The following is an 82,184-nucleotide window of genomic DNA, read 5'->3' as shown; positions in this document are numbered from 1 at the left end:
CCCAACATTACAGAATCCAACTCAGGCTCAGACGCAAGCGCGCTCAAACACACCGATCGGCCCAAAAGCGATTCCCCTGGGGGGGGGTCGGGCGCGACCCGGCGGCCCGGGCAAAGCCGTGCCGAGACCTTGAGGTATGGGGCATCCTTGAAATCGGCGTCGATCGGGACAGGTTTGCACACATAAGCATACCGTTTTGGCATGCCGTCTGAAACCTTAACGACCGGGAGGTCCCATGCAACGCCGTCAGGTTCTGGCCTCGCTGTCCGCCGTCGCGGTGGCGACTGCCTGCGCCCCCATCCCGTCCGACACCGCGCTGAGCCCGGCAGAGCGCAGCGCGCTGCGCATCTCGACCTTCGAGGTCGTCACCTCTGCTGCCGCCTTTCTGAATGCCGGCGCGCAGGATGTGCGCAACCTGCTTGCCCCGGACCTTCAGGGGGTCTTGCGGCGTGAGTTCTCGGACCGCGTTGCGCAGGCCGGCGGCTGGACCATGCAGGTCGAGGTCGGGCGGCTTGCCGTCGCAAGCGCGACCCGCACCGCGCTGGGCAGCGACCGGTCGGAACTGGCAGGCTCGGTCCGGCTGATCGACCCTTCGGGCACCCTGCGCGCGTCCGTGCCGATTGCGGTCAGCGCGGGAGACGCCGCCGAAAGCGTTCTTGGCGGCGCGGCCTCGGCCATCACCGGCAGCCGGTCGCAATTCTATCGCCAGCTTCTGGGCACTTTCGCGCGCGACACGCGCAGCACGATCCTTGGCCGCGACTTGCCCGGCGAGCGGCTGGTCCGGCGCACGCGCTCTGCGCTGGAGTAGAGGCATCACCGGATATGTCCCGGGGCATGGCCTGCGTCGGATACATGACGTTGCAGATGTCGATACTCGCGTGCCGTTGAGGCTTGCGAGGCAGGTCGGCTGGACGCCAGGCGGCTGACATGGTCGCAGCAGTTGCGAAGCCACTTTCCTTTGTCCCGGCATTTTGCCAGACTTGCGCAGAATTGCATTGCCTGCCCGATGTAAACGGGCGTTACATTACCCATATACATCCCGAGGGATGCGGTGACGAGGACAAGGAGATTTCGATGGCGAATTTCGACGCACAGGTGCAGCAATCGCAAAAACAGGTGGCCGAGGCGCAGGCCAAGATCTCGGAGCTGACAGGCCGGATCGAGACGGCGCGCTCGAAGCTGAAAACCGGGGACGATGTGGCGATTGATATCGAAAACGCCACTCTGGACGACGTGCATGCCCATACCGAGGTGATGAACGCCAATATCGCCGAGCTGATCATGGGGCTGGACGATGTGACCGCTGCATTCTCGAAGGATTTCGACGAGATGCGGTCGAAAACCGGGTGGGAGAGCTTTGTCGGTATCTTCTCGCGCGGGAAATCCCAGTCGATGCGGCAGGACCGGATGCGCACCGCCAGCATCGATGACAAGTTGCAGGATCTGATCGCCAAGTCGGACGTGATCACGCAACTGCTGCAAGGGCAGTTGGCGGTCCTGAACGAGCAGAAAGAGAAGGTCGAGACCAACCTGACCGAAACGCTGGACGAGCGCGAGTTCACCGTGGGCGAGCTTGAGGCGGTGCGGGCCGAGATACTGGCGATGGACCCCCGGATCATCGAGTTGGAAAATCGCATCAGCGTCGAACAGGACGCCGCCGCGCGCACCCGGCTGGAAACCGAGCTGGCCGATCTGAACAAGGCTTATAACGATATGGTCCAGCAGGAGCAGGTCAAGCTGGCCAAGAGCCAGACGCTGGAACGCTATATCGAAAAGGGCAAGTCCTGGGTCGACAGCCTGCAGAATCAGGCGGCGACGCAGATGGTGCTGATCAACAAGCTGCAGACGGATACGAAACAGCGCGTGGTGCTGTATGACGCGCTGACCAAGTCGCTGAAGACCGCGCAGCAGCAGGATGTGGCGCACCGGATCAACGAGATCGGGGTCGAAACCGACAAGGAGGCGCAAAGCGCCATGGCCGCGATCGGCACCGCCACCAACCAGCGTATGGCCGACATGCTGGAGGCGCACGAGGGTCACATGGTCTTTGCCCGCGAGGTGCTGGAGGCCAAGGCCAAGGCCGATGAACGCTTTGCCCGGCGGTTCGCCACTATCGTCGAGAAGCACGACAAGAATATCTATGGCGCGTGATGCGCGCGGATGGGGTACCAGATGACCGGGACCACGGGCGCTGATCTGTCGCGCGAATACGCGGCGCTGACCGATACCTTTGCCAGCCGGCGGTATTTTCGCAAGTTCGGCGCGATCACCCGGCACATGGCCCGCGTGGCCGGGGTGATGGAAGCCGAGGGGCGGCTGAGTGCGCGCGAGGTCAAGATCCTGACCCGCTATGTGACGGCGATCAGTTTCACCTTTCGCGCGCTGAGCATGAAATACCTGCTGGCGGGGCGTGATACCGGGCAGTTTTTCGGCTCGCTCCAGATCGACACGGTTGAATCGGGCTTTCCGGTGTTCAACGAATTGCTGGTGATGGCGAATGACGCGGTGCAGGCGCCCAAGCATCTGGCGGGGATGGCGGATGTTCCGACCCTGAAGGACCAGATGCTGCGCAAGATCGTGGGCGACCGCGAACTGCCCACGCGGCTGCAATTCGCGCTGTCGCAGCGGCTGTATTACGAGGAGCTGGCGCGCGGCGATCTGTTCTGGGCGCGCAACGATCCGCAGGCGGTCTGGCTGGCGGGCGAGGAGCGGCGGCGCTATCTGCTGCACTGGGCGGTCTATGACAGCCAGATCAACCTGCCCACGATCTACCTGATGGAGGTCGAGGATTCGGGCCGCGTGGCCCTGCCCAAGGACGAACGCCGCTGGCCCGAGGTGCAGGCCCATCTGATGGGGCAGAGCATGGGCGCGCTGAAGCTGGTGACGATCGCCACCGGGTTCGACCGGTATTTCAACAACCTGCACCCAAAGCGGCTGCGTCGGTTCCACGTTGGGCCGATGTATTCGAACAGCTATACCAGCCAGTCGGGCCCGCTGCGCGAGGTGCTGGCCGAGGCGGGCAGCCCCGAGGGGCAGGATTGGGCGCTGGCCTGGACCACCGAAGAGTTGGAAAGCGAGCGGGTCGAGGCGGAAAAGGTCGGCTGGTTCACCACCGCCGAGCGCGAGATCTTTGCGCTCGACCCGTTTTCGGGGCGCGGGGTGGACACCGGGGCCACGCGGACCGAACGGGCAATCATCCTGCCCGAGCGGCCGTTCCAGGTGCTGGCCGAACGCGCGCCTGCGGGATTTGCGCAGGTGCGCAAGTTCGTGGTCGGCGCGGGGGGGCGGGTGCTGAGCTATTGACTGGCCCGTGCCGGGCCGTGCCTCCGGCGAGAGTTAACTTGGCAAGATGAAGCGTGGCAGCGCACAGCGAACGAGGACAGCATGAGCCTGACATGGGACCAGATGGAGCTGCGCGAGGACGAGATCCGCGCGCATTACGCCGCCGCCGCCGCGATGCTGGAGGGGGTGGATCACACGCCGCGGATCGGCAAGCCAAAGGCCGCGCCGGTCGAGCGGTCGGCGGGCGTTGTCACCGGCGCGCGGCGGTTCCGGTCGACCACGCCCGGGTTGGTCACGCGATCCACCGCGCGGCCCGAGGGCGTGCAGGTGATCGCGCGGATCGAAGGGTCTGATGGCGACGATCCGCTGATCTCGCCCTTGCAGGCCAGCGTGATCCACGGGTTGCGCCGGGCACTGGCCATCGCGCTGGCGCTGGGCGAGGCGTTTTCCGGCATGACCGGGCTGGCGGCGCTGAAACGCGCCAATCTGGAAGGGTCGCTGGGCGCGGACCGGCGGGCCGAGTTCGGCGAGCTGCTGGAGGCCGAGGCGCTGGTGGTGCTGCATGTCTTTTCCAATGCCACCGCGTTTCTGATCGCGCCGCATCTGTCCGAGGTGACGGTCGAGGTGGGCGCGCCCGAGGAGGTGCTGACCGACAACGCGCAACTGGCCCTGCATGGCGCGCTGTGGGAGCTGGATCAGGATATTGCAGCACTTGGCACGGACGAGGCGCGGATGGTGGCCGTGGTGGCGGGCTATGCCGAGCAGTTGATGGCCAAGGTGGCCTTGCGCGCGCAGACGGCGGCCCGCACCGGGCCGTTTTCGGCGGCAAGCTGGCGGGTCGAGGCGGATGATTTCGCCATCCAGGGCTTTACCCCCGCCCGCAAGGCACGCGGCACCACGCTGACCATGCAGTTCAAGAAACCGCATGAGGTGGTGGGCAACCATATCGCCAAGTATCAGGCGCTGCGGCTGGCCAAGATGCTGATGGCCTATGATTTCGAGCGCCGCCTGAACCCCTTTGCCGAGCTGGGCGGGTTCATCTTCACCTTCATGGGGGATGGCGCGCCGGGCACCGGGAAAACCACGCTGATCCAGATGATGGCGGGCCTGCTGCATGACTATTGCCAGAACGCGGGCTATCCCTTTCGCTATCAGAATTTCGGCATCGACAATATCGACAGCTATCAGGGCAAGTCGGGGCAGAACGCCAAGGCCTTTGTCACCGGGGTGCTGGACCCGGCTGTGATCGGGTTCGGCACCATCGACGACATCGACCAGATCGCGGGCAAGCGCGGCGACCGGCAATCCAGTGCCGGCCAGCAGGAGGTGACGGCGGTGTTCATGGAGGCCTTTGCCGGGGCCAACACGGTGGTGCGCGGTAACTGCACGTTCGGCATGTTCAGCAATTTTCCCGAGAACGTGGATGACGCCCTGCGCCAGCGGGCGGGCGCGCGGTTCCTGGTGGACGGGCCGCAGACGCGTGCGGATTACATCGACATCCTGGCGCTGCTGATGGGCAAGCGGCACGACATCCCGCTGGGCGATCACGAGCTGTTCGCCGCGCAGGAAATTACCCGCGCGGTCGCCGCCAGCTTCGAGTCGCACAACCGCCCGCACGAGCCGGGCTTGCAGGAGGTCTGGGACCGCGTGGCCGAACAGATCGGGCCGCTGGACACGATCGCCAGGCTGGGCACATACCTCAAGGCGATACAGGAAGCGGACCAGCGTTTCACCGGCCGGGCGATCAAGAACATCACCGACGCGGTCAAGGTGCGGGCGATGGACTTTGAGCTTCCCGACGAATGGATGGAAAACCCCGATCTGTTCCTGTTCAAAAGCTATGACGAAAAGGCGGCGATGATTTCGGACCTGCGCCGACCGATCACGGTGGACATGGTGGTGCAGGAGATCAACCGCTATGCGGATTCCGAATTCCGCTATGCCGACAAGTCCGACGAGATCGCGATTGAAGGCATGGTGCGGGATTTCGGCCGACAGGAAGAGGCCAAGCGGCGGTATCTGGAGGGAAAGGGGTGAGCAGACATTGCGCAGCGTCCCCCACCTCCGGCCCCTCCCCACGAGGAGGAGTGGAGGCACCTGTGGCACGGGTCCGGGGCGCAAGCTCTATGCCTGACAGTGTAGGGCGGGTCTTGGCTCGAGGCGAGGAGATGCGCGCATGAAACGCCTGATCGAACGCGGATTGATGTTCGGCAACCTGATCCATGTGGACAGCCCCGCGCTGGTGGAGCGGTACAACCGCGCGCTGGAGCATCTGACAAGCAAACAGACTCGGTTGGACGATTTTCACATTGATATCAGCGGGTTCAGTCCGGAAATCGGCGAAGAGCTGGGCGATCCGCTTTACCTCAACCATTCGGGCGTGAACCGGCAGTTCATTTTGCTGAGCACCCGGCAGAAGACTGCGCCGCTGCTGGATGCCACCTTCTCGACCAGCCGGGGCATCCTGCGGCAGTTCATCGAGGCCAACGAGGCGCAGCTTTTTGCGCTGACGGCCAAGGATGCGGTGGCGGGCGAGTTGCTGAACTCGGTCTTCGTGCTGCGCAGCCCGGCGGACCTGTTCGACATCCGCCGCATCCGTATCGAGGCCGACACCACCAGCGGTACCGTGCGCGATGCCGAGAAGCTGGGCCAGATGGTCGACCGCTTTCTGAACGAAGAGGATGCCTGGTTCGACGATGTGCTGATCGCCGACATGATCGGTGTCGCGCAGCGCACCGGGGATGTCACGCGCAACCCCGTGCGGCTGAAACAGATGGAATTCGAGCAGCGCAATTTCTGGACCAGCCATTTCGGTGGCACCTACCTGTTTCGCGGGCTGGAGCATCCGGCGATCATCACGGCAGGCGACTGGATCGATCCGGCAGAGCTGCCGGTGAAATCGTCGTACCGGATCACCGATCGCAGTTTCATCGCGCTGTTCTTGCAACGCAATCAGCTGGTCGAGCCGATCGTGCGGGCGCGCGGGATCGATGCGGGGGCGATCCTGCGGCAGAAGATGGATTTCATCATCGTGGATGCGGCGCAGGATATGGGGCTGGACGTGAGCGGCGCCTCGCGCGGGGATCTGCGCAAGATGGCGCGCCAGCAGATCCACAGCCAGATGCCGCCCGAGTATCACACGCTGAACCGGCTGGTGATCTGGGCCGAGGAGAATGGCGACTGGCCCGAGATCGACAGCGATGATCCGGCCTATTTTTACACCCTTCGCGCGCGGGATCACCCGGATCGCGACCTGATCAACCAGTTGCTGGCGGAACTGTCGCCCAAGGACGTGCGACAGCTGTTCATCTGTCACAAGACGCTGTTTTACCAGATGTATGCGACCTGGACCGAGACCAAGAAAGCCTATGTGGCTGATTTTCTTGCCCGGGAGTATAAGGTAGACAAGGCGGGGGCGCGCGCGGCGCTGTTCGGGCATGAGGCGCCGATGGACCGGGCCTCGGCCCCGCGAGAGGATGTGATCGCACGGGTGGGCCCGTGGGGTGCGGTAAGGGGACGCTGAGATGCTGGCACTGGCACGGCTGTTGGGGATCGGGCTTGTCGTTCTGACGGTAATCTATTTCTCGTTGTCGCTGTATTCGCGCCGGGTGCGTCGTGACAAGCTGGAGCGGGAATGGGACGAAGAGATCGGCGCCGGCGACCGCGAGGCATTCGTGCGTGCGGGGCTGAAGCAGTATGACGGATCGCTGCGCCGCAAGCTGATCCTGGGGGTCTATATCGTGCCGCTGTCGCTGATGATGCTGATCATCTACCTGACCAATTTCCACTGAAAAGGCCGCAGACATGTATTATCTCAAATGGGCGTTCTGGATCACCGTCTGGGGGCTGATCGCGGCGTTCCTGCACTATACGCTGCCGCATCAGGACGTGGTGCGCATCGCCGATACCTACGAGCAGCGCATCGATTTCGGCGAGAACTCGATCTTCTGGGCCAACCAGGGCACCGGCAATGCCGAAGGCATGGCCAATCGCGACGTGTTCTTCATCCAGGCGTTCCGCCCCAGCAACCGTCCGTCGATCTATCGCAACGAGGATACCGGATGGGGCTGGCCGCCCTATTTCAAGTTCGACACAGCGAATTTGCAGGCCGAGGCGAACAACCTGCGTTCGACCCAGAATGATCCGCAATGGGTGGTGCTGCGCCATTATGGCTGGCGCAACGAATTCCTGTCGATCTATCCCAACGCGATCAGCGTGCGGGCGGTGGATGGTCCGGATGTGACGATCATCCCCTGGCTGAACATCGTGATCCTGATCGTGTTCTTTGCCGTGGTCTGGGCGGTCTGGGTGCGCTGGCGGCGGTTTCGCCGGGCGCGGATCGATCCGGTGTTCGAGGATATCGGAGACGGGTTCGATGCGGCGGGCGACAGCTTTGCCGACACACGCGGACGCATCCGCCGCTGGCTGGACAGCTGGAAATCGAAGCGCTGAGCGGTGCGCGGCGGTGCCGCGCACAGGATGTCTCGCCTGCGCCCTTCGGGCTCCGGCTCGGGGTTTTGGGGGGCGCTGCCCCCCTCTTGGCCCGATGGGCCAATTCACTCCCCGGGATATTTCCGGAGAGAGGAATTGGTTATCTTTGCCCGTAGTAAAGCCCGACTACATGCTCGGCCTCGGCGTAGAACAGCCAGCGCCCCGCGAGGATGCCGGTGACGTGGCACAGCACCGCCAGCAGGCCCAGCCAGTGGGTGAAGGGCATCAGCAGCAGCATGACCGGCAGGGCATAGCCAAGGATCAGCGCGATGGCGCGCAGGCGCATCGCATGTTTGCGGCCCACCACATGCACCATCTCGCGCAGCAGGTAGTTGGGGCCGGTGTGCGGCGATTCGAACGAACGCGGGCTGCCGGTGGTCAGGCCCGTGGCGGTGCTTAGGGTGGTGCCCGAGCGCGCCAGCGCCGTGTCACCGCGCAGCCAGAGCGCCAGTTGCACCGCACCTGCGAGGGCCAGCAGCGGGATGGCAAGGCGGGTCTGGCCTGCCAGCAGCGCACCGCCCGCCGCCGACAGCGTGAGGAAATGAACTGGTGTCAGCGACGCGTGCCAGCGTGGCACGGCGCGCAGGCTGGCGTAGATCATTGCGGTGCAATAGACGGTGATCCCCGCCAGCGCGGCCCCCAGCCAGCCCAGCGGTTGCCAGTCGGCGGCGAAGAATATCCGGCCGATGGCGTAAAGCCCCATCACGGTCAGGGTGGCGGTGCTGGTCCATGCCTCGCGCGAGAGCCAGCTTGTGCGCCATTGCGTGAACGCCTTGAGCGCGCGTTCGGGATGGCCGAGGTGAAAGGCCGAGGAGAGCAGGCCGCCGCCTGCCAGCGCAAAGGAGATGGCGAAGAAGGCGAAAGCCACCCAGCCGGTCGAACCGGGCATGCCGAGGCCCAGAAACACCAGCAGGCCGAATCCGAGGCCCGAAAGGGTGGTGAAGGCGATGAGCGAGGGGGCAGGATGCATCGCGTCAGCCCTTTGCGCCGGGCAGGGCATCGAGCGCGCGGTCGAGCCAGCCCAGAAACCCATGCGGGGTGTCGGCCACCGGGTCGAGGTAGGGGGCCAGCACATCGGTCTGCTCCAGCCGGTCACGCGGGCGCGGCGGCAGGTACTTGTTGACAGGCTGCGTGCCTTGTTCCGGCATCAGGTCCATGCCGCCGCGAGCGGCCACCAGTTTCGACACCTCGCTGTCGGGATCGGCCAGATCGCCGAAATGCCGCGCGCCCGCCGGGCAGGTGCGCACGCAGGCGGGCGTGCGGTCCTCGGGGGCGAGGTTGTCGTTGTAGATGCGATCGACGCAGAGGGTGCATTTCTTCATCACCTTTTCCACCGCGTCCATTTCGCGTGCCCCATAGGGGCAGGCCCAGGCACACAGGCCGCAGCCGATGCAGTCGGATTCGTTGACCAGCACGATGCCATCCTCGGCCCGCTTGTAGCTGGCGCCGGTCGGGCAGACGGTGACGCAGGGGGCATTGTCGCAATGCAGGCAGGATTTCGGGAAATGCACCAGTTGGGCCGGGCCTTCGGGCGGTGTCACCTCGTAGCTGTGGACGCGGTTGAGAAAGGTGCCGGACGGATCGGCCCCATACGCATCCGTATCGGCCAGCGGCGCGCCATAGTTCTCGGTGTTCCAGCCCTTGCAGGAGATCACGCAGGCGTGGCAGCCGACGCAGGTGTCCAGGTCGATCACAAGGCCCAGCTTGCGCTGTGGGGTGTCGGGCAATTGGGTCATGCTGTGCGCTCGATCTGTGCAGGCAGGAAAGAGACGGGCTGTTCTCGGGCGGGATCCCATGTGGCGATGAACCAGATGAACGATCCCACGGTGAGGGCGACGAATATAGCGATCACCAGCAGCGTGCGTTGGGTCGGGGTCATTGGCCCACCTTCCATGTCAGCGTGTCCGGGCCCTTGCCCACGGGCGAGGTGAGGGGCGGATGGGCCGGTTGCGCCTGATTGGGGGCGGGCACCTTTTCGATTTTCACCCGCAGGTCGAACCAGGCGGCCTGTCCTGTCACCGGGTCGGAATTGGCCCATCGCAGACCATCGCCGCGCGCGGGCAGCAGTTCGTGGATCAGGTGGTTGAGCAGGAAGCCCCTTGTCGCCTCGGGCGCGTCCTTGTCCAGCGCCCAGGCGCCCTTGCGCTTGCCGATCGCATTCCATGTCCAGACGGTGTTTTCGTTGAGCGCGGCCATATGCGCGACCGGCACGGTGATGGTGCCGTGGGGCGAGGTGACCATCGCCCAGTCGCCATCGGCAAACCGGTGCGACTGCCACAGTTTTGTCGGCAGATACAAGGGGTTGATGCCGTGGATCTGGCGCAGCCAGGCGTTCTGGCTGCCCCAGCTGTGATACATCGCCATGGGCCGTTGGGTCAGCGCGTGGACCGGGTAGGCGACAGGGTCGGCATGGCCGTCCTGAAACGGCGCGTACCAGATCGGCAGCGGATCAAGCGTGGTCTTGATCTGCTCGCGCAGGTGGTCGGGCGGCTGGCGGTCGCCGTGCCCTTCGGCGGCCAGCTGGAACCGGCGCAGCGGTTCGACGTAAAGCTGGAACAGGTAGGGCTGCGGGCTGTCATAGAGGCCAAGGTTCACCGCCCAATCCTGATAGGCGCGGTTCCAGGGTTTGTAATAGGCGGCGTTTTCGGGGATGTGGCTGACCCAGAAGCCGCCGTTGTCGATGTATCGCTGAAGCTGATCGGGGTTGGGTGCGCCCCGCCCGTCGCCCCCGGTGCGAAAGCCCGCCAGCGGGCCGATGCCGGGTTTGCGTTCGTGGTTGGTGATGTAATCGGCGTAATCGGCATAGCGCGGGCTGCCATCCTCGCGCGTCATGCCCGGCAGGCCCAGCCGGTGCCCGAGGTCCAGCAGTACCGATTGAAACCCGCGCACGTCGCGGTCGGGCTGCACCACGGGCCAGCGGATGGCATCCGCCGCCGCATCCGCCTCGGATATCGGGCGGTCCAGCAGGCTGATGCAGTCGTGGCGTTCCAGATAGGTCGTGTCGGGCAGGATCAGGTCGGCATAGGCGACCATCTCGGAACTGTACGCATCCGAATAGATGATGCGCGGGATCACGTAATCGCCGTTCTCGTCCGTGTCGGTCAGCATCTCCATCACGCCGCCGGTGTTCATGGATGAATTCCACGACATGTTGGCCATGTACATGAACAGCGTGTCGATGCGGTAGGGATCGCCCGCGTGGGCGTTGGAAATCACCATATGCATCAGCCCGTGGGCCGACATCGGGTTGTCCCAGGTATAGGCCTTGTCGATGCGCGCAGGCGAACCATCGGGCGTCAGGCACAGGTCATCGGGCCCCTGCACATAGCCCAGGTGCGGACCATCCAGCGGAGCGCCGGGGGTGACGCCGCAATGGGGCTTGGGATGGGCGGTGGCGGGTTTGGGGTAGGGCGGTTTGAACCGCATCCCGCCGGGGGTTTCCACCGCGCCCAGCAGGATTTGCAGCATGTGCAGCGCGCGCGCGGTCTGGAACCCGTTGGAATGGGCGCTGATGCCGCGCATGGCGTGAAAGCTGACCGGACGGCCGGTCATGGTCTGGTGCGTCTCGCCGCGAAAATCGGTCCATTCGCGGTGCAGGGTCACCGGGTCGTCAAAGGCTGTGCGGGCAATTTCATTGGCCAGCGCGCGGATCTTCTGCGCCGCGATGCCGGTTTCCCCCGCCACGTTTTCGGGGGCGTATTTTTCGTCAAGATAGCGCTCGGCCAGCAGGTGAAACACCGGGCGGTGGGTTATCCCTGCGTGCCTGTGCGTGGCGGACAGGTCGGGGCGCACACCGGGTTGATCGAACGGGGTCAGCCGCCCGGTTTCGCGGTCGATCACCAGTTCGCGGCCCTGTTCGTCGCGCAACAACAGGCCGTGATCGGGCGATTTGGGATCGCCGTTCACCAGCACCGGCGCATTGGTATAGCGCGCCAGATAGTCCAGATCGATCTTGCCGGCCTTGAGCAGCAGATGCACCAGCGACAGGATCAGCAGGCCATCGGTGCCCGGCGTGATGCCCAGCCAGTCATCGGCCACGGCGTTGTATCCGGTGCGGATGGGGTTCACGCCGACGATCCGCGCGCCGCGGGCCTTGATCCGTCCGATGCCCATCTTGATCGGATTGCTGTCATGATCCTCGGCCACGCCGAACAGGATGAACAGCTTGGTATGCTCCCAATCCGGCTGGCCGAATTCCCAGAACGCGCCGCCCATGGTGTAGATGCCGGCGGCCGCCATGTTGACCGAACAAAACCCGCCGTGGGCCGCGAAATTGGGCGTGCCGAACTGCTGCGCCCACCAGCCGGTGAAACTCTGGCTCTGGTCGCGTCCGGTGAAGAAGGCCAGCTTTTCGGGGCTCTTGTCGCGCAGGGGTTCGAGCCAGCCTGTGGCCAGTTCCAGCGCCTCGTCCCACGAAATCTCCTCAAACTCGCCGGATCCGCGCGGGCCGACCCGTTTCAGCGGCGCGCGCAGGCGGGCAGGCGCGTTGACCTGCATGATGCCCGCCGAGCCCTTGGCACAGAGCACGCCGCGGTTCACCGGATGATCGCGGTTGCCTTCGATATAGGCGACCTTGCCGCCCTTCATGTGCACGTCGATGCCGCATCGGCAGGCGCACATGTAGCAGGTCGTCTTGCGCACCTCGTCGGAAACCTTGGGCGAGGTGTCGAGCTTTGGCTGGGTCATGCTTCCTCCGGTTCCGTGGGACTATCGCGCTACAAAAGCTGACGAACAAGCCCGATCCCGGCCAGAGCGACCAAAAGAGCCAGGCTGACCGGACGGTAATGCCGCTCGTTCTCCGGGGTGAAATGGTGACGGCCCAGCCACAGGCCCGCCGCAAAGGGCACCAACAGTACAGCAAAGCGCAAGGCCGCCTGCGCGGTCATCACCCCCATCAGCCCCTGCCACAGCAGCGTGACCGAGCCGCTGAGCAGGATGATCACGATCATCGTGCCACGCATGTTGCGGGCGGGCAGGTTGCGCGCCATCAGATAGAGCGCATGGACCAGCCCGCCGATCGAGGCCAGACCGTTCACGATCCCGGCGGCAAAGCCCACCACCGCAGCCCCCGCGCGCCCCGGCCCCACCGGCAGCGGAATCCGCGCCAGTTGCATCGCGGCCAGCCCGCAGACCAGTGTCAGGGCGATGATGCTTGAGACCTCGGTATCCATTGTCTTGGTCAGGTGCAGCCCCAGCGGCACGCCCAGAAATGCCGCTGCCACCAGCGTCACCGCCAATGGCTTGTCCGCGGGGCCAAAACCGCCGCGCAGCAGCAGGGTTGACGCCGTCAGTTCCAGCAGCAGGCAGATCGGGATCAGGCCGATGGGTGCAATCATCCACGTGGCCAGCGCCATGATTGTGGCCGACGCGCCAAATCCGGTGAAACCACGCGCCACACCGGCGATGAAAACCACCGCCGCCAGAAAGGCCAGCGCGCCGGGCGACAGGTCCAGCGCGAGGATCATTCGGGCGTGTCGGCCTGCGAGGGCGCGATCACGCGTTTTCCTGTGAAAACGCGTGCAAACTCCATTCTGATGGAGTTTGGCACGTCACACCGCCTGCGGGCGCATATCCCCCCGGTTGATGCCCGCGACGGCCACGGGTTTCATCATCGCGTCGCGGCGGAACGGCTCGCCGAGTTCCTGATTGATCAGCGCCTCGATCAGGGTGGTCTTGCCGTGCTCCATCTGGTCGGTGATCGCCAATGACAGAGCGGCGGTCAGTTCTTCCATCGTGCGGGCCTGCACGCCCCGCAGGCCGCAGGCGGTGGCGATTCCGGCGTAAGAGACCTGATCGTCCAGTTCGGTGCCTACGAAATTGTCGTCATACCACAGCGTCGAATTGCGCTTTTCCGCGCCCCATTGGTAGTTGCGGAACACCACCATGGTGATCGCGGGCCATTCCGGGCGGCCGATCGCGGTCAGTTCGGTCACCGCGATGCCGAACGCGCCGTCCCCGGCAAAGCCCACGACCGGCACGTCGGGGCAGCCGATCTTGGCGCCGACGATGCTGGGCAGGCCATAGCCGCAGGGGCCGAACAGGCCCGGGGCCAGGTATTTGCGCCCCTCCTCGAAGCTGGGATAGGCGTTGCCGATGGCGCAGTTGTTGCCGATGTCGCTGCTGATGATCGCCTCGCGCGGCAGGGCGGACTGGATCGCGCGCCAGGCCATGCGCGGGCTCATCCAGTCGGGCTTGTCGGCGCGCGCGCGGGCGTTCCAGTTGGTGCCGGGGTCGTCCTCTTCGTGGTCCATGCTGGCCAGTTGCTGCGCCCAGGCCGATTTCGTCTGCGCGATCAGCGATTTCCGCTCGATCCGCCCGCCATCGCCTGCGGTGTCCGACAGCCGTTCGAAAATGCCCTGCGCCACCTTCTTCGCATCGCCCACGATGCCCACGCTGACGGGTTTGGTCAGGCCGATCCGGTCGGGGTTGATATCGACCTGGATGATGGCGGCATCCTTGGGCCAGTAGTCGATCCCGTATCCCGGCAGGGTTGAGAACGGGTTGAGCCGCGTGCCAAGGCACAGCACCACATCCGCCTTGGCAATCAGCTCCATCGCGGCCTTGGAGCCATTGTAGCCCAAGGGCCCGGCAAACAGCGGGTGATTGCCCGGAAAGGCATCGTTGTGCTGATAGCCCACGCAGACCGGCGCATCCAGCCGTTCGGCCAGCGCCATGCTGTCAGGGATTGCCCCGCCCAGCACCACGCCCGCCCCGTTCAGGATGACGGGGAACTTCGCCTTCGACAGCAGTGCGGCAGCCTCGGCAATCGCGGTATCCCCGCCGCCGGGGCGTTCGAATTCGACCACGGCGGGCAGGTCGATATCGATCACCTGCGTCCAGTAATCGCGTGGCATGTTGATCTGGGCCGGGGCCGAATGGCGCCGTGCCTGAAGGATCACGCGGTTCAGCACCTCGGCCACGCGGCTGGGGTCGCGCACCTCTTCCTGATAGGCGACCATGTCCTTGAACAGGTCCATCTGCGCGACCTCCTGAAACCCGCCCATGCCGATGGTCTTGTTGGCGGCCTGAGGGGTCACCAGCAACAGCGGCGTGTGGTTCCAGTAGGCGGTTTTCACCGCCGTCACGAAATTGGTGATTCCGGGGCCGTTCTGGGCGATCATCATGCTCATCTTGCCGGTCGCGCGGGTATAGCCATCGGCCATCATCCCGCCCGAGCCTTCATGCGCGCAGTCCCAGAACTGGATGCCTGCCTGCGGAAACAGGTCGGAAATCGGCATGAAGGCCGAGCCGATGATGCCGAACGCATGTTCGATGCCATGCATCTGCAGGGTTTTGACGAATGCTTCTTCGGTGGTCATCTTCATTTGTCACGGTCCTTGGATGGGGCAATCGGGATTCGGCCTGTGGCCGATGTTACGCTGCAGGGTAGCGGCTGGGGCGGGGGGCGATAGGGCCAGTGTGTTGCGTGGCTTAAGGCCAGATAGGGGCTATCGCATCGCCCGCGCGATCCGTGCCACGCCTTCGGGTATCCGCTCGGACGGGATCGAGGAATAGGCCAGCCGGTAGAACCGCCCCGGCGGGGCATCGCCCGCAAAGAACGGCCGCCCGGGTTCAATCAGCACGCCATCGCCGCGCAGCGCCAGCGCCAGAGCATCGGTATCCGTGTCCTCGGGGGCCTGCATCCAGAAGGATGACCCGCCATGCGCGCCGCGCCCCGCGATGCTCAGGCCCTCGGCGGCAATCGCTGCCTCCATCACGTGGCGACGCTCGGCATAGGCCCTGGCCGTGCGCCGGATCAGCGCGTCGTAATGGCCAAGGCTCAGGAAATAGGCCGCCGCCCGCTGCATCAGCCCCGGTGGATGGCGCAGGACGCTGGCCCGCAGTGCGCGCGCCTCGGCGATGAAGGGGGCGGAGCCCACCAGATAGCCCAGCCGCAGCCCCGGAAACAGCGACTTGGAAAAGCTGCCTGCATAGATCACGCGCCCGTCCTCATCCAGCGATTTCAGCGCGGGCGAGGGGGCGCGCAGGAACGCCATCTCGAACTCGTAGTCATCCTCGACGATCAGCGCCTCCAGCGCGCGGGCACGGTCCAGCAGGGCATGACGGCGTGCCAGCGGCATGGTGGCGGATGTGGGCGACTGGTGCGACGGAGTGGTGAAGATCACGTCGGTGCCGTCGGGGATCAGCTCGGGCGGCAGCCCGTCGCCATCCACCGGCACCGCCGACAGATGGCAGCGCGTGTGGGTCAGCACGTCGCGCAGCGCCGGGTAACACGGGTCTTCGACCGCCGCGCGCCTGCGCTGCGTCAGCAGCACCTGCGCCGCCAGCCACAGCGCGTTCTGCGCACCCATCGTGACCAGGATCTGCGACGGGGTGGCGATGATGCCGCGCCGGGGCAGGGTGTGGCGGGCGATGAACTCCACCAGTTGCGGATCGTCCTGATCATACTGATCGCTGGTCAGCGCCGCGAAATCGCGCTGCCCCAGCGTCTGCACCGCGCAGAGCCGCCAGTTGGCGTGATCGAACAGGCTTGCATCGGTCTGGCCATAGATGAACGGGTAAGGGTAGCGCGCCCAGTCCAGCGGCTTGTCCGGCGCGGCCCCGCCGGTGAACCGCTGGCCGATGGCGCGGGTCCAGTCCACCCGGTCGGCAGGCACGGTCAGGGCCGGGACGGGAGGCGGCTCGGGCGCATTGTCGGATACGAAATAGCCCGACCGCCCGCGCGACATCAGGTAATCCGAGGCGACAAGCTCGGTATAGGCCAGGGTCACTGTGATCCGGCTGACGCCCAGATGCGCGGCCAGCTTCCGGGTCGAGGGCAGTTTTTCGCCGCGCCGGAACCGCCCCGACAGGATGCCCTGTGCGATCATCTGCTGGATGCGCGCCTGCAACGTCGCCTGCCCGCGCGCATCAAGGTAAAAGGTTTCCACCGGGATCGCCATTCGGTCACGTTATCTGGATATACAGAGGTGGTAAACTGGCATTATGGCTGGTCGCCCGGTTCCGTTAGCCTTGGGGTGACACCGGCGCGCCCTGCGGATAGGAGCGGTGCGGGCAGGCAGGTCTTTGACCCTGCCCGCCACCATGCAGGAGGGTTACATGATCGCCGTCATCTTCGAGGTTTTCCCCGCCGAAGGGCAGGAACAGCCGTATCTGGACATGGCCGCCAGGATGCGCCCGCTGGCCGAAGGCATCCCCGGTTTCATCAGCGTCGAGCGGTTCCAGAGCCTGACGACCCCGGGCAAGCTGCTGTCCATCTCGTTCTGGGAGGATGAGGCCGCGCTTGAGGCCTGGCGCAACCTGCCGCAGCACCGCGGCGCACAGCGCGAAGGGCGTGACGTGATGTTCGCGGGCTATCGTTTGCGGGTCGCGGGGGTGATCCGCGACTATGGCATGGACAGCCGCGCGCAGGCCCCGAAAGACAGCCGCGCCGCGCATGGCGTCTGAAAGAAAACGCCCGCCGGTCGCATGATCCGGCGGGCTGTCAGGCCGAAGAGGCACGTCGCGGCCTTGAGTGATTGATAAGGCACGGGGTGGGTTGGCACCCACCCTACGGGGGTCGGTAGGGTGGGTGCCAACCCACCCCCATGACCGAACGGTCAGCCGAAGACGCGGGTCAGCGCCACGTCGGTTGCCGTCACCAGCTCGTCGATGTGATCCTTGGTGGCGATCAGCGCGGGGCTGTAGCACAGGGTGTTGTTCTTGCCGGGGATCGAGCGGTTGGTGACGCCGATGATGACCGCCTGCGCGTTGCATTCCGCAACCACCTTCTGCGCCAGCTTTTCGGCCACGGGGTCGCGCGTGTCGCGATCGGCCACCAGCTCGACGCCCAGAAACAGACCCTTGCCGCGCACATCGCCAATGACCTTGTGCTTGTCGGCCAGCGCCCACAGCTGATCCAGCATGTAATCGCCCATCCGCGTGGTGTTTTCCAGCAGCCCCTCATCCTCGATGATGCGCATGTTTTCCAGCGCCGCCGCGGGGCCGGCGGTGCAGCCGCCAAAGGTGGAAATGTCGCGGAAATAGTTCAACGGGTCTTCGACGTCATCCTTGAACATGTCGAACACCCGTTCGGTCGTGACGCAGCAGGCGATGGCGGCATAGCCCGATGCCACACCCTTGGCCATGGTCACGAAATCCGGCTCGATGCCGTAGTGCTGATAGCCGAACCATTCGGTGCCGGTGCGGCCCACGCCGCAGACGACCTCGTCGATATGCAGCAGCACGTCGTACTTGCGGCAGATTTCCTGCACCTTCTGCCAATACCCCTCGGGCGGGGTGATGACGCCACCGCCAGCCGTCACGGGTTCAAGACACAGCCCGCCCACCGTATCGGGGCCTTCGCGCAGGATCACCTGTTCGATCTGCTCGGCGGCCCACTCGCCATAGTTCTCTTCGGGCGCGCCGTCCTGTTCATGCTTGCGGTATTCCATGCAATGCGGGACGCGGATGAAATCGGGGGCAAAGGGGCCGTATTGCGCGTTGCGCTCATCCTGACCGCCGGCGCTCATCGCCCCGATGGTCGAGCCGTGGTAATCGCGGTCGCGGTACAGGATCTTGGTCTTCTTGCCGCCATGGCGTTTGTGCGCGATCTGGCGGATCATCTTAAAGGCCTTCTCGTTCGCCTCGGAGCCCGAGTTGGTGTAATACACCCGGCTCATCCCCGGCATCTTGGAGATCAGCCGCTCCGAGAACATGGCACCAGGGATCGACCCGGTGGAGCCTGCGAAATAGTTCATCTTGATCAACTGGTCGCGCACCGCATTGGCGATGCTTTCGCGGCCATAGCCCACGTTCACGGTCCAGACCCCGCCCGAGACACCGTCGAGATGCTGCCGCCCGTGCTGGTCCCAGACATGGATGCCCTTGCCCTCGACGATGATGCGCGGCGCGCCGGTTTCCAGCGGCTTGTGCTGCATCAGGTGGTGCCAGACATGGGCGCGGTCCATGTCCTCGATCTTGGTCAGGTCGTTGTCGAATGTTCCGTCCATGGTGTGCTCCGCATATCTTGGGAAACGGGGAAACGCCGCGCGCTACGCGGGTTTTGTCTGAACTTATCACACTCTGCCCGCGTTTGGAAAAATAGGACCAGATCGGACGCGCTGATAGCGCCAGATCTTTGCGCCACCGGCGGCACCTGCTGAAATCCTTGCCAGACTCGATGGAAATCACACGGGTTTTGCGCCGCCGCGATCCCCGGGGTGCTGCCGAATTTTCGGGCATCGCCTGCGAAACAGGCGCAAAACCATTGATCGGAATCGGGTTTTCCCGTCCCATAAACGGGCGTGGCAGGATTTTTTCACCCACAGCGCCGCCACGCGTGCAGACAAAACAGATCCGCCCCGCGCAGGCCCAAGGGTGCGGCGCAGGCCGGACGGACAAACAAAAGACCAACGGGAGACGACACATGAAGCTGACATCCAGGCTGACATCCGCCGCAGCCGCGCTGGCGCTGATGACCGGTGCCGCACAGGCGATGGACGAGATCACCGTGGCCTATTTCCTGGAATGGCCGATGCCGTTCCAGTACGCCAAGGTACAGGGCACCTATGACGAGGCGCTGGGCGTCACCGTCAACTGGCGCGCCTTTGACACCGGCACCGCGATGAGCGCGGCCATGGCCAGCGGCGACGTGCACCTGTCGGTGTCGCAGGGCGTGCCGCCCTTCGTGGTGGCCACCAGCGCCGGGCAGGACCTGCAGATCGTCGATGTGGCGGTCAGCTATGCCGACAACGACAACTGCGTGGTGCGCGCCGATCTGGAAATCGACAAGGACAGCGCGGACGAACTGGCGGGCAAGAAGGTGGCCGTGCCGCTGGGCACCGCCGCGCATTACGGATACCTCAAGCAGATGACCCATTTCGGCGTGGACATCTCGTCGATGGAGATCGTCAACATGGCCCCGCCCGAAGGGGCCGCCGCCATCGCGCAGGGGGCTGTCGACATGTTCTGCGGCTGGGGCGGGTCGCTGCGCCGCGCCGAAGAGCATGGCAATGTCCTGCTGACCGGTGCGGAGAAGGAAGACCTGGGCATTCTGGTTTTCGACGTCACCTCGGGGCCGTCGTCCTTTGTGGCGGAGAACCCCGAACTTGTGGCGGCCTTCCTGAAAGTGACGGCGGATGCCAACGCGATGTGGGCCGATCCGGCCAACCGCGACACCATGCTGCCGGTCATCGCACAGGACAGCGGCATGGATATGGACGCCACCGCCACCACCATCGACACCTTCGTCTTTCCCACGGTCGAGGATCAGTTGACCGCCAAATGGCTGGGCGGTGGCGCGCAGGAGTTCATGAAGGGCGTGGCCGATGTGTTTGTCGAGGCCGGCAGCATCGGTGCCGCGCTGGACAGCTATGAAACCCATGTCAACACCGGCCCGCTGGCGTCGGCGCAAGGCATGTGATCACCGGCCCGGGCGCGTCAGCAGGTGGCGGCGCGCCCGGTCAACGACAAGAAAAGGCAGGCAATGACCGGGCTTTCCATCGAAAACATCTCCATGCGGTTCGATCTGCCGAACGGCGGGCATGTGCAGGCGTTGCAGGACGTGTCGCTGACCCTCAACCCCGGCGAACTGCTGTCGGTGCTGGGGCCGTCGGGCTGCGGCAAGACCACGCTTTTGAACATCCTCGCGGGGTTTCTGGCCCCGACCCAAGGGCGCATCACCCTGAACGGCCACGCGGTCAAGGGGCCGGACGCCGAACGCGGCATGGTGTTCCAGCAGGGCGCGCTGTTCGAATGGATGAACGTGCGCGACAACGTCAGTTTCGGTCCGCGCATGGCCGGGCGGCGCGCGTCGGAGTATGGTGCCGAGGTGGATCACCTGCTGAATGTCGTCGGCCTGCGCGATTTCAAGGAAAAGGCGATCTACGAGCTGTCGGGCGGCATGCAGCAGCGCGTGGCGCTGGCGCGCTGTCTGGCCAATGACCCCGATGTGATCCTGATGGACGAGCCGCTGGGCGCGCTGGATGCGCTGACCCGCGAAAAGATGCAGGGGCTGGTCCTGAAGCTGTGGAAGGAGACAGGCAAGACCATCATCCTGATCACCCATTCCGTGGAAGAGGCGCTGTTGCTGGGCGAACGCCTGCTGGTCATGGCCCCGCGTCCGGGGCGCATCCATATGGATTACAACCTGCCCTTTGCCGACATGGGCGTGGGGCAGGACCTGCGCGAGGTCAAGAAACACCCTGAATTCGGCCAGCGGCGCGAAGAAATACTGGGTATGATCTGGGACATGGAAGAAGAGATCATGGGCCGTGGCGAAGGCGAGCAGGCATGACCATCCTTGTCCTCTATATCGGCATCTTCATCGCCGCTTTCGTCATCGTCCGTCTGGGCGCGCGCCGCCTGACCGAACGGCGCGATTTCTCGTCGCTCAAGACCGTGACCTTCGGCGACGAAAGCGCGGTGCGCCCCGATCGCTGGGCCAGCGTGATTTCCGTGGTCACTATATTCCTGCTCTGGGGGGCGTTCACCGGCAGCAACTGGGTGCCGGTCCATGCGCCCGGTCCCTTTGTCGGCGACACGCAGTTCACCTATACCGTCGAGGCCCCGGACGGCAGCCGTGACGACGCCACCGTGTTCATCCGTGTCCACAACCGCGGCGAAAGCGCCGAGGATCGTGACATCGACCCCGGCGAGGGCTTTGCACGAAATGACACGCTCACCGTCGCGGCGTGGCGCTCGAAGCTGCTGATCTTTGACGCCAATGACCAGATCACCCGCGACGATGGCGCGCGCATTGTCGCCATCGACGGTCAGCCGGTGGAGGCGGGTGGCGAGGTCCGCACCGATGCCGGGCGCGTTGCCGTCACGTCCAAGGGGTCGCTCAACTACGAGCCGCCCAAGGGGTGGCAGATGGAGCCGATCTGGCTGCCCCCGCCCGAGGCCGTGGTAGCGCGGGTGGCCGAGATCGCCAGCACCGGCTATCAGAACTTCACCCTGTGGGAGCACCTGGGCTGGTCGCTGTACCGCGTCGTGCTTGGCTTCATCCTTGGCGCGGCGGTGGGCATCCCGCTGGGCTATGCCATGGGCCTGAGTGACTGGTTTCGCGGCTGGTTCGATCCCATCGTCGAATTCATGCGCCCGGTGCCGCCCCTTGCGCTGATCCCGCTGGTGATCATCTGGGCGGGGATTGGCGAGAGCGGCAAGATCATCCTGCTGTTTCTCGCAGCCCTCTGGATCATGACGATCTCGGCGCGCGCCGGTGTGTCGGGGGTCAACATCACCAAGGTGCATGCCGCCTATTCGCTGGGGGCCAGCAAATGGCAGATCCTGCGCCACGTGATCATTCCCAACAGCCTGCCCGAGATCTTCACCGGCGCGCGGGTTGCCATGGGCGTGTGCTGGGGCACGGTGGTGGCCGCCGAACTGGTGGCGGCGGAAAAGGGCGCGGGCATGATGATCATGGTCGCCAGCCGGTTCCAGCTGACCGACGTGGTGCTGATGGGGATCATCCTGATCGGGGTGATCGGCTATGGCATCGACATTCTGTTCCGCATGGCCGAACGCTGGCTGGTGCCCTGGAAAGGCCGCAGCTAAGCTGTTGGCCATGACAGAGGACACAGAACTCCTGCGCGCGTTGTTTGACGCCGCCGTTGCCGCCGCCGACCCGGACCTGGCGCTGGCCCCGCATCTGCCCGCGCGACCTAAGGGGCGCACCGTGGTGGTCGGCGCGGGCAAGGGCGCCGCGCAGATGGCCGCCGCGTTCGAACGGCTGTGGGGCGACTGTCAGGGCGTGGTGGTCACGCGCCATGGCTATGGCTGCGGCACCGCGCATATCCGCGTGATGCAGGCCGCGCATCCGGTGCCCGACGCTGCCGGTCTGGACGCCAGCCGTGCGATGTTTGACGCAGTCCGCGGTCTGGGGGCGGATGATCTGGTGGTGGCGCTGATCTGTGGCGGCGGCTCGGCCCTGCTGCCCGCCCCGCCCGGCGATCTGACGCTGGAGGATGAGCAGGCGCTGAACGCAGCACTGCTGCGCAGCGGCGCGCCGATCGGGGCGATGAACGCGATCCGCAAGCAGTTCAGCCGGATCAAGGGCGGCAGGCTGGCCGCCGCCGCCCATCCCGCACGGGTGGTCAGCCTGATCGTGTCGGATGTGCCGGGCGATGATCCGGCACAGGTGGCCAGCGGCCCCACCGTGCCTGACGCCAGTGATCGTGCAACGGCACTGGCGGCGATCCGGGATTACCGGATCGACCTGCCCGAACGCATCACCGCCTTCCTGCAAAACGCCCCACAGGACTCGCCGCACCCCGACGACCCGGCCTTTGCGCGCGATCAAGTGGCGGTGATCGCCTCGGCCGCGCGCTCGCTTGACGCCGCCGCCGCATTGGCCGCGCGCCATGGCATCGCCGCGCATATCCTGTCTGACGCGATCGAGGGCGAGGCCCGCGAGGTGGCGCTTGTCCATGCTGCCATCGCCCGCCAGATCGCGCAGCACGACCGCCCCTTTGCCAGGCCCGCGCTGCTGCTATCGGGGGGCGAAACCACCGTCACCTTGCGCGGGCAGGGGCGCGGCGGGCGCAACACCGAATTTCTGCTGGCCTTCGCACGCGCCATCGACGGCCTGCCCGGCATCACCGCACTGGCGGCGGATACCGACGGTATCGACGGGTCCGAGAATAACGCCGGAGCCTTTGCCTCGGGCCAGACCGCCACACGGATGCGTGCCGCCGGGGTCGATCCGGCCATGGCGGTGGCCGACAACGATGCCTATACCGCCTTTGCAGCCATTGACGCGCTGTTCACGCCCGGCCCCACCGGCACAAACGTCAACGATTTCCGCGCCATCCTGATCCGGTGAGACGAGCATCTGGGCTACTGGCGGCACAAGTTTCTCTTGCCAGATAATAGTTATATTATATAACTATTGCCACACGCCCCGCGCGCCCGATACATGGCGGCATGGCCCCGCGCCAGACACACAGCACAGGACCAAAGGCACAGCCAATGACAGCAGTTTTCGACCTTCCCTCCCTGCCGCAGGTGCCCGTCGCGGGCACCGAAGCCACATTCCCGGTGCGCCGCATTTTCTGCGTGGGCCGCAACTATGCCGCCCATGCCGCCGAAATGGGGGTCGAGGTGGATCGCGAGGCGCCGTTCTATTTCACCAAGACGCCATGGGCGATCTGCCAGACCGGCAGCACCATCCCCTATCCGCTGGAAACGCGGGACTACCATTACGAGATGGAGTTCGTCGTCGCCATCGGCAAACCGGCCTTTCGCGTCACGACAGACACCGCGCTGGAGCATGTGTTTGGCTATGCCTGCGGTCTGGACATGACGCGCCGCGATCTGCAGGCGCAGGCCAAGGACACGCGCCGCCCCTGGGATCTGGGCAAGGATGTCGAGGATTCGGCCGTGATTGCGGCCATCACGCCCGCCGCCGGGTTCACACCCGCCGATCAGCGCATCACGCTGAGCGTCAATGGCGCGGTGAAGCAGGACGCGACCCTGACCGAGATGATCTGGTCTGTGCCCGAGATCATCGCCCATCTGTCGCGTTTCTATCACCTGCAACCCGGTGATCTGATCTTTACCGGCACGCCTGCCGGGGTCGGCCCGGTCGTGGCGGGCGACTCGATGACCGGCACGATCGACGGGCTGGCCCCGGTGGCGCTGACGCTGGGCGACCCGGAATGACGTGAACGTTGGGGTGGGAGGCCCCGGCAACGATTGACCTGTCGCTGCGACTGATGCTGAATGACGGTCCAACCAAGGCAAATGGCCTGCCGCCAAAGGCTGGCCGAAACTGATCATAGGGAGAGATCAGATGACCAAACGTCGTGAATTTCTGGGTTTTGCCGTCGGTGCCGCGCTGGCGCTGACCGGCACCGCAGCGTCCGCCCAGGAGGTGACGCTGAAACTGCACCAGTTCCTGCCCGCGCAGGCCAATGTGCCCACGCTGATCCTGGATGTCTGGGCCGACAAGATCGAGGCCGAAAGCGATGGCCGCATCAAGATCGACCGCTTTCCGGCGATGCAACTGGGGGGCCGCCCGCCCGAACTGATCGATCAGGCGATCGATGGCGTGGCCGACATCATCTGGACGGTCGCGGGCTATACGCCGGGGCGTTTCCCGCAGGCCGAGGTGTTCGAACTGCCGTTCCTGATGACCAATGCCGAGGCCACCAGCCGCGCCTATTGGGAATTCGCCGAAGCCAACATGCTGGACACCGATTACAAGGACTTCAAGACCATCGCCGTCTGGGTGCATGGCCCTGGCCTGATCCATTCCAAAAGCCCGATCACCGATGTGTCGGACCTGAACGGGGTCAAGCTGCGCGCGCCGACGCGCACCACCACGATGCTGTTTTCCGAACTGGGGGCCACGCCGGTCGGCATGCCGGTGCCCGCGATTTCGGAATCCCTGTCCAAGGGCGTGATCGACGCCGCCGTGATCCCGTGGGAAGTGACAGCCGCCCTGAAGGTGTCGGAACTGGTTGAAAACCATACCGAATTTGGTGATGCGTCGCTGTATACGACCGCTTTCATCTTTGCGATGAATCAGGACAAGTATGACGCGCTGCCCGACGATCTGAAGGAGGTGATCGATGCCAATTCCGGGGCCGACACCTCGGCCTGGGCGGGCAAGACGATGGCATCCGCGGATGCGGGCGCGCGTCAGATCGCGGTGGACCGTGGCAACAACATCATCACCCTGAGCGACGAGCAGGTTGCCGAATGGCGCGAGGCCGCCGCCGGGGTCGAGGCCAAGTGGGCCGAGGAAATGACCGGGCGCGGCTTTGATGGTCCGGCACTGGTCGAGCAGGCCAAGGACCTGATCGCCAAGCACACCGAGTAAGCCTGCGATCAAACGGGGCCGCGCCAGCGTGCGGCCCCGACACGGGGATTTCACCAAGGGGGAGGGGGCAAGATGCACCGTTTGATGAACGGACTGGCCCGATACATGGCGTTGCTGGGCGGGTTCGTGTTGCTGGCGCTGATCGTGCTGACCTGCGTTTCGGTGCTGGGGCGCGGCATCAACACGTTCCTGCACAGCGATCTGGGCGCGGGGTTGCTGGGCGGGATGGCCCGGACATTGCTGGATACCGGCGTGGGGCCGATCCTCGGCGATTTCGAACTGGTCGAGGCCGGCGTGGCCTTTGCCATCTTTGCCTTCATCCCGTTCTGCCAGATCACCAATGGTCATGCGACGGTGGATATCTTCACCTCGAAACTGGGGGTCAGCGCCAACCGCTTCATCCAGATGGTGGTCGAGATCGTTTTTGCCGTCGTGCTGATCCTTATCGCCGAACGGCTGTATGACGGGATGATGTCCAAGATGCGCTATGGCGAAACGACTTTTCTGCTGCAGTTCCCGATCTGGTGGGCCTATGCGGTGTCGCTGTCGGCGGCGGTGCTGGCGGCGCTGGTGGGCGTCTACATGGCCGTGGTGCGCACGGCCGAGTTTTTCACCGGGCGGATGATCATCGCGCCCGCCGGGGGGGCGGACCATTGAGCAATATTGAAATCGGGCTTGCGTCCTTTCCGGTTCTGATCGGGCTGATCTTTTTGCGGGTGCCGATCGGCCTGTCGATGCTTCTGGTCGGGCTGGGGGGCTTGTATTTCGTCACCGGCGGCTGGAACGTGGCCTTTGCCCGGCTGAAATCCGAGACCTATTCGACGTTTTCCAGCTATTCGCTGTCGATCGTGCCGATGTTCCTGCTGATGGGACAGTTCGCCACGCTGGGCGGCATGTCCACCGCGCTGTTCAAGGCTGCCGAGGCATGGCTGGGCCATCGCAAGGGCGGTGTCGCCATGTCGGCGGTGGGGGCCTGCGCGGGGTTCGGCGCGATCTGCGGCAGCTCGCTGGCGACGGCGGCCACGATGGGGCAGGTCGCGCTGCCCGAACTGCGCCGCTATGGCTATTCGGGTGGGTTTTCCACCGCGACGCTGGCGGCGGGCGGCACGCTGGGCATCCTGATCCCGCCCTCGGTGATCCTGGTGATCTATGCCATCCTGACCGAACAGAACATCGCCAAGCTGTTTCTGGCCGCCTTCATTCCCGGCATTCTGGCCGCCATCGGCTACATGCTGACGATCTCGGTCTATGTGCGGATGAACCCGGGCAGCGCCGGTGTGCGCCCGCCCATGCCCTATGCCGAGCGGTTCGCGGCCCTGTTCAAGGTCTGGCCGGTGCTGCTGGTGTTCCTGCTGGTGGTGCTGGGGATCTATCTGGGCTGGTTCACCCCCACCGAAGGCGCAGCCGTGGGCGCCCTGGGCACCGGGTTGATCGCGCTGTTCAACGGGGGTCTGAACCGCGTCACCCTGTCGGAAAGCTTTTTGTCCACTGCGCGATCCACCGCGATGATCTTTTTCATCGTTCTGGGCGCGGCCTTCTACAACGGGTTTCTGGCGCTGACGCAGGTGCCGCAGGAACTGGCGGGCTGGGTCGACAACCTTGGCTATTCGCCCTGGGTGATCCTGACCATCATCCTGTTGCTGTATCTGGTCTTTGGCTGCGTCATGGACAGCCTGTCGATGATCCTGCTGACGATCCCGATCTTCTTTCCCATCATCTCGGTGCTGGATTTCGGCCTGACGCCCGAAGAGACGGCGATCTGGTTCGGCATCATCGTGCTGATCGTGGTCGAGGTCGGGCTGATTACGCCGCCGGTGGGGATGAACCTGTTCGTCATCAACTCGATGGACCGCAATACCCCGATGATCGAGACCTACAAGGCGGTGATGTATTTCGTCGCCTCGGATATCGTGCGCGTGATCATCCTGATCGCCTTTCCGGTGATCACGGTGGGGCTGCTGCGGGTGCTGCACTGATGTGACCCCGGCGCGCGGGTGGTCTTGCGCGCCGGACACCGCCCGGGGAAAGGGCTGGTATTTGTGTGGAATAATAGTTATACGATATAACAAAAATAACCCGAGGGAAAGAGATGTCCGATATCCTGCAAACCCGGATCGAGGGGCCGATCGCGGTTCTGACGATGAACCGCCCCGACAAGCGCAACGCGATGAACGATGCGCTGCTGGGCGCGCTGGACGCGTTCTTTTCCAACCCGCCCGAAGGGGTCAAGGTGGTCGTGCTGACCGGCACGGCGGGGCATTACTGCTCGGGTCTGGATCTGTCCGAACATGTGGCGCGCGACGCCGAAGGCACGATGCGCCATTCGCGCGGATGGCATGGCGTCATGGACAAAATCCAGTTCTCGGGCCTGCCGGTCGTCTCGGCCCTGTTCGGCGCGGTGATTGGCGGCGGGCTGGAACTGGCCACCGCCACGCATGTGCGCATCGCCGAGCCATCGACCATCTTCCAGCTGCCCGAAGGGCGGCGCGGCATCTATGTGGGCGGCGGTGCATCCGTGCGGGTGGGCCGTATTCTGGGCGCCGACCGGATGATCGAGATGATGTTGACCGGGCGCAAGTTCGACGCTGAACAGGGGGAACGCCTTGGCCTGTGCCACTATGCCGTGGGCGAGGGCGAGGCGCTGCCTATGGCGATGGATCTGGCGGGCAAGATCGCGCAGAACGCGGCGCTGTCGAATTACGTGATGATCCACGCCCTCAGCCGGATCGCGGATATGTCGAAAGCCGACGGGCTGTTCACCGAATCCCTGTGCGCCGCCCTGACCCAGACCAGCCCGGATGCCCAGGAAGGGCTGCGTGCCTTCCTGGACAAGCGCCAGCCGCAGTTCCGGTGACGCCGATGTCCAGTGACACGATACACGACGCCGCCCTCGACAGCGCCCTGCCCGAGCTGATCGGCTATGGCCTGAAACGCAGCGCCACCGCCGTCACCGCCGATGCGGCGCGGGTGCTGGAGCCGATGGGGCTGCGCATCACCACGTTTTCGGCGCTGACAGTGATCTGCACCCACCCCGGTGTGCGCCAGACCGATCTGGCCGCGACGCTGGGGATCGAGCGGTCGAACAGCGTGGCAGTGATCGACGCGCTGGAAAAGGCGCACTGGATCACCCGCGAGCGTGAGCCTGCCGACCGGCGCGCCATCGCCCTGCGCCCCACCACCGCCGGGGTCATGCGCCAGAAAACCGCGCGGCTGGCCCTGCTGGGGCACGAGGACCGGATGTTCGCCGACCTGACCGCGATGGAACGGCGCGAGCTTGTGAAACTCCTGTCAAAGATCAAGGTCTAGGCCGATGCAGACACCCAAGGCAGTCCGCCAATCCGTGCGCCGTGACATCCGAGACGATGGCGCGGTGATCCTGACTTCGAACCACGCGCTTGGCCCGGTGGCGCGCACCACCGGCGACTGGCTGGACGCATGGGCCGCGCGCACGCCGGATGCGGTGTTCATCGCCGAACGCTCGGGCCCCGGCTGGCGCGAGGTGACCTATGCACAGGCGCGCGACATGGTGCGCGCGCTGGCGGGCTGGTTGCTGGATCAGCCGGGGCAGGGGCCGGTGATGATGATCTCGGGCAATTCGGTCGATCACGGGCTGCTGGCGCTGGCGGCGCAATACGTGGGCCGCGCCAATGTGCCGGTGGCCGAGCAATACGCGCTGATCCCCGGCGCGCATGAGCGGCTTGCCTATGCGGTGGACAAGGTGCGCCCGTCGCTGATCTATGTCGATGACGCCGCGCGCTATGCCGATGCGCTGGCCCTGCCGCAGCTTGCCGGTATCCCGGTGATCGCCGGCACTCCCGCCGGTGCCCCGCGCGCCGTGATCCCGATGGCCGACGCCCTGCGCGGCGGTGCGGGCGATGTGGACGGCGCCCATGCGCAGGTGACCCCCGATACGGTGGGCAAGATCCTGTTCACCTCGGGGTCCACCTCCAACCCCAAGGGCGTTCTGACCACCCATCGCATGATGTGCGTGAACCAGACGCAGCTGGCCGATGCCTTTCCGATCCTGCGCGCCGAGCCGCCCAAGCTGCTGGACTGGCTGCCGTGGAACCATGTCTTTGGCGGTTCGCACAACTTCAACATGATGCTGGCCCATGGCGGCGCGCTCTATATCGACGATGGCAAGCCGACCGATGCCCTGTTCCCGCGCACGCTGGAGAACATGCAGATGCACACCGGCACGCTGTCGTTCAACGTGCCGATGGGATACGCGCGGCAGGTCACCGCCCTGCGCGCCGATGCCGACCTGCGCAGGCGGTTCTTCACGGGGCTGCATTTCACCTTCTATGCCGGTGCCTCGCTCCCGCAGGAGGTGTGGGATGCGCTGGGTGACATGGCACGCGAGGTGACGGGCGAGGTGCCGCTGATGGTCAGCTCCTGGGGCATGACCGAAACCGCCCCCGCCGTGCTGCTCACGCATGAGCGCGTCACCCGGTCCGGCATCGTCGGCGCGCCGCTGGCCGGCACCGAGGTCAAGCTGATCCCCGAGGACGAAGGCCGCTATGAACTGCGCGTCAAGGGGCCAAACATCATGCCCGGCTATTTCGAGGACCCGGACAAGACCAAAGCCGCCTTTGACGCCGAGGGGTTCCTGATCACCGGTGACGCTATGCGCTTTGTCAACGAGGACGAGCCGGATCGCGGCCTGCGCTTTGACGGTCGCATATCCGAGGATTTCAAGCTGACTTCCGGTACATGGGTGCGCGTGGCTGCCCTGCGTGGGGCGCTGCTGGGCGCGCTGGACGGGCTGGCCGCCGACATCGTCATCACCGGGCACGACCGGGCGGAACTGGGCGTGCTGGTCTTTCCCGCCACGTCTGCCACCGGCGACGGGGCCTGCGCCGATCCGGCGCGCATGGACGAAATCCGCGCCCGGCTGGCCCCGCTGGCCGCTGCGGCCACAGGCTCGTCCACCCGCGTGGGCCGCGCCCTGATCCTGACCGAGCCGCCAAGACTTGAGGCGCAGGAAATGACCGCCAAGGGCAATCTCAACACCCGCCGCGTGCTGACCCGCCGCGCCGGTCTGGTGGCGCGTCTGTACGATGACGCCGACCCGGCCGTGATCCGCATATGATTTCCTCTCTCTTCAAATATCCCGGGGAGCGCGAGGGGCTGGCCCCTCGCTCCCGCAGGCTCAACCAGCGCACCGTCAGAAAGGACGCCCCATGATCGACCTCGACAAGATCCGCGCCATCGACATTCACACCCATGCCGAGGAACCCTGCGGCTGTCATTCCGACGATGGCTATGACGATCTGCAATCGACCATGGCAAAGTACTTTCGCGCGCCTTGGCAGCATCCGCCGACGATCCCCGAAACCGCCGCGCATTTCCGCGAGCAGAACATCGCCGCCGTCATCTTTCCCGTCGATGCCGAGCGCGAGACCGGCTATCGCCGCTATTCCAACGACGAGGTGATCGAACTGGTCAAGGAAAACAGCGATGTGCTGATCCCCTTTGCCTCGATCGACCCGTGGAAGGGCAAGATGGCCGTGCGCGAGGCGCGCCGTCTGATCGAAGTGCACGGCATCAAGGGGTTCAAGTTCCACCCGACCATGCAGGGGTTTTTTCCCAATGACCGCATGGCTTATCCGTTCTACGAACTGCTGGCCGAATATGGCTGCATCGGGCTGTTTCACACCGGCCAGACCGGCGTGGGCAGCGGCATGCGCGGCGGAAACGGGATGCGGATGAAGTTTTCCAACCCGATGCATCTCGATGATGTGGCGGTCGATTTTCCCGACATGAAGATCATCATGGCCCACCCCAGTTTCCCCTGGCAGGAAGAGGCGCTGGCCGTGGCCCAGCACAAACCGAACGTCTATATCGACCTGTCGGGCTGGAGCCCCAAGTATTTCCCGCCGATCCTTGTGCGCTACTGCAACTCGATCCTGCGCAAGAAGGTGTTGTTCGGGTCGGACTGGCCGATGATCACCCCGGAACGCTGGCTGGCGGATTTCGAGAAGATCGACATCAAGGACGAGCTGCGCCCCGATATCCTCAAGAACAACGCGGCGCGGCTGCTGGGTCTGATGGAGTAATCGCATTTCCGGTACATCTTTGATCTGGATCAAGGCGGAGAGTGCTTAACACATGCAGAAATGATGATGTATGCAATGGAGTACACGCATGACATCGGAACAGTTTCTGCCAACCCGTCGCGGGTTTCTGGGCCTTGCCGGCGGTGCGGCCCTGCTTGCCGCGGGCACCGGCCCCGCCCGCGCGCAAAAAGTATCGACCAAGGCGCGAATCGTGATCCTGGGCGCTGGTGCCGCGGGCACCGCATTGGCCAACCGTCTGGTCGAGCGGCTTGACGGGGCCGAGATCACGCTGGTCGATGGCCGGGCCGAGCATTGGTATCAGCCCGGATTCACCCTGATCGCCGCGGGGCTGAAGCCCGCCGGCTATTCGGTCAGCCAGACCACCGACTGGCTGCCGCGCGGCGTCACGCTGGTGGCGGAATACGCAGCCGAAATCGACCCCGAGGCGAATACGCTGACCACGGCGTCAGGCACGAAGCTGCCCTATGACTATTTGGTCACCGCCCCCGGCCTTGTGCTGGACTGGGACGCGATCGAAGGGTTCGACCTGTCCATGGTGGGCCAGAACGGTCTGGGCGCGGTCTATGCCGGGCCGGAGTATGCGGCCAAGACCTGGGCCGAGATGGACCGCTTTACCGACAGCGGCGGCAAGGCCGTGTTCCTGCGCCCCGCGACCGAGATGAAATGCGCCGGTGCGCCGCTGAAATACGCCTTTCTGACTGAGGATCATGCCGACAGGAAGGGCAATCGCGGCAAGGTCGAGATCGAATACTGGAACAACTCCAAGGCCTTGTTCGGCGTGCCCATCGTGTCCGAAAAGGTGCGGATGCTGTTCGGCGAGCGCGGGATCAAAACCGAGTTTGATCAGGTGCTCAAGTCGATCGACCCGGGCCGCAAGGTCATGACCTTCGAGGGGCCGGATGGCGCCACCCGCGAAACCGACTACGACTTCACCAACATCATCCCGCCGCAGCGCGCGCCCGATGTGATCCGTCAGTCGGGTCTGTCCTGGGCCGACAAATGGGTTGGGCAAGGCTGGGTCGAGGTGGATCAGCAAAACCTGCGGCACAACCGCTATCCCAACGTCTTTGCACTGGGCGACGTGGCGGGCGTGCCCAAGGGCAAGACCGCCGCCAGCGTCAAGTGGCAGGTGCCGGTGGTCGAGGCGCATCTGGTCGCGCAGATCGCGGGCGACACCACGGATGCGGCCTATGACGGCTACACATCCTGCCCGCTGATCACCCGCGTGGGCCGCGCGATGCTGATCGAATTTGATTACAAGAACAACCTCGTGCCCAGCTTTCCGGGCGTGATCGCGCCGCTGGAAGAGCTGTGGATCAGCTGGCTGATGAAGGAGGTGGCGCTGAAGGCCACCTATAACGCGATGCTGCGCGGCAAGGCATAGGGAGAAAAGACGATGCAAGAGCTTACACTGGGAACCCTGATCGCGGTCTGGGAAGAGATGTTTGGCCGGGGCCTGTTCTGGGCCATGGTCGTGGTTGCTGTGCTGATCACGGTGGGCTACCTGTACGTGCTGATCCGTGACCGGTCGATGTCGATGCGGAAATTCCTGCTGGCGCAACTGTCGATGCCGGTGGGGGCTGTCGCGGCGGTGCTTTTCGTCCAGCAGATGACCAGTTCGGGTTTTGCCGACATCGGCGGACCGGTGGACGTGATCGTGCTGCTGGGCGTGGCTGTGGCCGGGGCCGTGGGCATTGCCATCCTGGTCTACACCGTTCAGGCGATGATCCGGGGCCCCGAGGCGCAGGACGGCTGAAACAAGGAAACGCGACATGGCGGATGCAGCACAGGCGGCACACCCGGGCCAGTCAAACCGGCTGGAGCATTTCCCGGTGCCCTTCTTTGCGGTGGTGATGGGGCTGGCGGGGCTGACGCTGGCCCTGCATGCCGCTGAAACCGCACTGGGGTTGAGAGCGGGGCTGTCCCTGGCTGTATTCTGGGCAGCCGTCGCGGCGGGCGTGGTGATCGCGGCGCTTTATGCGCTCAAGGCGCTGCGCTATCCGCTGGCGGTGGCGCAGGAATGGCATCATCCGGTGCGTCTGGCGTTCTTTCCCGCGATCTCGATCTCGATGATCCTGCTGGCCACGGCGAGCTACAGCCTGTCGCCGGGGGCCGCGCATGTGCTGTGGCTGGCTGGCACGGCGTTGCAAGCGGTGCTGACCATTGCCGTGGTTGCGGGCTGGATCTCGGCGCGGTCGTTTCAGACCGGGCACCTGACGCCCGCGTGGTTCATTCCCGCCGTGGGCAATGTGCTGGTGCCGATCGTGGGCGTGCCGCTGGGATACGTCGAACTGAGCTGGTATTTCATGGCGGTGGGGCTGCTGTTCTGGATCGTGTTGCTGACGCTGGTGATGAACCGGCTGATCTTTCACGATCCGATGCCCGGCAGGCTGCAACCGACGCTGGTGATCCTGATCGCGCCGCCTGCGGTGGCGTTCCTGTCATGGCTGCAACTGACCGGCGGGGTGGACGCCTTTGCCCGGCTGCTGATCAACATGGCCTACCTGTTCACGCTGATCGTGGTGGTGAACCTGCCGCGGCTTGTGAAGCTGCCCTTTGCGCTGTCGTTCTGGGCGCTGAGTTTTCCCTTTGCGGCGGTGACGATCGCCAGTTTCCGCTTTGCCGAGGCCACGGGCAGCGCGGTGCATCAGGTGTTCGGGTTCGTCACGCTGGCGGTGTTGCTGGCGGTGATTGCCGGGCTGATTTTTGGCACTGCGCGTGCGATTGCGGCCGGGGCGATCTGCGTACCGGAGGGATGATGCCGGTTTCGCGCCCTGACGGGCGCGACCGGCGCCGCCTGACGGCGGCGCAAAGGGGGCGCTGCCCCCTCGGCCTGCGGCCTCACCCCTAGGATATTGGAAGAGAGAGGAAGCAGGCGATCGGTGGTGTGATCACGCCGGGCGCAGGCCCAGGATCTCGCGCGCCTGCGCAGGAGTGGCCACGGGGCGGTCGTGCTGGGCGCAGATGTCGGTCACGCGCTTGACCAGCGCCGCGTTGGACGGGGCCAGCGTGTCGCGGTCAAGGCGCACGTTGTCCTCGAGCCCCGTGCGGGCATGGCCCCCGGCGGCGACCACCCATTCGTTGATCAAAAGCTGCCCCGCGCCGATGCCCGCGGCGCACCATTCGGCATCGGGCATCAGGCGTTTCACGGTTTCGATGTAGAAATCGAAGGTCGGGCGATCGACCGGCATGGCGTTCTTGACCCCCATGACGAACTGCACATACAGCGGACCGGGGATGCGGCCATCGGCGCTCATCCTGGCGGCCTGATGGATATGGGACAGGTCGAAACACTCGACCTCGGGCTTGACGTCATGGGCCCGCATTTCGCTGGCCAGCCAGTCCACCAGATCGGGCGGGTTTTCATAGACGCGGGTGGGAAAGTTGTTGGACCCGACCGAGAGCGAGGCCATGTCGGGGCGCAGCGGCAGCATGGCCCCGCGCGCCTGACCGGCCCCCGAACGGCCCCCGGTGGAAAACTGGATGATCATGCCGGGGCAGTGCTTTTCCAGCCCTTCCTTGAGGCGCGCGAATTTCTCGGGGTCGGAGCTGGGCGAGCCGTCGGCGTTGCGCACATGGGCATGGCAGATGCTGGCGCCGGCCTCGAACGCCGCCTGGGTCGAGTCGATCTGTTCGGCCACGGTAATCGGCACGGCGGGGTTGTCGGATTTTTGCGGCACCGAGCCGGTGATCGCCACGCAGATGATGCAGGGTTTGGTCATGGTGTCTTTCGCGCTGTTCGTGGTGATTGACGGTGCCACATAACCCGACGGCAGGGCAGCCGGTGTCATCTGCCATGGCTGCGATCGTAGCCGTTGGGGGCCGGAGAATGCCAGCCGTCCAGCGCGCCGGGGGCGGGGGCGAAGACCTCGACCAGAAGCGGGTGGCAGGCGGCGGTATCCGAGCTGTGCTCGGCGCTGCAATCGCCGCCGGGGCAGGCGCTGAGCGCGCCGAGCAGTTCGATCTCGGCCAGGAACTCGATGTAATCGCCGGGGCGGACCGGGCTGGCCTTCATGAAATACTGGCCGGTGTCGCGGGTGAATCCAGTACACATGAACACGTTGAGCACGTCATGCACGTGGGGCTCGGCATCGGCCGGCGACAGCCCGGTTTCATCGGCCAGCGCGCGGATCAGGTTGGAGTGGCAGCAGTGGTGATACTGCGTGCCTGACAGCAGGTTGCCGGTGTAGGGATCGCAGCGCGTGCCGATCACGTCATGGACCGAGCCGCCGAAATCATCCTTGCCATACCAGTGCAGCGTGTCGTGGGTGACGGTCGCCATCGGGCGCAGATGCGGAAAGGAGGACCACATGCGCTGGCCGGTGGTGATATGCGTGCCATGCAGCGCGCGGGTCTTGCCCGAGTAGAAGCGCTCGGACAGGTCATTTGCGTTCCACAGGTTCAGATCCCCAACCTGCGGGCCATCGACGCTGGTGATGCAAAAGAAATGCCCGGCGGGCACGTGAAAGGTGCGTGCGTCGCGGGCTGGCACCAGCGTTTCGCCGGTCTTTTGCAGCGTCGCCCGGGCGGCGGTGTAGAGCGCCATGTCCGGCTGCGGCAGTGTGTCGGTCGGATAGCAGATCACCGGCGGGATGGCGCGGCGGGCGGCGGCGTCGGGGGGCTGTTGCATGGTCTGTCCCTGTTGTTTGCAACAGGTTTGCGCAGTTTTCGGGTCTGCGCAAGGCCGCGCCCGACGACACTCGGATGAAAGGTTTCCTTGCGCCGCCGGGGCGCTGTGGGGCACGGACCGAGCCCGACCCCATGAAAGGCGGTCAGGCCGCCTTTACGTATGCAAAATAGGTTTCTTCGGGCTGTTGGGCGGTGTCTGCCTTTTGTGGGGCGTCGAAATAGGCCCAAGCCTGTTCCAGAATCGCAAGCGCGGCTTTGGCATCAGTTTTGGTCGGCGTTTTCATGGGGTGTCCTTTGGTGTGTCCGGCATCCCCTCCCTGACTGTCATATGGCGGGTGTGACCTCGGATTGCATCGGACGAATTGCGAATGCCGCCATGCGGCGGGCGCAATGCAAAAGGCCGACCCCGGAGGATCGGCCCTTGATCTGTGTGCCGTGGTTGATCAGACCGCGCGTTCGACCATTGTCTTCTTGATCTCGGCGATGGCTTTTGCCGGGTTCAGGCCCTTGGGGCAGGTCTTGGTGCAGTTCATGATCGTGTGGCAGCGATAGAGCTTGAACGGATCCTCAAGTTGATCCAGACGCTCGCCCGTCGCCTCGTCGCGGCTGTCGATGATCCAGCGATAGGCGTGCAGCAGGGCGGCCGGCCCAAGATAGCGGTCGCCGTTCCACCAATAGGACGGGCAGGAGGTCGAGCAGCAGGCGCACATCACGCATTCGTACAGGCCGTCCAGCTTGGCGCGGTCGTCGATGCTTTGCTTCCACTCTTTCGCGGGGCGGTTCGTCTTGGTTTCCAGCCAGGGCATGATGCTGGCGTGCTGGGCATAGAAATGCGTCAGGTCCGGGATCAGGTCCTTGACCACGGGCATGTGGGGCAGGGGATAGATCTTGACGTCGCCCTTGACCTCGTCCAGCCCGTAGATACAGGCCAGCGTGTTGATCCCGTCGATGTTCATCGCGCAGGAGCCGCAGATGCCTTCGCGGCAGGACCGGCGGAAGGTCAGGGTGGGATCAATCTCGTTCTTGATCTTGATCAGAGCGTCCAGAACCATCGGGCCGCATTTGTCCATATCGACGAAATAGGTATCCACGCGCGGGTTTTCACCATCATCGGGGTTCCAGCGATAGATGCTGAACTTGCGGGTGTTTTTCGCGCCTTCGGGCTTGGGCCATGTCTTGCCCACGCGGATGCGCGAGTTTTTTGGCAGGGTCAGTTGAACCATAAGCTCTTCCTTTTCAGTGTCGTCCGACCAGAGAGGCGGGCCGGGGCGTGGCTGTTGTGATGCTGCTGGGCCGGCGCGGCATCATGGCTGTCGGCGCGGGCCGGTGGGCACCCTGCGATCCGCGTGCCATCAGTGGCAGGCGGTTTTGGTACCTGACAGCCGGGTTACGGATCATGCCGGCACCCCGACGTAGTCGTGAAAATGCCGGGACATGGCACGCTGCATGTTGAACAGTGTGCTGAGTTTTTCAGTGCCGTAGTCATCAAGGCTCATGTCCATGAATCGGGCAACGATCTCGTCGTAGTTATCTTCCAGCGTCGTGTCATCCGGGTTCAGAGACGTGATGACGCCCAGACCGGTAGGTCGGCAGTTGGCGACGCGCAGATCGAGATCGGGGCGGTATTCCTTGAGGATTACGCCTACCTTCCAGACATCGCCGGTCCACTGCTTGGTACGTTTGCGGTCCCAGTCGCGTTCTGCGGCTATGTAGGTCGGTGGAACAAGGTCGTGAAGGACGATCACGCTGTCAGGGCGGCACAGCTTTTCCGTGTTGATGAAGTCGCGCAGCAGGTATTCGAATAGGTGCATTCCATCCAGAAAGGCCAGGTCGATTGTCGACGCAAGCTGCCGCGCGATGCCCGAGGCGAAGAACTCGTCGCTGGTGGTTTCGAACAGATGGGTCTGCGGACGCCCGCCCATGTTGTCCGGCTGGATCTGAAACCGCGGATCAATGGCCATGACCTTGCAGGTCGCAAGCTTCAGGCTTGCCCCCTGTGCGGTGCCGACCTCGAGATACCATTCGGGCTGCAGGTGTTTATGCATATTCTCGAGGAAACGCAGGTATTGCAGACCCTCTGCCGGAGGAACCGGAGCCAGATTGTCCTTGGTGGTATCTGTCGCGGTCATGCCATGGCCTTTCCATAACACTTTGACGGTATCACCCGCGCTGCCAGAGTCTGGAATATGCCCGGATGTATCATCATAGCCGGGCCTGCATGAGCATCGGAAGCCCTTTCTGCGCGAGACAGGACAGGGTTTCCGGCCGACGGGTGACATCAACGACGGTGTCGACGGTTCGTTCGGTGATCCCGGTGACCGATGCGCGTGCGACCAACGCGATTTCGGATGCGCTGGCATTGTCGATCACGCAATCGGTCACGGGTGCCGCATTCACGCCGGGCAGACGTTCGGCAACGATCTGGTTGACCACAGTCTTTGCGCGGTCGCGGGCCAGCATGTCTGCGGCATCATTCGCTACAGAACAGGCGGCCAGCGGCACGCAAAGCAGCATGACCAGACCGTGACGCATCAGAACGTCCGCACCTTCGGGGCGATTCTCGCGGTGGCGATGCCGCCCTGATCCTCGGTGGTCAGCGGGTCGGTGATCACGCCGCGATGCGACAGGTCGATCCTGTTGCCTTCGACACGGGCGATCGTGTGCACGCGCCAGTTGGTATCGTCGCGCTCGGGGAAATCCTCGTGCGCGTGGGCACCGCGGCTTTCCTGGCGCGCCTCGGCCCCGGCGATCGTGGCCAGCGCGTTGGGCATCAGGTTGGTCAGTTCCAGCGTTTCCATCAGGTCGCTGTTCCAGATCAGCGAGCGGTCGGTGACCTTCAGATCATCCAGCTTGCCGGCGATGTCCACCATCTTGTCCAAACCCTTTTTCAGGGTGTCCGAGGTGCGGAAGACGGCGGCGTCTTCTTGCATGGTGCGCTGCATGTCCAGCCGAAGTTCGGCGGTGGGCGTGCCGCCATCTGCGTGGCGCAGCCCGTCGAAACGGTCGAACGCGGCATCGATGGCCGGTTTGTTCAGCGTCGGGGCGGGCGCGTCGCGATCCACCACCTTGCCGGCGCGGATGGCGGCGGCGCGGCCGAACACCACAAGGTCGATCAGCGAGTTCGACCCAAGGCGGTTGGCCCCGTGCACCGAGGCGCAACCGGCCTCGCCCACGGCCATCAGGCCGGGGACGATCGCGTTGGGATCGTCAGCGGTGGGGTTGATCACCTCGCCCCAGTAGTTCGTGGGGATGCCGCCCATGTTGTAATGCACGGTCGGCAGAACCGGGATCGGCTGCTTGGTGACATCGACGCCGGCAAAGATGCGCGCGGATTCGGAAATGCCGGGCAGGCGCAGGTTCAGCGCCTCGGCGGGCAGATGCGAGAGGTTCAGGTGGATGTGATCGCCGTGTTCACCCACGCCGCGGCCTTCGCGGATCTCCATCGTCATGCAGCGGCTGACATAGTCGCGCGGGGCCAGATCCTTGTAGTTGGGCGCATAGCGTTCCATGAACCGCTCGCCCTCGGAGTTGGTCAGATATCCGCCTTCGCCACGCGCGCCTTCAGTGATCAGGCAGCCCGCGCCATAGATGCCGGTGGGGTGGAACTGCACGAATTCCATATCCTGCAGCGGCAGGCCCGCGCGGGCCACCATGCCGCCACCGTCGCCGGTGCAGGTATGGGCCGATGTCGCGCTGAAATACGCGCGGCCATAGCCGCCGGTGGCCAGCACGACCATCTTGGCATTGAACACGTGCATCGTGCCATCGTTCAGCTTCCAGCAGACGACGCCTGTGCACACGCCATCATCCGACATGATCAGGTCGAGGGCGAAATACTCGATGTAAAACTCGGCCTTTTGCTTGAGCGACTGACCATACAGCGTGTGCAGGATCGCGTGGCCGGTGCGGTCGGCGGCGGCGCAGGTGCGCTGCACCGGGGGGCCTTCGCCAAACTCGGTGGTGTGCCCGCCAAAGGGCCGCTGATAGATCTTGCCCTCTTCGGTGCGGCTGAAGGGGACGCCGTAATGCTCCAGCTCGTACACGGCCTTGGGGGCCTCGCGCGCCAGATACTCCATCGCGTCGGTGTCGCCCAGGTAATCCGAACCCTTGACGGTGTCGAACATGTGCCACTGCCAGTGATCCGGCCCCATGTTGGACAGCGACGCGGCGATGCCGCCCTGTGCTGCCACGGTGTGCGAACGGGTCGGGAACACCTTGGTCACGCAGGCGGTGCGCAGGCCCTGTTCGGCCATGCCAAGGGTCGCGCGCAGGCCCGCGCCACCGGCACCGACGACCACGACGTCATAGTCATGCGTCTCGTATTCGTAAGCAGCCATTCGTTGTGTTCTCCGGTATTTCTTAAAGCGCGATTTTGGCGATGGCGAACAGCCCGGTCGCCATTGCGGCGTAGGACAGGCAGGTCACCAGGATCAGGGTGATCCTTTGGGTTGCTCCGTGCACGTAGTCTTCGATCAGGACCTGCGCGCCGTCGTTGAAATGTTTCCATCCCACGATGAAGGTTAGCGCGGCGACCAGCGCGGGAAAGGGGCGCGCGAAATAGGCCGTGACCTCTTCGTAGCTGCCGCCAAGGGCCGGGCCGAAGGTGAAGACGAACAGCGGTATCAGGATCAGCAGCGCCACGGACGACACTTTCATTGCCCAGAAATGGTGCACGCCGGATTTGGCCGAGCCAAGGCCCATGGCCCGTTTGCGGTCTGTCAGGTAACGCATGTCGGCCTCCTCAGACGATCAGCAGGGTTATGATGGTCAGCACGACCGAGCCCGCAATGCAGCCCCAGCCCAGCTTTTCAGCCAGTTCCAGTTCCAGCATCATGGCGTTGTCCCAGATCAGGTGCCGGATGCCTGCCAGCGTGTGATACCACAGGCCCAGCAGCGACAGGGTCAGCACCAGATTGCCGAACCAGCTGCGCAGGAAACCGTCCGCGACGGCGAAATAGTCCGGGCCGGATGAGGCGGCGAGGAACCACCACACGATCAGCAGCCCGGCGACGATCAGCGCGTTGCCGGTGATCCGGGTCAGGATCGACGAGATCGAGGTGATCTGCGGGCGGTAGATGGAAAGATGGGGTGAAAGCGGGCGATTGCCCCGGTTTACGTCAGCCATTGGTCGTCCCTTGGTGTCTGCACACGACGGTATACCTTGTGTCGCGTGTCGTTGTGCATGGTTTTAGCGCCGCTGTCACGCAGGCAAAGCCCTGATCTTGGGATAATGCCGCGCAAATTGCCGCTATCTTGGGGTTTGTGATCACATGCCGCTGGCGTGTGATCACATTCAAGTCAGAACTAGTGTCGGTGCCGGTCAGGTCAAAACGAATCCAAGACTGTGAAGCGCCCGCCGCGCGCGATCACGCTGTGCCGGAGCCCCGCTCAGCAGGTGGGTGTTCAGGTCATGTACGAGCGTGCTGAACTGGCGTTTTGTCTGCAACTCCAGAATCATGTCCGCGATTCGGTCCTGCGGTGCGCCAATGATGTCGTCAAACGACGGATAATCGGGTGCCGTCCCCATAAGGTGGCCTCCTTGCTTGATTCCCGTCCTCCCCCTTGCAGGCACTGTAGCGAAGGGGGCGACGGGGGCACAAGTGTTTCGGTTTTGGGGATCAATACCCGCAGGATCAGACGGGCATCAAGGCCCAATAGTCCAGATCCAGCAGGACATCGGACAGGTACTTGCCATCCTCGCCTTTCAGCTCGAACGGCGCGCCGCCCTTGGTCGCCACCAGTCGCAGCCGGATCGCGCCCACGCCGGGCCGGTCGGTTTCGGCCTTGTCCAGCACCTGCGACCACGCCTTGATGGTCTGCCCGCTGAAGCATGGATTGGCATGGGCCCCGCCGTTCAGCCCGACGATCATCTGCGCATTGGCCAGCCCGTTGAACGACAGCGCGCGGGCCATGCTGATGACATGACCGCCATAGATCAGGCGCTGGCCATCGGGGCGGAAGGTGGCATCGAAATGCACCTTGGCGGTGTTCTGCCACAGGCGGGTGGCCATCATGTGCTCGGCCTCTTCGACGGTGACGCCATCGACATGGTCGATGGTTTCGCCCACCTCGTAGTCGCCAAGGCGGTGTGGTTCGCCTGCCAAGGCGAAATCATAGCCGGTGAAATCCAGCCCCTCGGGGATCACCAGATCGCCGACCTCCAGCGCCGGTTTCAGATCGGGGATCACCGTTTCGGGGGCGGGTACGTCTAGGTGGTGTTTGCGCACCATGACCCAGCGGACATAGCTGAGCAGCGTTTCCCCATGCTGGTTGCGCCCGGTGGTGCGGACCCAGACAACGCCGGTCTTGCCGTTCGAGTTCTCCTTGAGCCCGATCACCTCGGATGTGGCGGTGATCGTGTCGCCGGGCCAAAGCGGCGTGATCCAGCGCCCCTCGGCATAGCCAAGGTTGGCCACGGCGTTCAGCGACACATCCGGCACGGTCTTGCCGAACACGGTGTGAAACGTCACCAGATCGTCCAGCGGGCTGAACGGCAGACCACAGGATTGCGCGAATGCGTCCGACGAATGCAGCGCGTGCCGGGCCGGGTAAAGCGCGTGATAAAGCGCGCGTTCGCCCATCTTGATGGTTCGCGGCACGGCGTGGTCGATCACCTGCCCGAGCTGGTAATCCTCGAAAAAGCGGCCCGGGTTGGTCTTGGCCATGTGTTACTGCTCTCCAAGCTTGATGTCGGGGGAATAGGTGCCGGGGGCGTCCTTGACCACGGCCTGCCCGCAGCGCATGACGCCGTTCGCTGCGTCAAAGCCGTAGGTGGGGCTGCCATGCAGCACCCAGCCCTTGTTCAGCGCCTCGGTGACCTTGTGGCAAAAGGCCGACGTGTCGTCGGCGGTCAGAAAACGGTAAAGTTTCATGTGCTTACCCCGGGAATGGCCAGACGCCCAGCCAGGCGTGGATGGCAGAGAACAGGCCAAACGCGACCAGCGTGATGCCCACCAGGATCACATCGCGCTTGGGCTCGCCCGGCACGGGCGGAATCCAGGGTTCGGAGCGGTTGATCACGATGACCTCGGCCACGGCCCAGGCCAGCAGACCGCCGAACAGGATGATCGATGCCAGATCGCCGTTGACCAGCAGATGCGCCACCGCCCAGATCTTGACCGAGCCCAGTTGCGGATGCCGGAACCGCGCGCGCAGCCGCCCCTTGGAATGCGACAAGGCAAAAAAGAACACCGCCACCAGCATCAGCAGGTTGTTCAGATGCACCGTCCAGACGGGCGGATACCAGATGTTGACGAATTCGGCCTGACGATAGCCGATGATCATCAGGACAAGCCCTGCGATGATGGCAACGGCCACGCCGCCCTTGCCTGCGTTGCCCATCTGCTCGCGCATGTCGGGGGCCAGCCGTTTGAAGAGATGTGCCGCGATCCACAGGATCAGGCCGATGATAAGAAGGGTCATGGGTTGCTCCGCCTAGAGGGAGGCGATGGAGGATGCCATCGCCAGAATCTTTTTCGCGGTCTCAACATGCAGGTTTTCGACGATTTTGCCATCCACCACGGCCACGCCCTGACCTGTGCGCTCGACCTCTTCAAAGGCTTCGATCTGGCGCTTGGCCAAGTCGATCTCGGCCTCCGAGGGCGAGAAACACTCGTTCGCCACGTCGATCTGCGCGGGGTGGATCAGCGTCTTACCGTCAAATCCCAGATCGCGACCCTGTTCGCATTCGGCGCGCAGCCCGTCGGTATCCTGATACTGGTTGTAGACGCCGTCGATGGCGATGACGCCATGCGCGCGGGCGGCCATCAGCATGGTCTGCAGCGCCAGCATCATCGGCAGACGGTCGGCCCGCGCGCGGCAGTTCAGTTCCTTGGCCAGATCGTTGGTGCCCGCGACAAAGCCGGTCAGTTGTGGATGCGCTGCAATTTCCAGCGCGTTCAGCACACCCAGCGGCGTTTCTATCATCGCCCAGATCGGCATGTCATTGCCCAGCATATCGGCCAGCGCCTGCACATCGGCGGCGGAGTTCACCTTGGGCAGAAGAAAGGCATCACAATCGGCATCCTTGAGCGTGGCGACATCGCCCGCACCCCAGGGGCTGTCGAGCCCGTTGATACGGATGATGCGCATCCGGTCGCCATAGCCGCCCATGGACAGCGCCGCGTTCAGCGTATCGCGCGCGGCCTCTTTCGCGTCGGGTGTCACCGCATCTTCGAGATCGAAGATGATCGCATCAACCGGCAGGCTGCGGGCCTTGTCCAGCGCGCGCTCTTTCGAGCCGGGGATGTAAAGAACCGAGCGGTAGGGGCGCACTTTGGCGTCGGTGATGGCGTCCATGAATCTCTCCCGAAACAAAGTTGCGCGATCTGTGCCACTTTTTTGCGCGATTGTTCAAGGTCTTTCGTGCCGCGGTGCAGCAAGCCACGGGACTGGACGCCGCGTTAACCAGTTTTTCACTGACACGGCGCAGGCTGATCCGGTCTTGAGCACACGCATGAAGGGGGTGTGACGATGCGGCGGATTTGTGTTGCGATGCTGTTGGGTGCGGTGGCGACCCCGGTGCAGGCGCAGGGGGGCAATTGCGCGCCCCGCGATACGGTGGTGGCCCGGCTGGCCGAAAAATACGGCGAAACCCGGCAGTCGATCGGCCTTGGGGGCAATAACGCGGTGATCGAGGTGTTTGCCGCGCAGGCTACCGGCACATGGACGATCACGGTCACCTCAGCCGCCGGCGTGACCTGCCTGATCGCCAGCGGTCAGGCGTATGAGGCGATGGCCAAGGCGCTGCCCAAGCCCGGCGATGATGCGTGATCAGGTCAATCCGTCCCAGATCAGTTTCGTGCCGGTCACTGTCAGCAGCACATAGGTCAGGGCGAAAAACGCGCGCTCCGGCACGATCCGGTGGGCGCGCACCCCCAGCCACGCCCCAAGCACGGCAAAGGGGGCGAGGATCAGATCAACCAGCAGCGTTTGCGCGGTGAAGATGCCCAGAAACGCATAAGGCACGAATTTCACGATATTGATGATCCAGAACAGGATCACGGTGGTCGCCTGAAACGTGGTCTTGTCCAGCCCGCGCGACAGCAGCCAGACCGCCGCCGGCGGGCCGCCCGCGTGGCTGACAAAACTGGTAAACCCCGCCACGGCCCCGGCCAGCCCGCCTGCCCAGATCGGCAGCCCCTGCGCGGGCGAGCGCACCAGCCCGGACTTCTGCGCCATCTGCCAGGCAACGAACCCCACGGAAATCACCCCGATCAGCACGCGAAACACGTCGGCATCCGCGATCTGATACAGCCAAGCCCCCAGCACGACGCCCGGCACAGCCCCCGCGATCAGCAGCCTCGCGTCGGGCATGCTCCAGCGTCCCCAATAGGGGCGCAGCGTGCTGACATCGATGAGCATCAGCAGCGGCAGCATGATCCCCAGCGCCTGTCCAGGCTCCAGCACCAGCGCCAGAATCGACGCGGCAGCAAAGGCCGCCCCTGATCCGAAGCCGCCCTTGGAAATCCCCGCGAACATCACCGCCGGTGCCGCGATTGCAAAAAACGACCACCCCAGTTCCACCGCGCGCCCCGTCCCAGCCCCTTGATCTGGGCTTGGTTTACGGGGTTTTGGCGCAGGCGAACAGCCCTGCCGCCAGTGGACCGGATCGCGCCTACCTTGCGCACGCGGCATTTTGGGACTAGTCCAAACGCGTAATTCACATGAAACCGGAGACTATTTCATGGCCAGACCCAAGATCGCGCTTATCGGTGCGGGCCAGATCGGCGGCACGCTTGCCCATCTCGCCGCAATGAAGGAACTGGGGGATGTTGTTCTGTTCGACATCGCCGAGGGTGTGCCGGAAGGCAAGGCGCTGGATATTGCCGAATCCGGCCCATCCGAAGGGTTCGACGCGCGCCTGAAGGGCACGCAGGACTATGCCGACATTGCAGGGGCGGATGTGTGCATCGTCACCGCCGGTGTCGCGCGCAAGCCCGGCATGAGCCGCGACGACCTGCTGGGCATCAACCTCAAGGTCATGAAATCCGTCGGCGAAGGGATCGCCGCGAACGCGCCGGACGCTTTCGTGATCTGCATCACCAACCCGCTCGATGCGATGGTCTGGGCGTTGCAGAAATTCTCGGGCCTGCCGCCGCACATGGTGTGTGGCATGGCCGGTGTGCTGGATTCCGCACGCTTCCGCCACTTCCTGAGCGTCGAATTCGACGTGTCGATGAAGGACGTGACCGCCTTTGTTCTGGGTGGTCATGGCGACACGATGGTGCCGTCGGTGCGCTATTCCACCGTTGGCGGCATCCCGTTGCCCGACCTGGTAGACATGGGCTGGACCACGCAGGACAAGCTGGACGCCATCGTGCAGCGCACCCGTGACGGCGGCGCGGAAATCGTGGGCCTGCTGAAAACCGGCAGCGCGTTCTATGCGCCCGCCACCAGCGCCATCGAGATGGCCGAGGCATTCCTGAAGGATCAGAAGCGCCTGCTGCCCTGCGCCGCCTGGTGTGATGGCGAACTGGGCGTAAAGGGCATGTACGTCGGCGTGCCCACCGTGATCGGTGCAGGTGGCGTCGAGAAAATTGTCAACATCAAGCTGACCAAGGACGAGCAGGAGATGTTCGACAAGTCGGTCGACGCCGTGAAAGGCCTTGTCGAGGCGTGCAAGGGCATCGACGACTCGCTGGCCTGATCTGAAACCAAAAGCTTTCCAAAGGGACACGCGACACGTTCGCGTGCCCCTTTTTCGTCGGCATCCCTGCTCTGACGTGCAGCATACATTTGCATACCGCGTCGCGATTCTGGCGTGCATCGCCGAGTAAATTTGTGATCACGGCCTCAAAACGTGTGATCACAAAATGCACAAAATCGTGTGGAAAAGGCTCTTAGTACCCGAATTCGGTTAAACAAGGCGCAAGCTTGTGTCACTACCACAGGCAATCGCAAGCCAAGACGGGACAGTTGCATGAATATCCATGAATATCAGGCCAAGGCGCTCTTGCGCTCCTATGGCGCACCGGTATCTGACGGGCGCGCCGTGATGCGGGCCGAAGACGCCAAGACAGCCGCGGGCGAGCTTGATGGCCCCCTGTGGGTGGTCAAGGCGCAGATCCACGCCGGTGGCCGCGGCAAGGGCTCTTTCAAGGAAGCCTCGGCTGGTGAAAAGGGCGGCGTGCGCCTGACCAAATCGGTCGAGGAAGCCGCCGAAGAAGCAAAAAAGATGCTGGGCAAGACGCTGGTGACCCACCAGACCGGCCCGGCGGGCAAGCAGGTCGGCCGCGTCTACATCGAGGATGGCAGCGACATCGAGCGCGAACTGTACCTTGCCCTGCTGGTCGATCGTCAGACCAGCCGCATATCCTTTGTCTGCTCGACCGAGGGCGGCATGGACATCGAAGAGGTCGCCGACGCGACCCCCGAAAAGATCCTGTCGTTCAGCGTCGATCCCGCCACCGGCTATCAGCCGTTCCATGGCCGCCGCATCGCGTTCTCGCTGGGGCTGGAGGGCGCGCAGGTCAAGCAGTGCGTCAAGCTGATGGGCATCCTCTATACCGCCTTCGTCGAGAAGGACATGGAGATGCTCGAGATCAACCCGCTGATCGTGATGACCAATGGCGATCTGAAGGTTCTGGATGCCAAGGTCAGCTTTGACGGCAACGCGATGTATCGCCAGCCCGACATCGCCAACCTTCGCGACGAGACCGAGGAAGACCCCAAGGAGCTGCAGGCCAGCAAGTATGACCTGAACTACATCGCGCTGGACGGCGAAATCGGCTGCATGGTCAACGGCGCGGGCCTGGCCATGGCGACGATGGACATCATCAAGCTGTATGGCGCCGAGCCTGCCAACTTCCTCGACGTGGGCGGCGGTGCGACCAAGGAAAAGGTGACCGAGGCGTTCAAGATCATCACCTCCGACCCGCAGGTGAAGGGCATTCTTGTCAACATCTTCGGCGGCATCATGCGGTGCGACGTCATCGCCGAGGGAGTGATAGTCGCGGTGAAAGAGGTCGGCCTGAAAGTGCCGCTGGTGGTACGCCTTGAGGGCACCAACGTCGACAAGGGCAAGGAAATCATCCGCAACTCGGGCCTTGACGTGATCGCCGCGGACGACCTGAAAGACGGCGCGCAGAAAATTGTCAAAGCAGTAAAGGGCTGAACAGATGGCCATCCTAATAGACGAAAACACCAAGGTCATCTGTCAGGGCTTCACCGGCTCGCAGGGCACCTTTCACTCGGAACAGGCCATCGCCTATGGCACCAAGATGGTCGGCGGCGTGACGCCGGGCAAGGGCGGGCAGACGCATCTGGACCTGCCGGTCTTTGACAGCGTGCACGAGGCGCGGCACGTGACGGGTGCCAACGCCTCGGTCATCTATGTTCCACCGCCCTTTGCCGCCGACTCGATCCTCGAGGCGATCGACGCCGAGATGGAGCTGATCGTCTGCATCACCGAGGGCATCCCGGTGCTGGACATGATGAAGGTCAAGCGCGCGCTGGAAGGCAGCAAATCCATGCTGATCGGCCCGAACTGCCCCGGTGTCATCACGCCCGACGCCTGCAAGATCGGCATCATGCCCGGCCATATCCACAAGCGTGGCAAAGTGGGTGTCGTGTCGCGCTCGGGCACGCTGACCTATGAGGCGGTCAAGCAGACCAGCGACAGCGGGCTGGGCCAGTCCACCGCCGTCGGCATCGGCGGCGACCCGATCAAGGGGACCGAGCATATCGACGTGCTGGAAATGTTCCTGGCCGACGAGGAAACGCAGGCGATCATCATGATCGGCGAGATCGGCGGCAGCGCCGAGGAAGAGGCCGCGCAGTTCCTGGCGGACGAGCGCAAGAAGGGCCGCTGGAAGCCCACCGCCGGTTTCATCGCCGGTCGCACAGCCCCTCCGGGCCGCCGCATGGGCCATGCCGGGGCCATCGTGGCCGGTGGCAAGGGCGGCGCCGAGGACAAGATCGAGGCGATGAACGCCGCCGGGATCGTCGTGGCCGACAGCCCTGCCACGCTGGGCGAGGCCGTGCTGAAAGCGATCGACGCGTGATGTGAGCCCCAGGGTGGGCAATAGTGCCCACCCTACCCATATGTACCGGGCGAGCATCGCGACGGACAGCCTATTGTGGCTTTCCCTCCTGCTGCTCAGGATCGGTCGAAAGGACGCGCAAGATGACGGATCAAAGCCCGAACGATACTTTTCATGCCTCCAGCTTCATGCAGGGGCACAACGCGGAATATCTTGAACAGATGTATGCCCGCTATGCCGATGACCCGGGTTCGGTCGATGGCAGCTGGGCCGAGTTCTTTCGCGCCCTGGGCGACACCGATGCCGAGGTCAAGCGCGAGGCGGCAGGGCCGTCCTGGGCGCGGGCCGACTGGCCGCCGGTGCCCGCCGATGACCTGACCAGCGCGCTGACCGGCGAGTGGCCGGCCGCCGCAACCGAGATGAAGGGCGCGGGCGACAAGATCAAGGACAAGGCCGAAAGCCGCGGCGTGAAACTGACCGATGATCAGGTGCAGCGCGCGGTACTGGACTCCATCCGCGCGCTGATGCTGATCCGCGCCTACCGCATTCGGGGCCATCTGGCCGCCGACCTGGACCCGCTGGGCATGCGCGACGAGGTCAACCACCCCGAGCTTGAGCCAAAGACCTATGGCTTTACCGAAGCGGACATGGACCGCCCGATCTTTCTGGACAATGTTCTGGGCCTTCAGATCGCGCCGATGCGCCAGATCGTCGAGATCGTCAAGCGGACCTATTGCGGCACCTTTGCCCTGCAATACATGCATATTTCCGACCCCGAGCAGGCCGGCTGGCTGAAGGAACGGATCGAAGGTTTCGGCAAGGAAATCGCCTTTACCAAGAACGGGCGCAAGGCGATCCTGAACAAGCTGGTCGAGGCCGAAGGCTTCGAGAAGTTCCTGCATGTGAAATACATGGGCACCAAGCGGTTCGGCCTGGATGGCGGCGAGGCGCTGATCCCCGCGATGGAGCAGATCATCAAGCGGGGCGGTAACCTGGGCGTCAAGGAAATCGTCATCGGCATGCCGCACCGGGGACGGTTGAGCGTGCTGGCGAACGTGATGAGCAAACCCTACCGGGCGGTTTTCAACGAATTCCAGGGCGGCAGCTTCAAGCCCGAGGATGTGGATGGCTCGGGCGATGTGAAGTATCACCTTGGTGCCTCCAGCGACCGCGAGTTCGACGGCAACACCGTGCACCTGTCGCTGACCGCCAACCCCAGCCATCTTGAGGCGGTGAACCCCGTCGTTCTGGGCAAGGCGCGCGCCAAGCAGGACCAGTTGGGTGACCCCAGCCGCATCGGCGTTCTGCCGGTGCTGCTGCATGGCGATGCGGCCTTTGCCGGGCAGGGCGTGGTGGCAGAGTGTTTCGGCCTGTCGGGGCTGCGCGGGCATCGCACCGGCGGCACGATCCATATCGTGGTGAACAACCAGATCGGCTTTACCACGGCGCCGCATTTCAGCCGCTCCAGCCCCTATCCCACGGATATCGCGCTGATGGTCGAGGCGCCGATTTTCCATGTGAACGGCGATGACCCCGAGGCCGTGGTGCATGCCGCCAAGGTCGCCACCGAGTTCCGCCAGAAGTTCCACAAGGATGTGGTGATCGACATCTTCTGCTACCGCCGCTTCGGTCACAACGAAGGCGACGAGCCGATGTTCACCAACCCCTTGATGTACAAGAAGATCAAGGGCCACAAGACGACGCTGGCGCTGTATACGGACCGGCTGGTGCAGGACGGTCTGATCCCCGAGGGCGAGATCGAGGACATGAAGGCCGCGTTCCAGTCCCACCTGAACGAGGAGTTCGAGGCCGGCAAGGATTACAAACCCAACAAGGCCGACTGGCTGGACGGGCGCTGGTCGCATCTGGATCGCCAGAAGCAGGGCAAGTATCAGCGCGGCAAGACCGCGATCAAGCCCGAGACGCTGGCAGATATCGGCCGTGCGCTGACCACCGCGCCCGACGGCTTTGCCACCCACAAGACCGTGCAACGCCTGCTGGACACGCGCGGGCAGATGTTCGAGACCGGCGAAGGGTTCGACTGGGCCACCGGCGAGGCCATCGCCTTTGGCAGCTTGCTGACCGAAGGCTACCCCGTGCGCCTGTCCGGGCAGGACAGCACCCGCGGCACCTTCAGTCAGCGCCACTCGGCGTTGATCAATCAGGACACCGAGGAACGGTATCACCCGCTCAACAACATCCGGGCCGGGCAGGCGCAGTACGAGGTCATCGACTCGATGCTGTCGGAATATGCGGTTCTGGGTTTCGAATATGGCTACAGCCTGGCCGAACCCAACGCGCTGACCCTGTGGGAGGCGCAGTTCGGCGATTTCGCCAACGGGGCGCAAATCATGTTCGACCAGTTCATCAGCTCGGGCGAAAGCAAATGGCTGCGGATGTCGGGCTTGGTGTGCCTGCTGCCGCACGGCTATGAAGGGCAGGGGCCGGAACACTCCAGCGCCCGTCTGGAACGGTTCTTGCAGCAATGCGGGCAGGACAACTGGATCGTGGCCAATTGCACCACGCCGGCCAACTATTTCCACATCCTGCGCCGGCAGCTGCATCGCAGCTTCCGCAAGCCGCTGATCATGATGACGCCGAAATCGCTGCTGCGCCACAAGATGGCGGTCAGCAAGGCCAGCGAATTCACCACCGGCTCCAGCTTTCACCGGGTGCTGTGGGACGATGCGCAATACGGCAACTCCGACACCAAGCTGGTGGCCGATGACAAGATCAAGCGCGTGGTCCTGTGCTCGGGCAAGGTCTATTACGACCTGCTGGAGGAACGCGATGCGCGCGGCATCGACGATGTCTATCTGCTGCGCATCGAACAGTTCTATCCCTTCCCGGCGCAATCGCTGGTGAAAGAGCTTGAGCGGTTCAAGGGGGCCGAGGTGGTCTGGTGTCAGGAAGAGCCGAAAAACCAGGGCGCATGGACCTTTATCGAACCGAACATCGAATGGGTGCTGGGCAGGATCAAGGCCAAGCATGCGCGCCCCCGCTATGTGGGCCGCACGGCCAGCGCCTCGCCTGCGACAGGTCTGGCCCGGGCGCACAAGGAACAACAACAGGCGCTGGTTGACGAAGCGCTGACCATCGAAGGGAAATAACCCCATGACCATTGAAGTGCGCGTTCCCACGCTTGGCGAATCCGTGACCGAGGCGACGATTGCCACCTGGTTCAAGAAACCCGGTGACACGGTCGCGGCCGACGAAATGCTGTGCGAACTGGAAACCGACAAGGTCACGGTCGAGGTGCCCAGCCCATCCGCAGGCACGCTGGCCGAGATCGTCGCGGCCGAGGGCGAGACGGTCGGTGTCGATGCTCTTCTGGCCACGATTTCCGAAGGCGAAGGGGCCTCTGCCGCACCCAAGGACGATGCCCCCAAAAAGGCGCAGGTCAAATCCGATGACGGCGATGCGCCCGCTGCCAAAAGCGGCTCGGGTGACGAGGTCAAGGTGATGGTGCCGTCGCTGGGCGAATCCGTGTCCGAGGCGACCGTGAGCACCTGGTTCAAGAAGGAAGGCGACAGCGTCGCGCAGGATGAAATGCTGTGCGAGCTGGAAACCGACAAGGTCTCGGTCGAGGTGCCCAGCCCCGCGTCCGGCACCCTGACCAAGATCATCGCCGCCGAAGGCAGCACTGTGGATGCCAGCGCGCAACTGGCCGTGATCAGCAGCGGAGACGCGCCCGCAGCCTCGGCCCCCGCGACCGGACAGGAGGGCTCGCACGGCGAGGCCTACCAGACCCCACCCGCCGGTCAGGGCAGCCGCGATGTCGAGGATGCGCCCGCCGCGAAAAAGGCCATGGCCGAAGCCGGGATCAGCCGCGATCAGGTGCAGGGGTCGGGCCGCGATGGCCGGATCATGAAGGAAGACGTTGCCAAGGCCGTCGCGGCCGCCGGCAAGCCTTCGGCACCCGCCCCGGCCGCCGCAACGCCGCGCGCGCCCGTCGCCGCGCAGGACGCCGAGCGCGAGGAGCGAGTCAAGATGACCCGCCTGCGCCAGACCATCGCCCGCCGTCTGAAGGACGCGCAGAACACGGCCGCCATGCTGACCACCTATAACGAGGTGGACATGGGCGGCGTCATGGACCTGCGCAACGAGTACAAGGACCTGTTCGAGAAAAAGCACGGTGCGCGCCTTGGCTTCATGTCGTTCTTCACCAAGGCCTGCTGCCATGCGTTGAACGAGGTGCCCGAGGTGAACGCCGAGCTCGACGGCACCGACATCGTCTACAAGAACTTCGTCCACATGGGCATCGCGGCGGGTACGCCGCAGGGTCTGGTGGTGCCGGTGATCCGCGACGCCGACCAGAAATCCTTTGCCGAGCTGGAAAAGGAAATCGCCGAAAAGGGCCGCCGCGCCCGCGATGGCAAGCTGAGCATGGCCGAAATGCAGGGCGGCACCTTCACCATCTCCAACGGTGGGGTCTACGGCTCGTTGATGTCCTCGCCCATCCTGAACCCGCCGCAGTCGGGCATTCTGGGCATGCACAAGATCCAGGACCGACCGATGGTGGTGAACGGTGAAATCGTGATCCGCCCGATGATGTATCTGGCGCTGTCCTACGATCACCGCATCGTCGACGGCAAGGGCGCGGTCACCTTCCTTGTGCGGGTGAAAGAGGCGCTGGAAGACCCGCGCCGTCTGCTGATGGACCTGTAGGGCATGGTGGGTTTCACCCACCCTACGCCGATGGTCGAGACCCGGCTTCCCACCTCTGATGGGGTGGGGGCGAAACTGCTGCGATTGTCATGACCAACCCCACCACCGCCCTTGCCGCCTGCATGCGCAACGAAGGCATCTTTGTGCTGGAATGGCTGGCCCATCACGCGGGCCTTGGGTTCGACCGCATCATCGTGGTGACGAATGACTGCACCGACGGCTCGGATGCGCTGCTGGATTATCTGGCGGGGCAGGGTGTGCTGACCCATATCCGCCAGACCGTCCCGCCCGGCGCAGCCCCGCAGGACGCGGGCATGGATCATGTTCTGCGCCTGTGCCGCCAAGACGGCATCAGCCATGTTTTGCATATCGACAGCGACGAATTCCTGTTGCTTGAGAGCACGCTGGCCGATCTGCATGCCCGCACCGCCGAGGCCGATGTCGTACCGATCGCATGGCGCATGTTCGGCGACAGCGGCCTGACGGGCTGGACCCCGGGTGATAACGTGACCGAGCGCAACACGCAGGCCGAACCGGGCGCGCAGCCGGGTGTGACAAAGTTCAAATGCCTGTTCCGTGTCGCCAGCTTTGCCCGTGCCACCGATCACAACCCCCGCGAGCCGCTGGTTGGCGACCCCCAAGTGCGCAGCCCCGATGGCGCGGCCCTGTTCAACGTGTCGCTCGCGCAGGCAAAGTCCAGCCGCTTTCGTCCGCATGACCTGGCTTGCGCCGCCACATCCGCGCGGCTGAACCACTATGCCATCCGGTCGCAGGACATCTTCCTGATGAAGAACGACCGCGGCGACGGGCAAGGCAAGACCGGCGAGACCAAGTATCACCTCGGCTCGAACTGGCACCGTACGGCCAACCGCAACGACGTGGCGGACGCCAGCATGGCACCCTACCTGCCAGCCATCCGGGCGCGTCTGGCCGAATGGCGCGCCGATCCCGCCCTTGCCGCGCTGGAACGCGCCTGCCAGGACTGGTTCATTGCTCGCCGGGCTGCCATCCTGACACCGCAAACCCGCGCGGCCTGGACCCGCAGAAAGGCCATGACATGACCGCAGAACTGACCGCCCTGACCCTTGCCGCCTTGTTGCAGGCGCTGCAATTCGCCGCCTATTCCGTGACTGCCAACATGCAGGTCGGCCCGAAATACGCCATGGGCCCGCGCGACACCCCACGCCAGTTGACCGGGCTGGCGGGGCGGTTGCAGCGCGCCATGAACAACCATTTCGAGGGGCTGATCCTGTTCACCATTGCCGTGCTGGTTGTCACCTTGTCGGACCAGTCCACCGCCGTCACCCAGATGGCCGCCTGGATTTATCTGGCCGCTCGTGTGCTTTACGTCCCCGCCTATGCGCTGGGCCTGTCGCCCTGGCGGTCGTTGATCTGGATGGTGGGGTTCTTTGCCACCATCGCAATTCTTATTGTGGCGCTGCTGTGATTTCCTCTCTCCACAAATATCCTGGGGGTGAATTGGGCCCACGGCCCAAGAGGGGGCAACGCCCCCTGACCCTGCCCAACAAAAGGACCTGACCCATGGCTTCTTACGACGTGATCATCATCGGCTCCGGCCCTGGCGGCTATGTCGCCGCCATCCGCTGCGCGCAGCTTGGCCTGAAAACCGCCTGCGTCGAGGGGCGCGAAACTTTGGGCGGCACCTGCCTGAACATCGGCTGCATCCCGTCCAAGGCGCTGCTGCATGCCAGCCACCAGCTGCACGAGGCCGAGCATAATTTCGCCAAGATGGGCCTCAAGGGCAAATCGCCTTCGGTCGACTGGAAACAGATGCTGGCCTACAAGGACGACGTGATCGGGCAGAACACCAAGGGCATCGAATTCCTGTTCAAGAAGAACAAGATCGACTGGTTGAAAGGCTGGGGCAGCATCCCCGAAGCAGGCAAGGTCAAGGTCGGAGACGAGGTGCACGAGGCCAAGAGCATCATCATCGCCACCGGGTCCGAACCCTCGGCCCTGCCCGGGGTCGAGATCGACGAGAAAGTGGTCGTCACGTCCGAAGGCGCGCTGGAACTGTCCAAGATCCCCAAGAAGATGGTGGTGATCGGTGCGGGCGTCATCGGGCTGGAACTGGGCAGCGTCTATGCCCGTCTGGGGGCCGAGGTGCAGGTGATCGAATACCTCGATCACATCACCCCCGGCATGGATGCCGAGGTCGCGAAAACCTTTCAGAAACTGCTGACAAAGCAGGGGCTGACCTTCACGCTGGGCGCCGCTGTTCAAGGCGTCGAGGCGATGAAGACCAAGGCCAAGGTCACCTACAAGCTGCGCAAGGACGACAGCGAGCATGTGATGGATGCCGATGTGGTTCTGGTTGCGACGGGTCGCAAACCCTATACCGATGGGCTGGGTCTGGCTGATCTGGGGGTCGAGATGACGGATCGCGGCCAGATCAGGACCGACGATCACTGGGCCACCAACATCAAGGGCATCTATGCCATCGGCGACGCCATCGCAGGCCAAATGTTGGCCCACAAGGCCGAGGATGAGGGCATGGCCGCCGCTTCGGTGATCGCGGGAAAGCATGGTCATGTGAACTATGGCGTGATCCCCGGCGTGATCTACACCCACCCCGAGGTCGCTTCGGTCGGCAAGACCGAGGAAGAGTTGAAGGACGCGGGCCACGCCTACAAGGTCGGCAAGTTCTCCTTCATGGGCAATGGCCGGGCCAAGGCGAATTTCGCCGCCGACGGCTTTGTGAAAATCCTTGCCGACAAGGAAACCGACCGGATCCTGGGCGCGCATATCATCGGTCCGATGGCGGGCGACCTGATCCACGAGATCTGCGTTGCGATGGAATTCGGCGCATCGGCCGAGGATCTGGCCCTGACCTGTCACGCCCACCCGACCTATTCCGAGGCGGTGCGCGAGGCTGCATTGGCCTGCGGGGACGGCGCGATCCACGCCTGATCGCGGTCGCAGGACATGCCACGCGTTTCGGTCATCATCCCGGCCTATCGGGCCGGGGAAACCCTGCCTGCCGCGCTTGCCTCGGTTGCGGCAGGTGGGGTGCAGGCCGATATGGTCGAGGTCGTCATCGCGCCGGATGATGGCCACGACTATGCCGATCTGCCCGACCACGGGCTGACGATCCGCCGCTGCGCCACGCATCACATGGCCACGGGTGCCGGCCCCGCCCGCAACCGGGCCATTGCTGCCGCACGCGGTGATATCCTTGCGTTTCTGGATGCCGATGATCTCTGGGCGCCGGGCTATCTGGCGGCCCTTGTGCCGCTCGCGGAAACCCATGGCGCGGCCTTTGGTCGGACCGGCATCCTGCGTGGGGAAACCAAGGTGCTGGACCTGCCCGCCCCGGGCCAGACGCGGCTGGCCATTGCCGATTTCGCCTGCGGTGCCAGCTTTCATCCGGTGTTGCGTCGCGATCTGGCCGGGCCGTTCCGCGATCGCCCGTCACAGGACGTGCTGCACGCGATCGAGGTTCTGTCGCTGCTTGGCGGCTCGGCGCCCTTGGGCGAGGCGAGGTATCTGCTGCATCTCAACACCATCAGCGCCACCGCCGACCGCAGTTTTGCCGCGCGTGTGCAAAAGTCCTATCACGATCAGATCCGGGCGATGGAAACAGGCCAGACCCGCATCCGCCCTTGCGACTATGCATCGGCCCGCGCCACATTGTTGGCCAAGGCCGGGCTGAACCGCGCCTACATGCGCGCGCCGGGCAGTGGCCAGTTCTATGATTTCCTGCGCACCCGGCAGCCTGCCTTGTCCGATTGACGCCTCAGCCCTTGGGCACAAAACCCGCCTCGGCCATCAAACGGTCACTGGCGGCTTCCACCTCGATTTCGAGGTGCTGCATGAAATCATTGCGCGACATGCCCGGCTCGATCCGGGGCAGGAACTCGACCACCGCCAAACCCGGTTTGCGCAACACCCCCGATCGCGGCCAGAACAGCCCGGCGTTGGTTGCGGCCGGAACGCAAGGCTGGCCCAACTGCTGATACAGCACCGCCGTGCCCACCTTGTAGGGCGCGCGCACGCCCGGTTTCACCCGCGTGCCCTGCGAATAGATGATCAACTGTCCGGGCTGGGCGCGGCCCTTTTCGACATCCTCGATCATCCGCGCAATCGCCGCGCCGCGCTTGCCGCGATCGACCGGCACGCAGCCCAGCCGCCATGCGAACAGCCCGATCACCGGCGTCCACAGCAGCTCGCGCTTCATGATGAACTTGGCGGTGGGCGCATAGAGAAAGATGATCAGGATATCCATGAAACTTTGATGCTTGGCCGCGATCAGCACCTCGTCGGTGGGCACCTCGCCGCGCACCTCGTGGCGCAGGCCCAGAAACCAGCCCGCCAGCCACAGGGTATGGCGCGCATAGGTGCGGCAGGCCATGCGCGCGCCCATCGGCTGTACCGCCGCCCAGGGCAGGAACACCAGCCCCAGCACCACCATGGCCAGATAGATATAGATCAGGAATATCAGCGATTTGATCCACTGCACGATCATCATGGCAATTCTTTCAAGGTCCGGCTTGCGGCAAGGTGCGTGGCGACAAAGGCGACCATGCCTGCCAGGGGCGGCACGATGAAGGGCCAAAGCCAGCCCCAGCCCTGAAACCCCAGGCCGGTCAGAAATCCGCCCGCATCCTGCGCCGCCGGCAACAGCATCAGCGCACCAACCCCCGCAACCACACCCAGCCCCGCGCCCGCCAGCGCGCGCAGGGTGAACCGGCGCACGAAGGCCTTGGCGATATAGCGATCCCGCGCGCCGACCAGCCGCAGCACGGCGATCACCTGCGCGTTGGCGGCAAGGGCTGCATTGGCGGCCAGCGTGATCATTGCGGCCATTGCACCGAAGATCAGCACGATCGACACCCAGCCCAGCAGGCGTAACCGCTCGGCCGCGCTGACAAGTGGTCGCCGCCAGCGGGTGTGATCATCCAGCACCGCGCCCGGCACCTCGGCCGACAGCCGCAGGCGCAGGCCCTGCGCGTCATACCCTTCGGCGGTTTCAAGCACCTCGATCAGTTGTGGAATCGGCAGGGTTTCCACCGGCAGGTCGGGGCCGAACCAGGGCTCCAGCAGGGCGCGCTGTTCCTCGTCTGTCAGGGCGCGGGCGCTGGCCACGCCGGGGGTCTGCTCCAGCACGCGCAGCGCGGCCTGGGTCTGCGCCCCGATCTGATCCGCCGGGGCCGAAATCCGCAAGGTGGATGACCGCGCCAGCTCGTCGCTCCAGCGATCCGCCATCCGCCCGGTGGCCACCGACAGGGCCAGCGCGAACACGGCCAGAAACGCCATCGCGGCGGCGCTCAGCAACGTCAGCCTTGCGGTGATGCCGGTGGGCGGAACCATCCGGTCGGCCTGCACATCGCCCATGATGAAATCGCTGATCTGGCTGAAATCAGGGCGCTTCACAGGTCCGCCCCCGCAAGTTGCAGCCGCCGGCCCGCGATGCGCAGCACCCGGGCCTGCACCTGCCCCTTGGCTGCGCGGATCAGGTTCATGTCATGGGTGGCGATCATGATCGTCTTGCCCATGCGGTTCAGTTCGACCAGCAGTTGCAGCAGGCGCTGCGACATTTCCCAGTCGATGTTGCCGGTGGGTTCATCGGCCAGGATCACATCGGGCGACATGATCACCGCCCGCGCCAGCGCCGCACGCTGCCGCTCGCCCCCCGACAACTCGGGCGGCAAGGCATCTGCGCGGGCCTTCAGCCCGACCCATGACAGCAATTCGCGCAGGTTCACGGTTTCATCCAGCGTGTCGCGCCCTGACACGGTCAACGGCAGAGCCACGTTATCGGCCACGGGCAGATGGTCGAGGAACTTCACATCCTGGTGCACCACCCCGATCCGACGTCGCGCCAGCGCGATGTCATCGCGATCCATCCCGCGCACATCCGTACCGAACAGCCGCACCTGTCCTGCCGTAGGCGTCAGCGCGGCGTAGCAGAGTTTGAGGAACGTGGTCTTGCCCGCACCCGATGGCCCGGTGAGAAAGTGGAAAGACCCCGGGGCAAGCTGCAACGAAATATCGCTCAGCAACTCTCCCCCGCCATAGCTCATGGCCACGTTTTCCAGCTCGATCACGCGCAAGCCTCCTGTTTCAGGGTGTTCTGCCGCAGGCAGGCGCAACATGCAATCGCGATGCGAAGGGGGCCGGGGCCGGTTTACGCTTTTCCGACAGCGTTTTGCCCCATATAGTACCCGACAAGGCAGAAAGCCGTGTGAACGGGGCAGAGGGGGCAGGAATGAGACTGGTTTGCCCGAATTGCGGTGCGCAATACGAGGTTCCTGACGACGTGATCCCGCAAGCGGGGCGCGATGTGCAATGCTCGAACTGCGGAAACACCTGGTTTCAGGTCCATCCGGATCAGGACCAGGAGCTTGCGGATGAACTGGAAGAGCCCCTCGACGAGGACCTGGGCTATGGCAATGAGGGGCCCGAACCTGCGACCGAGGCTGCCCCTGTTCCAGATGGACCCACGCCTGAACCGCAAGCGATACAAGCCCCCGAACCTGAGCCCGAGTCCGAGGAGTGGCCTGCCACCGATCCCGTGCCCCCCGTCTGGGACGAGCCCGGCCCGGGCGTGACCGCCGCGCAGATGCCCACGCCCCCGGTCGAGGAATACGAAGACGATTACGAGGCGTGGGACGAAACCCCCGTGCCACCCGCCCCGCCGCCACAAACCGCCGAGCAACGCCGCAGGCTGGATCCGGATCTGGCTGACCTGCTGCGCGAAGAGGCCGAGCGCGAGGCGCGTCAGCGCGCCGCCGACCGTGGCGGGATCGAAAGCCAGCCCGATCTGGGCCTGATGCCAGCCACCGAGGATGAGGCCACCCGCCGCCAGCGCGAGGCGCAAGAGCGCATGGCCCGTCTGCGCGGTGGCGCCCCGGTGCCGCCGACCGATCCCGAAACCAGTGACCCCAGCGCCACCACCGCAGCAACAGCCAGTGCCGCCGCCGCATCGCGCCGCGATCTGCTGCCCGACATCGACGAGATCAACTCGACGCTGCGCTCGACCTCGGATCGCAAGCCGGCGACTGCCGAGGATCATGAACGCCCGAGTCGCGGCGCGGTTGCCAGCCCAACCGATAGACAGACCCGCAGCAGCGGGTTTCGTCGTGGTTTCTTGCTGATGGTTCTGCTGATGGTTCTGGCAATCTGCCTGTACGTCTATGCGCCGCGTCTGGCCGCCGCCGTGCCTGCTTTGCAAGGTGCGCTCGATGCCTATGTCGCGGTGATGAACGACCTGCGCCTGTGGATAGACGCGCGGCTGCGCGACGTTCTGGGGTGGCTTGACAGCATGGCGGGCGAGGGCTGAGCACGGTTTGCGGCGGCCTGCGGGCAAGGTTCGCGACAGAACTCGGCGTCAGCGGTTTGCCCGTTTTTTCAGCAACCCGATATGGAGCAGCGCAGGACCGGGCGGTTTGCAGTTGTGTATGGGCCGACTTTTTCTGACATTCGAAGAACGCGGAGGAACCGGCAAGACCATTGACTTGCCGTTACAAGAAGAGGTTCGGGGTTGCCCTTTATGGTCCAGCACATCGGTCGGCACAGGCGGATTTGCCGTCCAACCTACCCGTTCGCCACATCAGTTAAGGTTTCGGAGGCGTGTTCATGACAGATCTGCCTGTCGTGCAGACCCTGCTGCGGACTGGCCACTGGTCGGGCGCGGCGGATACCGTAACGCTGGATTACGACGCGCGGTTTTTGCGGCGCAAACGGCTGGAAACGGATGGCGGGCTGCCATTTGTGGTGGATCTTGAGGCGACGACCTCGCTCAACCCCGGCGATGCGCTGGAATTTCCGGGTGGCGTGCTAGTGGAAATCCGCGCGGCAAAGGAACCCGTGCTGATCGTCACCGGCCCTGATCTGGCGCGGCTCGCCTGGCATATCGGCAACCGCCACACCCCCTGTCAGGTCGAGGCTGGCCGCCTGCTGATCCAGCGCGACCCTGTTATTGCTCATATGCTGGCACATCTGGAGGCCACGGTGACCGAGGCGACCGAGGCGTTCACCCCCGAAGGCGGGGCCTATGGTCATGGCCGCACCCACGCGCACGCCCATGGTCACAGCGCCCATAGCCACGATCATGCCCACTGACACCCGTCTTCTGACGCTGGCGCAATGGCTATCGCCCAGCTTTCCTATCGGGGCATTTGCCTATTCGCACGGGCTGGAATGGGCGGTGCAGGCCGGGCTGGTGCGGAATGCCGGTGATCTGCAGGGCTGGCTGACCGATCTGCTGACCTGCGGCAGCGGCCGGGCCGATGCGATCTGGGTGTGGCAGGCGATGGCGGGCGGCGATCTGGCGGCGCTGGATGCGCAGGCCCGCGCCTTTGCCGCCAGCGCCGAGCGCCTGCGCGAAGCTGCGCGACAGGGCGCGGCCTTTGCATCCACGGCCAATGCGGTCTGGGGGTTGGATGTGCCGCCGGTGGTTCTGCCGCTGGCGGTGGGCGCGGCTGCGCGGCAGGCGCATATGGCGGGCGGTGATGTGGTGGCGCTTTATGCTCATGCCTTTGCGTCCAACCTGACCGCGGCGGCGATCCGGCTGGTGCCGCTGGGTCAGACCGAGGGGCAGCGCGTGCTGGCGGCCCTGACGCCGATCTGTGCGCAACTGGCGGATGACACACAAGGCACAGGCCCGGACGACATCTATTCCAACTGTTTCCTGTCCGACATCGCGGCGATGCGGCACGAAACCCAAGAGACAAGGTTGTTCCAGTCATGACACGGATGAATGGCCCCCTGCGCATCGGTATCGGCGGCCCGGTGGGGGCGGGCAAGACCACGCTGACCGCAAGACTGGCCGAGGTGCTCAAGGATCGCTTCTCAATCGGGGTGATCACCAACGACATCTACACCCAAGAGGATGCCGAGGCGCTGATGCGGATGCAGATCCTGCCGATGGACCGGATCATCGGCGTGGAAACCGGCGGCTGTCCGCATACGGCCATCCGCGAGGATGCCAGCATAAACCTGGCTGCCGTCGCTGAAATGGTGGGCCGCCATCCCGAGGTGGAAATCGTGCTGATCGAAAGCGGCGGCGACAACCTGTCGGCCACCTTCAGCCCGGAACTGGCCGATCTGACGATCTATGTGATCGACGTGGCCGCAGGCGAGGAGATACCGCGCAAGGGCGGGCCCGCGATCACGAAATCTGACCTTCTGGTGATCAACAAGACCGATCTGGCACCCCATGTGGGCGCGTCGCTGGAGGTGATGGCGCGCGACGCTGCCCGGATGCGCGGCACGCGACCCTTCGTGTTCACGGCCCTGCGCCACGGGCAGGGCGTGGATGCGGTCGTGGCGCAGGTGCTGGATCTTGCCGGGTTGGGTGAACACGCGGCGGCGGGATGACGCGTTTTCCCTGAAAACGCGCCGAAAATCCTTTGAAAGGATTTTCTTGCCCTACATCAGCGACGGCAGGTACAGCACCAGCGCAGGCACGGCCAGCAGCAGTGCCAGCCGCACGATATCCATCAGCCAGAACGGCGTGACACCGCGAAAGATCGTGCCCGTTGTCACATCGCCGACCACACCCTTTAGCACATAGACGTTCAGCCCCACAGGCGGTGTGATCAAGCTTATCTCGGTCACCACGACAACGATGATCCCGAACCAGACCGGATCGAACCCCAGCCCGGTGACCAGCGGGAAAAAGATCGGCACGGTCAGCAACAGCATCGACAGGCTCTCGAACACGCAGCCCAAGACGATATAGATCAGGATGATCACCGCCATCACCATCCAGGGGGCCAGGCCCAGATCCTCGACCATGCCGCGCAATGCTTCGGGCAGGCCCGCGATATTGACGAAGTTCGAGAAAATCCACGCCCCGATCAGCACCGCGAACAGCGAGGCTGTGGTCATCGTGGTTTCCTCGAGCACCTCGCGCACATCGGAAAACGACAGGCTGCCGCGCAGCAGGGCGATCAGAAACGCCCCCATGGCCCCCATGCCTGCCGCTTCGGTCGGCGAGAATGTCAGGTAAATCGGCCAGAAATCGAGGATGCCATACAGACCCCCGATCACCAGCCCGAACAGCAGCAGAACCGCCCAGACGCCCTTGATCGCCTTCCAGCGCCCTGCCCAGTCGGTGCGCATGCCCGCTGGCCCCGCGTCGGGATTGCGGGCCACCGTGATGCGTACGGCGATCAGGTAGAACAGGATGCCCAGCATGCCGGGAATGATCCCCGCGATGAACAACTGCCCGATCGAGGTTTCGGTCAGGATGCCATAGATCACAAGGATCACCGATGGCGGGATCAGGATGCCCAGCGTGCCCCCCGCCGCGATCGAGGCTGTGGACAGGCTGTCGGCATAGCCGAACTTGCGCATCTCGGGCATGGCGACCTTTGACATGGTCGCTGCCGTGGCAAGGGACGAGCCGCTGATGGCCGCGAACCCGCCGCAGGCAACGATCGTGGCCATCGCCAGCCCGCCGCGCATATGGCCCAGAAAGGCGTTCGACACGGCATAAAGCTCGCGCGAGATGCCGCCCTTGTTCACGAACAGCCCCATCAGGATGAACAGCGGCACCACCGACAGACCGTAATCCTGACTGGTGTCGATGATCAGCCGCGCGGCCATCGACACCGCCCCGCGCCAACTGGTTTCGATCATGTAGCCGACAAGGCCCACCAGCCCCATGGCAAAGGCGATGGGCATGCGCAGCAGGACCAGCACCAGAACGGTGCCGAAGCCGATAAGCGATTCAATCATTGCGGATCAGGTCCAGTTTTGAAGGAGCAAACAGGATCATCGCGCCCCGCAGCACCAGCACAAGTGCAGTGGTAAAGCTGAGGATGGCGATGAACCAGCCGATGTAGAATGTCGGAATATCAAGGTATTCGGTGCGGTCGCCGTAGCTCTGGGCGCGCTGCGCCAGCACCACCACCTGAGCGGAGGGATAGTACAGCATCACCCCGCAGACGATGTTCACGATCCCGTCGCGCAGGCGCACCAGCCGCAACCGGGCAAACAGCGGGTCCAGAAGGTCAACGGCGATATGCTGACCACGCGCCGACAGCAGCGGTAGCGCGGAGAACACGATCACCGCGATGGCGATGCGGGTCAGTTCCGTCGCGGCCTCGATCGGGGCGTTGAAGGTGGACCGCAGGATCACATCGCAAAATGTCAGCACCATCAGCCCGAACAGGGCAACAGAGGCAACAAGGATGGGAAGAACGGCGGCCAGCTTGGCAATCGGTTTGAGCAGGGTCATGCAGGCGGCCCGGAGTTGGGGAAAGGGCCGCGCGTGGCACGGCCCTTTCGTATTGCATTACATCGAGGATTCTTTGGCCATCTCGGCCTTGACCATCTCATGCGCGGCCTGCGCATCGATGCCTGCGGCCTCGATCTCGGCCAGGATCTTGTCGCGCACCCGGGCGGCCATTTCGGCGAACTTCGCCTGATCCTCTTCCGAGGCGGTGACGATGGTGTTGTCCTCGGCGGCTTCGGTCTCGGCGCGGGCGCGCTCGTCGCTGGCGTCCCATGCCTTGCCCATCATCCGGCTGAAGGGTTCGCCGAACACGTTGTCCTCAAGCGCCTTTTGCGCGGATTCGGGCAGGGCGTCGAACTTCTCCTGGCTCATCAGAACGGCGAAAGACCCGCGGTAGAACCCGCCGGGGATTTCATAGACGTTCTTGGCAACCTCGTTCAGCTTGAAGCTGGTCCGCTCGCCCATGTTCATGGCGACGCCATCAGCGGCCCCGCTGTCAAGCGTTTCATAGACCTTGGGCGCGGGCACCTGGATGCCGATCAGGCCCAGTTCTGCCGCGACATCCGCCGAAACACCACCGCCCAGACGGGTTTTCAGGCCGTTGAGTTCGTCCAGCGTGGTCACCGCCTTGTTCGAGTGGATCTGCCCCGGGCCATGGGTCGACAGGCCGATCAGCTTGACGCCGCGATGCTCGTCAAGCTGGTCGAGGAATGCCTCCTGCACGCGCCAGTAGGCAACCGATGCGGCCTCGGCGCTGCCTTCGTAGCCCGGCAGCTCGATCAGCTTGGTGCCGACAAAACGGCCCGGCTGGTAGCCGTGAAAGATGATCGTCATGTCGGCCGCGCCGTCCATGACCAGGTCCATCTGTGCCGGCGGGGGTGCCAGACCCAGTTTCAATTCGCCGGTCACTTCGCCGTCTGTTGCCTCTTCCATCATGTCGATCAGGCCTTCCAGCATGTCGACGTTGATCGGATGGCTGGGCGGCAACCAGCTGGAAATAATCAGGTTTTCCTTGGCATAGCTGGCCGTGGCTGCCACCACGGCAATGGCCGCGCTGGCCATAAGCTGGGTCAGTTTCATTCTGTTTCCTCCCTGTTGGCGTGCCGGATCGCTTGCGCCCGGCAATTATATGCAATTTCATATATCCACAGAATCACTGGTTTGTGAACCTGTATTCTGCAAAGCTGACCATACGGTCGGTTTTTCTGTCAAGGATTTGCTTGGCCATACCTGGGAGGGGACACCGCATGACAGCCATCACCGCCAATCAGGCGCGCGCCTTTGATCTGGCCGCGCCGCCGCCGGGGTTCGTGGATAACCCGTTTCCGTGGTATGATGCGCTCCTGACCCATGCGCCGGTCCTGTCGCAGCCCGACGGTTCCGTGATCCTGACGCGTCACGCCGATCTTGAGCGTGTGTACAAGGACACGACGCTGTATTCCTCGGACAAGAAGGCCGCGTTTGCGCCCAAATATGGGCCCGGCAGCCCGCTCTACGAGCATCACACCACGTCGCTGGTGTTCAACGATCCGCCGCTGCACACGCGGGTGCGCAAGATCATGACCTCGGCGCTGACCCCGCGTGCGATTGCCCGGATGGAGCCGGGATTGAGGGCGACCGTCGATCACCTGCTGGACGCGATGGCGGACAAGCGCGAGGTGGACCTGATCGAGGATTTCGCCAGTTCGATTCCGATCCAGATCATCGGCAACCTGCTGGACGTGCCGATGGACGAGCGGGGACCGCTGCGCGACTGGTCGCTGGCGATCCTTGGCGCGCTTGAACCCACCCTGACTGACGCGCAATTGCAGCGCGGCCATGACAGCGTGACCGCCTTCAAGGCCTATCTGCAGGATCTTGTCGCCCGCCGCCGCGCCAATCCCGGCGACCCCGAGATTGACGTGCTGACCCGCCTGATCCGGGGCGAGGGCGCGGACGGGCAACTGAGCGAGGTCGAACTGCTGCAAAACTGCATCTTCATCCTGAACGCTGGCCACGAAACCACCACCAACCTGATCGGAAACGGACTGGCCCTGTTGCACGATCACCCTGACCAAAAGGAGCGCCTGCTGGACGATCCGACCCTGATCGCCCCGGCGGTCGAGGAAATGCTGCGATGCGCCTCGCCCAATCAGTTGGGCAATCGCGAAACCACCGCCGAGGTCACATTCGACGATCTGCGCATACCTTCGGGCACCAACCTGCATCTGGTGATCGCGGCCGCCAACCGCGACGGGGCCGTGTTCGACGCGCCGGATCGGTTCGACATCACGCGCAAGCCCAACCGGCACCTGGCCTTTGCGGGCGGGCCGCATGTCTGCGTGGGGCTGACGCTGGCGCGGCTGGAGGGCAAGATCGCCATCGCGCGGCTGCTGGAACGCTTTCCCGACTACCGCATCCTGCCGGGGCGCGCCCTGGGCGGGCGGATGCGGTTTCGCGGCTATGCGTGCCTGCCTGCGGTGATGGCTTAGGCGTCGGGCTCCAGCGCCTTCAGCAAGGCCGACAGCGCCTGTTTCAGCCGCGCGGCATCGCCGCCCTCCAGCTTGTCCAGCAAACCGGATTCGTGCGCGCGCGCATCCCTGACCAGCCGTTGTGCAAGGGCGCGGCCCGCATCGGTCAGCCAAACCCGCACACGGCGACGATCCTGCGCATCTCCGGCGCGGGTGACAAGCCCGCGCTCTTCCATCTGGATGATGATCTTGGTCAGGCGCGACTGTTCGAACAGTGACACGCGCGCCAGCCGGGTGATCATCTCGCCGTCGCGGTCATGCAGCCAGGCCAGCACCCGCCATTCCGGCACGCGCAACCCGTGGCTGCGCACATAGTCGTGGAACTGCGCGCTGGCAGATTCGGACGCGGCGGCCAGAAGGTACAGCAGGTAATCCGAAACGAATCCGTCGGTCGTGGCATCATCGGTATCGGTCGTCTGCGGCATGTTCGGCCTTTCGTGTCGCGGGCCTTTGAAAAGCCGGGAAATGCCCGGAAAGTCAACGTAAACCGGCCTGGCGGACCTGCCAAAGAAAAGTCTTGACCGATTTTATATGAAAATTCATATTTATTTGAACGGAGACCAACATGACCCAAAGCAAGCTGCGCATCGCGCGCATTCGCCCGCTGACAGACCGGATTTCGGAATTCACCCTGACCGCCCCTGACAGCGCGGACCTGCCCGTGTGGGACGCGGGCGCGCATATTCGCGTGGAGGTGCCGGGGGGTGACCGGGCCTATTCGCTGATCGCATGGGACGACACGCGCAGCGGCGCGGCCTATACGATCGCCGTGCAACGCGAAGAGGACGGCACCGGCGGGTCGCGCCACATGCATGCGCTGACCGAGGGCGACGAAATTGCAGTGACCCCGCCCAAATGCGATTTCCCCGTCACGCCCGATGCCCCTGCGGTGCTGCTGGCAGGCGGGATCGGTATCACGCCGATGATCTCGATGGCGCACGCGCTGCGCGCGGCGGGCACGCCGGTCACGCTGCACTATGCCGGGCGCAGCCGTGGGATGATGGCCTTTGCCGACGATCTGGCCGACAGTCTGGGCGATGCCCTGCACATCCATTGCGACGATGACAGCAGCGCGCTGGATCTGGACGCAGTGATCGGCGCGTTGGGGGCGGGGCATCTTTATATCTGCGGTCCGCGCGGCATGATCGACGCTGCCCGCGCCAAGGCTGCAACAGCGGGTATTCCGGCGGACCGCGTGCATGTCGAGCTGTTCGACAACGCGGCGCAGGCCGCGGGCGACACCGCCTTCGAGGTCGAAATTGCCAGCAGCGGCAAGGTGATCACCGTGCCCCCCGATCAAAGCATCATTCAGGCGCTGGAAGCCGCCGGTCACGATCTGATCTATGATTGCCAGCGCGGCGATTGCGGCATCTGCCAGACCGACGTGATTTCCGGAACCCCTGATCACCGCGACGTGGTCCTGTCGGATGCCGAAAGGTCCGAAGGCAAGGTCATGCAAATCTGCGTCAGCCGCGCCAGATCGGCCCGGCTGGTTCTGGACCTGTAAGGGAGACCAAGATGACACGTTACACCGACAACCCCGCTGCTGTCGCAGCCCTTGTGCGCGGCCGCGAGGTGCACCGCGATGTCTACATCGACGCCGAGGTTTTTCGGCTGGAGATGAAGCACCTGTTCGCCAACGCTTGGGTGTTCGTGGGCCATGACAGCCAGGTCCCGAACAAGGGCGATTATTTCACCACGCAGATCGGGGATCAGCCGGTGATCATGGTGCGCCACACCGATAACGAGATCAAGGTGCTCTACAACCGCTGCCCGCACAAGGGCACCAAGATCGCCATCGACCGCACCGGCAACACCGGCAAGTTCTTTCGCTGCCCCTATCACGCGTGGTCTTTCAAGACCGATGGCTGCCTTTTGGCGATCCCCCTGAAAAAGGGATACGAGGGCACCGGGCTGGACCAATCGCAAAGCGGTCAGGGGATGAAAGCCGTGGGCGCGGTGCACAATCATCGCGGTTTCGTCTTTGCGCGGCTGGCCGAGGAGGGGATTTCGTTTGATGACTTCTTTGGCGACAGCCTGTCCTCTCTCGACAACATGGTGGATCGCTCCCCGGCGGGGCGGCTCGAGGTCGCAGGCCCGCCGTTGCGTTACATGCATCAGTGCAACTGGAAAATGCTGGCCGAGAACCAGACCGATACCTGTCATCCGATGGTGGCCCATGAAAGCAGCGCAGGCACGGCGGTGCAGATCTGGAAAGAGATGGGTTATTCCGAGGATGACCCAAAGCCCCCCGCGATGGAGATCATCGCCCCCTTCATGTCGCCCTATGAGTTCTTTGAAAACATGGGGATACGGACCTGGCCCAACGGGCACGGGCACACCGGGGTCAATCACTCGATCCATTCGAACTACTCTGCCATTCCGGGCTATTTCGAGGCGCTGAGCGACACCTATGGCGCCGAGAAGGCCAAGGCGATCCTGGGCGAGAACCGGCACAACACGGTCTATTTCCCCAACATCATGATCAAGGGGCCGATCCAGCAGTTGCGCGTGTTCATCCCGCTGGCCGCCGACAAGACGCTGGTGGAAAGCTACATCTACCGGCTGGTCGATGCGCCGGATGAATTGCTGGCGCGCACGGCGATGTACAACCGGATGATCAACGCGCCCACCTCGATCGTGGGCCATGACGATCTGGAAATGTACGAGCGCGCCCAGGAAGGCCTGCATGCCGACGGCATGGAATGGGTCAACATCCAGCGCCTGTATGAAGAGGACGAGGATTTCGACGAGACCCGCGTCGAGAACGGCACCACCGAACGCCAGATGCGCAACCAGTTCCACGCCTGGGTCAAGTTCATGACCGCCGACATGGGCCAGCAGGAGGCGGCGGAATGACCATCACCCGCGATGACGTGATCGATTTCATCTATGCCGAGGCCCGGATGCTGGACGAGGGTCGGTTTGATGAATGGCTGGCGCTGTGGCTGGAGGATGGCCATTACTGGATGCCTCTGGACTGGAAACAGACCGATCCGCTGCATGTGACCTCGCTGCTGTATGAGGATATGTTCATGCTGCGCCTGCGGGTCCAGCGCCTGACCGGCGCACGCACCTTCAGCCAGAAACCCAAAAGCCGCTGTCACCACGTGATCCAGCGCCCGTTCGTGGACGAGATGGACCATGACGCCGGGCGCTATGTCACCAACACCAGCATGCATTACGTCGAAACCCGGCTGGACGATCAGTTCCTGCTGGCGCTGACCGCCACGCATGAGTTGCGGCTGCTGGATGGCGCGCTGCGGATTGCCAACAAAAGGGTGGACCTGCTGAACTCCGATGCGGCCTTCGGCAATATCCAGTTGCTGCCATGATCGCCCCCGATTGTCCCAACGTCTACGCGGCCTTTGCCGCCAGTGCCGCGCGCTGGCCGGATCGCGACATGCTGGCGGTATTGCCGGAAACTGCCGACATCTACGGGATCGAGGCGGGCAGCATACGCTATGCCATGGCCGCAGCACAGGTCGATGCGCTGGCCGACCGGCTGGCGGCGGCGGGCTATGGCGCGGGGCATCGGGTGATGGTGCTGCTGGAAAACCGGCCTGCGTTCTTCCTGTGGTTTCTGGCGCTGAACCGGCTGGGGGCCTCCATCGTGCCGGTCAACCCCGATCTGCGCGCGGCCGAACTGTCGTATATGGTGGGGCACGCCGAACCCGCGCTGGCGGTCTGTATCCCCACCCGCGTGGATGACCTGATGCAGGCCGCGCAGGCGGCGGGCGTGGACATGCCCGCGATCACGCCCGATGCCCCCCTGCCGCGCCCGCGCGACGGGGCGCAGCTGGCGCGGAACGAGGCCGCGATGCTGTACACCAGCGGCACCACCGGCCAGCCCAAGGGCTGCGTGCTGCCCAACGCGTATTTCCTGATGGCTGGGCGCTGGTATGCCGACGCGGGCGGGCTGTGCGAACTGACCACCGATGGTGAGCGGATGATCACTCCGTTGCCGATCTTTCACATGAACGCGATGGCCTATTCGCTGATGGCGATGATCGCCGTGGGCGGCTGTCTGATTGCGCTGGACCGGTTTCACCCGCGCACATGGTGGCAATCCGTGCAGGACAGCCGCGCGACCTGCCTGCACTATCTGGGCGTCATGCCCTCGATGCTGATGGGTCTGCCAGCCAGCCCTGAAGACACCAACCATACGGTCAGTTTCGGATTTGGCGCGGGCGTCGATCCCAAGCTGCACGCAGATTTCGAGGCGCGGTTCGGGTTTCCGCTGGTCGAGGCCTGGGCGATGACCGAAACCGGCGCGGGTGCCGTGATCTGCGCCAACCAGATGCCGCGCCGGGTGGGCGAAAGCTGCCTTGGCAAACCGGGGCCGGACCTGGATCTGCTTATTGTGGATGAGGCTGGCAATGACACGAGCGGTGCCCCCGGTGAGCTTCTGGTGCGCCATGCAGGCGACGACCCGCGCCGCGGGTTTTTCGCCGCGTATTACAAGAACCCGCAGGCCACGGACGAGGCATGGCAGGGCGGATGGTTCCACACCGGCGACATCGTGCGGCAAGAGGCCGACGGGTCGGTGTTCTTTGTCGATCGCAAAAAGAACGTGATCCGCCGCTCGGGCGAAAACATCGCCGCGGTCGAGGTTGAATCGGTGCTGATGCGCCACCCCGCCGTGCGCGCCGCCGCCGTCACCGCCGTGCCCGACCCCGTGCGCGGGGACGAGGTGTTCGCCTGCATCGTGACCGACGATCCCACGCCAGATCTGGCCCAATCCATCACCGACTGGTGCCTGACCCAACTGGCCTATTACAAGGCCCCCGGCTTCATTGCGTTCGTCGCGGCGCTGCCGCTGACTGCCACGCAGAAGGTCCAGCGCGCGCAGTTGAAAACCATGGCCACTGGCCTGCTGGATGATCCCGCCACCATCGACCTGCGCCATCTCAAGAAACGCGGTGCCGCATGACCGCTCATTACTATGACGGTGTGGTGCTGACCTGCCCGTTCACGGTGCCTTACGTGCGCTATGCCCATGAAACCGCGCACTATTGGATCGCCCGGGCCCTGCGCGGCACCTTGCAGGCGGGCGGACTGACCCCGCGCGATATTGATGGGCTGTCGGTCAGTTCCTTCACCCTGTTTCCCGACACGCCGGTGGGGCTGACCCAGCATCTGGGCCTGACCCTGCGCTATCTGGACAGCATCCCGATGGGCGGGGCCAGCGGCGTCGTGGCCGCGCGCCGCGCCGCCCGCGCGGTGCAGGCGGGTGATGCCGATATCGTGGCCTGCGTGGCGGGTGATGCCAACCGGATCGACAGTTTCCGCCAGCTTTTGTCGGCCTTTTCGCGGTTCTCGCTGGATGCATCCTATGGCTATGGCTTTGGCGGGCCGAATGCGACTTTCGCCCTGATCATGGATGCCTACATGGCCGAGTACGGCGCCACCCGCGCCGATTTTGGCCGCATCGCCGTGGCGCAGCGGGCCAACGCCCTGCGCAATCCAGATGCGTTGATGAAAAAGCCGCTGACGCTGGATGAGTACCTGAATGCGCGGATGATCTCGGACCCCGTGGCGTTGTTCGATTGCGTCATGCCCTGCGCCGGGGCCGAGGCGTTTCTGGTCATGCGCGAGGATGAGGCGCGCAAGCGTGGCCTGCCCTTTGCCCGGATGCGCGGCAGTATCGAGCGGCACAATGCCCATGCGGACGATCCGGTGCAGTTGCGCGGTGGCTGGGCGGTGGATATCGACGATCTCTATGCGCAAGCGGCGTGTGGGCCGCAGGATATGGACCTGCTGCAAACCTATGACGACTATCCCGTCATCTCGATGATGCAGATCGAGGATCTGGGATTCTGCCCCAAGGGCCAGGCGCCCGAGTTCGTGCGGGCGCATGATCTGACCGTGACCGGCGATTTCCCACACAACACCAGCGGCGGGCAGTTGTCGGTCGGGCAGGCGGGTGCGGCCGGCGGCTATCTGGGGACGGTCGAGGCGATCCGGCAGGTGACTGGCCGTGCAGGGCCGACGCAGGTGGATGGTGCACGGCTGGCGATGGTGTCGGGCTTTGGCATGGTCAACTATGATCGCGGCGTCTGTTCCGCTGTGGCGATACTGGAGGGCGCGGCATGACGCTGGAACGCCCGAAAAAGAAAGATCCGCAGGTCCGCACCCGTGTGCCGACCCTGCCGCCCGAAATGCGCTCGCGCGCGGCTCTGGGGCTGGCGGTGGCAGCGGCGCAGGGACGGTTCGCCTTGCAGCACTGTGCCGGGTGTGGCGCGGTGCAATACCCGCCACGCGATGCCTGTCATGTGTGCCTGTCGGATGATCTGCCCTGGAAAGATACGCATCCGTATGGGGTTTTGCAGGCCGAAACCCGCATCCATGCCTCGCCCGATCCGTATTTCCGCGAGCGTCTGCCGTGGCGCATGGGATCGGTGAAACTGGACGCCGGGCCGGTGGTGATGGCGCATCTGGTGGGCGTCAGCCGCGGCGACAAGGTGCGCATGGAATTGCGGCTGGACCGCGCAGGGCAGGGCGTGATGGTGGCCCTGCCGATGGACAAGGATGCCGATATGCAAGACGACCCTGTGCTGCGTGAAATGGGCACGCATCCGAAACACCGCCGCATCCTGATTTCCGACGCCACGCACCCCGTCACGCGCCCGTTGATCGACGCGCTGTTCGCCGCTGGGGCCGCGCATGTCTTTGCGGGTGTCCCCGAGATGTGGCGCAGGCCGCATGGGATCACCGCGATCGAGGGGCGGGAGAATGTCAGCCTGCTGCCGCTGGACGTGACCGACTCCCACAGCCTGAAAGAAGCCGCCAGCGAAATCGGCGGCAAGGTCGACGTCCTGATCAACACCGCGCGGCACATCCGCCCCGGTGGTGTTCTGGGCCATGACACCACCGCCGCACGGGACGAGATGGAGGTGAACGCCCTTGGCCTGATGCGTCTGGCGCAGGCCTTTGGCACCGGCATGGCGGGGCGCACGGCGGATGGGGTGAACGCCTCGGTCGCGTTTGTCACCATCCTGTCGGCCCATGCGCTGTCCCCCGATCCGGCCTATGGGGCCTTCAACGCCAGCCAGGCCGCCGCGCGGTCGATCGCGCAGACGCTGCGCGCCGAATTCCGCGCCAGCGGCTTGCGCATGGGCTGCGTTTATACCGGCCCGACGGATGATGACTGGCACCAGCCCTTGCCGCCGCCCAAAGTGGCGCCCAGGGCGCTGGCACGATCCATCGTCGATGGCCTGCAACGCGGGCTCGAGGATGTGTTCTGCGGCGACGTGGCCCGCGATCTGGCCGAGCGTTGGCAGCGCGATCCGGGCATACTGGAACGAGAAATCACGGGGGGCGGCGCATGAGCATCCTGACAGACCTGTCAACCGCGCTGGCGGGCGGCGAAGTAAGCGTGGTCGATCTGACCCATGCCCTCGATCCCGATTTTCCGGTGATCATCCTGCCGCCGGAATTTGGCCAATGTGCGCGCTTTCGCATGGAAGAGGTCAGCGCCTATGACCATCGCGGCCCGGCATGGCGCTGGCATAACCTGACGCTGAACGAACACACCGGCACGCATTTCGACGCGCCGATCCATTGGGTCTCGGGGCGTGACTGGCCGAATGGTGCGGTGGACGAGATTCCGGCGGAGCATCTGATCGGCCCGGTCTGCGTGATCGACTGCTCGGATGGGGCGGCGCGGGACGACGATTTCGAACTGACGCCCGGGATCATTGCGGCTTGGGAGGCCGAGCATGGCCGGATTCCCGCCGGGTCATGGGTGCTGATGCGCACCGACTGGTCCTATCGCAGAGGGGCAGAGTACCTGAACATGGCCGAGGATGGCCCGCACAGCCCCGGCCCGACGCCCGATGCGATCCGCCTGCTGCTGGAGCGTGACATTCGCGGGTTCGGCACCGAATGTGTGGGCACGGATGCGGGTCAGGGATCACATTACGATCCGCCCTATCCGGCGCACTACCTGCTGCACGGGGCGGGGAAATACGGGCTGCAATGCCTGAACAACCTTGATCGGCTGCCTGCCACGGGAGCGGTGCTGATCGCGCCGCCGCTCAAGATCAAGGGTGGCACCGGCAGCCCCCTGCGCGTGCTGGCACTGGTGCCGGGAGGGACGAAATGACCCAAACCGCCATCATCACCGGCGCGTCCAAGGGCATCGGGCTGGATCTTGCCCAACGCCTGCTGGAGCGTGACTACCGCGTCATCAACCTGTCGCGCAATGTGCCCGATTTCACGCATGAGCGGTTCGAGACCCTGCCAGTCGATCTGCTGGACGCCGAGGCCGTGGCGGCCACCGCCGCGCAACTGGCCGACCGTGGCGTGACGCATCTGATCCACAACGCCGGGCTGATCTGGCCCAACCTTCTGGAACAGGCCACACCTGCCGACATCACCGGGCTGGCGCAGCTGCACCTTGGCTCCGCCCTGACCCTGCTGCAAGCGGTGCTGCCGCGCATGAAGGAACGGCAATTCGGTCGCGTGCTGTTCAACGGCTCGCGCGCGGCACTGGGCGTGCCTACGCGCACCGCCTATGCGGCATCAAAGGCCGGGATGATCGGCATGGCGCGCACCTGGGCGCTGGAACTGGCACCGCACGGCATCACCGTCAACGTGGTGGCCCCCGGCCCGATCCAGACCGACAATTTCTGGGGCATCATTCCCAAGGGATCAACGCGCGAGGCAGAACTGGCGGCGCGGATACCTGTGGGCCGCCTTGGCCGGTCCGAGGATGTGTCGAACGCGTTCCTGTTCTTCTGTGCGCCCGAAAACAGCTTTGTCACCGGGCAGGTGCTCTATGTCTGCGGTGGGGCCAGTGTGGGCACGATCAGCCTTTAGCGCGCAACGCCCCCCGGATCGCGGCGCGCACCGCCAGCGTGGCCGGGGATGCCGCCCGGTCGCGTGCGGTGATCAGGGTGATTTCGCGGGCAACCACCGGCGCGGTCAAGGGCACGGCGCGCACCTGCCCCGCCGCCGCGCGGGCATAGGCGGGGAGAACCGCGCGGCCCAGCCCGGCGGCCACCAGCGCCAGCGCGGTGCCGATCTGATGCACCTCATGCGCCGGGCGCAGCGGGGCTTGTGCTGTCTCGAACCCCACCTCGGTCAGCAGGCGGATGCCGCTTTCGCGGGTCAGGGTGATAAACGGTCCCTGCGCAAGTGCTGTCCAGTCCAGCGTCTGCGCCGGATCGTCGCCCGCGACAAAGGCCATCAACTCGTCGCGCAGCACCGGCAGACGGTCGAACCCGTCCTCGCCCGCCGGAAAGGTGCCAAGGCCCAGGTCGGCCTGACCGGTCCGGATTTGCGCCATGATCGCGTCGGTGCCCAGATCGGCGATCCTGATCTGTATCCCGGGATGGCTGCGCGCCAGATCGGCCAGAACGCGGGGCAGGGCGGTGGCGGCCAGCAGCGGCGGGGCGGCCACGCGCACAAGCCCCTGGCGCAACGCGCGCATGTCCTGCACCTGATCCACGGCGCGGGCGATCTGCTCCAGCCCAGGCAGGGCATGGGCGGCAAAGGCTACCCCCGCCTCGGTCAGATCCACGCGGCGGGTGGTGCGGTCGAACAGCCGCGCGCCAAGGGCGGTTTCCAGATCACGGATCACGGCCGACAGCGCGGGTTGCGACGTGCCCAGCCGCTCGGCCGCGCGCGAAAAGCTGTGCAGCTCGGCCACGGTGCGAAAGGCGGTGATCTGGCGCAGTGTGATGATCATGTGCTTTTCATATCAGAATGGTTATGAATTTATATCATCCTGTCTGATTGCGATATGAAAAATCCTGCGCCCTAATGGTGGGATGGATGGCACAGGCAAACAGACATCATGGATGGGGCAGGCCATGCCCCGGCGCGAGGACCCGGCGCTGCTGCGCGGGCAGGGCCGGTTTGTCGAGGACATCGCGCCAAAGGGCTGTGTCTTTGTCGAGTTTCTGCGCAGCACTGTCCCCTCAGGGACCATAACCGCGCTGGATGCGGCGGATGCGCGTGATTGCGAGGGCGTGCTGGCGGTCTATACCGCCGATGATCTGGGCGAGTTGGGGCAATCTGCGGTCAATGCCCTGATCCCCGGCGCGCCGATGCGCCCCTTTGATGTGCTGGCGCGCGGCGCGGTGACTCATGTGGGTCAGCCCATCGCCGCCGTCGTTGCCACCAGTCGTGACGCCGCACGCGACGCGGTCGAGGTGATCTGGCTGGAGATCGAGGATACCGAAGCCGAAACCGCGACAACCCCTGTCGCCCAATGGCGGGGCGGTCCAGCGGATACGCCCGCAATGACCATCGCGTCCCGCGTCGATCACGCCCGCGTTGCCCCCTTTGCGATGGAGCCGCGTGCCTGTCTGGCCGAACCTGTGGGCGATGGCTTGCGGGTCTGGATGGCGACCCAGACGCCGTTCCGGGGGCGGGACGATCTGGCGCGTATCCTGGGGATGGACCGTGCCGCCGTGCAGGTGATTGCCCCCGACGTGGGCGGCGCGTTCGGTGGCAAGGCGTCGATCTACCCCGAGGATGCGATGGTGGCCTTTGCCGCGCGCGATCTGAACCTCCCGGTGAAATGGACGGCCAGCCGCTCGGATGAATTCATGGCCGCCACCCAAGGCCGGGGTGCGCAAAGCCAGGGCTCGCTGGGGATTGACGCGGACGGGCGGATCACCAGCCTGACAGCGCGGATGACTTACGACCTTGGCAGCTGGACGCCCTACAGCGCCTATGCCCCGGCGCGCAACGCGGGGCGCATCCTGCCGGGGCCGTATGCCATCCCGTCGGTGACGGTGGATGTGGCGGCGGGGCTGTCCAACACCGCGCCGATGAACATCTATCGCGGCGCAGGCCGCCCCGAGGCGGCGATGCTGATCGAGCGGCTGATGGACAAGGCGGCGCACAAGGCCGGGATCGACCCGCTGGACATGCGCCGCCGCAACCTGCGAGACGGGCGGGTGCCGGGACCGTCTGTTGCGGGCGAATGGATCGACACTGGCGACTATGCCGCGCTGCTGGACGCGCTGGAAATCCGCGCCGGGTATGCCACCCGCCGCGCAGATCAGGCGCAGCGGCGCCGCGCGGGCGAAGTGGTGGGGCTTGGCCTGTCGCTTTACATCGAACCCTGCGGGCAGGGGTGGGAGACCGCGCGCGTTTCGCTGTCCCCGCAGGGACGGTTTATCGCCTACACGGGCAGTTCGGCACAGGGGCAGGGGCGGCAGACCGCCTGTGCGCAGATCGTGGCCGATGTCTTGGGTGTTTCGCCCGATTGCGTCGATGTGGGGTCGGGTGACACTGCCGATCTGGACAACGGCATTGGTGCGCTGGCCAGCCGGTCCACCGCGATTGGCGGCAGCGCGATGCGGCTGGCGGCGATCACCCTGCGCGCGCAGATCGCCACCGCACTGGGCGTCAACGATCTGGAAACCGATGCGCGCGGGGCCTGTGTCAACGGCTCTCATCTGTCATGGGATCAGATCGCCGCGCGCCTGCCGGAGGCGGCCCGCACCGCCGATGAAACCTATACTGCCGCGCACGAAGCCTGGGCCAGCGGTGCCGCGATGGCGCAGGTGGCGATTGACCGCGAGACCGGCCGCGTGACGGTCGAGGATCTGATCTGGATCGACGATGCCGGAACGGTGGTGAACCCGCTGCTGGTTCAGGGGCAGTTGTGGGGCGGGCTGGCGCAGGGGCTGGGCTGTGTCCTGTCCGAACGTTTGGCCTATGACGGCGATGGCCAGCTTCTGACCGGCAGCCTGATGGATTACGCCGTGCCACGCGCGAATGACATGCCGCGTGCCGTGGCGCTGCACAAGCTGCCCACCCCAAGTGCGGCCAACCCGCTGGGCGCAAAGGGCGTGGGCGAGGCCGGGTGTATCGCCGTTCCGCCTGCCGTCCTGAACGCGTTGCAGGATGCGATCCTTCCATTCACCGACACCGATCTGCCGCTGCCCTCCACGTCGGAAACCCTGTGGCGCGCGATCAATTCAGTACAGGAGGCGACATGAAATACTCTCGCAAGGACGCCAAGGCCCATTCCCGCGCCACCATGCGCGGCATCTGGGCCGCCGCGCTGATGCCGTTCCGCGCCGACGGGTCGATCGACGAGGACGGGTTTCGCGCCAACATGGATCACTGGATCGACGATCTTGGGATCGACGGGTTCTTCATCGCCGGCAAGCAGGGCGAGTTCTTTTCGATGTCGGTCGAAGAGCGCAAGCGCAACTTTGATCTGGCGGTTCAGGCGGCCAACGGACGGGCGCAGACGATCATGTCCTGTTCGGATCAGAACATGGATGTGGTGATCGACCTGGCCCGCCACGCGCAGGACTGCGGCGCAGATTACATCGTGGTGCACGCGCCGATCCTGCATTTCCACAAGGCGCAGGATGAAACCCTGATCCGGTACTACGAAACCATCGCCGAAAAGGTGGATATCGGCATCGCCCTTTGGTCGCATCCCGACAGCGGGTATCTGATGTCGCCAGAGCTATGCGCGCGGCTGGCCGAGATCGAGACCGTGGTGGCGATCAAGTATTCGGTCCCGCGTGACATGTACGTGCGGCTGACGGACCTGGCGGGCGACAAGATCCTTGTGTCCACCGCCAGCGAAGAGGAATGGCTGGACAACATCCTGGAGCTGAACTGGCAGCTGTATCTGTGCTCGTCCCCGCCCTACCTGATCCAGACCGCCAAGGACCGGCGGATGCGCGACTATACCGATCTGGCCTTTGCCGGACAGGCGGAGGAGGCGCGCAAGGTCGCGGCCAGTCTTGATCCGGTGCGCCACGCGCTGAAATCGACGCGCCCAGCCGAAAAGCCGCACGCGCATCAGAAATACTGGCAGGATCTGCTGGGACAGGTGGGCGGCCATGTGCGCGCGCCGCTGCTGGACCTGACCGAGGACGAAAAGGCCGCCACGCGCGTGGCGTTTGAAAATTGTGGCCTGACCCTGTGACAGGGCGGAAAACTTGTGAAACACTGAAATCATGAAGGGGAGATGACCGATGGCCCGTCTGGCTGCGTTCAATTTCAGGAAATGGATCGACGAGCATCAGCATCTGCTGAAGCCGCCGGTTGGCAACAAGATGGTGTTCGAGGACAGCGACATGATGGTCACGGTTGTCGGTGGCCCGAACAAGCGCACCGATTACCACGACGATCCGGTCGAAGAGTTCTTCTACCAGCTCAAGGGTGACATGCTGCTCAAGCTGCATGACACGGAAACCGGCGATTTCTACGACGTGCCGATCCGCGAGGGCGATGTGTTTCTGCTGCCCGCGCATATGCGCCACAGCCCGCAGCGCCCGCAGGAAGGCTCGGTCGGGCTGGTGATCGAACCCAAACGCCCCGAGGGCGCGCTGGATGCGATCGAATGGTATTGTTTTGAGTGCAACGCGCGGGTGCACCGGGCCGAGGTTGATCTGGTGTCTATCGTCGACGACCTCCCGCCGATCTATCAGGCGTTCTATGCCGACGAGGACGCGCGGACCTGTCCCAACTGCGGCACGATGCATCCGGGCAAGGAACCGCCCGAAGGCTGGGTGCAACTGTAAGAGATATTTCAGGCTTGAAGTTTCCGCTGGATTTTTTAGGCTTGAAATAAATAACGGGGATTCGTCCCTGATAATCAGGCCGCAAAAGGCCATACCAACCGGGAGTAAATGATGAAACTGACCAAGATGATAACGGCAAGTGTGCTTGCCAGCTTTGCCATCGCCGCACCGGCCGTGGCGCAAGAGGCCGTTAAGATCGGCGTGATCACCACCCTGTCGGGGCCTGCGGGCTATCTGGGGCAGGACGTGCGCGACGGCCTTCAATTGGCCATCGACATGGAAGGCGGCAGCCTGGGCGGCGTGCCGGTCGAGCTGGTGGTCGAGGATGACGGGCTCAAGCCCGGCAATGGCCGCCAGATCGCCGACAAGTTCATGAACGACGAAGGCATGAAGCTGCTGACCGGCATCATCTTTTCCAACGTGGCCGGCGCAACCGTGCCCGAGATCGTGGAAAACGGGGCGATCTACATCAGCCCCAACGCCGGGCCGTCGAACCTGGCCGGTGAGGGCTGCCACGAGAATTACTTTGTCGTAAGCTGGCAGAACGACGCCCTGCACGAGGCAGCAGGCGCTGCTGCGAAAAAGCTGGGCTATACCAACGCGATGGCGCTGGCCCCCAACTATCAGGCGGGCAAGGACGCGGTCGAAGGGTTCAAGCGTACCTTCGAGGGTGAAGTCAGCGAGATCTTCACCCAACTGGGCCAGACCGATTACTCGGCCGAGATGGCGCAGATCCGCGCCGCCGACCCCGAGGTGGTGTTCCAGTTCCACCCCGGCGGCATGGGCATCGCCTTTTTGCGGCAGTACAGCCAGGCGGGTCTTCAGGGGAATATCCCCATGGTTCTGTCCGAGCCGTCGACCGATGCCGTGGTCCTGAATGCCGTGGGTGACGCGGCCATCGGCATCACCGCCACCGCGCATTGGAACCGCGATTTCGACAACGAGTCGAACAAGGCCTTTGTCGCCGCCTGGGACGAGAAATACGACCATCCGATCACCTACTACGCCAGCCAGGGCTATGACACCGGGCTGCTGATCGCCTCGGCGCTGCGCGAAA

The 82,184-nt window shown here is 64.5% G+C and carries 81 protein-coding genes (1 of these 81 only partly in view); 50 read left to right on the top strand and 31 right to left on the bottom strand.

The window, feature by feature from the left end; translation table 11 throughout:
* Positions 1-235 precede the first annotated feature (235 nt).
* From ACFTOW_RS09975 to ACFTOW_RS09945, 7 genes are all read left to right on the top strand, one after another.
* On the top strand, positions 236-808 hold the full coding sequence (locus ACFTOW_RS09975; RefSeq protein WP_379915179.1) for a hypothetical protein: 573 nt from the start codon (positions 236-238) through the stop codon (positions 806-808).
* Positions 809-1,074: 266 nt separating this feature from the next.
* Positions 1,075-2,151: a hypothetical protein gene (locus ACFTOW_RS09970; RefSeq protein WP_379915177.1), complete on the top strand. Its 1,077-nt coding sequence runs from the start codon at positions 1,075-1,077 to the stop codon at positions 2,149-2,151.
* 21 nt (positions 2,152-2,172) lie between these two features.
* Positions 2,173-3,303: a hypothetical protein gene (locus ACFTOW_RS09965; protein ID WP_379915175.1), complete on the top strand. Its 1,131-nt coding sequence runs from the start codon at positions 2,173-2,175 to the stop codon at positions 3,301-3,303.
* 81 nt (positions 3,304-3,384) lie between these two features.
* Complete coding sequence (locus ACFTOW_RS09960) at positions 3,385-5,319, top strand: AAA family ATPase (protein ID WP_379915173.1); 1,935 nt, start codon at positions 3,385-3,387, stop codon at positions 5,317-5,319.
* A gap of 139 nt (positions 5,320-5,458) precedes the next feature.
* Positions 5,459-6,805 (top strand): DUF6638 family protein, encoded by a 1,347-nt coding sequence (locus ACFTOW_RS09955; protein ID WP_379915171.1) that lies wholly within the window; start codon positions 5,459-5,461, stop codon positions 6,803-6,805.
* Position 6,806: 1 nt separating this feature from the next.
* Complete coding sequence (locus ACFTOW_RS09950) at positions 6,807-7,073, top strand: hypothetical protein (protein WP_379915169.1); 267 nt, start codon at positions 6,807-6,809, stop codon at positions 7,071-7,073.
* Between the two features lie 13 nt (positions 7,074-7,086).
* Positions 7,087-7,734 (top strand): DUF1523 family protein, encoded by a 648-nt coding sequence (locus ACFTOW_RS09945; protein ID WP_379915167.1) that lies wholly within the window; start codon positions 7,087-7,089, stop codon positions 7,732-7,734.
* A gap of 139 nt (positions 7,735-7,873) precedes the next feature.
* Here the strand turns inward: ACFTOW_RS09945 and ACFTOW_RS09940 are convergent, their stop codons facing one another.
* The 7 genes from ACFTOW_RS09940 to pdxR all read right to left on the bottom strand — a co-directional run bounded on the left by ACFTOW_RS09940 (position 7,874) and on the right by pdxR (position 16,676).
* A complete protein-coding gene (locus ACFTOW_RS09940) occupies positions 7,874-8,743 on the bottom strand; it encodes a dimethyl sulfoxide reductase anchor subunit family protein (protein WP_379915191.1) in 870 nt (289 codons plus the stop codon).
* Between the two features lie 4 nt (positions 8,744-8,747).
* Positions 8,748-9,509, bottom strand: a complete 762-nt coding sequence (locus ACFTOW_RS09935) for a 4Fe-4S dicluster domain-containing protein (RefSeq protein WP_379915165.1) — start codon at positions 9,507-9,509, stop codon at positions 8,748-8,750.
* Entirely contained in the window at positions 9,506-9,652 is a 147-nt protein-coding gene (locus tag ACFTOW_RS09930) for a hypothetical protein (RefSeq protein WP_379915163.1), read from the bottom strand. The genes ACFTOW_RS09935 and ACFTOW_RS09930 overlap by 4 nt, the downstream gene beginning before the upstream one ends.
* A complete protein-coding gene (locus ACFTOW_RS09925) occupies positions 9,649-12,459 on the bottom strand; it encodes a molybdopterin oxidoreductase family protein (protein WP_379915161.1) in 2,811 nt (936 codons plus the stop codon). The genes ACFTOW_RS09930 and ACFTOW_RS09925 overlap by 4 nt, the downstream gene beginning before the upstream one ends.
* A gap of 29 nt (positions 12,460-12,488) precedes the next feature.
* The gene (locus ACFTOW_RS09920; RefSeq protein WP_379915159.1) at positions 12,489-13,238 is read right to left on the bottom strand and encodes a TSUP family transporter; all 750 of its coding nucleotides are present in this window, start codon (positions 13,236-13,238) and stop codon (positions 12,489-12,491) included.
* 84 nt (positions 13,239-13,322) lie between these two features.
* Positions 13,323-15,098 carry a sulfoacetaldehyde acetyltransferase gene (gene xsc, locus ACFTOW_RS09915; protein ID WP_379915157.1) on the bottom strand — a complete coding sequence of 592 codons (1,776 nt, stop codon included), beginning with the start codon at positions 15,096-15,098 and terminating at the stop codon, positions 13,323-13,325.
* Between the two features lie 123 nt (positions 15,099-15,221).
* Entirely contained in the window at positions 15,222-16,676 is a 1,455-nt protein-coding gene (gene pdxR / locus ACFTOW_RS09910) for a MocR-like pyridoxine biosynthesis transcription factor PdxR (protein WP_379915155.1), read from the bottom strand.
* Between the two features lie 157 nt (positions 16,677-16,833).
* Between pdxR and ACFTOW_RS09905 the strand changes: the two genes are divergently transcribed.
* Positions 16,834-17,181 carry an antibiotic biosynthesis monooxygenase family protein gene (locus ACFTOW_RS09905; protein ID WP_379915153.1) on the top strand — a complete coding sequence of 116 codons (348 nt, stop codon included), beginning with the start codon at positions 16,834-16,836 and terminating at the stop codon, positions 17,179-17,181.
* Positions 17,182-17,333: 152 nt separating this feature from the next.
* On the opposite strand, the gene ACFTOW_RS09900 is transcribed toward ACFTOW_RS09905, so the two are convergent.
* Positions 17,334-18,725 (bottom strand): aminotransferase family protein, encoded by a 1,392-nt coding sequence (locus ACFTOW_RS09900; RefSeq protein WP_379915151.1) that lies wholly within the window; start codon positions 18,723-18,725, stop codon positions 17,334-17,336.
* A gap of 416 nt (positions 18,726-19,141) precedes the next feature.
* On the opposite strand from ACFTOW_RS09900, the gene ACFTOW_RS09895 reads away from it, so the two are divergent.
* The 15 genes from ACFTOW_RS09895 (at position 19,142) to ACFTOW_RS09825 (ending at position 34,379) form a co-directional block, all read left to right on the top strand.
* Entirely contained in the window at positions 19,142-20,137 is a 996-nt protein-coding gene (locus ACFTOW_RS09895; RefSeq protein ID WP_379915148.1) for a taurine ABC transporter substrate-binding protein, read from the top strand.
* A 63-nt stretch (positions 20,138-20,200) separates the two neighbouring features.
* The gene (locus tag ACFTOW_RS09890) at positions 20,201-21,010 is read left to right on the top strand and encodes a taurine ABC transporter ATP-binding protein (RefSeq protein WP_379915146.1); all 810 of its coding nucleotides are present in this window, start codon (positions 20,201-20,203) and stop codon (positions 21,008-21,010) included.
* Positions 21,007-22,272: an ABC transporter permease gene (locus tag ACFTOW_RS09885; RefSeq protein ID WP_379915144.1), complete on the top strand. Its 1,266-nt coding sequence runs from the start codon at positions 21,007-21,009 to the stop codon at positions 22,270-22,272. The genes ACFTOW_RS09890 and ACFTOW_RS09885 overlap by 4 nt, the downstream gene beginning before the upstream one ends.
* 10 nt (positions 22,273-22,282) lie before the next feature.
* Positions 22,283-23,539: a glycerate kinase type-2 family protein gene (locus tag ACFTOW_RS09880; RefSeq protein ID WP_379915142.1), complete on the top strand. Its 1,257-nt coding sequence runs from the start codon at positions 22,283-22,285 to the stop codon at positions 23,537-23,539.
* Positions 23,540-23,685: 146 nt separating this feature from the next.
* Positions 23,686-24,378 (top strand): fumarylacetoacetate hydrolase family protein, encoded by a 693-nt coding sequence (locus ACFTOW_RS09875; RefSeq protein WP_379915140.1) that lies wholly within the window; start codon positions 23,686-23,688, stop codon positions 24,376-24,378.
* A gap of 130 nt (positions 24,379-24,508) precedes the next feature.
* Positions 24,509-25,540: a TRAP transporter substrate-binding protein gene (locus tag ACFTOW_RS09870; protein WP_379915138.1), complete on the top strand. Its 1,032-nt coding sequence runs from the start codon at positions 24,509-24,511 to the stop codon at positions 25,538-25,540.
* Between the two features lie 72 nt (positions 25,541-25,612).
* Positions 25,613-26,197, top strand: a complete 585-nt coding sequence (locus ACFTOW_RS09865) for a TRAP transporter small permease (RefSeq protein ID WP_379915136.1) — start codon at positions 25,613-25,615, stop codon at positions 26,195-26,197.
* Positions 26,194-27,516: a TRAP transporter large permease gene (locus ACFTOW_RS09860; RefSeq protein WP_379915134.1), complete on the top strand. Its 1,323-nt coding sequence runs from the start codon at positions 26,194-26,196 to the stop codon at positions 27,514-27,516. Before ACFTOW_RS09865 ends, ACFTOW_RS09860 begins: the two co-directional genes overlap by 4 nt.
* A gap of 113 nt (positions 27,517-27,629) precedes the next feature.
* The gene (locus ACFTOW_RS09855; RefSeq protein ID WP_379915132.1) at positions 27,630-28,394 is read left to right on the top strand and encodes a crotonase/enoyl-CoA hydratase family protein; all 765 of its coding nucleotides are present in this window, start codon (positions 27,630-27,632) and stop codon (positions 28,392-28,394) included.
* Positions 28,395-28,399: 5 nt separating this feature from the next.
* Positions 28,400-28,846: a MarR family winged helix-turn-helix transcriptional regulator gene (locus tag ACFTOW_RS09850; protein WP_379915130.1), complete on the top strand. Its 447-nt coding sequence runs from the start codon at positions 28,400-28,402 to the stop codon at positions 28,844-28,846.
* Positions 28,847-28,850: 4 nt separating this feature from the next.
* Positions 28,851-30,632, top strand: coding sequence for a feruloyl-CoA synthase (locus ACFTOW_RS09845; RefSeq protein ID WP_379915128.1), 1,782 nt, complete (start codon positions 28,851-28,853; stop codon positions 30,630-30,632).
* Positions 30,633-30,723: 91 nt separating this feature from the next.
* A complete protein-coding gene (locus tag ACFTOW_RS09840) occupies positions 30,724-31,599 on the top strand; it encodes an amidohydrolase family protein (protein WP_379915126.1) in 876 nt (291 codons plus the stop codon).
* Positions 31,600-31,687: 88 nt separating this feature from the next.
* Positions 31,688-33,004 carry an NAD(P)/FAD-dependent oxidoreductase gene (locus ACFTOW_RS09835; RefSeq protein WP_379915124.1) on the top strand — a complete coding sequence of 439 codons (1,317 nt, stop codon included), beginning with the start codon at positions 31,688-31,690 and terminating at the stop codon, positions 33,002-33,004.
* A gap of 12 nt (positions 33,005-33,016) precedes the next feature.
* Complete coding sequence (locus ACFTOW_RS09830; protein ID WP_379915122.1) at positions 33,017-33,376, top strand: DUF5368 domain-containing protein; 360 nt, start codon at positions 33,017-33,019, stop codon at positions 33,374-33,376.
* Positions 33,377-33,392: 16 nt separating this feature from the next.
* Positions 33,393-34,379: an SLAC1 anion channel family protein gene (locus tag ACFTOW_RS09825; protein ID WP_379915120.1), complete on the top strand. Its 987-nt coding sequence runs from the start codon at positions 33,393-33,395 to the stop codon at positions 34,377-34,379.
* Between the two features lie 132 nt (positions 34,380-34,511).
* Here the strand turns inward: ACFTOW_RS09825 and ACFTOW_RS09820 are convergent, their stop codons facing one another.
* The 14 genes from ACFTOW_RS09820 to ACFTOW_RS09755 all read right to left on the bottom strand — a co-directional run bounded on the left by ACFTOW_RS09820 (position 34,512) and on the right by ACFTOW_RS09755 (position 44,547).
* Positions 34,512-35,342, bottom strand: a complete 831-nt coding sequence (locus tag ACFTOW_RS09820) for a 3-oxoadipate:acetyl-CoA acetyltransferase (protein ID WP_379915189.1) — start codon at positions 35,340-35,342, stop codon at positions 34,512-34,514.
* A 65-nt stretch (positions 35,343-35,407) separates the two neighbouring features.
* Positions 35,408-36,250, bottom strand: coding sequence for an urea carboxylase-associated family protein (locus tag ACFTOW_RS09815; RefSeq protein ID WP_379915118.1), 843 nt, complete (start codon positions 36,248-36,250; stop codon positions 35,408-35,410).
* 142 nt (positions 36,251-36,392) lie between these two features.
* Positions 36,393-36,533, bottom strand: coding sequence for a hypothetical protein (locus ACFTOW_RS09810; RefSeq protein ID WP_379915116.1), 141 nt, complete (start codon positions 36,531-36,533; stop codon positions 36,393-36,395).
* Positions 36,534-36,692: 159 nt separating this feature from the next.
* Positions 36,693-37,472 (bottom strand): succinate dehydrogenase iron-sulfur subunit, encoded by a 780-nt coding sequence (locus ACFTOW_RS09805; RefSeq protein WP_379915114.1) that lies wholly within the window; start codon positions 37,470-37,472, stop codon positions 36,693-36,695.
* A gap of 171 nt (positions 37,473-37,643) precedes the next feature.
* Positions 37,644-38,378, bottom strand: a complete 735-nt coding sequence (locus ACFTOW_RS09800) for a class I SAM-dependent methyltransferase (RefSeq protein ID WP_379915112.1) — start codon at positions 38,376-38,378, stop codon at positions 37,644-37,646.
* 73 nt (positions 38,379-38,451) lie between these two features.
* The gene (locus tag ACFTOW_RS09795; protein ID WP_379915110.1) at positions 38,452-38,709 is read right to left on the bottom strand and encodes a succinate dehydrogenase; all 258 of its coding nucleotides are present in this window, start codon (positions 38,707-38,709) and stop codon (positions 38,452-38,454) included.
* A gap of 71 nt (positions 38,710-38,780) precedes the next feature.
* A complete protein-coding gene (gene sdhA / locus ACFTOW_RS09790) occupies positions 38,781-40,586 on the bottom strand; it encodes a succinate dehydrogenase flavoprotein subunit (RefSeq protein WP_379915108.1) in 1,806 nt (601 codons plus the stop codon).
* Between the two features lie 22 nt (positions 40,587-40,608).
* Complete coding sequence (gene sdhD, locus ACFTOW_RS09785) at positions 40,609-40,980, bottom strand: succinate dehydrogenase, hydrophobic membrane anchor protein (protein ID WP_379915106.1); 372 nt, start codon at positions 40,978-40,980, stop codon at positions 40,609-40,611.
* 10 nt (positions 40,981-40,990) lie between these two features.
* A complete protein-coding gene (gene sdhC / locus ACFTOW_RS09780; RefSeq protein ID WP_379915104.1) occupies positions 40,991-41,374 on the bottom strand; it encodes a succinate dehydrogenase, cytochrome b556 subunit in 384 nt (127 codons plus the stop codon).
* 195 nt (positions 41,375-41,569) lie between these two features.
* Positions 41,570-41,776 (bottom strand): hypothetical protein, encoded by a 207-nt coding sequence (locus tag ACFTOW_RS09775; RefSeq protein WP_379915102.1) that lies wholly within the window; start codon positions 41,774-41,776, stop codon positions 41,570-41,572.
* A 106-nt stretch (positions 41,777-41,882) separates the two neighbouring features.
* Positions 41,883-42,914: a MaoC family dehydratase gene (locus ACFTOW_RS09770; RefSeq protein WP_379915100.1), complete on the bottom strand. Its 1,032-nt coding sequence runs from the start codon at positions 42,912-42,914 to the stop codon at positions 41,883-41,885.
* Between the two features lie 3 nt (positions 42,915-42,917).
* Positions 42,918-43,121, bottom strand: a complete 204-nt coding sequence (locus ACFTOW_RS09765; RefSeq protein WP_379915098.1) for a DUF1737 domain-containing protein — start codon at positions 43,119-43,121, stop codon at positions 42,918-42,920.
* A 4-nt stretch (positions 43,122-43,125) separates the two neighbouring features.
* The gene (locus tag ACFTOW_RS09760; protein ID WP_379915096.1) at positions 43,126-43,671 is read right to left on the bottom strand and encodes an NnrU family protein; all 546 of its coding nucleotides are present in this window, start codon (positions 43,669-43,671) and stop codon (positions 43,126-43,128) included.
* Between the two features lie 12 nt (positions 43,672-43,683).
* Complete coding sequence (locus ACFTOW_RS09755; protein ID WP_379915094.1) at positions 43,684-44,547, bottom strand: HpcH/HpaI aldolase/citrate lyase family protein; 864 nt, start codon at positions 44,545-44,547, stop codon at positions 43,684-43,686.
* A gap of 174 nt (positions 44,548-44,721) precedes the next feature.
* Here ACFTOW_RS09755 and ACFTOW_RS09750 point away from each other — a divergent pair, with 174 nt between their 5' ends.
* On the top strand, positions 44,722-45,021 hold the full coding sequence (locus tag ACFTOW_RS09750) for a hypothetical protein (protein WP_379915092.1): 300 nt from the start codon (positions 44,722-44,724) through the stop codon (positions 45,019-45,021).
* On the opposite strand, the gene ACFTOW_RS09745 is transcribed toward ACFTOW_RS09750, so the two are convergent.
* The gene (locus ACFTOW_RS09745) at positions 45,022-45,729 is read right to left on the bottom strand and encodes a sulfite exporter TauE/SafE family protein (RefSeq protein ID WP_379915187.1); all 708 of its coding nucleotides are present in this window, start codon (positions 45,727-45,729) and stop codon (positions 45,022-45,024) included.
* A gap of 205 nt (positions 45,730-45,934) precedes the next feature.
* Here ACFTOW_RS09745 and mdh point away from each other — a divergent pair, with 205 nt between their 5' ends.
* The 9 genes from mdh (at position 45,935) to ACFTOW_RS09700 (ending at position 57,653) form a co-directional block, all read left to right on the top strand.
* Positions 45,935-46,897 (top strand): malate dehydrogenase, encoded by a 963-nt coding sequence (gene mdh / locus ACFTOW_RS09740; RefSeq protein ID WP_379915090.1) that lies wholly within the window; start codon positions 45,935-45,937, stop codon positions 46,895-46,897.
* Between the two features lie 273 nt (positions 46,898-47,170).
* Positions 47,171-48,364, top strand: a complete 1,194-nt coding sequence (sucC, locus tag ACFTOW_RS09735) for an ADP-forming succinate--CoA ligase subunit beta (protein ID WP_379915088.1) — start codon at positions 47,171-47,173, stop codon at positions 48,362-48,364.
* A 4-nt stretch (positions 48,365-48,368) separates the two neighbouring features.
* Entirely contained in the window at positions 48,369-49,253 is an 885-nt protein-coding gene (gene sucD, locus ACFTOW_RS09730; RefSeq protein ID WP_379915086.1) for a succinate--CoA ligase subunit alpha, read from the top strand.
* A 122-nt stretch (positions 49,254-49,375) separates the two neighbouring features.
* Complete coding sequence (locus ACFTOW_RS09725; protein ID WP_379915084.1) at positions 49,376-52,342, top strand: 2-oxoglutarate dehydrogenase E1 component; 2,967 nt, start codon at positions 49,376-49,378, stop codon at positions 52,340-52,342.
* 4 nt (positions 52,343-52,346) lie between these two features.
* A complete protein-coding gene (odhB, locus tag ACFTOW_RS09720; RefSeq protein WP_379915082.1) occupies positions 52,347-53,900 on the top strand; it encodes a 2-oxoglutarate dehydrogenase complex dihydrolipoyllysine-residue succinyltransferase in 1,554 nt (517 codons plus the stop codon).
* An 89-nt stretch (positions 53,901-53,989) separates the two neighbouring features.
* Positions 53,990-54,961: a glycosyltransferase family 2 protein gene (locus tag ACFTOW_RS09715; RefSeq protein ID WP_379915080.1), complete on the top strand. Its 972-nt coding sequence runs from the start codon at positions 53,990-53,992 to the stop codon at positions 54,959-54,961.
* Complete coding sequence (locus ACFTOW_RS09710) at positions 54,958-55,347, top strand: MAPEG family protein (protein ID WP_379915078.1); 390 nt, start codon at positions 54,958-54,960, stop codon at positions 55,345-55,347. Before ACFTOW_RS09715 ends, ACFTOW_RS09710 begins: the two co-directional genes overlap by 4 nt.
* A gap of 95 nt (positions 55,348-55,442) precedes the next feature.
* Complete coding sequence (gene lpdA, locus ACFTOW_RS09705; protein WP_379915076.1) at positions 55,443-56,831, top strand: dihydrolipoyl dehydrogenase; 1,389 nt, start codon at positions 55,443-55,445, stop codon at positions 56,829-56,831.
* Positions 56,832-56,846: 15 nt separating this feature from the next.
* Positions 56,847-57,653 carry a glycosyltransferase family 2 protein gene (locus tag ACFTOW_RS09700; RefSeq protein WP_379915074.1) on the top strand — a complete coding sequence of 269 codons (807 nt, stop codon included), beginning with the start codon at positions 56,847-56,849 and terminating at the stop codon, positions 57,651-57,653.
* A gap of 4 nt (positions 57,654-57,657) precedes the next feature.
* On the opposite strand, the gene ACFTOW_RS09695 is transcribed toward ACFTOW_RS09700, so the two are convergent.
* From ACFTOW_RS09695 to ACFTOW_RS09685, 3 genes are read right to left on the bottom strand one after another with little or no spacing between them, the layout of a single operon-like run.
* Positions 57,658-58,386, bottom strand: a complete 729-nt coding sequence (locus ACFTOW_RS09695) for a lysophospholipid acyltransferase family protein (RefSeq protein ID WP_379915185.1) — start codon at positions 58,384-58,386, stop codon at positions 57,658-57,660.
* On the bottom strand, positions 58,386-59,255 hold the full coding sequence (locus ACFTOW_RS09690; RefSeq protein WP_379915183.1) for a cell division protein FtsX: 870 nt from the start codon (positions 59,253-59,255) through the stop codon (positions 58,386-58,388). Before ACFTOW_RS09690 ends, ACFTOW_RS09695 begins: the two co-directional genes overlap by 1 nt.
* A 35-nt stretch (positions 59,256-59,290) precedes the next feature.
* Positions 59,291-59,968 (bottom strand): cell division ATP-binding protein FtsE, encoded by a 678-nt coding sequence (locus ACFTOW_RS09685; protein ID WP_379915072.1) that lies wholly within the window; start codon positions 59,966-59,968, stop codon positions 59,291-59,293.
* A gap of 161 nt (positions 59,969-60,129) precedes the next feature.
* Between ACFTOW_RS09685 and ACFTOW_RS09680 the strand changes: the two genes are divergently transcribed.
* The 4 genes from ACFTOW_RS09680 to ureG all read left to right on the top strand — a co-directional run bounded on the left by ACFTOW_RS09680 (position 60,130) and on the right by ureG (position 63,242).
* A complete protein-coding gene (locus ACFTOW_RS09680; RefSeq protein ID WP_379915070.1) occupies positions 60,130-61,203 on the top strand; it encodes a zinc-ribbon domain-containing protein in 1,074 nt (357 codons plus the stop codon).
* Between the two features lie 296 nt (positions 61,204-61,499).
* Entirely contained in the window at positions 61,500-61,985 is a 486-nt protein-coding gene (locus ACFTOW_RS09675; protein WP_379915068.1) for an urease accessory protein UreE, read from the top strand.
* A complete protein-coding gene (locus tag ACFTOW_RS09670) occupies positions 61,975-62,613 on the top strand; it encodes an urease accessory protein UreF (RefSeq protein WP_379915066.1) in 639 nt (212 codons plus the stop codon). Before ACFTOW_RS09675 ends, ACFTOW_RS09670 begins: the two co-directional genes overlap by 11 nt.
* On the top strand, positions 62,610-63,242 hold the full coding sequence (gene ureG / locus ACFTOW_RS09665) for an urease accessory protein UreG (RefSeq protein ID WP_379915064.1): 633 nt from the start codon (positions 62,610-62,612) through the stop codon (positions 63,240-63,242). Before ACFTOW_RS09670 ends, ureG begins: the two co-directional genes overlap by 4 nt.
* Before the next feature lie 51 nt (positions 63,243-63,293).
* Here the strand turns inward: ureG and ACFTOW_RS09660 are convergent, their stop codons facing one another.
* The 3 genes from ACFTOW_RS09660 to ACFTOW_RS09650 are packed head-to-tail and all read right to left on the bottom strand — an operon-like array spanning position 63,294 to position 66,186.
* Complete coding sequence (locus ACFTOW_RS09660; protein WP_379915062.1) at positions 63,294-64,607, bottom strand: TRAP transporter large permease; 1,314 nt, start codon at positions 64,605-64,607, stop codon at positions 63,294-63,296.
* Positions 64,600-65,109, bottom strand: a complete 510-nt coding sequence (locus ACFTOW_RS09655; RefSeq protein ID WP_379915060.1) for a TRAP transporter small permease — start codon at positions 65,107-65,109, stop codon at positions 64,600-64,602. The genes ACFTOW_RS09660 and ACFTOW_RS09655 overlap by 8 nt, the downstream gene beginning before the upstream one ends.
* A 57-nt stretch (positions 65,110-65,166) precedes the next feature.
* Complete coding sequence (locus ACFTOW_RS09650) at positions 65,167-66,186, bottom strand: TRAP transporter substrate-binding protein (RefSeq protein WP_379915058.1); 1,020 nt, start codon at positions 66,184-66,186, stop codon at positions 65,167-65,169.
* Between the two features lie 167 nt (positions 66,187-66,353).
* Between ACFTOW_RS09650 and ACFTOW_RS09645 the strand changes: the two genes are divergently transcribed.
* Positions 66,354-67,577 (top strand): cytochrome P450, encoded by a 1,224-nt coding sequence (locus ACFTOW_RS09645; protein WP_379915056.1) that lies wholly within the window; start codon positions 66,354-66,356, stop codon positions 67,575-67,577.
* Here the strand turns inward: ACFTOW_RS09645 and ACFTOW_RS09640 are convergent.
* Positions 67,574-68,041, bottom strand: a complete 468-nt coding sequence (locus ACFTOW_RS09640) for a MarR family winged helix-turn-helix transcriptional regulator (protein WP_379915054.1) — start codon at positions 68,039-68,041, stop codon at positions 67,574-67,576. The two genes, ACFTOW_RS09645 and ACFTOW_RS09640, sit on opposite strands and share 4 nt — an antisense overlap.
* A 140-nt stretch (positions 68,042-68,181) precedes the next feature.
* Here ACFTOW_RS09640 and ACFTOW_RS09635 point away from each other — a divergent pair, with 140 nt between their 5' ends.
* Genes ACFTOW_RS09635 through ACFTOW_RS09600 form a run of 8 tightly spaced genes read left to right on the top strand, consistent with a single transcriptional unit; the run spans position 68,182 to position 76,439 of the window.
* Positions 68,182-69,123, top strand: a complete 942-nt coding sequence (locus ACFTOW_RS09635) for a PDR/VanB family oxidoreductase (protein WP_379915052.1) — start codon at positions 68,182-68,184, stop codon at positions 69,121-69,123.
* An 11-nt stretch (positions 69,124-69,134) separates the two neighbouring features.
* Positions 69,135-70,475: an aromatic ring-hydroxylating dioxygenase subunit alpha gene (locus ACFTOW_RS09630; RefSeq protein ID WP_379915050.1), complete on the top strand. Its 1,341-nt coding sequence runs from the start codon at positions 69,135-69,137 to the stop codon at positions 70,473-70,475.
* Complete coding sequence (locus ACFTOW_RS09625; protein WP_379915048.1) at positions 70,472-70,951, top strand: aromatic-ring-hydroxylating dioxygenase subunit beta; 480 nt, start codon at positions 70,472-70,474, stop codon at positions 70,949-70,951. The genes ACFTOW_RS09630 and ACFTOW_RS09625 overlap by 4 nt, the downstream gene beginning before the upstream one ends.
* The gene (locus ACFTOW_RS09620) at positions 70,948-72,549 is read left to right on the top strand and encodes an AMP-binding protein (protein ID WP_379915046.1); all 1,602 of its coding nucleotides are present in this window, start codon (positions 70,948-70,950) and stop codon (positions 72,547-72,549) included. The genes ACFTOW_RS09625 and ACFTOW_RS09620 overlap by 4 nt, the downstream gene beginning before the upstream one ends.
* On the top strand, positions 72,546-73,712 hold the full coding sequence (locus tag ACFTOW_RS09615) for a thiolase family protein (RefSeq protein WP_379915044.1): 1,167 nt from the start codon (positions 72,546-72,548) through the stop codon (positions 73,710-73,712). The genes ACFTOW_RS09620 and ACFTOW_RS09615 overlap by 4 nt, the downstream gene beginning before the upstream one ends.
* Positions 73,709-74,947, top strand: coding sequence for an SDR family NAD(P)-dependent oxidoreductase (locus ACFTOW_RS09610; protein WP_379915042.1), 1,239 nt, complete (start codon positions 73,709-73,711; stop codon positions 74,945-74,947). Before ACFTOW_RS09615 ends, ACFTOW_RS09610 begins: the two co-directional genes overlap by 4 nt.
* Complete coding sequence (locus ACFTOW_RS09605; protein ID WP_379915040.1) at positions 74,944-75,723, top strand: cyclase family protein; 780 nt, start codon at positions 74,944-74,946, stop codon at positions 75,721-75,723. The genes ACFTOW_RS09610 and ACFTOW_RS09605 overlap by 4 nt, the downstream gene beginning before the upstream one ends.
* Positions 75,720-76,439 carry an SDR family NAD(P)-dependent oxidoreductase gene (locus tag ACFTOW_RS09600; RefSeq protein WP_379915038.1) on the top strand — a complete coding sequence of 240 codons (720 nt, stop codon included), beginning with the start codon at positions 75,720-75,722 and terminating at the stop codon, positions 76,437-76,439. The genes ACFTOW_RS09605 and ACFTOW_RS09600 overlap by 4 nt, the downstream gene beginning before the upstream one ends.
* Here ACFTOW_RS09600 and ACFTOW_RS09595 read toward each other — a convergent pair.
* Positions 76,429-77,310: a LysR family transcriptional regulator gene (locus ACFTOW_RS09595; protein WP_379915036.1), complete on the bottom strand. Its 882-nt coding sequence runs from the start codon at positions 77,308-77,310 to the stop codon at positions 76,429-76,431. The two genes, ACFTOW_RS09600 and ACFTOW_RS09595, sit on opposite strands and share 11 nt — an antisense overlap.
* 82 nt (positions 77,311-77,392) lie before the next feature.
* Between ACFTOW_RS09595 and ACFTOW_RS09590 the strand changes: the two genes are divergently transcribed.
* The 4 genes from ACFTOW_RS09590 to ACFTOW_RS09575 form a co-directional block, all read left to right on the top strand.
* Entirely contained in the window at positions 77,393-79,579 is a 2,187-nt protein-coding gene (locus ACFTOW_RS09590; RefSeq protein ID WP_379915033.1) for a xanthine dehydrogenase family protein molybdopterin-binding subunit, read from the top strand.
* Positions 79,576-80,529 (top strand): dihydrodipicolinate synthase family protein, encoded by a 954-nt coding sequence (locus tag ACFTOW_RS09585; protein ID WP_379915031.1) that lies wholly within the window; start codon positions 79,576-79,578, stop codon positions 80,527-80,529. The genes ACFTOW_RS09590 and ACFTOW_RS09585 overlap by 4 nt, the downstream gene beginning before the upstream one ends.
* Before the next feature lie 49 nt (positions 80,530-80,578).
* Entirely contained in the window at positions 80,579-81,127 is a 549-nt protein-coding gene (locus tag ACFTOW_RS09580; protein ID WP_379915029.1) for a 3-hydroxyanthranilate 3,4-dioxygenase, read from the top strand.
* A 111-nt stretch (positions 81,128-81,238) separates the two neighbouring features.
* Positions 81,239-82,184: the 5' portion of an ABC transporter substrate-binding protein gene (locus ACFTOW_RS09575; protein WP_379915027.1), read on the top strand. It continues 221 nt past the right edge of the window; only the first 946 of its 1,167 coding nucleotides appear in the window; its start codon is at positions 81,239-81,241; the stop codon falls past the right edge of the window.

This window comes from Lacimonas salitolerans (genome assembly GCF_042677865.1).
Taxonomy (GTDB): Bacteria; Pseudomonadota; Alphaproteobacteria; order Rhodobacterales; family Rhodobacteraceae; genus Lutimaribacter; species Lutimaribacter salitolerans.
The sequence above is the reverse complement of the archived record's forward strand: the minus strand, read 5'-3'. Positions and strand labels throughout refer to the sequence as shown.

Excerpts from the sequence above, each read along its gene's own strand:
- ACFTOW_RS09975 (WP_379915179.1), top strand. The coding sequence starts at position 236 with ATGCAACGCCGTCAGGTTCTGGCCTCGCTGTCCGCCGTCGCGGTGGCG.
- ACFTOW_RS09970 (WP_379915177.1), top strand. The coding sequence starts at position 1,075 with ATGGCGAATTTCGACGCACAGGTGCAGCAATCGCAAAAACAGGTGGCC.
- ACFTOW_RS09965 (WP_379915175.1), top strand. The coding sequence starts at position 2,173 with ATGACCGGGACCACGGGCGCTGATCTGTCGCGCGAATACGCGGCGCTG.
- ACFTOW_RS09960 (WP_379915173.1), top strand. The coding sequence starts at position 3,385 with ATGAGCCTGACATGGGACCAGATGGAGCTGCGCGAGGACGAGATCCGC.
- ACFTOW_RS09955 (WP_379915171.1), top strand. The coding sequence starts at position 5,459 with ATGAAACGCCTGATCGAACGCGGATTGATGTTCGGCAACCTGATCCAT.
- ACFTOW_RS09950 (WP_379915169.1), top strand. The coding sequence starts at position 6,807 with ATGCTGGCACTGGCACGGCTGTTGGGGATCGGGCTTGTCGTTCTGACG.
- ACFTOW_RS09945 (WP_379915167.1), top strand. The coding sequence starts at position 7,087 with ATGTATTATCTCAAATGGGCGTTCTGGATCACCGTCTGGGGGCTGATC.
- ACFTOW_RS09940 (WP_379915191.1), bottom strand. The coding sequence starts at position 8,743 with ATGCATCCTGCCCCCTCGCTCATCGCCTTCACCACCCTTTCGGGCCTC.
- ACFTOW_RS09935 (WP_379915165.1), bottom strand. The coding sequence starts at position 9,509 with ATGACCCAATTGCCCGACACCCCACAGCGCAAGCTGGGCCTTGTGATC.
- ACFTOW_RS09930 (WP_379915163.1), bottom strand. The coding sequence starts at position 9,652 with ATGACCCCGACCCAACGCACGCTGCTGGTGATCGCTATATTCGTCGCC.
- ACFTOW_RS09925 (WP_379915161.1), bottom strand. The coding sequence starts at position 12,459 with ATGACCCAGCCAAAGCTCGACACCTCGCCCAAGGTTTCCGACGAGGTG.
- ACFTOW_RS09920 (WP_379915159.1), bottom strand. The coding sequence starts at position 13,238 with ATGATCCTCGCGCTGGACCTGTCGCCCGGCGCGCTGGCCTTTCTGGCG.
- xsc (WP_379915157.1), bottom strand. The coding sequence starts at position 15,098 with ATGAAGATGACCACCGAAGAAGCATTCGTCAAAACCCTGCAGATGCAT.
- pdxR (WP_379915155.1), bottom strand. The coding sequence starts at position 16,676 with ATGGCGATCCCGGTGGAAACCTTTTACCTTGATGCGCGCGGGCAGGCG.
- ACFTOW_RS09905 (WP_379915153.1), top strand. The coding sequence starts at position 16,834 with ATGATCGCCGTCATCTTCGAGGTTTTCCCCGCCGAAGGGCAGGAACAG.
- ACFTOW_RS09900 (WP_379915151.1), bottom strand. The coding sequence starts at position 18,725 with ATGGACGGAACATTCGACAACGACCTGACCAAGATCGAGGACATGGAC.
- ACFTOW_RS09895 (WP_379915148.1), top strand. The coding sequence starts at position 19,142 with ATGAAGCTGACATCCAGGCTGACATCCGCCGCAGCCGCGCTGGCGCTG.
- ACFTOW_RS09890 (WP_379915146.1), top strand. The coding sequence starts at position 20,201 with ATGACCGGGCTTTCCATCGAAAACATCTCCATGCGGTTCGATCTGCCG.
- ACFTOW_RS09885 (WP_379915144.1), top strand. The coding sequence starts at position 21,007 with ATGACCATCCTTGTCCTCTATATCGGCATCTTCATCGCCGCTTTCGTC.
- ACFTOW_RS09880 (WP_379915142.1), top strand. The coding sequence starts at position 22,283 with ATGACAGAGGACACAGAACTCCTGCGCGCGTTGTTTGACGCCGCCGTT.
- ACFTOW_RS09875 (WP_379915140.1), top strand. The coding sequence starts at position 23,686 with ATGACAGCAGTTTTCGACCTTCCCTCCCTGCCGCAGGTGCCCGTCGCG.
- ACFTOW_RS09870 (WP_379915138.1), top strand. The coding sequence starts at position 24,509 with ATGACCAAACGTCGTGAATTTCTGGGTTTTGCCGTCGGTGCCGCGCTG.
- ACFTOW_RS09865 (WP_379915136.1), top strand. The coding sequence starts at position 25,613 with ATGCACCGTTTGATGAACGGACTGGCCCGATACATGGCGTTGCTGGGC.
- ACFTOW_RS09855 (WP_379915132.1), top strand. The coding sequence starts at position 27,630 with ATGTCCGATATCCTGCAAACCCGGATCGAGGGGCCGATCGCGGTTCTG.
- ACFTOW_RS09850 (WP_379915130.1), top strand. The coding sequence starts at position 28,400 with ATGTCCAGTGACACGATACACGACGCCGCCCTCGACAGCGCCCTGCCC.
- ACFTOW_RS09845 (WP_379915128.1), top strand. The coding sequence starts at position 28,851 with ATGCAGACACCCAAGGCAGTCCGCCAATCCGTGCGCCGTGACATCCGA.
- ACFTOW_RS09840 (WP_379915126.1), top strand. The coding sequence starts at position 30,724 with ATGATCGACCTCGACAAGATCCGCGCCATCGACATTCACACCCATGCC.
- ACFTOW_RS09835 (WP_379915124.1), top strand. The coding sequence starts at position 31,688 with ATGACATCGGAACAGTTTCTGCCAACCCGTCGCGGGTTTCTGGGCCTT.
- ACFTOW_RS09830 (WP_379915122.1), top strand. The coding sequence starts at position 33,017 with ATGCAAGAGCTTACACTGGGAACCCTGATCGCGGTCTGGGAAGAGATG.
- ACFTOW_RS09825 (WP_379915120.1), top strand. The coding sequence starts at position 33,393 with ATGGCGGATGCAGCACAGGCGGCACACCCGGGCCAGTCAAACCGGCTG.
- ACFTOW_RS09820 (WP_379915189.1), bottom strand. The coding sequence starts at position 35,342 with ATGACCAAACCCTGCATCATCTGCGTGGCGATCACCGGCTCGGTGCCG.
- ACFTOW_RS09815 (WP_379915118.1), bottom strand. The coding sequence starts at position 36,250 with ATGCAACAGCCCCCCGACGCCGCCGCCCGCCGCGCCATCCCGCCGGTG.
- ACFTOW_RS09810 (WP_379915116.1), bottom strand. The coding sequence starts at position 36,533 with ATGAAAACGCCGACCAAAACTGATGCCAAAGCCGCGCTTGCGATTCTG.
- ACFTOW_RS09805 (WP_379915114.1), bottom strand. The coding sequence starts at position 37,472 with ATGGTTCAACTGACCCTGCCAAAAAACTCGCGCATCCGCGTGGGCAAG.
- ACFTOW_RS09800 (WP_379915112.1), bottom strand. The coding sequence starts at position 38,378 with ATGACCGCGACAGATACCACCAAGGACAATCTGGCTCCGGTTCCTCCG.
- ACFTOW_RS09795 (WP_379915110.1), bottom strand. The coding sequence starts at position 38,709 with ATGCTGGCCCGCGACCGCGCAAAGACTGTGGTCAACCAGATCGTTGCC.
- sdhA (WP_379915108.1), bottom strand. The coding sequence starts at position 40,586 with ATGGCTGCTTACGAATACGAGACGCATGACTATGACGTCGTGGTCGTC.
- sdhD (WP_379915106.1), bottom strand. The coding sequence starts at position 40,980 with ATGCGTTACCTGACAGACCGCAAACGGGCCATGGGCCTTGGCTCGGCC.
- sdhC (WP_379915104.1), bottom strand. The coding sequence starts at position 41,374 with ATGGCTGACGTAAACCGGGGCAATCGCCCGCTTTCACCCCATCTTTCC.
- ACFTOW_RS09775 (WP_379915102.1), bottom strand. The coding sequence starts at position 41,776 with ATGGGGACGGCACCCGATTATCCGTCGTTTGACGACATCATTGGCGCA.
- ACFTOW_RS09770 (WP_379915100.1), bottom strand. The coding sequence starts at position 42,914 with ATGGCCAAGACCAACCCGGGCCGCTTTTTCGAGGATTACCAGCTCGGG.
- ACFTOW_RS09765 (WP_379915098.1), bottom strand. The coding sequence starts at position 43,121 with ATGAAACTTTACCGTTTTCTGACCGCCGACGACACGTCGGCCTTTTGC.
- ACFTOW_RS09760 (WP_379915096.1), bottom strand. The coding sequence starts at position 43,671 with ATGACCCTTCTTATCATCGGCCTGATCCTGTGGATCGCGGCACATCTC.
- ACFTOW_RS09755 (WP_379915094.1), bottom strand. The coding sequence starts at position 44,547 with ATGGACGCCATCACCGACGCCAAAGTGCGCCCCTACCGCTCGGTTCTT.
- ACFTOW_RS09750 (WP_379915092.1), top strand. The coding sequence starts at position 44,722 with ATGCGGCGGATTTGTGTTGCGATGCTGTTGGGTGCGGTGGCGACCCCG.
- ACFTOW_RS09745 (WP_379915187.1), bottom strand. The coding sequence starts at position 45,729 with ATGTTCGCGGGGATTTCCAAGGGCGGCTTCGGATCAGGGGCGGCCTTT.
- mdh (WP_379915090.1), top strand. The coding sequence starts at position 45,935 with ATGGCCAGACCCAAGATCGCGCTTATCGGTGCGGGCCAGATCGGCGGC.
- sucC (WP_379915088.1), top strand. The coding sequence starts at position 47,171 with ATGAATATCCATGAATATCAGGCCAAGGCGCTCTTGCGCTCCTATGGC.
- sucD (WP_379915086.1), top strand. The coding sequence starts at position 48,369 with ATGGCCATCCTAATAGACGAAAACACCAAGGTCATCTGTCAGGGCTTC.
- ACFTOW_RS09725 (WP_379915084.1), top strand. The coding sequence starts at position 49,376 with ATGACGGATCAAAGCCCGAACGATACTTTTCATGCCTCCAGCTTCATG.
- odhB (WP_379915082.1), top strand. The coding sequence starts at position 52,347 with ATGACCATTGAAGTGCGCGTTCCCACGCTTGGCGAATCCGTGACCGAG.
- ACFTOW_RS09715 (WP_379915080.1), top strand. The coding sequence starts at position 53,990 with ATGACCAACCCCACCACCGCCCTTGCCGCCTGCATGCGCAACGAAGGC.
- ACFTOW_RS09710 (WP_379915078.1), top strand. The coding sequence starts at position 54,958 with ATGACCGCAGAACTGACCGCCCTGACCCTTGCCGCCTTGTTGCAGGCG.
- lpdA (WP_379915076.1), top strand. The coding sequence starts at position 55,443 with ATGGCTTCTTACGACGTGATCATCATCGGCTCCGGCCCTGGCGGCTAT.
- ACFTOW_RS09700 (WP_379915074.1), top strand. The coding sequence starts at position 56,847 with ATGCCACGCGTTTCGGTCATCATCCCGGCCTATCGGGCCGGGGAAACC.
- ACFTOW_RS09695 (WP_379915185.1), bottom strand. The coding sequence starts at position 58,386 with ATGATCGTGCAGTGGATCAAATCGCTGATATTCCTGATCTATATCTAT.
- ACFTOW_RS09690 (WP_379915183.1), bottom strand. The coding sequence starts at position 59,255 with ATGGGCGATGTGCAGGCCGACCGGATGGTTCCGCCCACCGGCATCACC.
- ACFTOW_RS09680 (WP_379915070.1), top strand. The coding sequence starts at position 60,130 with ATGAGACTGGTTTGCCCGAATTGCGGTGCGCAATACGAGGTTCCTGAC.
- ACFTOW_RS09675 (WP_379915068.1), top strand. The coding sequence starts at position 61,500 with ATGACAGATCTGCCTGTCGTGCAGACCCTGCTGCGGACTGGCCACTGG.
- ACFTOW_RS09670 (WP_379915066.1), top strand. The coding sequence starts at position 61,975 with ATGCCCACTGACACCCGTCTTCTGACGCTGGCGCAATGGCTATCGCCC.
- ureG (WP_379915064.1), top strand. The coding sequence starts at position 62,610 with ATGACACGGATGAATGGCCCCCTGCGCATCGGTATCGGCGGCCCGGTG.
- ACFTOW_RS09660 (WP_379915062.1), bottom strand. The coding sequence starts at position 64,607 with ATGATTGAATCGCTTATCGGCTTCGGCACCGTTCTGGTGCTGGTCCTG.
- ACFTOW_RS09655 (WP_379915060.1), bottom strand. The coding sequence starts at position 65,109 with ATGACCCTGCTCAAACCGATTGCCAAGCTGGCCGCCGTTCTTCCCATC.
- ACFTOW_RS09650 (WP_379915058.1), bottom strand. The coding sequence starts at position 66,186 with ATGAAACTGACCCAGCTTATGGCCAGCGCGGCCATTGCCGTGGTGGCA.
- ACFTOW_RS09645 (WP_379915056.1), top strand. The coding sequence starts at position 66,354 with ATGACAGCCATCACCGCCAATCAGGCGCGCGCCTTTGATCTGGCCGCG.
- ACFTOW_RS09640 (WP_379915054.1), bottom strand. The coding sequence starts at position 68,041 with ATGCCGCAGACGACCGATACCGATGATGCCACGACCGACGGATTCGTT.
- ACFTOW_RS09635 (WP_379915052.1), top strand. The coding sequence starts at position 68,182 with ATGACCCAAAGCAAGCTGCGCATCGCGCGCATTCGCCCGCTGACAGAC.
- ACFTOW_RS09630 (WP_379915050.1), top strand. The coding sequence starts at position 69,135 with ATGACACGTTACACCGACAACCCCGCTGCTGTCGCAGCCCTTGTGCGC.
- ACFTOW_RS09625 (WP_379915048.1), top strand. The coding sequence starts at position 70,472 with ATGACCATCACCCGCGATGACGTGATCGATTTCATCTATGCCGAGGCC.
- ACFTOW_RS09620 (WP_379915046.1), top strand. The coding sequence starts at position 70,948 with ATGATCGCCCCCGATTGTCCCAACGTCTACGCGGCCTTTGCCGCCAGT.
- ACFTOW_RS09615 (WP_379915044.1), top strand. The coding sequence starts at position 72,546 with ATGACCGCTCATTACTATGACGGTGTGGTGCTGACCTGCCCGTTCACG.
- ACFTOW_RS09610 (WP_379915042.1), top strand. The coding sequence starts at position 73,709 with ATGACGCTGGAACGCCCGAAAAAGAAAGATCCGCAGGTCCGCACCCGT.
- ACFTOW_RS09605 (WP_379915040.1), top strand. The coding sequence starts at position 74,944 with ATGAGCATCCTGACAGACCTGTCAACCGCGCTGGCGGGCGGCGAAGTA.
- ACFTOW_RS09600 (WP_379915038.1), top strand. The coding sequence starts at position 75,720 with ATGACCCAAACCGCCATCATCACCGGCGCGTCCAAGGGCATCGGGCTG.
- ACFTOW_RS09595 (WP_379915036.1), bottom strand. The coding sequence starts at position 77,310 with ATGATCATCACACTGCGCCAGATCACCGCCTTTCGCACCGTGGCCGAG.
- ACFTOW_RS09590 (WP_379915033.1), top strand. The coding sequence starts at position 77,393 with ATGGATGGCACAGGCAAACAGACATCATGGATGGGGCAGGCCATGCCC.
- ACFTOW_RS09585 (WP_379915031.1), top strand. The coding sequence starts at position 79,576 with ATGAAATACTCTCGCAAGGACGCCAAGGCCCATTCCCGCGCCACCATG.
- ACFTOW_RS09580 (WP_379915029.1), top strand. The coding sequence starts at position 80,579 with ATGGCCCGTCTGGCTGCGTTCAATTTCAGGAAATGGATCGACGAGCAT.